96 protein-coding genes and 1 pseudogene (2 of these 97 only partly in view) are annotated in these 115,343 nt (G+C 36.8%); 41 read left to right on the top strand and 56 right to left on the bottom strand.

The features are described from left to right. From FLUTA_RS14525 to FLUTA_RS14510, 4 genes are all read right to left on the bottom strand, one after another. Positions 1 to 582, bottom strand: the 5' end (the start) of a protein-coding gene (locus FLUTA_RS14525) for a choice-of-anchor L domain-containing protein (protein ID WP_013687647.1). 6,030 nt of this gene lie to the left of the window's left edge; the window shows 582 of its 6,612 coding nt (coding positions 1-582); its start codon is at positions 580 to 582; the stop codon falls past the left edge of the window. 290 nt (positions 583 to 872) lie between these two features. Further along, positions 873 to 7,151, bottom strand: coding sequence for a PKD domain-containing protein (locus FLUTA_RS14520; RefSeq protein ID WP_013687646.1), 6,279 nt, complete (start codon positions 7,149 to 7,151; stop codon positions 873 to 875). An 18-nt stretch (positions 7,152 to 7,169) separates the two neighbouring features. Continuing rightward, entirely contained in the window at positions 7,170 to 8,588 is a 1,419-nt protein-coding gene (locus FLUTA_RS14515; protein ID WP_013687645.1) for a PorP/SprF family type IX secretion system membrane protein, read from the bottom strand. Beyond that, positions 8,581 to 10,800, bottom strand: a complete 2,220-nt coding sequence (locus FLUTA_RS14510; protein ID WP_013687644.1) for a T9SS type B sorting domain-containing protein — start codon at positions 10,798 to 10,800, stop codon at positions 8,581 to 8,583. The genes FLUTA_RS14515 and FLUTA_RS14510 overlap by 8 nt, the downstream gene beginning before the upstream one ends. A 204-nt stretch (positions 10,801 to 11,004) precedes the next feature. On the opposite strand from FLUTA_RS14510, the gene FLUTA_RS14505 reads away from it, so the two are divergent. Continuing rightward, a complete protein-coding gene (locus FLUTA_RS14505) occupies positions 11,005 to 11,691 on the top strand; it encodes a rhodanese-like domain-containing protein (RefSeq protein ID WP_013687643.1) in 687 nt (228 codons plus the stop codon). Between the two features lie 4 nt (positions 11,692 to 11,695). On the opposite strand, the gene FLUTA_RS14500 is transcribed toward FLUTA_RS14505, so the two are convergent. The 4 genes from FLUTA_RS14500 to FLUTA_RS14485 form a co-directional block, all read right to left on the bottom strand. Continuing rightward, on the bottom strand, positions 11,696 to 12,259 hold the full coding sequence (locus FLUTA_RS14500; protein WP_013687642.1) for a hypothetical protein: 564 nt from the start codon (positions 12,257 to 12,259) through the stop codon (positions 11,696 to 11,698). A 78-nt stretch (positions 12,260 to 12,337) separates the two neighbouring features. After that, the gene (ffh, locus tag FLUTA_RS14495; RefSeq protein WP_013687641.1) at positions 12,338 to 13,687 is read right to left on the bottom strand and encodes a signal recognition particle protein; all 1,350 of its coding nucleotides are present in this window, start codon (positions 13,685 to 13,687) and stop codon (positions 12,338 to 12,340) included. 115 nt (positions 13,688 to 13,802) lie between these two features. Beyond that, a complete protein-coding gene (locus FLUTA_RS14490; protein ID WP_013687640.1) occupies positions 13,803 to 14,900 on the bottom strand; it encodes a TolB-like translocation protein in 1,098 nt (365 codons plus the stop codon). An 88-nt stretch (positions 14,901 to 14,988) separates the two neighbouring features. After that, positions 14,989 to 17,103, bottom strand: a complete 2,115-nt coding sequence (locus FLUTA_RS14485; RefSeq protein WP_013687639.1) for an amino acid permease — start codon at positions 17,101 to 17,103, stop codon at positions 14,989 to 14,991. Between the two features lie 118 nt (positions 17,104 to 17,221). Between FLUTA_RS14485 and FLUTA_RS14480 the strand changes: the two genes are divergently transcribed. The 7 genes from FLUTA_RS14480 (at position 17,222) to FLUTA_RS14450 (ending at position 31,412) form a co-directional block, all read left to right on the top strand. Then, complete coding sequence (locus FLUTA_RS14480) at positions 17,222 to 19,435, top strand: M48 family metallopeptidase (protein ID WP_013687638.1); 2,214 nt, start codon at positions 17,222 to 17,224, stop codon at positions 19,433 to 19,435. A gap of 6 nt (positions 19,436 to 19,441) precedes the next feature. Then, positions 19,442 to 20,311 (top strand): hypothetical protein, encoded by an 870-nt coding sequence (locus FLUTA_RS14475; protein ID WP_013687637.1) that lies wholly within the window; start codon positions 19,442 to 19,444, stop codon positions 20,309 to 20,311. Positions 20,312 to 20,320: 9 nt separating this feature from the next. After that, on the top strand, positions 20,321 to 21,205 hold the full coding sequence (locus tag FLUTA_RS14470; protein WP_013687636.1) for a BamA/TamA family outer membrane protein: 885 nt from the start codon (positions 20,321 to 20,323) through the stop codon (positions 21,203 to 21,205). Between the two features lie 97 nt (positions 21,206 to 21,302). After that, entirely contained in the window at positions 21,303 to 22,079 is a 777-nt protein-coding gene (locus tag FLUTA_RS14465; RefSeq protein ID WP_013687635.1) for a hypothetical protein, read from the top strand. A 123-nt stretch (positions 22,080 to 22,202) separates the two neighbouring features. Continuing rightward, positions 22,203 to 23,210, top strand: a complete 1,008-nt coding sequence (locus FLUTA_RS14460) for a T9SS type A sorting domain-containing protein (RefSeq protein WP_013687634.1) — start codon at positions 22,203 to 22,205, stop codon at positions 23,208 to 23,210. A 192-nt stretch (positions 23,211 to 23,402) separates the two neighbouring features. After that, positions 23,403 to 30,359 (top strand): PKD domain-containing protein, encoded by a 6,957-nt coding sequence (locus tag FLUTA_RS14455; RefSeq protein WP_013687633.1) that lies wholly within the window; start codon positions 23,403 to 23,405, stop codon positions 30,357 to 30,359. A 3-nt stretch (positions 30,360 to 30,362) separates the two neighbouring features. Continuing rightward, a complete protein-coding gene (locus FLUTA_RS14450; RefSeq protein ID WP_013687632.1) occupies positions 30,363 to 31,412 on the top strand; it encodes a PorP/SprF family type IX secretion system membrane protein in 1,050 nt (349 codons plus the stop codon). A 332-nt stretch (positions 31,413 to 31,744) separates the two neighbouring features. Here the strand turns inward: FLUTA_RS14450 and FLUTA_RS14445 are convergent, their stop codons facing one another. The 7 genes from FLUTA_RS14445 to recF form a co-directional block, all read right to left on the bottom strand. Next, on the bottom strand, positions 31,745 to 32,401 hold the full coding sequence (locus FLUTA_RS14445) for a response regulator transcription factor (RefSeq protein WP_013687631.1): 657 nt from the start codon (positions 32,399 to 32,401) through the stop codon (positions 31,745 to 31,747). 36 nt (positions 32,402 to 32,437) lie between these two features. After that, complete coding sequence (locus tag FLUTA_RS14440) at positions 32,438 to 34,318, bottom strand: tetratricopeptide repeat-containing sensor histidine kinase (protein WP_013687630.1); 1,881 nt, start codon at positions 34,316 to 34,318, stop codon at positions 32,438 to 32,440. Between the two features lie 7 nt (positions 34,319 to 34,325). Continuing rightward, positions 34,326 to 36,470, bottom strand: coding sequence for a two-component regulator propeller domain-containing protein (locus FLUTA_RS14435; RefSeq protein ID WP_013687629.1), 2,145 nt, complete (start codon positions 36,468 to 36,470; stop codon positions 34,326 to 34,328). After that, positions 36,467 to 37,174, bottom strand: a complete 708-nt coding sequence (locus FLUTA_RS14430) for an RluA family pseudouridine synthase (protein WP_013687628.1) — start codon at positions 37,172 to 37,174, stop codon at positions 36,467 to 36,469. Before FLUTA_RS14430 ends, FLUTA_RS14435 begins: the two co-directional genes overlap by 4 nt. 8 nt (positions 37,175 to 37,182) lie before the next feature. Then, positions 37,183 to 37,998: a 3-methyl-2-oxobutanoate hydroxymethyltransferase gene (panB, locus tag FLUTA_RS14425; RefSeq protein ID WP_013687627.1), complete on the bottom strand. Its 816-nt coding sequence runs from the start codon at positions 37,996 to 37,998 to the stop codon at positions 37,183 to 37,185. Between the two features lie 125 nt (positions 37,999 to 38,123). Then, the gene (locus FLUTA_RS14420; RefSeq protein WP_013687626.1) at positions 38,124 to 38,435 is read right to left on the bottom strand and encodes a DciA family protein; all 312 of its coding nucleotides are present in this window, start codon (positions 38,433 to 38,435) and stop codon (positions 38,124 to 38,126) included. Beyond that, positions 38,432 to 39,526 carry a DNA replication/repair protein RecF gene (gene recF / locus FLUTA_RS14415; RefSeq protein WP_013687625.1) on the bottom strand — a complete coding sequence of 365 codons (1,095 nt, stop codon included), beginning with the start codon at positions 39,524 to 39,526 and terminating at the stop codon, positions 38,432 to 38,434. Before recF ends, FLUTA_RS14420 begins: the two co-directional genes overlap by 4 nt. A gap of 111 nt (positions 39,527 to 39,637) precedes the next feature. Between recF and FLUTA_RS14410 the strand changes: the two genes are divergently transcribed. From FLUTA_RS14410 to FLUTA_RS14310, 21 genes are all read left to right on the top strand, one after another. Next, complete coding sequence (locus FLUTA_RS14410) at positions 39,638 to 40,144, top strand: nuclear transport factor 2 family protein (protein ID WP_013687624.1); 507 nt, start codon at positions 39,638 to 39,640, stop codon at positions 40,142 to 40,144. Beyond that, the gene (locus FLUTA_RS14405; protein ID WP_013687623.1) at positions 40,125 to 40,631 is read left to right on the top strand and encodes an SRPBCC family protein; all 507 of its coding nucleotides are present in this window, start codon (positions 40,125 to 40,127) and stop codon (positions 40,629 to 40,631) included. The genes FLUTA_RS14410 and FLUTA_RS14405 overlap by 20 nt, the downstream gene beginning before the upstream one ends. 2 nt (positions 40,632 to 40,633) lie before the next feature. Next, positions 40,634 to 41,260 (top strand): hypothetical protein, encoded by a 627-nt coding sequence (locus tag FLUTA_RS14400; RefSeq protein ID WP_013687622.1) that lies wholly within the window; start codon positions 40,634 to 40,636, stop codon positions 41,258 to 41,260. A gap of 64 nt (positions 41,261 to 41,324) precedes the next feature. Next, complete coding sequence (locus FLUTA_RS14395) at positions 41,325 to 41,786, top strand: hypothetical protein (protein ID WP_013687621.1); 462 nt, start codon at positions 41,325 to 41,327, stop codon at positions 41,784 to 41,786. A gap of 29 nt (positions 41,787 to 41,815) precedes the next feature. Further along, the gene (locus tag FLUTA_RS14390; RefSeq protein WP_043023841.1) at positions 41,816 to 42,535 is read left to right on the top strand and encodes an acetolactate decarboxylase; all 720 of its coding nucleotides are present in this window, start codon (positions 41,816 to 41,818) and stop codon (positions 42,533 to 42,535) included. Positions 42,536 to 42,576: 41 nt separating this feature from the next. After that, positions 42,577 to 43,197 (top strand): Crp/Fnr family transcriptional regulator, encoded by a 621-nt coding sequence (locus tag FLUTA_RS14385; protein WP_013687619.1) that lies wholly within the window; start codon positions 42,577 to 42,579, stop codon positions 43,195 to 43,197. 88 nt (positions 43,198 to 43,285) lie between these two features. Next, entirely contained in the window at positions 43,286 to 43,654 is a 369-nt protein-coding gene (locus FLUTA_RS14380) for a sulfite exporter TauE/SafE family protein (protein ID WP_013687618.1), read from the top strand. Between the two features lie 73 nt (positions 43,655 to 43,727). Next, positions 43,728 to 45,077 (top strand): MBL fold metallo-hydrolase, encoded by a 1,350-nt coding sequence (locus FLUTA_RS14375; protein ID WP_013687617.1) that lies wholly within the window; start codon positions 43,728 to 43,730, stop codon positions 45,075 to 45,077. A gap of 11 nt (positions 45,078 to 45,088) precedes the next feature. Further along, a complete protein-coding gene (locus FLUTA_RS14370; protein WP_013687616.1) occupies positions 45,089 to 45,367 on the top strand; it encodes a rhodanese-like domain-containing protein in 279 nt (92 codons plus the stop codon). A 4-nt stretch (positions 45,368 to 45,371) separates the two neighbouring features. Next, the gene (locus FLUTA_RS14365; RefSeq protein WP_043023840.1) at positions 45,372 to 45,692 is read left to right on the top strand and encodes a rhodanese-like domain-containing protein; all 321 of its coding nucleotides are present in this window, start codon (positions 45,372 to 45,374) and stop codon (positions 45,690 to 45,692) included. A gap of 80 nt (positions 45,693 to 45,772) precedes the next feature. After that, entirely contained in the window at positions 45,773 to 45,997 is a 225-nt protein-coding gene (locus tag FLUTA_RS14360; protein ID WP_043024353.1) for a hypothetical protein, read from the top strand. Positions 45,998 to 46,021: 24 nt separating this feature from the next. Further along, on the top strand, positions 46,022 to 46,717 hold the full coding sequence (locus tag FLUTA_RS14355) for a thioredoxin domain-containing protein (protein WP_013687613.1): 696 nt from the start codon (positions 46,022 to 46,024) through the stop codon (positions 46,715 to 46,717). 103 nt (positions 46,718 to 46,820) lie between these two features. Then, positions 46,821 to 47,948: a vWA domain-containing protein gene (locus tag FLUTA_RS14350; protein WP_013687612.1), complete on the top strand. Its 1,128-nt coding sequence runs from the start codon at positions 46,821 to 46,823 to the stop codon at positions 47,946 to 47,948. A 162-nt stretch (positions 47,949 to 48,110) separates the two neighbouring features. After that, a complete protein-coding gene (locus FLUTA_RS14345; protein ID WP_013687611.1) occupies positions 48,111 to 48,620 on the top strand; it encodes a YdeI/OmpD-associated family protein in 510 nt (169 codons plus the stop codon). Between the two features lie 49 nt (positions 48,621 to 48,669). Continuing rightward, positions 48,670 to 49,809 carry a cysteine desulfurase family protein gene (locus FLUTA_RS14340; protein WP_013687610.1) on the top strand — a complete coding sequence of 380 codons (1,140 nt, stop codon included), beginning with the start codon at positions 48,670 to 48,672 and terminating at the stop codon, positions 49,807 to 49,809. 92 nt (positions 49,810 to 49,901) lie between these two features. Beyond that, a complete protein-coding gene (locus FLUTA_RS14335) occupies positions 49,902 to 51,188 on the top strand; it encodes a serine hydrolase domain-containing protein (RefSeq protein WP_013687609.1) in 1,287 nt (428 codons plus the stop codon). Positions 51,189 to 51,213: 25 nt separating this feature from the next. Further along, positions 51,214 to 52,353, top strand: coding sequence for a glycosyltransferase family 4 protein (locus FLUTA_RS14330; protein ID WP_013687608.1), 1,140 nt, complete (start codon positions 51,214 to 51,216; stop codon positions 52,351 to 52,353). A gap of 85 nt (positions 52,354 to 52,438) precedes the next feature. Beyond that, positions 52,439 to 52,882: a hypothetical protein gene (locus tag FLUTA_RS14325; protein ID WP_013687607.1), complete on the top strand. Its 444-nt coding sequence runs from the start codon at positions 52,439 to 52,441 to the stop codon at positions 52,880 to 52,882. Positions 52,883 to 53,032: 150 nt separating this feature from the next. Further along, positions 53,033 to 55,987 carry a TonB-dependent receptor gene (locus tag FLUTA_RS14320; RefSeq protein ID WP_013687606.1) on the top strand — a complete coding sequence of 985 codons (2,955 nt, stop codon included), beginning with the start codon at positions 53,033 to 53,035 and terminating at the stop codon, positions 55,985 to 55,987. A 281-nt stretch (positions 55,988 to 56,268) separates the two neighbouring features. Beyond that, entirely contained in the window at positions 56,269 to 57,894 is a 1,626-nt protein-coding gene (locus FLUTA_RS14315; protein WP_013687605.1) for a T9SS type A sorting domain-containing protein, read from the top strand. Between the two features lie 198 nt (positions 57,895 to 58,092). Further along, complete coding sequence (locus FLUTA_RS14310) at positions 58,093 to 58,626, top strand: NADPH-dependent FMN reductase (RefSeq protein ID WP_013687604.1); 534 nt, start codon at positions 58,093 to 58,095, stop codon at positions 58,624 to 58,626. On the opposite strand, the gene bshB1 is transcribed toward FLUTA_RS14310, so the two are convergent. The 6 genes from bshB1 to FLUTA_RS14275 form a co-directional block, all read right to left on the bottom strand. Beyond that, entirely contained in the window at positions 58,609 to 59,328 is a 720-nt protein-coding gene (gene bshB1, locus FLUTA_RS14305) for a bacillithiol biosynthesis deacetylase BshB1 (protein ID WP_013687603.1), read from the bottom strand. The genes FLUTA_RS14310 and bshB1 overlap by 18 nt on opposite strands. Next, positions 59,325 to 59,789, bottom strand: a complete 465-nt coding sequence (locus tag FLUTA_RS14300; RefSeq protein ID WP_013687602.1) for a glutathione peroxidase — start codon at positions 59,787 to 59,789, stop codon at positions 59,325 to 59,327. The genes bshB1 and FLUTA_RS14300 overlap by 4 nt, the downstream gene beginning before the upstream one ends. After that, on the bottom strand, positions 59,786 to 62,989 hold the full coding sequence (locus FLUTA_RS14295; RefSeq protein ID WP_013687601.1) for a cytochrome c biogenesis protein: 3,204 nt from the start codon (positions 62,987 to 62,989) through the stop codon (positions 59,786 to 59,788). Before FLUTA_RS14295 ends, FLUTA_RS14300 begins: the two co-directional genes overlap by 4 nt. A 233-nt stretch (positions 62,990 to 63,222) precedes the next feature. Further along, complete coding sequence (locus FLUTA_RS14290) at positions 63,223 to 63,975, bottom strand: zinc ribbon domain-containing protein (RefSeq protein ID WP_013687600.1); 753 nt, start codon at positions 63,973 to 63,975, stop codon at positions 63,223 to 63,225. Positions 63,976 to 63,978: 3 nt separating this feature from the next. Continuing rightward, positions 63,979 to 65,073, bottom strand: a complete 1,095-nt coding sequence (locus tag FLUTA_RS14285) for a Nif3-like dinuclear metal center hexameric protein (protein ID WP_013687599.1) — start codon at positions 65,071 to 65,073, stop codon at positions 63,979 to 63,981. A gap of 594 nt (positions 65,074 to 65,667) precedes the next feature. Then, positions 65,668 to 66,651, bottom strand: a complete 984-nt coding sequence (locus FLUTA_RS14275) for a glycosyltransferase family 2 protein (RefSeq protein WP_013687597.1) — start codon at positions 66,649 to 66,651, stop codon at positions 65,668 to 65,670. A gap of 157 nt (positions 66,652 to 66,808) precedes the next feature. Here FLUTA_RS14275 and lpxK point away from each other — a divergent pair, with 157 nt between their 5' ends. The 6 genes from lpxK (at position 66,809) to FLUTA_RS14245 (ending at position 73,352) form a co-directional block, all read left to right on the top strand. Further along, positions 66,809 to 67,849 (top strand): tetraacyldisaccharide 4'-kinase, encoded by a 1,041-nt coding sequence (gene lpxK, locus FLUTA_RS14270; RefSeq protein WP_013687596.1) that lies wholly within the window; start codon positions 66,809 to 66,811, stop codon positions 67,847 to 67,849. Continuing rightward, positions 67,818 to 68,633: a purine-nucleoside phosphorylase gene (locus tag FLUTA_RS14265; RefSeq protein ID WP_013687595.1), complete on the top strand. Its 816-nt coding sequence runs from the start codon at positions 67,818 to 67,820 to the stop codon at positions 68,631 to 68,633. The genes lpxK and FLUTA_RS14265 overlap by 32 nt, the downstream gene beginning before the upstream one ends. 85 nt (positions 68,634 to 68,718) lie before the next feature. Then, complete coding sequence (gatB, locus tag FLUTA_RS14260) at positions 68,719 to 70,179, top strand: Asp-tRNA(Asn)/Glu-tRNA(Gln) amidotransferase subunit GatB (protein WP_013687594.1); 1,461 nt, start codon at positions 68,719 to 68,721, stop codon at positions 70,177 to 70,179. Next, a complete protein-coding gene (locus tag FLUTA_RS20925; protein ID WP_013687593.1) occupies positions 70,179 to 71,354 on the top strand; it encodes a TlpA family protein disulfide reductase in 1,176 nt (391 codons plus the stop codon). The genes gatB and FLUTA_RS20925 overlap by 1 nt, the downstream gene beginning before the upstream one ends. A gap of 131 nt (positions 71,355 to 71,485) precedes the next feature. Beyond that, on the top strand, positions 71,486 to 72,592 hold the full coding sequence (locus FLUTA_RS21865; protein ID WP_245545447.1) for a TlpA family protein disulfide reductase: 1,107 nt from the start codon (positions 71,486 to 71,488) through the stop codon (positions 72,590 to 72,592). Between the two features lies 1 nt (position 72,593). After that, on the top strand, positions 72,594 to 73,352 hold the full coding sequence (locus FLUTA_RS14245) for a UDP-2,3-diacylglucosamine diphosphatase (protein ID WP_013687591.1): 759 nt from the start codon (positions 72,594 to 72,596) through the stop codon (positions 73,350 to 73,352). A 141-nt stretch (positions 73,353 to 73,493) separates the two neighbouring features. Here FLUTA_RS14245 and FLUTA_RS14240 read toward each other — a convergent pair whose 3' ends face one another. The 6 genes from FLUTA_RS14240 to FLUTA_RS14215 all read right to left on the bottom strand — a co-directional run bounded on the left by FLUTA_RS14240 (position 73,494) and on the right by FLUTA_RS14215 (position 79,805). Further along, a complete protein-coding gene (locus FLUTA_RS14240; protein ID WP_013687590.1) occupies positions 73,494 to 74,837 on the bottom strand; it encodes a toxin-antitoxin system YwqK family antitoxin in 1,344 nt (447 codons plus the stop codon). Positions 74,838 to 74,923: 86 nt separating this feature from the next. Then, positions 74,924 to 75,331, bottom strand: coding sequence for an acyl-CoA thioesterase (locus FLUTA_RS14235; RefSeq protein ID WP_013687589.1), 408 nt, complete (start codon positions 75,329 to 75,331; stop codon positions 74,924 to 74,926). 3 nt (positions 75,332 to 75,334) lie between these two features. Then, entirely contained in the window at positions 75,335 to 77,209 is a 1,875-nt protein-coding gene (locus FLUTA_RS14230) for a polysaccharide biosynthesis protein (RefSeq protein ID WP_013687588.1), read from the bottom strand. A gap of 48 nt (positions 77,210 to 77,257) precedes the next feature. Continuing rightward, on the bottom strand, positions 77,258 to 77,968 hold the full coding sequence (locus tag FLUTA_RS14225; RefSeq protein WP_013687587.1) for an SDR family NAD(P)-dependent oxidoreductase: 711 nt from the start codon (positions 77,966 to 77,968) through the stop codon (positions 77,258 to 77,260). Next, a complete protein-coding gene (locus tag FLUTA_RS14220; protein ID WP_013687586.1) occupies positions 77,953 to 78,825 on the bottom strand; it encodes a hypothetical protein in 873 nt (290 codons plus the stop codon). Before FLUTA_RS14220 ends, FLUTA_RS14225 begins: the two co-directional genes overlap by 16 nt. Continuing rightward, positions 78,813 to 79,805, bottom strand: coding sequence for a polysaccharide deacetylase family protein (locus tag FLUTA_RS14215; RefSeq protein ID WP_013687585.1), 993 nt, complete (start codon positions 79,803 to 79,805; stop codon positions 78,813 to 78,815). The genes FLUTA_RS14220 and FLUTA_RS14215 overlap by 13 nt, the downstream gene beginning before the upstream one ends. A 243-nt stretch (positions 79,806 to 80,048) precedes the next feature. Here FLUTA_RS14215 and FLUTA_RS14210 point away from each other — a divergent pair, with 243 nt between their 5' ends. Next, complete coding sequence (locus FLUTA_RS14210; RefSeq protein ID WP_013687584.1) at positions 80,049 to 80,501, top strand: CYTH domain-containing protein; 453 nt, start codon at positions 80,049 to 80,051, stop codon at positions 80,499 to 80,501. A gap of 48 nt (positions 80,502 to 80,549) precedes the next feature. Here the strand turns inward: FLUTA_RS14210 and FLUTA_RS20915 are convergent, their stop codons facing one another. The 12 genes and pseudogenes from FLUTA_RS20915 to rpmH (FLUTA_RS21190) form a co-directional block, all read right to left on the bottom strand. Beyond that, positions 80,550 to 81,200 carry a hypothetical protein gene (locus FLUTA_RS20915; protein WP_013687583.1) on the bottom strand — a complete coding sequence of 217 codons (651 nt, stop codon included), beginning with the start codon at positions 81,198 to 81,200 and terminating at the stop codon, positions 80,550 to 80,552. A gap of 9 nt (positions 81,201 to 81,209) precedes the next feature. Then, positions 81,210 to 83,354 carry a TonB-dependent receptor gene (locus tag FLUTA_RS14200; protein ID WP_013687582.1) on the bottom strand — a complete coding sequence of 715 codons (2,145 nt, stop codon included), beginning with the start codon at positions 83,352 to 83,354 and terminating at the stop codon, positions 81,210 to 81,212. 92 nt (positions 83,355 to 83,446) lie between these two features. Then, positions 83,447 to 83,776 (bottom strand): hypothetical protein, encoded by a 330-nt coding sequence (locus tag FLUTA_RS14195; RefSeq protein WP_013687581.1) that lies wholly within the window; start codon positions 83,774 to 83,776, stop codon positions 83,447 to 83,449. A gap of 81 nt (positions 83,777 to 83,857) precedes the next feature. Beyond that, entirely contained in the window at positions 83,858 to 84,496 is a 639-nt protein-coding gene (locus FLUTA_RS14190; protein WP_013687580.1) for a hypothetical protein, read from the bottom strand. Next, positions 84,493 to 85,518 carry a low-specificity L-threonine aldolase gene (ltaE, locus tag FLUTA_RS14185; RefSeq protein WP_013687579.1) on the bottom strand — a complete coding sequence of 342 codons (1,026 nt, stop codon included), beginning with the start codon at positions 85,516 to 85,518 and terminating at the stop codon, positions 84,493 to 84,495. The genes FLUTA_RS14190 and ltaE overlap by 4 nt, the downstream gene beginning before the upstream one ends. Positions 85,519 to 85,699: 181 nt before the next feature. After that, positions 85,700 to 87,064, bottom strand: coding sequence for an OmpA family protein (locus FLUTA_RS14180; RefSeq protein ID WP_013687578.1), 1,365 nt, complete (start codon positions 87,062 to 87,064; stop codon positions 85,700 to 85,702). 83 nt (positions 87,065 to 87,147) lie between these two features. Continuing rightward, on the bottom strand, positions 87,148 to 88,821 hold the full coding sequence (locus FLUTA_RS20910; RefSeq protein ID WP_013687577.1) for a T9SS type A sorting domain-containing protein: 1,674 nt from the start codon (positions 88,819 to 88,821) through the stop codon (positions 87,148 to 87,150). Positions 88,822 to 88,902: 81 nt separating this feature from the next. Then, positions 88,903 to 89,529, bottom strand: a complete 627-nt coding sequence (locus FLUTA_RS14170; RefSeq protein WP_013687576.1) for a response regulator — start codon at positions 89,527 to 89,529, stop codon at positions 88,903 to 88,905. A 12-nt stretch (positions 89,530 to 89,541) separates the two neighbouring features. Continuing rightward, positions 89,542 to 91,377, bottom strand: coding sequence for a tetratricopeptide repeat-containing sensor histidine kinase (locus tag FLUTA_RS14165; protein WP_013687575.1), 1,836 nt, complete (start codon positions 91,375 to 91,377; stop codon positions 89,542 to 89,544). Positions 91,378 to 91,464: 87 nt separating this feature from the next. Then, a pseudogene (gene rpmH / locus FLUTA_RS21195) lies at positions 91,465 to 91,578 on the bottom strand (50S ribosomal protein L34); the annotation flags it as partial. Positions 91,579 to 91,582: 4 nt separating this feature from the next. Next, entirely contained in the window at positions 91,583 to 94,987 is a 3,405-nt protein-coding gene (locus FLUTA_RS14160) for a T9SS type A sorting domain-containing protein (RefSeq protein WP_013687574.1), read from the bottom strand. Between the two features lie 130 nt (positions 94,988 to 95,117). Then, positions 95,118 to 95,276 carry a 50S ribosomal protein L34 gene (rpmH, locus tag FLUTA_RS21190; protein WP_013687573.1) on the bottom strand — a complete coding sequence of 53 codons (159 nt, stop codon included), beginning with the start codon at positions 95,274 to 95,276 and terminating at the stop codon, positions 95,118 to 95,120. 187 nt (positions 95,277 to 95,463) lie between these two features. On the opposite strand from rpmH (FLUTA_RS21190), the gene FLUTA_RS14155 reads away from it, so the two are divergent. Beyond that, positions 95,464 to 97,281 (top strand): ABC transporter ATP-binding protein, encoded by a 1,818-nt coding sequence (locus FLUTA_RS14155; protein WP_013687572.1) that lies wholly within the window; start codon positions 95,464 to 95,466, stop codon positions 97,279 to 97,281. A 167-nt stretch (positions 97,282 to 97,448) separates the two neighbouring features. Then, positions 97,449 to 97,859, top strand: coding sequence for a hypothetical protein (locus FLUTA_RS14150; RefSeq protein ID WP_013687571.1), 411 nt, complete (start codon positions 97,449 to 97,451; stop codon positions 97,857 to 97,859). 47 nt (positions 97,860 to 97,906) lie between these two features. Here FLUTA_RS14150 and FLUTA_RS14145 read toward each other — a convergent pair whose 3' ends face one another. Genes FLUTA_RS14145 through FLUTA_RS14120 form a run of 6 tightly spaced genes read right to left on the bottom strand, consistent with a single transcriptional unit; the run spans position 97,907 to position 102,234 of the window. Further along, the gene (locus FLUTA_RS14145) at positions 97,907 to 99,256 is read right to left on the bottom strand and encodes a T9SS type A sorting domain-containing protein (protein WP_148235444.1); all 1,350 of its coding nucleotides are present in this window, start codon (positions 99,254 to 99,256) and stop codon (positions 97,907 to 97,909) included. A gap of 29 nt (positions 99,257 to 99,285) precedes the next feature. Next, positions 99,286 to 100,326 carry a cytochrome-c peroxidase gene (locus FLUTA_RS14140; protein ID WP_013687569.1) on the bottom strand — a complete coding sequence of 347 codons (1,041 nt, stop codon included), beginning with the start codon at positions 100,324 to 100,326 and terminating at the stop codon, positions 99,286 to 99,288. 2 nt (positions 100,327 to 100,328) lie between these two features. Then, the gene (locus tag FLUTA_RS14135) at positions 100,329 to 101,000 is read right to left on the bottom strand and encodes an MbnP family protein (RefSeq protein WP_013687568.1); all 672 of its coding nucleotides are present in this window, start codon (positions 100,998 to 101,000) and stop codon (positions 100,329 to 100,331) included. Next, entirely contained in the window at positions 100,997 to 101,443 is a 447-nt protein-coding gene (locus FLUTA_RS14130; RefSeq protein ID WP_013687567.1) for a hypothetical protein, read from the bottom strand. Before FLUTA_RS14130 ends, FLUTA_RS14135 begins: the two co-directional genes overlap by 4 nt. Beyond that, positions 101,440 to 101,712, bottom strand: coding sequence for a hypothetical protein (locus FLUTA_RS14125; protein ID WP_043023836.1), 273 nt, complete (start codon positions 101,710 to 101,712; stop codon positions 101,440 to 101,442). The genes FLUTA_RS14130 and FLUTA_RS14125 overlap by 4 nt, the downstream gene beginning before the upstream one ends. 18 nt (positions 101,713 to 101,730) lie before the next feature. Further along, the gene (locus FLUTA_RS14120; protein ID WP_013687565.1) at positions 101,731 to 102,234 is read right to left on the bottom strand and encodes an RNA polymerase sigma factor; all 504 of its coding nucleotides are present in this window, start codon (positions 102,232 to 102,234) and stop codon (positions 101,731 to 101,733) included. Between the two features lie 294 nt (positions 102,235 to 102,528). On the opposite strand from FLUTA_RS14120, the gene FLUTA_RS14115 reads away from it, so the two are divergent. After that, positions 102,529 to 104,826 (top strand): T9SS type B sorting domain-containing protein, encoded by a 2,298-nt coding sequence (locus tag FLUTA_RS14115; RefSeq protein ID WP_013687564.1) that lies wholly within the window; start codon positions 102,529 to 102,531, stop codon positions 104,824 to 104,826. Between the two features lie 67 nt (positions 104,827 to 104,893). Here FLUTA_RS14115 and FLUTA_RS14110 read toward each other — a convergent pair whose 3' ends face one another. The 3 genes from FLUTA_RS14110 to FLUTA_RS14100 all read right to left on the bottom strand — a co-directional run bounded on the left by FLUTA_RS14110 (position 104,894) and on the right by FLUTA_RS14100 (position 107,521). Continuing rightward, on the bottom strand, positions 104,894 to 105,769 hold the full coding sequence (locus tag FLUTA_RS14110) for a mitochondrial pyruvate carrier family protein (RefSeq protein ID WP_013687563.1): 876 nt from the start codon (positions 105,767 to 105,769) through the stop codon (positions 104,894 to 104,896). Then, positions 105,756 to 106,883 (bottom strand): hypothetical protein, encoded by a 1,128-nt coding sequence (locus FLUTA_RS14105; protein WP_013687562.1) that lies wholly within the window; start codon positions 106,881 to 106,883, stop codon positions 105,756 to 105,758. The genes FLUTA_RS14110 and FLUTA_RS14105 overlap by 14 nt, the downstream gene beginning before the upstream one ends. Positions 106,884 to 107,116: 233 nt before the next feature. Then, positions 107,117 to 107,521, bottom strand: coding sequence for a hypothetical protein (locus tag FLUTA_RS14100; RefSeq protein WP_013687561.1), 405 nt, complete (start codon positions 107,519 to 107,521; stop codon positions 107,117 to 107,119). A 60-nt stretch (positions 107,522 to 107,581) separates the two neighbouring features. Between FLUTA_RS14100 and FLUTA_RS14095 the strand changes: the two genes are divergently transcribed. Both FLUTA_RS14095 and FLUTA_RS14090 read left to right on the top strand, forming a co-directional pair. Then, a complete protein-coding gene (locus tag FLUTA_RS14095; RefSeq protein WP_013687560.1) occupies positions 107,582 to 108,049 on the top strand; it encodes a YehS family protein in 468 nt (155 codons plus the stop codon). Positions 108,050 to 108,203: 154 nt separating this feature from the next. Further along, positions 108,204 to 108,632: an endonuclease domain-containing protein gene (locus FLUTA_RS14090; protein ID WP_013687559.1), complete on the top strand. Its 429-nt coding sequence runs from the start codon at positions 108,204 to 108,206 to the stop codon at positions 108,630 to 108,632. A gap of 54 nt (positions 108,633 to 108,686) precedes the next feature. Here FLUTA_RS14090 and FLUTA_RS14085 read toward each other — a convergent pair whose 3' ends face one another. From FLUTA_RS14085 to thiS, 8 genes are all read right to left on the bottom strand, one after another. Next, positions 108,687 to 109,397: a HesA/MoeB/ThiF family protein gene (locus tag FLUTA_RS14085; RefSeq protein WP_013687558.1), complete on the bottom strand. Its 711-nt coding sequence runs from the start codon at positions 109,395 to 109,397 to the stop codon at positions 108,687 to 108,689. Further along, the gene (gene thiH, locus FLUTA_RS14080) at positions 109,390 to 110,568 is read right to left on the bottom strand and encodes a 2-iminoacetate synthase ThiH (protein ID WP_013687557.1); all 1,179 of its coding nucleotides are present in this window, start codon (positions 110,566 to 110,568) and stop codon (positions 109,390 to 109,392) included. Before thiH ends, FLUTA_RS14085 begins: the two co-directional genes overlap by 8 nt. Before the next feature lie 56 nt (positions 110,569 to 110,624). Next, positions 110,625 to 111,389, bottom strand: a complete 765-nt coding sequence (locus tag FLUTA_RS14075) for a thiazole synthase (RefSeq protein ID WP_013687556.1) — start codon at positions 111,387 to 111,389, stop codon at positions 110,625 to 110,627. Then, positions 111,382 to 112,011, bottom strand: a complete 630-nt coding sequence (gene thiE, locus FLUTA_RS14070; protein WP_013687555.1) for a thiamine phosphate synthase — start codon at positions 112,009 to 112,011, stop codon at positions 111,382 to 111,384. Before thiE ends, FLUTA_RS14075 begins: the two co-directional genes overlap by 8 nt. After that, the gene (locus FLUTA_RS14065; RefSeq protein WP_043023835.1) at positions 112,001 to 112,759 is read right to left on the bottom strand and encodes a hydroxymethylpyrimidine/phosphomethylpyrimidine kinase; all 759 of its coding nucleotides are present in this window, start codon (positions 112,757 to 112,759) and stop codon (positions 112,001 to 112,003) included. The genes thiE and FLUTA_RS14065 overlap by 11 nt, the downstream gene beginning before the upstream one ends. Positions 112,760 to 112,782: 23 nt before the next feature. After that, positions 112,783 to 113,406 carry a thiamine phosphate synthase gene (locus FLUTA_RS14060; RefSeq protein WP_013687553.1) on the bottom strand — a complete coding sequence of 208 codons (624 nt, stop codon included), beginning with the start codon at positions 113,404 to 113,406 and terminating at the stop codon, positions 112,783 to 112,785. Continuing rightward, positions 113,406 to 115,253, bottom strand: coding sequence for a phosphomethylpyrimidine synthase ThiC (gene thiC / locus FLUTA_RS14055; protein WP_013687552.1), 1,848 nt, complete (start codon positions 115,251 to 115,253; stop codon positions 113,406 to 113,408). Before thiC ends, FLUTA_RS14060 begins: the two co-directional genes overlap by 1 nt. Before the next feature lie 75 nt (positions 115,254 to 115,328). After that, on the bottom strand, positions 115,329 to 115,343 hold the end of the coding sequence (thiS, locus tag FLUTA_RS14050) for a sulfur carrier protein ThiS (RefSeq protein ID WP_013687551.1). Its footprint extends 201 nt past the window's final position; the window shows 15 of its 216 coding nt (coding positions 202-216); its start codon lies beyond the right edge, outside the window — the gene reads right to left on this strand; its stop codon occupies positions 115,329 to 115,331.

Genomic DNA, 115,343 nt, shown 5'->3' with positions numbered 1-115,343 from the left:
ATTGTTAATATTATCAATTGTTACAGGTACTGCTCCAATAACAGCAATATTTGGTGTACCCACAATACCAGGACCACTAATAAAAAAGGCAAATGCATCATTATATCCAGAATTCACGTACTCATTGTATTCTTCAGAGCCAAATACATAATTCACATTAATGTTACCTGTTATTGGTACAAAATCGAATTCCAGAATAATACCATCGTTTGTAGCAGCACCCGCAATTGTATTCAATGCCGCAATTGCACCTCCATTATTATCGCTGCTCACCTGAGCGCCATTTGCTCCTTGAAGCGCATTAGCAGCATTCACATAGCCAGTACTCATAACAACACCTGAATTCATGGAAGCTCCCAAACCACCTGAATTACCACCCAAAAACTGAGCTATTGCCCCTGCATCTCCAGTAAGAGTAACATTGGAAAAAGTAATCCCAGGACCACAAATATTCGCTACATAATTAGCAGCCGTAGTTTGGCTGAGTGTTATTTGTGCAAATGTAGTTTTTGAAAAACTTGTCATGAACAAAAGAAGCAATAAGGAATTGCAACTTAATCTGAAAGTAGTAGCTCTTTTCATAGTCATAGTGTTGTTGTTCAATATATTGACAGTTTTTTTTTCAATTGGTTGCCTTTAATTGTTAAAATTTTAGAAAAAAACCTCTAAAATCAACTATTTGCTAAATAAACAACTTATTAAAACCATTTTTATAAGAACCGTAGTTTACCAAAAATAACAAAATTTTAGAAATAGCAATTTTTTTTCCCAATTAAATACCTTCCTGTTTTTAATTTCAATCGGTATTTATGGAATAAAAAAAGGTTCTCTATCAGATGACAGAGAACCTTTTCAAAACTATTTAAAGCTGATTATTTCAACATGTTCACATGTCCTTCATATTTACGCGCTTTTTTATCTCCGCCTCCTTTAGCTACTATTGTCCAAGTATAAGCACCTTCTTTTACTTGGGTACCATGATAAGTTCCATCCCATCCAAAATTCACATCATGTGACTCGAATAACACTTCTCCCCATCTATTGAAAATAGTAAAGGTGTAATCATCCAATGCCATTCCTACCGGAACAACTGGTTTGAATACATTATTAAATTCATCACCATCCGGAGTAAACGTATTTGGAACAAAAATCAAAAACTCTTCGATAAACACAATTGGTTTACAGATATCATTCACACAACCTTCAGGAGAGGTTACTGTTAAACATACTTGATAACTTCCTGCATCGATATTCCCATAATTAATAATTGGGTTTTCTAACGTAGAAGTACCAAAGGCGCCAAAATCCCAAGCGTAAGTTGCCGCATTCACAGAGTTATCATTAAAGTTAATCGTTGAATTAATGGTAGTTGGTGAAACTGGTGACCAATTGAAATTTGCAATCGGATCAGGAACCACACAAACAATATTCGACAACGTTGTATCTGTAATACATCCGTCAGTAGTTGTGATTTCTACAGTTACATCGTAACAACCAACTTGTGTAAACACATGAGAAACAGTGGTTCCAGTTCCAGTGTTACCATCCCCAAAAGTCCAGTTAGCATTCGTAATTGAACCAGCTGTAGCAATCGGAAAGCTAAAATCAGCTCTTAGTGGAGAACATCCAGATGCTGGCGTTACTTCAAACTCAGCACTTGGAAGTGCATAAATTTGAACAGTCACTGGAATTGTATCGTATCTATAACATTCGTCATGAGCAACCATCAATACTGTTTCAGATCCATTTGGAGTATATGAATAACTTGTTCCATTCGCCAATGTATCAAATGTTGTTGGAGTTAACCATTCATAACTATACCCAGGTAAACCACCTGTACCAGATGCTGTAAACGTTACTGAATCTCCAGGACAAGCCATTACTGGTGTTGTAACTGAAGCTACAAATGGAGTTCTAACTGTTACGTTTGCGTTTTGAGCATTGGATGTACATCCATTTTGATCGGATACTGTACAAGTAAATGTTGCTGGTGCAGTCAAATTCACATTCAAAAATTGAGTGGTGTCTCCTGTATTCCAAACAAAATAATAAGGTGATGTTCCTCCTGTTGCATTTGCAGACAAGGTTCCAAATCCATCGTAACAGATTAATAACCCATCTTCAGGAATCAATCCTTGAACCAACGGTTGAGGTTGACCCACAACTATGGAAGCAGATTGTGTACATCCTGCCGCATCTTGCACTTGAATAGTATACGTATTAGCACAAAGTCCATTAAACACATTGGAAGGTTGGAATGTAGCTCCATTGTTAACACTATATCCAGTTGCAAGCGGTGAATTAATAGTAATTGTACCATTGCAATCTCCATTACACAATGCATCCGTTGCACTTGTACTTGTAATCACCAATAATGGTGGTTCAGTAATATTGAAAACTTCAATAGCAGAACAGCCATTATCGTCTGTTACAGTAACATCATAAGTAGCTGCACAAAGACCAGTTGCACCTGTACCTGTTGTTCCATCTGACCAGGCAAAACTGTAAGGTATTGTTCCGCCTGTAATCGTTGCAGTTGCATCTCCATCACAGACTCCATGACAACTTGCATTGTTCACAACCATGTTTTGAACAAGTAACTGTGCCGGTTCTGTAACGATAATGTTCGTATTGACCAAACAACCATTCGCATCTCGAACAACCGTGTTGTAAGTTCCTGCACTTAAGAATTGAACGTTAGTCTGACTCGAGAATGAAACTCCATTGTTCGTACTGTAGCTATAAGGTGTTGTTCCCCCTGATGCTACGAATGTAATTTCACCTGTATTGTTATTGAAACAGGTTAACGCTGTTGGGGTTACTGTTGCTGTTAATACTGCTGGTTCTGTCACCACAATTGGTTCAGTGTCCGTGCATCCGTTTTGATCTGTAATTGTTAGCGTGTAGTTTCCTGCACAGATACCTGTAATTAAAGGTGCTGCTTGAGGTGTACCGATTGAGTATGAAATTGTTCCTGTTCCGCCTGAAACTGTAACCTGTAATTCGCCATCACATGCTGCATTACATGATACATTCGTAACTGCTGATCCAATAATGATTGGGGATGCGAAATTTGCTATTGAAACCGTTGTTGTTGCCTCACAGTTATTTGCATCATGAACAAAGACATTGTAAACATTTGCAAGCAATCCAGTGTATGTTGACGTTGCTGTATATGGACCTGCTGCTGGATTTCCAATACTGTAAGTGTATGCTCCAGTTCCGCCTCCACCTGTTAATGCTATTTGACCATTAGCCAAAGAACAAGTAGCATCCGTTGGAACGGCATTTACCGTAACTATTGTTGGTTGGGTAATTACTTGAACTGCTGTGATAAAACAATCGTTATCATCTTTCACTTGAATATCAATATTTCCAGCACATAAGTTCTCTAATGTCGCTGCTACAAAGTAATTCAAGCCGTTATCTGGACTATACAAATAAGGAGCTGTTCCCCCTGATGCATTCACTGCAATCTCTCCATCACAAACACCAAAACATGTTGCATTCGTTGCGGTGTAAGTTGCTGTCAATTGAGCTGGTTGGTTAACTATTGCTGTTCCTGTGATCTGACAACCTGCAGCATCTTGAGTCACTAAATTATAAGTTCCTGCTGACAAGCCAAAGAAGGATTCAATCGGTGAAAAAGAACCTGCTGCACCTCCAAGAATACTGTATTGGTAAGCTCCTGTTCCGCCTGTGGATCCAATTTGAATTCCTCCTGAAGCATCACCAAAACAGGTTAAGTCAAAAACAGTCGATGCAATAGTCAATGCTGGGGCTTGAATAAGTGTCACTGAACCTGAAACAGTACAACCGTTCGCATCCATCACATCTAAGGGATAAGTACCTGCGGGTAAACCTGTAAAAATAGGACTAGATTGGTAAGTCGTTCCTCCATCAATACTAAATTGATGAGCTCCTGTTCCTCCTGAAACATTGATAAATTCTATCTCTCCTGTACTACCTGCATTACAACTGATATTCGTTAAATCTGTATCAAATTGTATTTCTGTGGGTTCTGCAACATTGAATGGAATCGTGAATACACAAAATCCACCATCATAAATAGTCACAATGTGTGATCCAAAAGGAATATTCGGAAAGAAACCTGAAGATTGAGTCGGTGGATTGTTATCCAATTCATACGTAATAGGAATTGCTCCACTTACGTTCTGAACTTCAATAGTACCATCTGCAACTCCAAAGCAATTCGCATCGGTTTGAAATAAGGTAATACCATCCATTTCAACATCATTGATTCCAAAGAATACCGATTCTGAACAACCCAATTGATCCACTGCTGTGATTTCATAAGCTCCAGCAAACAAATTTGTATAAACTCCTGTTGGTTGGGGTTGAGCAGGAGCTCCTGTCATTGTATAAGAAAAAGGTCCATTGGTACCATTTGCTACCACATTGATTGATCCATTGTTAAATCCACAATTTGATTCGATAACAACCGTTGTATCAATTCCAAATCCTGGAGGATCGGTTAATACCTGAACAGAAGTAAACTGACAACCATGACTATCTTGAATCATAATCGTGTTGTTTCCTCCACAACCACCTGTAATTGTATTTCCTGCTTGTAAAGCTCCGCCATTCAATGAATATTGATACGTTGGTGTACCTCCTGAAGGAGTAACTGTGATTGTTCCATCACATACGCCATTACAAATCGGGTTTGTGTTGACAAAAGTACCTGAAACTGGTGCTGGTTGTGTAATGATGATGTCTGAGTTTGTCAAACACCCATTTGCATCCTTTACAACTACACTAGTCGTTCCAGCACACAAACCTGTTAATGGATTCGCTAAGACATAAGTAATACCGTTGTTAGACGAATATTGATAAGGTGCTGTTCCACCTGTTGCATTCACTTGAATTTGACCATCACATACTCCATTACAAGATGCAGCGGTTGCTGTAGATGTAAAAGTAAGTTGTGGTGGGGTTGTAATTGTAAATGAAACTGTTCCACTACAACCATTTGCATCCGTTACTGTAGCTGTATATGTTCCAGCCGTAATATTTGTAAACGTATTAGAAGCTTGGAATGGACCTCCAATTGAATAAGTAAATGGTGAAGAACCTCCTGCTAATCCAATAATCACAGATCCATTAACACCTCCAAAACAACTTACGTTTGTTTGGCTCAATATTGAAGCAACTGGTGCATTTGTAGCTACAATTGTTATAATCAAATTTCGAGTACAACCACGATTGTCTGTAACCTCAACTGTATGAGTACCTGGAGTCAATCCACTAAAAGTAGGACTAGCTTGACTTGCTCCACCATCAATGGTATAGGTATAAGGTGCAGTTCCTCCAGAAGGGGTAACCGTTACAGAGCCACTATTTGCTCCACAATTAGCTGGAGAAATAGATGCTTGCGTTAAATTCAAAACGGCAGGCTGTGTAATATTTTGATTGATAATAACTGTACAGTTATTTGCATCTCGAATAGTTACTGCATACGTTCCATTACACAAACCGGTAAACACATTCGATGCTTGAAAAGCGCCTCCATTTAAACTGTATTGATAACCAGGCGTTCCTCCTGCAGCAGTTACCGTAATTGTTCCGTTACAAGCAGCATTACAAGAAACATTCACAGCTGCAATCGTTCCACTTAAAACAGTAGGCTGGGTAACAGTAACATTCGCTGTAGCAACACAACCAGAATTATCAGTCATGGTGACAGTATACGGCCCAGCAGCTAAACCTGTAGCTGTTTGTGATATTTGACCACCACCAGTCCAAGAATAGGTATAAGGAGCTAAACCTACAGGTGTTGCAGTTGCAGTTCCTGTTGGAGACCCATTACAAAGTATATTTGTATTTACTGCGGTAACACTACAACATGGTGGACCAGCAGCAATTGTAAAATTACCTGTCGTTGTACATCCATTTGCACCTGTTACCGTAAAAGTATAATTCCCATCAGGTAAATTCGTAAAATTGGCCGTAGCTCCAGCTGCATTCCCCTCAACGACAGAGCCAGTTGCAGGACCAGTAATATTGACCGTATATGGACCTGCTCCTGGAGCATTATCAATAACAACCGATCCATTATTGTAATTCGCACAAGATTCTGCTGTTGGAGTAACTGTTGCAGGCCCTAAGCCTGAAAAATTAACTGTAACCTGATCATTATCTGTTACAGTGGTTCCATCACATCGATTATAAGTGACGACAGATGTATAAGTGGTACTGGCGGTTGGACACACGTTAATTGTATTTCCAACACCTATTTGAGTGGCTCCTTGAAACCAAGCAACCGAATAGTTAGGAGCTCCCGTTGGAGTAAAACGCCATGCTTCTGGAGTTGCGGTAGGTACAGTCCATGATGGAATTCCATTTCTACCAGGAGCCGCAATACCTGTTGTTCCAGCCGGATTTTGAATACCAACAATTCCATACCCTTGATGCCATGTATTACAAGCATCTTTTCTAGCAATGTAAACATCTATCACATTCGTTGTTTCATACAAAACCATCATGTGAGTACTTCTCATAGCATTGCATTGAAAATGGCCCAAATCATTAAAAGAAACAACAAAAATCCGACAAGGAGCCGTTCCTAGCAAGTACCATGTAACCGATCCAGCCACTGTAGGATCAATATCATGTCCTACTCCAAATATATCACCTCTTGAAACAAGACTCGCATTAGGGACTCCTCCAACATAACTAAAACCTGATCCTGCATTTGCAAATGCAGTTCCAAACTTAATCCCTCCATTAGAGCTTACTGTACACGTATTATAGTTTGTTCCATAATAACAAAAATTAAAAGGTAAGTTAATTGCAGGGGAAAATACGTCATCCGTTCCAACTGAAACAGCTGTTCCACCAGTTTGATTATAAGCAATTGGTGGAGTATGCGGAATCGCACTAACAGAATATGTATTTGTTGCACCCGTAGCAAAAGGCGTGGCCGTTAAATTCGTACACGGTGTAGAACACGGAAGTGTTTGATCTGGTCCAGCATCAATATTCGGACAACCCGGAAATTGGGATAGCGAAACCGTTGAAAAGCCCAAAATAAAGACAAAAAGCAATGCTATGTTGCAAATTCCTTTCAAAGTAGTAGTTATTCTCATAATCGTAAAAGTGTAGCTCAATGTATTGACTATAAATTTCATTAAAGGTTGCCTGAATTGTTAGTTTTTTAAATAATTTAAAATCCAAACCTTCTGTTTCTTCTTCGTTTTATAGTCATTAAATGTGGTGGAAGCGAGTTCTTGATCTAATGAATATAAAATCACCACATAAAAATAATTATTGGATTCATTGATAACCAAATAGGAATTTGGATATTCCGCTAAATTTTTAGATAGCATCAAATCTGCATTTTGTCTATTAGAGAAAACGCCAGTAATAACATAAAATCCATCAGGAGATTCACTTTTATCCAAATTCACAAAATGATATCCTTTGGCAACTGGGATAACCTCAGGAGCTGTATTTTTAGGTTTTACAGTATCCACTACTGGAACAACAACCTTCGCTAAGTCATTCAAAGAGTCTTTTTCTTTTTGAATTCGATCTTTTTTAGCTTGATCCTCTAACATTCTTTTCAATTGATTTTCTAAATCATCTTTTAATCGTTGAATCGAATCTCTTTGTTTAATTGCTAAATCATCCGTAACCTTTACTTCTTTTTCTACAATCTGGATTTCTTTTTCCCGTTTCCCTTTGAATGAAAAACCTAAGAAAACTTCATGATTCATTCCTGTATTATATTGTTTTAAAGATCCAATTAGTAACTCATAACTATACCCTACTCTCAAAAAATCAAATAAGCGAACACCTGCATTGAACTGAACTGCATAATCTGATTTATAAGTTGCAGATGCCCAAATCATGTTATTGTAAATAGCCATTGCAGAAATATCATATTGCAATGGAACACTGGGTAGGTATCTCAAAACAGCATTCGGTCTAACAATGAATTTTTCACCTACATGAAAATCATATTCCAAAGACATCATGTAATGTCTTTCCAATTGATAATAACCCCTGCTTTTTTCTTTTGCATACTTCACCTTCCCTCCGATTATCTGAGGAACAGAAATTCCGATTTTCAAATCCTTCCAAGCATACACCAAACCAACATTCATATCAAAAACAGGAGCGGTTGGTCTAAGACCAGTTAAATAGGGATCATTAATCTCTTGAGCATTGATTTTATCGTAATCTATGCGGTTGTCCAAAACACCCGCTGAAACTCCAAAACGGATAGAATGCGCTTCATTGATTGTCAATTTGTAGCTATAATTCAAACTTGACATTAATTGCTGTTGAATCCCTTGATTTTGATGTGCCACGACAATTCCCAACCCCATTTTACCCTTTGCAATTGGACCTTCAACTGTGAGATAATTATTGACAGCAGTAGAACCAAATGAAGAATATCGTTGATTTCGAACAAAGCTCGCGTTTACATAATCGCTAGCACCTGTAAAAGCTGGATTGTAAATAAATGGATTAATCAAATAATGATTGTAAAAAGGAACTTGCTGTCCAAATGAACTTCCCCAATACAAAAACGCAAAGATAAGTAGTAGTATTTTATTCATTTCCTAATAATGTTATTGTTCCTTTATACTCCTCCTCAGTCCCCCCTTTTTGAACAACATAATAATAGGTTCCATTAGGTAATTTAGATCCTTTGTAATCACCAACCCATTCATTCTTATAATCACCACTTTCAAAAATTAATTTTCCATATTGATTAAAGACCTTCACATCTGTCATTGGAAAAAATTCAACTCCAGTAATATTCCAAGTATCATTAACAAGGTCATTATTCATGGTAATCACATTTCTAATATTGAATTGAATCGGATCCATTACAGTAATGACAACCGTATCCCTTCCGACACATCCAGTTCCGTCTATCACATAATAAACATAATTAGTTGTGGTACTTGGTGTAGCAATCGGATTTGTAATCAGTGAATCAGACAATGTTGATCCAGGCATCCAAATTCCGGTAACCCCTCCAGAACCATTCAATGTAACGGTTTCACCAATGTAAATTGCGGTATCATTTCCTGCATTCGAGACAGGAGCAGGAATCATAGTAATTGTTACTGTATTTGATGTTAATGGAGGACAAACTCCATTAATTGCAACAACTTGAAATTGAATATCACCAGTAATTGCAGGAGTCATTATATGGTTTGTATCCGAATTTGCAATAGTTTGCCAAGTTGCTCCATTATCTAATGAAAACTCCCAGCGAAGGGAATCTGCAACTGCACCAACCAAACTTAAACTGTCTGTGGTAAACTGACACACACTATTGTCCTGATTCAAAACTCCAATTACCGGAGGCGTATCTAATTTAATAATAGCCGTATCTGAATAAAAATCTGGACAAAACCATCCATCCAGATTAACCCTATAAATGGTTGTAACACTTTGTCCACTATAATCATAAGAACTTGTTGTATTCGTCATGGGATTCCAAATAGTTCCAGAATCAGTAGATGATTCCCAATCTATAATTGTGGATGAATTTCCTGATAAACTCAATATACCATTAACCAAAGCAGCACAAACAGTATCTGATTGCCCTAAAGATGGCTGAACTGGTATAGATTGTACAAAAATGATTGCTGTATCTGAGATAACATCCGGACATTGCCCTCCTTCAGTGATCATTCGGTAATAGGTTGTTTGAGTCAGATTCACATAATTATAAATCCCACTAGTATTTGTAACCGAATTCCATATAAAACCATTATTTGACCATTCCCAACCCAAAACAGTTCCGAAAGATCCTGTTCCACTCACAACTCCAGTAGCATTAGTAATACACAAGGAATCAGATCCTGTCAAAACAGTTTGAGGATAAATCGGATCTACATAAATCAATGCCGTATCCGAATACGCATCGTTACATGCACCGCCATCAACTAATACGCGATATATGGTTGAGGAAGTAAGACCCGTATAATTATAACTTGTAGCTGGACCACCAACAACAGTCCATGGACTTCCTCCAGTTGTTGAATACTCCCATTGAACCACGGGCATCGAATTTCCTGAAAGATTCAAAACACCATTCGCCAAATTTTCACACAAGGAATCTGATCCCAAAATAGTACCTGCAACTGGCGGTGATTGCACAGTTATTGTCGCAAAACTGGAAGTATCATCGGGACAATATCCACCATCAATCAATACATGATATTGTGTGTTTTGATTCACATTTGCATAAGCATAAGAAGGTGTAGTATTATTTGGGAGCGTTGGCGTCCAAGTGGAACCACCATTTGTTGAAGACTCCCAAGATGTAATTGTACCATGGGTCCAACCAGAAAGCGAAAGTGTCCCTGCATTTGCACCTTGACAAACGGTAATATCTGACATTACTGTACCTGGAACAATTGGACAATCATTCTGAACTGTCCATTGAAGTGTATCATTTAAATGATTTGGATCTAGCGGTCTACTCACCCAAACCTTTACAATATGCGCGCCACATGCAGATAAATTAGCTTTCACTGCAAAGCTAAAATTCCAAGAAGCACCTGCAGTTAAATTGGACGATAAGGGCTGATTTACTGCACTTCCTCCATCAATGGTATAGTATACTTGAATAGTATTTGACAACATAACCCCTCCAGAGTTATTATTAACCAAAACAGTAACTGTTTCCAAGTTTGACAAAGAACATCCTGAGTTTGGTGAAAAATGATTTTGTAACCAAACATCCTGCGCGCTTGTTGTATGCGCAAAAGTTACAGATAAAATCAACAAAAATATATATTGGCGAAGCATAGAGTATAAGTGTTGAGAAGCTAAAGTATTAAATTTTCAAACATTAACTAAAGTCGAAATTAACAGTTTTTTACAAGTATTCCAAATAAGGAATGGTTATCTTTATGGTAACTAATTTAATTCCTTTCATTAACTACGCGCGTTAACGACTTATGGATTTATTTTCTTCAAAAGAATAATAAGTGTTTTATATCAGTATATTCTATGAAAAATTTCACGAAAGCAATAATTTCAACCTTTTTTTTAACTATTAATTTTTATTTATTCAGTCAAAACCAAGAACTTAGCCCTTCAAATTTTAATGACTCTATTCAGAATAGAGGAATTCAATTACTCGATGTAAGAACCTCTAACGAGTATAATCAAGGCCATATTAAAGATGCATTTCAAGCCGATTGGAATTCTAGCGATCAGTTTAAAGAACGGGTTTTATCTTTGGATAAAAATAAACCCGTTTATGTTTATTGTTTAGCAGGTTCTAGAAGTTCAGCAGCTCAAAAATGGCTTATAAAAGAAGGTTTCAAAACAGTTGTCAATTTAAAGGGAGGGATAAACGCTTGGAATTTAGAGGATCTCCCATTAGAAGGAAAGAAAGATGTGGAACAAATAAAACTCTCTGATTTTTTAAATTCTATCCCAAAAGACAAAACAATTTTAATTGATATCGGGGCAGAATGGTGTCCACCGTGCAAGAAAATGAAGCCAATTATAGAAGAGCTGGAACAAGAAGGAATTGTAATTCTGAAAATAGACGGCGGAGCTCAAACTCAATTAGCAAAGGACTTAAAAGCAGAAACATTCCCCACTTTTATAGTTTACAGAAACGGAATAGAAAGTAAGAGAGTGAGTGGTGCTTGTTCGAAAACGAAACTGAAAGAATTGCTGGACTAGCTTTTTATTTACTCAAAAGAGCGATTGCTTCTTCCCTATCTTTCCAAATATCATCCAAAGTAAGTTGAAAAGCTGGATTTCTACTTAACCAACCTTCCAAATAGTGTTTATGAATCATCACTTTCCAATCACTTACTTGATTTGGATCAATACGCTGTTCACGAACCAGTCTAGGAATAATTCTTTCCAAACCATTCGAAGTATCCGTATAATCGAAGCGCTCACCGTTATATCGAAGATAACAATGACATTCAGGAATATTGGAATAGGGTTTATCCTCAAAGAAACCAGTCAATTTAGAATGAGTTTCTTCATTCATTAAAAAAATCCCTGCAATCAATTCAATTTCAGGATGACTATTTTCTAAAGCCAGTTCGGACAACAAGGCATGTTTTGATGAACACGTTCCCTTCGCTTCTGAAAGCACCAAACTAAAATCTTCCCGATTGGCATTCCGACCATAAGGAAGCTGCGCTATGTAATCACACGCTTCTTTAAATGAGTTGATCCCCTTGTTTCGAAAAGAATCAGAATAAGGCTCGTTAGATGTAAGTTCGAAGTCAATCATATTAATTATAAATGAGGTAATTATCAATTATCAAGAACTGAATCTCTTCTTGATAATTATTCCATTGATCATTTATAATTACATCCCAGGCATCCCGCCTTTCATCCCCTTCATTTGCTTCATCATACCCATCATGTTCTTCGGATTACTCATCATTTTCATCATTTTCTTTGTATCCTCAAACTGTTTCAGTAATTTATTCACTTCTTGAATATTCGTTCCTGAACCATTGGCAATTCGTGTTTTACGTGTACCATTCATCAAAGAAGGATTTGCACGTTCTTTTGGAGTCATTGAAAAAATAATCGCTTCAATATGCTTAAACGCATCATCCTGAATATCCACATCTTTCACAGCCTTTCCCATTCCCGGAATCATTCCCATCAAATCTTTGACGTTACCCATCTTTTTGATTTGCTGAATTTGACCTAAGAAATCGTTGAAATCAAACTGATCTTTTTGAATACGTTTCTGAAGTTTACGCGCTTCTTCTTCGTTGAATTGTTCTTGAGCACGTTCCACTAAGGACACAACATCACCCATTCCCAAAATACGATCAGCCATTCGTTTCGGATAGAATACATCCAATGCATCCATCTTCTCGCCCGTTCCAACAAACTTGATGGGCTTATCTACAATTGACTTAATTGACAATGCAGCTCCACCACGTGTATCACCATCTAATTTGGTTAATACAACGCCATCAAAATTGATACGGTCATTAAAAGCTTTTGCAGTATTTACAGCATCCTGACCTGTCATGGAATCCACCACAAACAACGTTTCAGTAGGATTAATTGCTTTTTTAACACGTGCAATTTCATCCATCATTGCCTCATCAACAGCCAAACGACCAGCAGTATCGACAATCACTACATTAAAACCTTTACTTCTTGCGTAAATAACCGCATCTGTTGCAATTTTAACAGGATCTTTTTCTTCTTTATTGGAGTAAACCTCTATTCCCAATTGCTCGCCAAGAACATGCAACTGATCAATCGCAGCAGGACGGTAAACGTCACAAGCAACTAATAGTGGCTTTTTATTCTTTTTTGTTTGAAGGTAATTTGCCAATTTCCCAGAGAAAGTCGTTTTACCAGAACCTTGAAGTCCCGACATTAAAATGACTCCAGGTGTTCCTTGAATTTGGATTTCACTTTCGTTCCCTCCCATTAACTCAACCAACTCCTCATGACAAATCTTAATCATTAACTGACTAGGAGAAATTGCCGTTAACACATTCTCACCCATTGCTTTATCTTTCACACGAACCGTGAAATCTTTAGCAGTTTTAAAATTCACATCGGCATCAAGAAGCGCTCTACGAACCTCTTTTAATGTTTCTGCAACATTTATTTCAGTAATTTGTCCTTGTCCTTTTAAGACTTTAAAGGCGCGTTCAAACTTATCGGTAAGATTATCAAACATGTTATTGAGCGATTTTTTTGAGACACAAAGATACGACTAATTCAAAATGCAAAATTCAAAATGCAAAATTATTGTCGAAGCAAAAATTCCCTAAATCTCTTTTTGAATTTTCAGTTCAGAATTTAACTAAAGCACTATATCCGACTAAACCAAGAGATTGTGTCATTATGCCACCAATGAAAGTAGAATCGTTTACAAACGAAAGTGTACCCGCCAAGCGGTAACTATTCACACTTTGAGGATGATCTTTTAGATTCATATAGGTTAAGCGTTTTTTATTGCTTCCATTCGCATCCATGATCCACCAATCTGCTCCTTGCAACTGACCTGGAAAAATATCACATCCTTCCCCACTCATATATACAATTCGTTGTCCATTTGGAGTATAGGTTGGTGCCTGTGAAAAACTTTCTGTGGTGAGTTTGGTCGTATTTCCTGTCGTTAAATCAATCCGATAAATAGGTGTCGCTACCAAATTATGAGATTCAAACGTACTGTAAACCAATATATCTGTTTTTGAAGGACTAATACTTTCCACTTCTCCACCAGCCAATTCATTATTTGGTTGATACGTACGAACATTTGAAAAAACAGGTTGCGGATTCCAAGTCACATCTACCACTTTAAACACATAAGCTCCAGCTGCTAAATTCAAATCCAAAAAAACGGGCGCTTGGATGCGTTCTGTCCATGAAAACATCGTTCCATCACTAGAAATAGCTCCATGAATAATTCCATGGTTGTAATCATTGGGAAAATTGGTCATTTGCCAAGCCTGACTTCCATCTCGTTTGATAATCCATAAATCAGTGTATGCTCCGTAGCCTGGAATGGCATCTTCAGGAGTTCTCGTATGACCACTTTCGGTTACATAATCCGTTTTTTCAACGTAACAGTACAAATATTGACCAGTTGGATCCCATTCTTCAGCCCATTGATGCCTGTTTGAAGCCCAACCTGGGTAAGTTAGCTGTGTCTCTCCTGTTCCATCGAAATTCGAAATATAAATCTTGTAAGTTCCGTCAGGATCTGGTTTACTGTAAGCCACACTGTTTGTTGCTTGGTTGTAAATAACGCCCATTGCACTTTCCTTATAAACTTCCATTGAAGCGTAAGTAGTACCACTGTTGATAGGATCTACGGTTTTCTTTTTACAAGAAATTAGAATAAAGCCAATCAGTAAAAAAGAAAATAAAACAGTAGTAGCTTTCATAATCAATCACTTACAATTACGAACGAATATATTACATAATTACGAATGGGAAAGACGTAAGACAATAGACGCAAGACTGAAAATTAGTCTATTGTCTTTCATCTGAAGTCTTTTTCAGTCCCAATTTGGAATTTTTTCTACTATAAACGAAGTAAATCACCAAACCGATACATAGCCAAATAACAAAAGCTATCCAATTTCTAAGTTCAATCTGACTCATCATGTACAAACAAGAAAGCAATCCCAAAAGCGGAATCAACGACAAATTCTTGCGAATCGTAACAATGGTAATAAACAGAGTAAACAAGATAAAAATCCATGTTGGAATCTTATGTGCAAAATGAGAGAATCCACTATTGTATAATCGCTTTCCAGAAACTCCAATTGGCTTTAAGGCATTTTCAATAGAAATCTTTGGCCCTTGCTCAAAATACTTCTCCAAATCAGAATCCATTAGCTTCAATCCTTTTTCATCGTATCCTTCCAAAAAATGAATCAATCGGTCTTTTGTTTTTTGATCCAACTCAGAAGCTATTTCCGCTTTCGATGAGCTTTTGATTCCTCTCAAAGAAGTTTTCAAGTCAATTTTTGGTTCTTGCTCGAAATAGGCCAGCAAATCAGATCCAACAAGAGAAAATCCAGCTTTATCGACTAAAATGATACTTTCTTTCAACTGAGCAGATTCCTTTTCCGATAAATCAACAATCAAATCTTTTGTTTCTTTCAATTCCGATTGATTGGTTAGGAATCCCATTAATTCAGGTTTATATTGAGTAAATCCAAGAATAATTGCTCCAGCTACTAAAAACGGTAATACATATTTCCCATTCATATAAGGAGTTCTGAATTTTCCACGAGGAATATCCGTTCTGTTTTGAAGAATCAATACTCCACCGCAAACAAGTACAAAAGCAAATAGAGTTCCGATACTACACAAATCCGTTACCATCGTCAAATTCATGAATAATGCTGGAACTGCAACAACAAAACCAACAACGATAGTTGCAAATGAAGGTGTTTTGTATTTCGGGTGTACTTTCGAAAATTTCTTTGGCAACAATCCATCTCGAGACATCGACATCCATATACGTGGCTGCCCCATTTGGAATACCAACAAGACGGAAGCCATCGCAATAACGGCAGAAACAGCAATTATTCCCGACATCCATTTCAAATCTATTTCGCGGAATACAAATGCCAAAGGATCACCAACAGCCAATACTTTGTAATTCACTAAACCTGTCAAAATCAGAGAAATAATCACATACAGAATAGTACAAATGATAATTGCCCACATCATTCCTCGAGGCAAATCTCGTTGTGGGTTTTCACATTCTTCAGCAGTTGTTGAAATGGCGTCAAATCCAATATAGGCAAAGAAAACAGCTGAAACTCCTTTCAAAATCCCAGAAACACCATTAGGCGCAAACGGACTCCAATTATCTGTGTCTACATAAAAAATACCCACAGCAATGACCAGTAAAATAATCGCTAATTTAATGATTACCATCACATTGCTCGCATTCCGACTTTCCTTCATTCCACGGTAAACAAGCCATGTAATCAATACAATGATAAACAGTGCTGGTAAATCAAAAATAAGGTGAAAATTAAAAATTGTTGGGGCTGTTTCCCATGCCTTATGAGCAGCTTGTAAACTAGCATCTAAGTTCTCAAAGTTTTTACCTCCCTGAATAAGAGCTTCCGCCTCATTGTATCCATTATACGCAGTCAGGTAATCAGTCTGAATCCATTGCGGGAGATGAATATTGACGCCTTCCAACATTCCAGTGAAATAATCACTCCAACTGATGGCCACCGTAATGTTTCCAATGGCATATTCCATGATGAGTGCCCAGCCAATTGTCCATGCAATGATTTCACCAAAAGCAACATAAGAATAGGTATAAGCAGACCCTGCAACTGGAACCATGGAAGCAAATTCAGCATATGCAAAAGCAGCAAATCCGCATGCAATGGCAGTGAAAATAAACAAGAAAATGACAGCTGGCCCACCATTTGAACTAGCTTCACCAATGGTTGAGAAAATTCCAGCTCCAATAATAGCCGCTATTCCAAAAGCTGCTAAATCCCTCACTTTTAAGTGTTTTCCAAGCGTATCATGCCCATCAGCTTGACTTTGTTCGCTAGCTGTCAAGATATCTTGAACTGTTTTTTTTCGAAAGAGGGAATTTTGTTTCATAGTTCTTTGCAAGGAAAGCAAATGTAAGAATATTCCAAAATTAGCGTTACTTAAACCAAAAATGAGCTTATATTCAAAATCCAAAATTTAATTATCTTTACCGCATTATTTTACTTGTATGCTGAAAATTAATCTAATCCTAATTCCTACGCTATTATTAGCGACTTGCGAATTATTTGCCCAATCAAAAGTAGATTTTGATCATTATCAAACAATGGGCTCAAACGGCTCAATACCAGATGACTTCAGTCTTTCCACCTATCAAAAAGTAGAACGAGATATAAAAGTTGACCGTCCTGATTTAGCACCTTCCCTAAGAAGAAAATTTTATACAGGAATTCACACAAGCATTGATGAAATTATTCATTCAGAAGTGTGTTTATTCGGTGATCTTATTTCTATTTATGTGAGAGATATTGCTAAAAATTTGTTGAAAGACGACCCAACAACATTCAATGAATTGCGTTTCTACACCTTAAAATCGAATGAAACGAATGCTTTCTCAACCGATCAAGGAGTTATATTCGTAACCACTGGGTTAGTTTCCCAAGTAAGTAGTGAAGCCCAAATTGCTTATGTTTTGGCGCATGAAATTGCCCATTACAAGAGAAAACACGTTTTGGAGCGCTTCAAACAAAAAACGGTTTTGAAAAACGCTAACTACTACGAATTAAGCACTTACAGCAAGGATAGAGAATTAGAAGCTGATTCTGATGCAATTGAATTGTATAAAAAAGCAGGATACGATGAAGCTTTAATCGAACCTACTTTTGATGTATTGATGTACGCTTACTTGCCATTTGATGAAGTAAAAATACCAATGGACTTCTTTAATTCAAAAGAATTCTACATGCCTTCATTTAAATTTCCGAAAGAAGAATTCCCTATTACAGCAGAAGAAAACTATAACGATAGCAAGAGTTCTCATCCAAATATCTCAAAACGCAAGAAACAAGTTGTAGATGTGTTAGAAAAAGGAACTAGCTGGAAAGGAAATGCAACAGTAGTTGGCGGAAATCGTTTTGCGGAAATTAGAAACATTGCACGATTTGAATCTATCAGAAATAGCATATTAGCTTTGGACTTAACAAACGCTTTGTATTCCATATATGTATTGGAAAAAGAGTTTCCAAATTCAGAATATTTGAAATCAATGAAAGCTAAAACATGGCTTGCTTTGGCACAGTCAAAATCTGCATCCTTGTCCAAACCTTTTGAAACTAAATTACACAAAGAAGGAGAAATTGCTATCCTTCATTCTATTTTAAAGAAAATGGAAAAGGCAGAAATGTCCACCATTGCTTTAAGAGAAATCTATGATATCAAGTCAAGTAATCCCAACAATTCAGAAATTCAAGCTATTTACCAAAGAATGGTGGAAACTGCTGCAACTACAAAGCAATTTTCATTGGAGGCATTTTCGAAGTACGATTACAGCACTGCAATTGTAAAAAACAAAGACTACAATGATTCAATCGCTAAAATTCCGGTGGATACCTTGAAGAAGAATGAAGCAGTTCAAAACACAGGTTCTAAATACGATAAAATCAAGAAAAAGCGAACTGCAGATGGAAACATTGATGCGCAAGTATTTGATTCAACAAATTATTACCTCTATGGTATGCATGATATTATGTCGGATAGCGGATTTGTAAAGCAATTCAAACTTGCGTATAATAAATCATTGAATAGCAAAGAAAAGGATTCTTTAGCACGCGAAAACAAATCAAAATTAATTCCAACAATTCCTGATTTGAAATCAAAATCCATTGCTTTAGTAGATACAGATGTTGAAATTGCTGAATCTTCTAAAAAAACGATCAAACTTTCAGAATCAATCAAAACACATGCTACAGAATTAATCTTAGCTGAAGGTAGCAAAAATGGATATACAATCAATACAGACAATGCTCCTAATAACTTAACGATTGAAGGAATCAATGCATTCATGTATATCAAATCTGCCTTAAGACAGAATGAGAATTATGGAAAAGTAGATTTTTTCCCCATCGATTATGTAGTTATTGAAGAAATGTCTAAGAAATATAATTCAGATGTCATTTTGATTCCAACCATTTTTTACTTGGATCAGAAAAAAAGTGAACCGATGGAAATCGCAAGACCCGTTCTTGCAACGTGGTATATTCCTCCTGTGGCATTGATGTTACTGACAGGAAAACTTCTAGATTCTCAAAAAACATTAATCAATTTCATTGGAATTGACTTAAAGACTGGACATGCAGATTATTCGGAAGTTTACTTAATTAGTGGAAGACCTTCCAAAGTACTTCTAGGATCTAAGTATTACGAAATTTTCAAATCAACAAATTAATCAGACATGTCTAAATTAATAACAACATTGATTGTTGGAATTTTATTTCTTTCCGCAGCACATTCATACGGACAAACAACTTCAGCAAAGAAAAAATCAACTATTGGATTCTATGGTAAGCGCTTCGTGATGCAATTTGGAGGGGGTATTCATCACAATACTTTACTGAAATTTGCCAGTTCCTATGAAAGAGATATGAGAAATAGTACTTATTATGAAAAATATAGGAGTGAAACGAAGTCAGATCAATTTAATTATAGTGTTTATGGAAATCTTGGGGTTGTAATCGGTAAACGAACTACTTTCTCTGTGGATTTCAATTATTACTTTGGAAACATGGTTCTTAGAGGCTATGGAGGGAAGGAATTTTATGACAACTTGGGGAACTATACTTCCATAGCAGGAATTGACGGTAGAATTTCATACAATACGATTCGAATCATGCCCCGAATAGAAATAGGATCTCGAAGCTCAAGTGCACCTGTTGGCTTGGTAAATGTTTTGGGAATAGGTGTAGAAATGTCTAAAGCAAAATCAGGAAGATATATAATGGTAGACCCTCAATATATCTCTGCGATTGGAAACCCTTACGAAAAGAACATGACCTTTGTTGATGAGTTTGCATTCAATCTCACGGTTCAATATGGTTTAGAATATCGTCTACCAATAACCAAAAATATTGCTTGGAATTTTGGTGGATATCTCCATTTGAACTTACCTATTTCTGTCATCGCAAATGAGTTTATTGGTTTAGATTTCGGCGATTACGATCCTTACGGAAATAAAAACTGGGATCGAGAAATGAAAGATCGTTTATCGTTGACAAGACTTCAAAATTTATTTAGTTTGCGTACAGGCTTAGTAATTATGCTTTAAATCTTTTGAATGTACAAACTAACAATTCATCTTCTGTGGATTATTTTAGTGAGTTCTTCCTATTCTTTTTCTCAAACGAACAACGAAGTAGGTAGACCTAAAAAGAACAAACAAGCTATTGGATTTTATGGCAACCGTTTTTTTATTCAATTGGGAGGAGGAATTCATCACAACAGTATTTTGAAGATTATTAGTCGCAATGAACGACATTACCGTCAATACTATTACCAGTATTTAGGAGGTTCCAAAAATGCGGATCAATTTAATTACAGTGTTTATGGAAATTTAGGAGTACAATTAAACCCGAATATTGCCTTAACAGTTGATTTCAATTACTATTTCGGGAATATGTTCATTGATAATTATGGATATAGAGAAGTCTACAATGAGAATACTTCGAGCATGGAAATCACACTTGGAAGAACAGCTCGGATTAACTACCGCACGATTCGAATAATGCCCAAAATTGAACTTGGTTTACATGGTTCCAATTCCCCCATCGGATTAGTCAATGTAATTGGTTTGGGCGTTGAATTGTCAACTGGAGTTTCTAAAAATTATGATGCTTTCATCAATGATGAATACAATTATCTGGAACAAACTACCACTGGAACCTACGCTCCCAACACTCCCTTTTCTTTTTCCAGGAAACCAGGAATTAACATCACTGCCTTATACGGATTGGAATATAGATATCCATTAACCAAAAGTATCGCATTAAATTTTGGCGGCTATTTAACCTTAAATATTCCTGTTCAGGCCTGGTTAACAGATGCAGATATTTTTGGGAAAATCGATATGAAAACAGATTCTTGGAAATTTTCAAGACAATTATCTATTTACCGTTTTCAAAATTTGGCAAGTTTTAGAGTTGGAGTCATGTTTATGCTTTAAAGCATAAATCCATATTCAAAACCACACCTTTCTATTCTTTTTTATATCTTCACCCTGTTAGTAATAACCTATTTATAATCATTTTAATCCAACTAAAATGAAAGCTTCTATTCTACTATTATTCCTTTTGGCTGTATTTTCAATACATTCTCAAGATCTTAGCTTTTACAATAAGCGATTTCAATTGACACTTGGAGCTGGAGGAAACTTCAACCTCGTTTCATACCTATCAGATGGAAATGAACGTTCTTTTAGAAGTTACCACAGAGGCACTGAATTTTATAAAAAATCCTCCAAAGGACTTTTTAATTATTCCTTTCATGCAACGGTTGGCTATTCATTAACCAAAAAACTGGGATTATCAATAGACTTCAATTACTTACATGGAAGCGCACTCTCACTAAGAGCTTATAATGTAAAGTACACGCAATCTTATGATGTAAGATTCGAATATAGAAGCTATCGAATAATGCCTCGTGTTGAATTTAGCGCAAAGAATAATTCAAATGCCCCTGTCGGACTCACTTATATCGTCGGATTGGGTATCGAATTTACTGTAGGTATTTCAAAAAATTACCCATCGAATTATTACACATACAATACGTACGAAAAAGTATTCAAGTATCAAAAAATCAGTTTCTCCCGATCTCCAAAACTAGCAATGACTTCACTTTTGGGAGCTGAATATAGAATACCAATTACTCGATGGATGGCAATAAATCTTGGTGGTTATTTCCATTTAAATCTCAACCCTTCATTGATAATCTTCAATTCGGAGTATTCCTCCCCTGATGATAGAAATGAACGAAAGATACTACAATCGAGACTTTCCAATTTATTCAGTTGCAGAGCTGGAGTCATGTTTATGATTTAAAGCATAAATTAATTTTCCAACCTTTTTGTTAAATAAGCATTTAAAAAGGAAACAAATGTTACCATTTAAATAAAAACGGAAAAGGTAATCATGTAATGTTGTAATTTTAGAAAAAAATAAACTATGAAATTAAATTTACTATTAGCTACGAGCTTACTTACAGGAGCTGCATTTGGTCAGTTCACACAAGCAAATGAACCAACAATTGGGAATACGCGTATCATGTACGTTCTAGATTCTAACGCAGTAAATTACGCTACTGCAACTGCGACATGGGATTACAGTACCACTATTGGTTACCCTAATTCATCTAAAACAGTTCTTGTTGTTGATGCTACTACAACTGCAAATGCGAGTAACTATGCTGGTGCTACAAAAGCAATTGAAATCCCAGGTTTTACAACAAGTTATTTTTCTTCTACAGCTAGTGATCGATCATCTCAAGGATACGTTTTCGAAACTGGACCTGGTCAAACAGTTCAAGTTAGATTCGATGCGAATCCAGCAAAATTAATGAATTATCCCTATGCTTTAACAAATACGCTGACCGATACTTACTCAGGTGACTCTCAAGTTCCGGTTCTTGGTAGTGCAGCAACATCAGGTACAATTACCACAACAGTTGATGGTACAGGAACATTGAAATTGAATGCTACAACTACACTGAACAACATTACTCGTTTCAAAATTGTTGATAATGCAACTGCTACTACATTAGCTGGGCCTGTAGTTGTTGAGAGAGTTCAATATGAATATTACGATCTTTCTGTTACTACAAATGGTTTACCTGTTTTTGTTCACTCAAATCTTAAAGTAACAAGTAATTTATTTAATTTGGATCAAACACTAGTTATGAGTAGTGTTGCTCCAGATGAGTATTTAGCGCTTTCTAAAAACAATAAAGCAACTTTTGGTGTGTATCCAAACCCTGCAAATGAATCAGTTCTTATTTCTGGATTATCTGGAAATGAAACAGTTTCTATTATTGACATGGCTGGAAGAACAATCTTGACTGCTCAAAACGCAGGAACATCACAATCATTCAATGTTTCTGATGTTCAAGCTGGTATTTATACAGTAGTAGTTCTTTCTAACGGAAATGCAACAACAAAAAAATTGACTATCAACTAATAAATAGTCATCATAACTTAGAAAAAGTCCCGCATATGTGGGACTTTTTTTGTTACCCTGACTTTCTTTTTTCTTTTTTCCTTTTTATTTCATAAATTAGCTACCCAATCTTTTGGAATAACTATTACTACAATTGAGGTATTTGGAAATTCAAATTTATTTTGATCCTTTGTACCAACTACGCAAATGAAAATGAAGAACTCTCTCCTTCTACTTACTGCTTGCCTTTTACTCCAAAGTAATTTATTTGCTCAATGTAATGCAGATGCAGGTCCTGATGTAACAGTTTGTCTTGGAGCATCCACAGTTCTCGGTGGAACTCCTGCTGGAACTGGGGCGGGAACATTAACTTACTCGTGGTCTCCAGCTACAGGACTCTCTTGTACTACATGTGCAAACCCAACACTCACAGCAACAAGTAATCAAACGTATACACTCACTGTTACCTCATCTTTAGGATGCACAGACGACAATAATGTGACGATTACAGTAGCACCTCCTCCAACAGCTTCATTTAACTTTACAGGCAACAACAGTTGTTCCAATATTCCCATTCAATTTACAAATACCTCCACTGGAACAGGACTCAGTTATGCTTGGAATTTTGGAGATCCTAGTTCTGGAGGACAAAATACTAGCTCTCAAACAAATCCTACACATCAATTCAATTTAGTTGGTACTGGAAGTCAAAATTACACAGTCACATTAGTTGTTACGAATTCAAATGGGTGTACCTCAACTATTAGCCAAACAGTTACAATTAATGCGCTTCCAAATCCAGCATTGATCGATCCGATTGCCGAAATGCGCAATTGTGATGGCTCAAACTTTACCATGACCGTTTTTGATGCTTCTTCAACTACGGCCATTTCAAACTATACTATTCAATGGGGAGACGGTACTCCAGACTTTAATTCAGGTACTTTTCCTGGAGGTGGATTATCTCATAATTACACCACTGCAGAGATTTTTACGTTGGATTATACCGTAACTGGAAATAATGGCTGTGTTCAAACGGTTTCCTACAACATTGCGAATATTACTAATCCGGCTATTGGTGCTGCAAATCCAGGAGCTACAACAGGCTGTGGACCAATAACACTTTGTTTTCCACTGAGTAATTATACCTCCAATCACAACACCACTTTTTACGTGGTCAATTACGGAGATGGGTCACCTACAGACACCTTATCTCATCCTCCTCCAGCAACTATTTGTCATACTTACACAACTTCATCATGCGGACAAGCTGGTAATCAATTTGTATTCCGAATTAAAGCAATTAATTTGTGTGATAGCAGTGAAGCTTCTATCTCCCCTATCCGTGTTTATACTGGACCGCAGGCGAATTTCAATGTTGCAGCAGTAAACAATTGTGTTGGCTCAGCAGTTTCCTTTATAAATTCCACTCAAACGGGATTTAACAGTGCCTGTAGCTCAAATACAGTATTCCAATGGAACTTTGGAGATGGACAAACATTAACAACAACTACTGCTACAAGTCCAACACATATTTACACAGCTCCAGGAACATATACAGTAACGCTAACAACCACAAATACGTGTAGTGTAAATGTGATAACACGCACAGTATGTATTGAAAGTCCACCCACTCCTTCGTTTACAATTACTCCTACTTCAGCGTGTATTCCATTTACTGCTCAAGTAACAGATGCATCAAACTTAGCAAACACTTGTAATGTAACGAGAACTTGGACAGTACTTTTCAATGGAAGTCCTTGTTTACCAGCTTCAGGAGGTTTCTCATTCGTGGGGGGAACTAATGCTTCATCTGTTAATCCTCAAATTCAATTCACACAAGCTGGAAACTATACGGTAAGACTTACTTTAAGCAATTCATGCGGGTCTTTTGTTACCAATCAGCCAATCGTTGCTCAAAAACCGCCACAAGTGATCATTAATACAGTTCCAAGTGTTTGTGCTGGTTTAAGTGTCAGCCCAACAGCAAGCGTTATTGATTGTTTAGAACCCTCCGATTCCTATTTATGGACTTTTACGGGAGGTTCTCCAAATAGTGTAGCAACGCTTGTTCCTGGAGCAATTTCATATCCAACTGCTGGAACATTTCCTATTTCATTGGCCGTAACGAATGCCTGCGGAACAACAACTGCAAATGCATCCGTGGTTATCCGACCAATTCCTCCAGTCCTCAATCCGCAAGTAAACAGCCCAGTTTGTGCAGGAAGTACTGCCAATTTCACTTCGGATGCTTCTGCTTCCACAACTTATTCTTGGACTGGACCAAATTCATTTACGAGTAATCAGCAAAACTTTAATCTCACGAACGTCACAGCTACTCAGGCAGGAACATACACCGTATTTGGAACTATGGCTGGTTGTCCAGGTCCGAGTTCATCCGTCACATTAATCGTAAATCCAATTCCCGTAATTACAGTGACACCTCCAAGTGCAACAATTTGTAATGGGCAATCCGTTTCCTTGACAGCTTCGGGAGCAACTTCTTATACTTGGAGTCCAGCAACTGGATTATCTGCAACCAATACAGCAACTGTAACTGCAAATCCAACTGCTACTCAAACTTACACCATTGTGGGTTCCAACGGAACTTGTTCAGGAACTACAACTGCTATAATAACTGTGAATCCATTGCCAATTGTAAATGCAGGACCAAATGTCAATCTATGTAATCAACCCATTCCATTTACACTGACACCAACTCCAGCTGGAGGAACGTGGACGGGACCCAACGTAACATCTACAGGAATTTTCACTCCAAGCGGAACTGGAAGTTTCAACCTCGTTTATTCCTTCACGAATGGAAACGGTTGTACCAATACAGATACATTAATCGTCACCGTTACAGATCCAATTCCTGCTTTAGCAGGGCCTGATTCTTCCAAATGCTTCGGCTCTGGGACCATTACCTTAATCGGATCTCCAACAGGTGGAACTTGGAGCGGAACGAGTATTACAGCCGCTGGAATATTTACTCCAAACACCGTTGGAACACACGCATTGGTTTACACGTTTGGTACTGGAACTTGCTTATCGCGGGATACCATGCTCATGACCGTAAATCCATTGCCAATTGTTGACGCAGGACCGAATTTCGCAGTCTGTATCGATGCTGGAATTCAAAATCTAAACGGAACACCTCTTGGAGGAACTTGGACTGGAATTGGAATTACAAATCCAGTTGGAGAATTTACGCCTTCGGTTGCTGGAACTGGTCCAAAAACCTTAACATATTCCTTCACGAATGTAAATGGCTGTTCTGCTTCTGACAATCTGATTGTAACCGTAAATCCATTACCAATTGTAAATGCTGGACCAGATACCACTGCTTGTGATCAACCTAATCCATTTCAATTAACTGCATCTCCAGCGGGAGGAATTTGGACAGGAACGAATGTGAGTTCAACTGGAGTTTTTACCCCAAATGGAACTGGTAACTTTACGTTGACTTACACATTTACCAATGCAAATGGCTGTATTGCTAGTGATATACGAATTGTGACTGTTATAAGTCCGACACAACCAAATGCAGGCGTTGATTTTGCAGTTTGCATCGATGCTCCAAACGTTTCTTTAACTCCAACACCAACTGGAGGAACTTGGAGTGGTTCATTTACAACTCCAGCAGGCATTTTTAATCCAACAATTGCTGGAAGTTTTAATTTGGTTTATACTTTGGGATCAGGTGCATGTTTGCTAAGAGACACATTAGTTGCCCTTGTAAATCCATTGCCGATTGTAAATGCAGGAACTGATTTCTCCATTTGTATTGATGCAGGAATTCAAAACTTAGCCGGAACACCAACTGGAGGAACTTGGACAGGGATTGGAATTACAAATCCGACTGGAGAATTTACGCCTTCCGTTGCTGGAACTGGAGCAAAAACAATCACTTATTCATTTACTGATATAAATGGCTGCACTGCTTCAGATAATCTCATAATCACTGTAAATCCATTACCTGTTGTAAATGCAGGAATGGATACTACACTTTGTGACCAACCTCTTCCCATTCAATTTGTTGGATTACCAACTGGTGGAACTTGGTCTGGAACAGGAATTACCCCTTCAGGACTTTTCACTCCAAGTGTAGTTGGAACTTTTAATTTGATTTACACGTTCACAAATGGATTTGGTTGTACGAATTCCGATACGCGCATTGTAACTGTTGTCAGTCCAGCTTTGGCAAATGCAGGTACTGATTTAGAAGCTTGCATTGATGCTCCAACTATTCAGTTGACTGGAATGCCAATAACAGGAACTTGGACAGGAAGCTTTGTAAATGCAAGCGGATTGTTTAACCCAACGATTGCAGGAACTTTCCCTTTAGTGATTTCAAATGGTGCAGGAAACTGTTTAACAAGCGACACCATGCTATTCACTGTTCATCCTTTGCCAATCGTAAGTGTTGGGGTTGATGTTGAATTTTGTCAAAGCGATACTCCTGTTAACTTCTCTGGAAATCCAGCAAATGGCGTTTGGAGCGGAAATGGAATCACAGATGCTTCGTTAGGAACATTCGACCCAGCAATAGCTCCGATAGCTACAAACACCATCGTATATACATTTACAAATCCAACAACTGGTTGTATTAATCGCGATACGTTGCTTGCAACTGTTCATCCAATGCCCGTAGCGAATTTCACCTATAATCCGATTACTTGTATTGGAACGAATGAACTTTTCACAAATACAAGCACACTGGCGAATCAAAGTGATTGGAGCTTTGGAGATGGAACCTCCTCTTCTACTTCGAATACCAATCATACATACATATCAGCGGGCTTTTACGACATTCAATTACTGGTAACAACTTCTTTCGGCTGTTTAGATTCAATTAGCCATCAAATAGAAGTTCGAATTCCTCCAATGGCTGATTTTATTTTAGCTCCTGATTCTGCTTGTGGACCAATGTTGGTTTCTTTTACCGATTTATCTTTAGGTCAAAGCTTAACTTATAACTGGAATTATGGAAATGGACAAACAAGTACCAATCCAACTCCTCTTTCACAAACGTATCAAGCAAGTAATTTTAGTGATACCAGTTATACCATTACCTTGAACTTAACCAATTTCTGCGGAACCAGCAGTCATTCGGAACAAATAACTGTAATGCCTTCACCAACAGCTGTTTTTGGAACATCTACCAATATCCTCTGTACACCACTCATTCTGGACATGGTGAACAATAGTTTTGGTTTACCTGATACCTACGAATGGATTTTTGGTGACGGAACTACTTCTGACACATCTGGCACAACTCTTCAACACACTTTTTACACTGGAACAGAAGATACCACCTACACTATTCAACTTATTGTGAGCAATGAATGTGGTTCAGACACCGTGCAACATCAAATCACCGTTCTTCCACCACAAGTAAATGCATTTTTCAATATCGACAATCCGATGGGTTGTGTTCCTCACACCATCAATTTGAATCAATTTTCGCAAGGAGCCAGTTTTTCTTCTTGGGATTTTGGGGATGGAAATATTTCAAGTGTATACAATCCTTCACATACTTTTACAACTCCCGGAACATACATCGTTTCACTTTTCGCTGCAGGCTGTGGATTTGATACAACAACGACCATTGTTACTGTTCATCCCTTGCCTCAAATTGATTTTACCTCTCTGGATTCTGTTTGTGTGAATCAAGGATTTATCTTCAATAACTTGAGCTCGGGAATTGCTTCAATTAGCTGGGATTTTGGAGACGGAACAACTTCTACTCTAACCAACCCAACACACAGTTATTCGAGCGGTGGATTTTACACAGTAACCTTATCTGGGATTAGTCAAACTTATGGTTGTACAACACAAACATCAAAAACAATCAAGGTAAATCAAGGACCAACATCCCAATTTACACTTGGTCCAAATGCTGGTTGCGTGGACTTGACGGTTCAAATGACAAATACCAGTGCAGGAATAACAAGTCAAGCATGGAATTTTGGAGATGGAAATTCTTCTATTCAAACAAATCCAACGCACACATTTACAACTCCAGGTTCATACGCTGTTCAATTAATCGTACTGGATAATATCGGTTGTCCTGATACAGCAACACAAGTCGTTACGGTCTATCCTTTACCAACAGTTGATTTCACTTCAACTCCGATTGATCCTTGTATACAACCAACGGTCATTAATTTCACCAATCAAAGTGCCAATGCTGCTGGTTATCTTTGGAATTTCGGAAACGGTTTATCTTCTACTCTTACTAGTCCAAGTAGCACTTATCAACAAGTTGGCGATTACACTGTTTCCCTTGTCGCTACTTCCATTCACGGTTGTGTAGACAGCATTCAAAAAACCGTTTCATCGTACCAACTGGCAAGCGCATCCTTTGTAATCCCATCAGATTCTCTTTGTGTTGGGGAAGAAATACAATTACTAGTGAACTCCCAATTCGCTAATTCTATTTCATGGGAGATGGGAGATGGAACTATTTTGACAGGAAATTCGATCAATTACAGCTATGGCTCAAGCGGGAACTACAACATCGTTCTGATTGCTTATGGAGATGGAGGATGTAACGACACTGTAGCGACGAACAGTTCTATTACCGTATTGCCACAACCAACAGCGAACTTCAGTTATAGCAATGTAGAAGGACCAGAACCATTGAGTGGAATTGTAGCGTTTACCAATTTGAGCAGTTTAGCAGACTCTTATTCTTGGAGTTTTGGAAATGGAAACTATTCCGCCGAAGAAAATCCAACAGAACACTATGACAGTGATGGACAATTTGAAATCATATTAATAGCAAGTACCATTCATGGTTGCGCGGATACTGCGGTACAAAACATTACTGTCGATTTCTACTACGGCTTGTTTATTCCAAATGCGATGAGTCCTGGACATGCCGATTTCGAAGTAGCGAATTTCGTTCCGAAAGGAGTTGGTTTGAAGACCTTTGAATTGTTGATTTATGATGATTGGGGAAATCTCATTTGGTCTACAGATGCATTGGATGAAAATGGACGGCCAACTGGATATTGGGATGGAACCTACCGAGGAGTTCCTGTTCAACAGGATGCGTATGTCTGGAAAGCAACAGCAACTTTCAGAAATGAACAAGTTTGGGAAGGGAAAGAATATCCAAAAGGAAGAATTAAGCGATCTGGAACTGTAACTGTAATACGATAAGTCATGAGAGTAACCCTTTTAATCCTATTTCTAGTTATTGGAACAAAAAATATTCTTGCTCAGGATGCGAATTTTTCGCAGTTCTATAATAATCCCATTTATTACAATCCTTCCATGACAGCCGTAAATAATGGAATTGCCATTCGTTTAAATGCCCGGTCGTTATGGGGGCCGATTCCTGGAAGATTCAACACTTTTTCGTTCTCTGCGGAAGCACAAACAATGTACAAAATGGGATTAGGAATCATGGCCTACTCAGATGTTGGTGGAGAAGCCCTTTTGCGCACTGCAGGAGGTTATGTCAATTATTCTTACAGACCAGTTGATACGAAAAATTTCATCCTTCAGGCTGGAGTGAGTGGTGGATTTATTACTAAAAACATTGATTGGTCTAAATTGACATTTTCTGATCAACTACATGAAACAATGGGAAATGTGAACACGAGTAGTTTCAATCGACCAGGTTATAATACCGTTTCGTATGCAGATTTCAGCGCGGGATTAGTAGCGCGTTTCAATGGATCTGCTCGAAAACAAAGTGGAGCATTTAAAAGATTCAATGCAACAATTGGTGGGGCTATTCATCATTTATCACAACCCAAAGATGCCTTTTTGGGAGACAATGAGAAACTGCCGTTCAAATTGGTATTTCATGGGCAATCAAATCTTCTTTTCAACGAGTTTATTGTTTCTCCTGGAATTGTTTTCGAAATGCAAAATGAATTCAAGACATTTAGTATCGGAAGTAATTTTGTGAGTCAACCATTTATCATTGGAATTTGGTTTAGAAACAGAACAGCTGCACTCAATTTCAAGCATTATGATTCCTTTATTTTTACGCTTGGCTTAAACCTAAAAAGTAAATCTGAAACCATTTGGCGCGTAACTTACAACTTTGACATGACGATCTCTCGCTTAAAAACGAGCAGTTATGGAAGTCACGAGCTTTCGCTATTATTCGAAATACCAAACAGAGTATTGTTCTCTAGCAATGTGAATAGCAAAAATATGAAGAGACGTTATCGTTGTCCGAAGGAATTTAGTGGATTCTAGATAATTCCTAATTCCTAATTCCTAATTCCTAATTCCTAATTCCTAATTCCTAATTCCTAATTCCTAATTAAAAGAATTCTAAACTTAAATCCCTTGTTAAAAATCAGTACAAAAGTCGAAGCATAGTAGGGTAATACACTGGTAATAGTCGGGGGATCCATACTTGGTCTATGGAATCCGTGTTTTATCTCTTTGAGGTTACATTTTTGTGAAATAAAATTTTCTATTGAAAACAACTTCGAATTACACGGAGGTTTATTTTTCTACTGAGAATACAAATTTTACGCAGATAAACAAATTTAAAAATTCGTAATTCGGCATTCGTAATTGGATTAAACCCATTTCTTCTGCATCGCTAAACGAACCGCTTCTACTTTCGAATTCACATGGAGCTTTTCATAGATATTCGTCATGTGTTTTCGTACCGTGTGTGGACTAATAAAGAGTTCATCTGCAATAATGGTATAACTCTTACCTTGGGCTAAGCAATTCAAAATATCCATTTCACGTGAACTCAGCGGAGAATTTTCTTCCTGAATATTCGATTCTTTGTTTTGATTCTGAATGAAATTATAGGCTTTCTTCGCAATCATTGGAGCTAAAGGAGCTGCACCGAAGTTCAATACATTGTCTATTGCTAAATGAAGATTCGCGATGGATTCATCTTTCAATAAATAACCACTTGCTCCAGCTTGAATTGCCGAGAAGATCCGTTCTTCATCATCGAATACAGTAATCATGATAAAATGAATTTGCGGATACAGTGCTTTGGCTTGTTTCACAGCTTCAATACCATCTAAAACTGGCATGTCAATATCCATGAAAATAATTTCAGGCAACGTTGTTAATGTTGGTAGAATATGCAGAAACGCCTGTCCGTTATAAGCAGTTAAGGCAACTTTTACTCCTGATTTAGCTTCTAACTTTTCAGTCAAAATTTGTACATTGTAGACCTTGTCGTCAACGATTCCTATCGAACACATTCCCATAGTAACAAAAGTGATTCATTTTCGAAAGATAAGCAATTACGCAATTGAGCTATTTTTTTTCCATTTCAGTTGAACAATCATTCCTGAATGCTTATCGGTTTGTTGAATGGAATAACTTGCTCCTATTTTTTTTGCACGCTCTTCGATACTTTTCAATCCGTAGTGAAAGTCTGGTCTAAAATCAGGATCAAATCCTTTTCCAAAATCTTCAATCGTCATCTCAATGAACTCTTCTTCTTCCTGCAAGTCGATCTTTACCTTCTTGGTTTCAGCGTGTTTATAAACGTTGCTAATTGCTTCTTGGAAAATGCGCATCACATGAAGCGAAGTTCCTGAATCCAATTCTGAATCACTCAATTTGACACTATATTGAACATCCATCCCATTATCAACGAGCCATCTTTTGGAAACGTTCTTCATCCGTTCAACCAATACCTTCGAAGACATATTTTCGGTGTGCAAAGCCCAAACAGTATCTCGCAAAGATCCCATTGCTTCCTGACTCATTTGAAAAGTTCTAGAGATTCGCTCATTGTCTTGATCGGTGAAAGTCAGTAATTCCAAGTTATTCACCACAAAACTCAACTGTGAGCCCACTAAATCATGCAAATCATACGAGATTCGTTTCCGTTCTTCATTGGTAGCTTGAAAAACTTGTTGCTGAGCAATTAATTCCTTCTTTAAAGCGCGCTTTCTAAAGTAGAATATCAGTGTAATAACCGTTAGGAATAAAATGGCAACAAGAACAATCCAATACGTATTTTCCAATTTCCGATTCAACTGTTGTTCACGCAATTCGGTATCTTTCTTTTTGCGGTAAAGTTCTGATCGTTGTTTCTCAGATTTAATATCGTAAATGGCATTGGTTCTAGCAATCGTTTGATCCCGAAGCTCTTTGTAATATTTCAAGTGAAATGCTTCATATTTATCCCAAAGAATTCGTGCCTCTCGATTCTTATTTTGATCCAAACAAATCGAACCAAGCGCTTTTGAAATTTTATACAATTGCTCATTGGCTTGGAGTTTTTCTGCAATTGGCAAAGCTTCACGCAATAACTTTTCTTCTTGCCTTTGATCTTTTTGATGTTTGTAGATTCTCGCCCAATTAATTAAAGTACTGAGATACAAATATTCATTTTCAATTTCCTTAGCAAGAGATGCACTTTCGCGATACGATATTTCCGCCTTTGGGTATTGTTTCAATTCAGCCAAAACCATTGCTTTATTGCACAATACAATCGCTAATCCGTATTTATTCGATGTTCTTCGATATCCTTTAATTGCCAATTCGGAATAATACAAACTAGAATCTCTCTGTTTTAGGGAATTAAAAATGGTTCCCATGTTTGAGTAAGTATCCAAAATTTGATCTTTGTCATTTCCTCGTTTATAAGATGCGGCACTTTTTCGATACCAGTACAAAGCCGTACTTCTCGAATCCAATTCTTCATAAAGTAATCCTAGATTGTTTTGAGTGGCTCCAACATTGGAGTAATCATCCATTTTTTCAAAAAACAACTTCGCTTTGTGAAAAGATTGAATGGCGCGTTTCAAATCATTTTTTCGCCAGTAAATCAAACCCAAATTATTCTGACAAGAAGCAATCCCTTTAAAATAGTTGTTCTCTTTAGCAATGAAAAGTGCTTTCTGGTAATTCTCGATGGACAAATCTGTTTGAGAAAGCACATCATAAGCTATTCCGATTCGAATGTAAGCTCTAATTTCTCCAATGTAAAACCCACATTCATTGGCTTGAATCGCAATTTGTTTGCATTCTTTTATAGCTGCTTTTGGATTTTCATAGCACAAATTAAGAACAGCATCGTTCCGGAGATTGATTTTATTGGTATCGCATTGTCCAAAACTCTGAATGGATGTAAAAAGAGTAACTAAGAATAAGAAACAACCTTTTTTCATAGCACAATTAGTTCAATTCCATTTTTTTCAATCGCTTTCTCCGCTTCAGATAAAGTAGGCCGAAAAAGCCAACTAGAATTCCAGCAATAAACCAAATCAACGTATCTTCATACCAAGAAGCTTTCACTAAAAATGAAGTGCTTATTAATTTGGAGAAACTTTTTGTTCCTGGATCAAATAAACGTAATTCTAACTTGTAAGATCCAGAACTTAAGTGCTCAAAGGTCAGTTTTGTTAAACCCAAAGATGTATTAGACCAAGATACTTGCTCCGTATTATCATTTCGAATCAATCGGTACTGTAAGTCATACGGGTGATTTCCCATCAACTCCACCAATTCGTAAGGAATGATGACTTCCGTGTTTTCAGATTCGAATTTAGGCGAATTTTTAGTTTGAAAATCTCCCGTTGGTTTACCTAGAATAAAGGATGGAAAATCAGATTTGAATTGCTCCCATTTGAACAAGAACAAGCCCAATTGAGTTGCTACAAACACTTTTTTGTCTAGAATAACAAAATCTCTTAGGAATAAGTCATTCATCCGTGAAAGTTCGTCCAATCGCTCTAAATTCCCATCCAATTGATCCGTTCTATATAAAGTCTTATCGGAAAGAATGTAGAATTTATTGTTGTAAATTTTGAGTTTCGTGACAAGGATATTCGTTCCATTTTCTCTAAAATTTACTTCATGCGTTATTCTTCCTTTATTGATTGTGAAAATTTTATTCGTTGAACTCAATACATACCATTTTCGGTTATTAAACAAAATTTGAGAAGGATCAATGCTCTCATTGAAATAACGAATCGAGTGATATTCCAAGGTTTCTAAATTCAAGGTAAACAATCCTTCAAGATTGGAGAAAAGCATTTCACTTGAGGAGTCAGAAACCACTAAATCTTTGATTGGATTGGCAAAAATTTCTGTTCTTCCATCGGGCTTAAGTAATTTTTTCCGAAACTCCTTTGGAGTTTTTGCATCAATTTTAAATAAGCCTTTTGAGGAAGCAATCAAATATCCTCCAGCTTTTAAAGGCAAAATTGATTTCACAAATTCATCTGCTAAAATAATGGGAGTAGCAATTTCTGCATTTGCAACATTCTCTTGAGGATTTGTATTCTTAAATGGGTTTTTGTTGCTCTTCTTACCAAATGAAGTTAGAAATTGAGTTTCACCTCCATTGGTTCGCGCGATTATCTGATTATTGTAAGCCTCCAAAGAGTTAAATTCAGTCGCATTTAGCAACTTATAGCTTCCAAAAGGCATGCAATACAATCCTTTCGTTTTCGTGCCAATCCATACATTTTTATCCTTATCCTGAAAAACAGCCGTTACATGCATTCCAACAATGACCGACTGAATCTTCATTTCTCCTGCTCTCAGAATAATCAAGCCGGTTTCCGACAACAAATAAATATGTTCGTCAATCGTACATACTTTTTGAATTGAATGATTGAATGAACCGATTAATTTATTCAGATTCTTAAAGCGTTTGTTTGAAAATTGCATCGAAATATTCGAATTGGGCTTCGCTGGTAAAATGACGAGCTTATTTTTCAAATTCATCAACCATCTACCTGTCATTCCAGGTAGCGTTCTGGCAGTTTGATCCTTGAGATCTACAAATTCATTACTTGAAAGCAAAGCATAACTTCCTTTCTCATTCTCACTATAGTCAATCAATTCTGCCTTTCCTTTTTCATAAAAGGGAATATGAACGGTTGATTTCAAAGAAAATGGCTGCAATGAGTAAGTATAAATCGCTTCAGAGCAAATAATCCGCAATTCGCCATTTGCAGTTTCCTCTAAGCGAACTATCGGACTTTTAATTTGGGGAATTGGAATCGTAGAAACTCGATCTTCTTTTACAACGAACAATTGCCCTGTTTTATTCAATCCATAAAACCGATTTTGAAGCTTAATGATTTGCAGAATATCATTTGAATATAATTTTGAAGAAGGAATTTGCTTCGATTGGAATCCATTGAATGTAAAAATCCCTTTATCTGTTCCAAGAATTAATCGTCCAAAATCATCTTGAACGATAGTTGTAATTCGATGGTCTCCCAAAGAAGTTTGAACTGGATAATAATAGGGTTTTGTTTGGGCAATAATGAATGATGTGAATAGAAGAAAAACAGGAATCAGTTTCATTTTTTTTGCTTTTTCAGTTCAATTTCAAACCACTGCCAGAGTTTATCTTGTGGCACTGGAGCTATTATTTTTACAACTTCTTTGGAAGTTGGATGTTCAAATTCCAATTCCCTGGAATGCAAATATATAGAACCATCTGGATTTGAGCGCTTAGCTCCATATTTCAAATCGCCTTTAATGATGCAGCCTATTGCAGACAATTGCGCGCGAATTTGATGATGTCGACCCGTTTCCAACTCTACCTCCAACAAGGTGTAATTGTCCGAACTCAACAACTGTCTGTATTTTAATCGTGCTTCTTTGGTGTTTTTTCGCTCTTCCTGGAAAGCATATGTTTTATTTTGCTTTTCATTTCTCTCCAAATGATGTGTTAAAGAACCTGACTTTTCCTTGGGAGCCTTTTCAACAACCGCCCAATAAATTTTGCGGGGATGTTTTTCAGCAAAGAGTTTATTCATACGAGTAAGCGCTTTACTTGTTCGGGCAAAAGCAATTGCTCCAGAAACAGGTCTATCCAATCGATGAATCAATCCACAGAAAACATTTCCAGGTTTATCAAATTTATGACGAATGAATTCACGCACTTTTTCCACCAATGGAAAGTCGCCCGAAATATCGCCTTGTACATTTTCTCCTGCATGTTTATTAACCACCAACAGGTGATTATCCTCGTAGAGAACATCTTCAGCTCGGATTTGCTCCATATTGAAAACTAGTATTGTTCGTTTTGATTCGGGAAATCACCGCTCCGTACATCTTCAATGTAGCTTTCAACAGCTTCTTTCATGATATCATACAAGTTTGCATATTTACGCAAGAAACGTGGCGAAAATTCGTTATTGATTCCCAACATATCGTGAACAACCAACACCTGGCCATCTACTCCATTTCCAGCTCCAATACCGATTATTGGAATGGAAACTGCTTTCGCTACTGTTTCAGCCAAAGATGCTGGAATTTTTTCCAAAACGATTGCAAAACATCCCGCTTCTTCCAATGCTTTCGCATCTTCAATTAAGCGTTGTGCTTCACCTTCTTCTTTTGCACGAACTACATACGTTCCAAACTTATAAATCGATTGTGGAGTCAAACCTAAATGCCCCATTACTGGAATTCCAGCAGTTAAAATCCGTTTAATCGATTCGATGATTTCAATTCCACCCTCCAATTTTACGGCATGTCCACCCGACTCTTTCATGATTCGGATTGCATTTGACAAAGCTTCTTTTGAATTTCCTTGATACGACCCAAAAGGCATATCAACCACCACCAAAGCGCGTTCAACTGCACGAACAACAGAACCAGCATGATAAATCATTTGATCCAAAGTGATTGGAAGGGTTGTTTCATGCCCAGCCATGACATTTGAAGCAGAATCACCTACCAAAATAATATCGATTCCAGCCGAATCAATGATTCGAGCCATTGAAAAATCGTATCCAGTAAGCATGGAGATCTTTGCTCCCGAGTTTTTCATTTCTTGTAAAACGTTCGTTGTTACGCGTTTTACATTTTTATGCACAGACATGAGCGATTATTTTATCTAACAAAGTTAATGAACAAAGTTCAATAGTTTAAAAGTTCAAAAGTTTAAACTTTCAAAATGAATCCTATTTTTGAACCTTTTGAACGTTTTGAACCATTTCTAACTGTTTACTCAAACCAAACATCGTGAATAATCTGTTTACCTGCAGTTTGATTGACGCGTTCAATGATAATTTGCTTACCGTGAGCTAGTTCATCACGCATTACAGAGGAATTTAAACGAAGAATCAATACTCCCATTCGAATTTGAAGGTGCGTTGTTCTGGTCGCAACTGCTTTTCCCATCATTTCTTCCCATTTGCTCAAAACTTCCATTTCTGTCATTTTACCTTGCAATTGGTAAGCGCTCATGAGTTTATCCACCAATTCCTTCATTGGTTGAGCATTTCCAGATCTCTTTCGTTCGTCCCACTCACTCATACCAATTCAGAATTAAAAATGATCATTTTCGGTTTTACTTGAATCGTCTCAAAAATAGCTGAAACTCGAATTTCATCCGTATCGGTTACCAAAACCTGACCAAATGTATTTTTAGAAACCAACTCCATTAATTGAGCTACGCGCAAGTTATCCAATTTATCGAAAATATCATCCAACAATAAAATGGGAGTTTGATTCAAGCGTTCTTTCAACCAATCGAATTGTGCCAAACGCAAGGCAATTAAGAAACTTTTCTGCTGTCCTTGAGATCCGAATCGTTTGATTGGCAAACCTTCTAAGAGAAAAGTAATATCGTCTTTGTGAATTCCAACAGAAGTATAATGAACTCGCATATCTTTCGGATAAGCTTGTTGAATCAATGTCCTGAAATCGGTTTCAGACAATTTAGATTCGTAATTGAGCGAAACAGATTCCTGCTCTTGCGAAATCCACTTGTAGTAATGTTGAAACAGAGGAATAAATGCATCAATGAATGAAACGCGCTTGTTGTGAATTGCAGTTCCATACTTAATCAATTGCTCGTCCCAAATTTCAATGGATTCACGTTCGAAAAAACCATTTTCAAATTGCAATTTCAATAAGGCATTTCGCTGATCTAAGACTTTATTGTAACGTTGTAAATCGCTCAAATATTCATGGTCGAATTGCGAAATGATTCCATCCATCCATCTTCTACGCACTTCGCTTCCCTCGGAAATCAAATCGGTATCGTACGGAGAAATCATCACCACTGGAAAATGCCCGATGTGGTCCGCCAAACGATTGTATTCTTTTTTGTTCTTCTTGAAAACTTTCTTGGATCCCGCTTTTACACCACAATACAAATTGAAGGGCTGTTCATCTTTCATCCAGCATCCTTGAATGACAAAAAACTGCTCATTGAAGCGAATATTCTGTTTGTCAGTAGGGTTCAAATACGAGCGACACATGCTCAAATAATGAACAGCATCCAGCACATTTGTTTTTCCTGATCCATTCTTCCCCACAATGCAATTTACACCAGCTTCGAACTGAAATTCGGCCTCAGAGTGATTGCGAAAATTAACTAAAGAAAGGGATTCGACGAACATGTTGTAAAATTACGAATTAATGCCGTCCCTATAATTATCGGGATACGAATTGAGATGATAAAATTATCAATTGAGTAATTCGTAATTATCAAGTTGTTTTAACTTTAAAGAATGAATTCAAAGTATCTATTTAAATTTTTCTTAGTTATTTGGTTTGTAGGTTCGTCAGTAAGTGCATTTACGCAAGTTGAAAGCAGTTCGAAGCTATATAAAACCATTCTTTCGAAAGACAGTTTGCTCTTTCAAGTTGGTTTCAATACCTGTGACATTTCGCAGTTTGAATCTTTGCTAAGCGAGAGTTTTGAGTTTTTCCATGACAAATCTGGTATTTCTAACCGGAAAAAATTCCTGAATGATTTAAAAAACGGCTTGTGTAAATATCCTGAAACCTATCAATCAAGAAGGGAACTCATTGTGGAAAAGACACAGGTTTTTCCCCTTTATGAAAACGGAGAACTCTACGGTGCAATCCAGTATGGAGAACACCGCTTTTACGAAAAGATGGATGGAAAACAGGAACAATTTGCTAGTACGGCGAAGTTCACACATGTGTGGATATTAGAAAACGGGCTTTGGAAATTGAATAAGAGTTTGAGTTATGATCATCAGACAAAATAATTACGAATTACGAATGCCGAATTACGAATTTTCAAATCATCCGAAGCGAATCGAAAAAAGCATTTTGATTCAAGATTCACCTGCAAAGATTTGGGAATACCTCACGAATCCTGATTTGATGAAGCAATGGATGGGAGATCCCGAAATGAACATTGAAGTAATCACTGATTGGAAAGTTGGAAATCCGTTTGGCATTAAAGGTTTTCATCATCTGCAATTTGAAAATAAAGGAACCATTCTTCAGTTTGAGCCTGAAAAAATTTTTCAATACGAATATCTGAGCTCCATGTCAAATTTGGCTGATACACCTGAGAATCATACGATGATTACCTTTAACTTGGTTCCGAAAGCAGAAAAAACAGAATTGATTGTGGAAGCAGAAAATTTTCCGTCGAAAATCATTTATAAGCACTTGGAGTTTTATTGGAACGGAACTGTTACTTTGCTGAAAAATTTGATTGAAAAGGATAGTTTACAAGATATTTAAGTATGAAACGAATCATTCTTGCTTTATTCCTCATCATGATTTTTGCCTCATGTAGACAAAATTCAAAACCTTTGAATGAAGATTTCTCTGCTGTTTGTTTTCTAGATAGTGGTGATAAAGTTGAAGTGGGAAGTGGCGTCTTTATGAATCCTCCAAAAATCCACTCCATTCTATTTGTTTACCATGATAGTGTTTTTCAAGTTCAAATTAAAAATAAGAAGTCAAGTTACTTCTATTTAAAATGTCGTAAAACACCAAAAGACAGTCTGTTATCACTATTCAGTATATACGGAAAAACAACTTTGAAAGAACAATTGAAAAATAAGGAGGAAACTAACTGCAGTTCAAGCTGTGCTCCTGAATGTTATTTTCTATTCAAGAACTCAAAAAAAATCAACTTTGGGATCTTTTATTACCACGATTACAGCGAATGGACGAGAAGATTTGGACAGAACGAGGTAAAGTTAAATCCAAACCAATTTCCTTCAATCTATCAAACTATTTATCACACGCTGAATTCCAAACATTGGGATTATTTCATGAGTAATGACTATTATTATAAAGCTATCCGAACTTATCGTCACGTAGAATTTACGAACGATTCTAACATTTCTTATAAAGCCAAATAAATTCAGACAAAAAACCAATCAATTCACTCCAAATTTCTTCCTACTTTCACCAAAAAATTGAGTTATGAAAATCATGATTGCCCTTGTTTCACTGTTAGTTTTCTTTACAGCTTGTAACACTCCAAAAGAAGTTGCCTCAAAAGATACAATTATTAGCATCACCCACGGAACCAATTTTGGTCATTGTAGAGGTTATTGCAGAAAAGAGCTCGTTTTTTATCCAAATCAGATTAATTATTTTGAAGCGAGTGTTGATTCGACCACAAATCCTGTAAAAGTGGAAAATTTCAAGAATACATCTAAGGAATGGTCGACATTGACTGAAAAGCTCGATTTAAAGAAATTCAATAGCTTGGAAGAACGATACGGGTGTCCGGATTGCGCAGATGGTGGTTCGGAATACATCGAAATCAAAACAGCTGAAGGAACAAAAAGAGTAACAATTGAGTTCAATAAAGAAGCTTCCCAATTGGAGCCATTGCTAACGGAATTGCGCTCCCAACGAAAGAAATTGTTGGAGAACTAAGCTCTTCCGATACATTCTGGAACCCAAATATGAAAACATTCAACGTTTTTTTCATTGGACTATTCAGCTTCCTAATTAGTTCTTTGAATTCCTTTTGCCAACAATCCAATTCAAACATTCAAATGGTTGGTGCAATGAAAAATGTGATGTGGAAGGGACAACTTTACGGAACAATAAACCTCGATACGATTTCAAACAAACAACATTTATTTGGACTTGGACCAGTGGAATATTTGACGGGAGAACTGCTGATAATTGATGGTAAAGCTTACAAATCCACTGTTGTGACAGACAGTACAATGCAGGTTGAAGAAACATTTCAAGCCAAAGCTCCGTTTTTTGGATATGCCACCATCAACAACTGGTCGGAGCAAGATTTACCTGACAGCATTCAAACAATTGCTCAATTAGAGACATTCCTTGATAAAATCACCAAAAACGCTGTTCATCCCTTTTTCTTTCAATTAAAAGGAACACTGGAAACAGCCAAAATTCATGTTGTAAATCTTCCCAAAGGATCAAAAGTAAGTTCTCCGGAAGACGCTCACCAAGGACAAACCAACTATTTCCTTAATCAGGATGAAGTAACCATTTTAGGCTTTTTCTCCAAGGATCACCAAGCAGTATTCACGCACCACGATACCTATTTACACATGCATCTGATTACTTCTGACAAACAAAAGATGGGGCATCTGTACGATTTTTTCTTCCAAAAAGGAACTTTCAAACTTTACCTTCCTACCCCATGAAAGAAGTATTTTATCTCTTTGATAAACATTAACTTTACTTTATGGAATTAAGTAATCTATCCGAATTCAAATCTTCTAAAGAACTCAGAGAAAAGCTTGCAGACCTTGGTTTTGCTAAAACATTTGACGAGGGTGAAATCATCCTCAATGAGAATGCCTATATCAAAGCAATTCCAATTGTCACCAAGGGAAGTATTAAAGTGATGCGAACAGATGAAGACGGAAGGGAAATTTTGCTCTATTACATCAAACCTGGTGAAAGTTGCATCATGTCTTTTTTAGGTGGAATTCATCAAGATACTAGTAAAGTAAAAGCAATTGCAGAAGAAGATACAGAAATTCTCTTTATCCCAATTGACAAGGTCGGTTTACTTATTAAAGACTATCCGGAGTGGCTTGACTTTATATTCCGCCTCTATCACAAACGCTTTGAAGAACTATTGGAAGTAGTAAATGCCGTGGCTTTTAAAAAAATGGATGAACGACTTTTAAATCTACTTCAAAAAAAATGTGAACTCATTAGCAATAAGACACTCTCCGTAACTCACGAACAATTAGCCAACGAGTTAGGCACTGCTCGTGTAGTAGTTTCAAGACTCCTCAAACACATGGAAGATCAAGGCCTAGTAAAATTAGGTCGAAATAAAGTTTCGCTTCTGTAACAAAGGTTGCTGTGTAGCAATTTTCATTGTCTGACTTTTGCAGTGAACGAATTTATTCACTAATGGAATAGATTAATGAAAATGGAACATGGAACTACAAAACGCACTTATTTTAGGAATCATTGGTCTAGCAGCTGGATTACTCGGAGGCATGCTTGGCCTTGGTGGAGCAATCATTATTATTCCTGCATTAATGATTTTTCTCGGTTATTCTCAGCAATTAGCCCAAGGAACTGCATTAATCATGATGGTTCTTCCAGTTGGGGCTTTAGCCGCATTTCAATATTATCAAAAAGGATTTGTTGATGTAAAAGCTGCTTTAATACTAGCAGGATTTTTCTTTGTGGGCGGCTTCTTCGGTGCCAAATTTGCCACACAAATTCCTCAAGAAATATTGAAAAAAGTTTTTGCAGTAATGCTCGTAGGAATTGCCCTTAAAATGTGGTTTCAAAAATAATTCAGTATGTAACAAAAGTCACTGTATCTCCAAAAAGAAGGGGGTAACTTTGTAACATCAAACACCAAGAGACATGGAAATCAAACAATTCGAAGACAAAAACTTAGCACATTATTCTTATGCAATTCACAGTAATGGAGAAATCGCTCTGATTGACCCGGCGAGAAATCCACAACCCTATTATGATTTTGCAAAACAGCACGATGTAAAAATTACGACCGTGATTGAAACACATCCTCACGCTGATTTCGTAAGTAGTCACTTAGAAATTCAGGAAACAACTCATGCGAAAATTTATGTAAGCAAACTACTTGGCGCCGAATATGCACATCAATCTTTCGATGACGGAGACACCATAAAACTCGGAAACAGTTTCTTAAAAGCATTAAACACACCTGGTCATTCGCCAGATAGTATTAGTATAGTGGCAATAGACGAAAACGGGAAAGAACACGCTGTTTTTACAGGAGACACCTTGTTCATCGGTGACTGTGGAAGACCTGATTTAAGAGAAAAAGCAGGTGCTATAACTTCTCCACGAAAAGAATTAGCAAAACAGATGTATCATTCACTCAGAAACAAACTTATCACACTACCAGATTCAGTAATTGTTTATCCAGCACATGGAGCAGGTAGTTTATGTGGAAAAGGGTTGAGTGAGCAAAACAGCAGTACAATTGGTGCTGAAAAAATGAGCAACTGGAGTTTGCAATCAATGAGTGAAGAAGCCTTTATTCAAGAGCTATTGGTTGACCAGCCATTCATCCCTAAATACTTCCCTTTTGAAGTGGGGATCAATAAAAAAGGAGCTGGCGGGTATCAAACCAGTATTTCAAAAGTGCTGAAAAGAGAAGCTATTACTTGCACCGATTGTGCAAATACACTTAATCCTGAAATTTTAATCATTGATACCAGACCGCAAGATCAGTTCAAAAAAGCTCATTTAAAAAATGCCATTAATCTAATGGATGATGTCAAATTTGAAACCTGGTTGGGAAGTATTGTAAATCCTAATGAATCCTTCTATTTGATAGCTGAAAACGAAGAAGTTTTGAATCAGTTGATTGAACGCACCTCTAAAATCGGTTATGAAAACCAAATTGCGCTTGCTTTTGTATTGGATTACGGAAATGAATCTTCTGATGAATTCGATTTGGAAGATTTCAAAAACAACCTAAATAAGTATACAATCATTGATATCAGAAATCCTTCCGAAGTGAAAGCAGCTAAAATTTTCGAACAGTCGATTCACATTCCATTATACGAACTAAGAGAACGAAGTCAAGAAATTCCGACGAACAAGCCCATTGTTGTTCATTGTGCAGGAGGATACCGCAGTGCGGCAGGAAGCAGTATTATCAAATCAAAAATCCATGGAGCTTCACAAGTAATTGATTTAAGTGAAGCAGTAAAAACTTTTTAAACCAAACTCAAATGAACATAGAACAAATGATCAAAGAAGGACAAGGTACAATCGTAGATGTGAGAACAGTGGCAGAATTCAGAGGTGGAAATGCAGCCAACTCGATTAACATTCCTTTGCAAGAAATAGAGCGAAGATTGGATGAAGTAAAGAATTTAAAACAACCCTTAATTCTCTGTTGTGCTTCCGGAGGAAGAAGCGGTCAGGCAACACAATTTTTATCCCATCAGGGAATCGAATGTTACAATGGTGGTTCTTGGTTAGATGTCAATTATTTTCAAACACGTTAAAAAGATGATGAACTCAATCAAACAATTATTGGGCTTTGGCCCAAAAGTAAATTATGCGGAGTTAGTGAAAAATGGAGCTATTATTCTGGACGTTCGTACTAAAGGAGAATATGCTGCCGGGCACATCAATGGCTCTCTGAACATCAGTTTGGATTCTCTGGGAAGTAATTTGAACCGGCTTAAAGACAAAGATAAACCCATTATCACTTGTTGTGCCAGTGGAATGCGAAGTGCTTCTGCAAAAAACATTCTAAAATCAAATGGGTACACGCAAGTTCACAATGGCGGTGGTTGGTACAGTTTACAAACTAAAATTCGACAATAACTTAATATAAAGTGAATTTTACCAAGCTCGATTTATCTGACAGAATTGAGTTTGGTTTGATTCACTTGCATTTCAAACAGATGAAAGAACGAATCTTAAAAAATTGGACACTTACAAGAGCCTTATTTCTTGTTTTGGGAACTATCATTATTATCCAATCAATCCTTAGCCAACAATGGTTCGGGATTTTGTTTGGCAGTTACTTTGCCTCCATGGGATTGTTTTCATTTGGCTGTGCTGCTGGAAATTGCTATGGTGGGAGTTGTGCGGTAGAAACCAAAAAGTCATCAGAAACCCAAAAGTAAACTTCAAAAACTAATTTAAACATCATGAAAAAATTCCTGTCGATTACCTTCCTAACACTTATCCTGGTCAGTTGTTCTAATGGACAAATAGCAAATTCACTTCCTGCTACCAAATTTTCAGCAAAACTGAAAGGACTTCCTAATGCTCCAATTATTGATGTAAGAACACCAGCAGAATTTTCAAATGGTCATCTTGAAAATGCCCTGAATTACGATTGGAACGGAACTGAGTTTGAGAATCAAATCGGATTTCTGGACAAGTCAAAACCCGTATTTGTTTATTGTTTAAGTGGTGGACGAAGTTCCGAAGCAGCTAGCAAGATGAGAGCAGAAGGTTTCAAAGAAGTTTATGAAATGGAAGGAGGTCTGATGCAATGGCGAAGCCAAAATCTTCCCGAAACGACAAGGAATGAAGTCGTATCAAAAGGAATGAGTAAACAAGATTTCGAAGTGCTTATAAACTCGGACAAATTAGTCCTCATTGATTTTTATGCAGATTGGTGCGTCCCTTGTAAAAAAATGGAACCTTATTTGAATGAAATTGCGAATGATTTGAAAAATACGGTTACTGTTATCAGAATCAATGCAGATGAAAACCAAGAACTTTGTAAAGAATTACAAATTAGTGCCATTCCGGTATTACAGATTTACAAAAAGAAAAAGCTTATCTGGACGAACACCGGCTTCATTGAAAAGTCTGAAGTGTTAAAGCAATTATAAGATTGGCTGAAAAAATCACCTCTAAATAGCAATTAGATTCATCAAAAAAAGCTTATCTGAACGTTTTTTGAACTTGGCTGTATCCCTTCAAAACGCCAACGTTATGAAATCGATCCTTATTACAATTGTTAGCTTAATCGCGGGAATTCATTTCTCACAAGCTCAACCCGTTCATCCAACAGATGAATTGCGTAAAATCCAAATTGCGATTCTATTCGATACTTCCGGAAGTATGGACGGCCTAATCGAACAAGCAAAATCAACTATCTGGAAAATTGTCAATATCGCTTCTAAAATGTCTGATAAAGGCAAAGCCCCTCAGCTGGAAATTGCCCTGTACGATTATGGAAACGATGAAATAAAAACTCCTAATTGGATTCGCAAACGAACAGACCTCATCGCCGATTTGGACTCCATTTCAGGTCAACTTTTTTCACTAAAAACCAATGGTGGAACGGAATATTGTGCCGCAGTTATCGAATCTTCCATCAACGATTTAAAATGGTCTAACAACCCAAATGATTTGCGTTTAGTCTACATCGCTGGAAACGAGCCCTTCAATCAAGGTCCGATTGACTACAAGAAAATTTTAAAAATAGCTGCAGACCGAGACATCATTGTGAACACCATTTATTGTGGTGCATACGATCAAGGAGTGCGCGAATTTTGGTACGATGGAGCTCTTCAAACGCAAGGTTCTTATTTCAACATTGAATCGAATGATGCAATCAAACACATTGATACTCCATACGACAAAGAGATTATCACGGCGAATGATTCTTTAAACAAAACGTATGTAGGATATGGAAGAGACGGTTATTACCGAGCAAGTAAACAAGCAAGAGAAGATGAAAACGCTGGATCTAAAGGTATTGCTGTCATGAGCGATCGAGCTGAAGCAAAATCAAAATCAAATTACAAAAATGCAACTTGGGACTTAGTAGACGGATTGGAAGAAGGAAATGTGAAATTAGATAGTATTCGACCGGAAGATCTTCCTAAAGAACTGAAAGGAAAAACGAAAGAAGAACAAACGAAATATATCGAGTCTAAAAAAGCAGATCGCATTAAATACCAAGCTAAAATTGGAGAACTTTCGAAAAAAAGAGAAGAATATATTGCAGAAGAAAAGAAAAAAATCAATGAATCAGATGCAAAAAAAGACCTTGGATCAGCAATCATTGAATCCTTAGTTGCTACCGCACAGAAAATAGGATTCACGGTTGAATAATGAACCATAAGTCCCCGATTAACTAAGTCTAATCGGGGATTTTTCATCAAATCAGGGATAAGTGCAAGATTATCCACCACTTACCATGGTAATTAAAATTACACTCACCAAACTGTTATTAACAATCTACCTTTCCTATCTTTATCATTCCAAGAATACCTCATGATCGAATTTGAAACAGACGTACGAGCACTTGATTATCTCAACTACTGGTTTGTGGAAATTACTCCTGATATACTCGCTCAATTGCCTGGCAGAGCCGAAAAAGGAGATTTCAATCAGCGATTACTCATCACCTTAGATTACCAAATTCAATGGCAAGCTGGAATTCTCGCTCTTGGTGAAGGAAGTGGAATGATCACTGTTCAAAAAGACCGACTAAAAAAGCTCGGAAAAACTTTAGGAGATTCGGTAATCGTACAATTGGAAAAAGACGATTCTGAATTTGGAGTTCCCGTTGCAGATGAAATCAACGAATACTGGATTCAGGTTCCAGAATCAAAAGATCGTTTTGATGCCCTTACTCCTGGAATGAAACGATACATTTTAAATCATGTATCCACTGCTAAATCAACAGAAAAAAGGTTGGAGCGAACCCATTTATTACTATCAAATCTACTTTTAGCTCCCCAAGGAAAAGAAACATTTCGGTTTCTTCTGGGCAAGGATTAATTCATTCATTTCCTTCGAAACGATTAAATTTGTAAAAAAGAATAATTCGATGCGTGTATATTTAGACAATGCTGCAACAACCCCACTTGCAAAAGAAGTTGCAGAAGCCATGATTCCAGTTTTACAAAATGAATTTGGAAACCCTTCTTCAACGCATTTCTATGGCCGACAAACAAAGGCGTTAATTGAAACTTCTCGTAGATCAATTGCGAAACAGTTAAACTGTTCACCGGGTGAGCTTATTTTCACTTCAGGCGGAACAGAAGCAGATAACATTGCTTTGAATACAGGTGTTTTCCAATTAGGAGTAAAACGCATTATTTCAACAACTATTGAGCATCATGCTGTTTGTCATACTATTGAACATTTAGCCGAAAGAGAAGGCATTGAAGCTGTTTGGTTATCAGTAGATTCCAAAGGAAATATCAATCTAAATGAGCTAGAAACTTATTTGAAAGACGAAAAACCAACGCTGGTTTCTTTGATGCACGCAAACAACGAAATTGGAACATTAACTCCAATTGAAAAAGTAAGTGAAATTTGCAAAAAATACAACGCTTATTTTCACACAGATACCGTTCAAACAATGGGGCATTACGCATTTGATTTGGACAAATTAGGAATCGATTTTGTGACATGTGCAGCACATAAATTTCACGGTCCAAAAGGAATTGGATTTTTGTACGCCAATAAACGCATCAAAACAGATATTTTAATTCACGGAGGAGCACAAGAAAGAGGATTGCGTGGAGGAACAGAAAATGTATACGGAATTGTTGGATTGGCAAAAGCAATCGAATTGGCATACTCTCATTTAGAAGAACACCAAGCGCATGTTCAAGGATTGAAAACCTACATGATTGAACGATTAAAAGAAACGCTTTCAGATGTTACTTTCCACGGGGAAACAGATCCTGCGAAAAGTTTGTACACCGTTTTAAACGTGTGTTTGCCTGCAACTGAAAAATCGGGAATGCTTTTATTTACATTGGATTTAAAAGGTGTTGCTTGTTCTGGGGGATCTGCATGTTCTTCTGGAGCTACAAAAGGTTCACATGTATTGGAAGGAATTCAGGCGGATAATTCACGCCCAAATGCCCGATTCTCATTTTCAAGATACACAACCAAAGAAGAAATAGATTTTGCTATCGAACAATTGGAAGCAATATATGACAAGGTATTAGCATAAATCGACTCTATAAAGAAAAGAATTCAAACACAGGTTTAAACTTTTTTGTGTTTTAGTCGTCTTAGCAAGAACATAATATAACGAACTGCTCTATGAAACTTTCTTTACTTCTACTTGCCCTTATCCTTGGGTTTTCAAATTTAAAGGCACAAACGTATTTCCCTCCACTAGTCGGAAATACTTGGTCTACAACAGATCCAGCAACCTTGGGATGGTGTCCAGATTCAATCACCAAAATGTACGATTGGCTGGAACTATCCGATTCCAAAGCATTTATTGTTTTGAAAGACGGAAAAATCGTATTAGAGAAATACTTTGGAACCTTTACTATAGACAGTTTTTATGTGTGGAATTCAGCAGGAAAAACCTTAACAGCTTATGCTGTGGGTATTGCACAACACGAAGGTTTTCTAGATATAAATGACCCAACGATTGATTACCTAGGAACTGGCTGGACAAGCTTAACACCAACTCAGGAAGCTGCAATTACAATTAAACATCAATTAACTATGACCACAGGTTTGGATGATGGAGTGTCAGATATTCATTGTACAGATCCCTCATGCTTGATTTACAAAGCAGCACCCGGAACGAGATGGGCATACCACAACGGACCGTATACCCTACTCGACTCAGTGATTGAATCTGCAACAGGATTGACATTGAATGCTTGGGTAAATCAAAAAATAAGCAGCAAAATTGGAATGGTTGGAACGTATCTTCAATTGGGATACAACAATGTATTTGCATCAAAAGCAAGAGGAATGGCTCGTTTTGGGTTATTACTTTCACAAGATGGTTATTGGAACGCAAATCCTGTACTTCCAGATTTAACCTACCTCAACGCAATGCGAAACAGCAGTCAAAGTTTAAACAACTCTTACGGATATTTGACTTGGTTAAATGGCAAAGCTTCCTTTATGCTTCCACAATCTCAGTTTGTATTCTCTGGAGAACTTTGCCCCAATGCTCCTACTGATATGTACGCCGCAGAAGGAAAAAATGGGCAAATTATCAATGTTGTCCCATCACAAGGCTTGGTTGTTGTGCGAATGGGAGCTAACATGGGGACTAGTCTAGTTGGAACGCAATACAACGATACGATTTGGCAATACATGAATCGATTGAGTTGTACATTAGGGACTACTGAAAATAGTATCGAAGAAATTCAACTATCTCCCAATCCTTCAACGGGCACTTTCACCATCTCCGATCTAACAGGTATCGAAAAAATGGAGGTTAGTAATCAACTTGGGCAAATAGTTACTTTTCAGCAAGTTGAAAAAGAAATCACATTAAACACAGCTCAAGCAGGAGTTTATTTTCTCACAATTCACACAAAAAACAATACAAAAACTTTCCGAGTGATGCGTTATTAGTGAAAAAATCCACTAAATTTAGCCTATGCCCGGTACGAAGAGACATATTCTCGTTATGAGTTCATGGTTTCCTACGCGTTTAGATCCATACGCAGGAAATTTCGTTGAGCGATTTGCACATTTACTTTCAGATACGTATGAAGTTACTGTTCTTCATACGATGGGTGATAAAAATTGCAGCTCGATTGAAGTAGATGAACAGTATGTTGATAATGTAAGAATCATTCGAATTTATCACAGCATTTCAAAAAACAGGTTTATTCATTGGTGGTTACAGCGAAAAGCTTTGCGAAAAGGATTACTCATGTTAGATCACATTGATTTAATTTTTGCACATGTGTTTCTTCCAAGAGCGATGCAATTCACCAGAGTACAAAGGTATTTTCATTGCCCATTAATTGTGATGGAGCATGGTTCTTATTATCGAAAAAAACTTCGAAAGAATTTCATCTCTCTGCATCAACAATTAATAAAAAGAGCAAGTAGACACACCAAAGAAATTGTGGCAGTTTCAAATGTTTTGAGAACAGATATGAAACCGCTTTTTCCAACTACAAAAATCCAAGTGATTCCAAACTTTGTAGACGAAGAAATTTTCAGTTTAAGAGATTCCAATCCGATTCAAAGAACTAAGTTTATCCACATTTCAACGCTTGATAAAAACACGAAAAACCCGAGTTTTCTTTTCGATGGTTTTTTAAATGCCTATTTAGAATCTAGTAAAAAAATCAGTTTAACCGTTGTTTCTGATCAAAACACCGACGAATGGGAAAGATGGGCAAAACTAAATAGTTGCAGTGAAGCTATTACCTTTATCGGTCCTTCTGAATGGGAAGAGGTCAGCCAACTATTAAAAGAACACGATGCACTTATTCTTACTTCAGAATACGAAACATTCAGTATAGTAATTGCGGAAGCATGGTTAACTGGAACTCCAGTAATTTCAACAGCTGTGGGTATTGCGGCAAACATGACTGATTCATTGGGAATAAAAGTCGAACACAACAATATTGCCGAATTAAAACACGCTATTTTGGATATGAAGAATGGAAAATTTCAATATGATAAAAATTTCTTACGCTCATTTGGCATGCAATTTTCAAAGGAAAGTGTCAAAAACCAACTCATTGAATTATTTAACAAACATTTTATTATTTACGAATAGTTCAAAATAATTCAGTTGTTCAAAGAGTTAAAGGTAAAACAGATTTGAACTTTTGAACTCCTTTGAACCCATTTGAACTCTTTATATGGATAAAAAAAATCTCTTCAATCACATTTCAAAGATAGTTCAGGAAAAAATCGACCGATTACAGGCTGATATCTCCGACTTGCAAAAAGATATTGCAGAAGACAGTAAAAGTTCAGCTGGTGATAAATTTGAAACAGCACGTGAAATGGCACAACAAGAACTTTCAAAGCTAAGTGTTCAACTAAGTGAACAACAACGTTTGAAAGGATTCATTGAAAGTTTATCTCAGGAAGAATCAGACATCGTGAAAATTGGCTCATTGGTTCAAACAGATAAAGGGCACTTTTTAGTAGGTGTTCCCATAGGAAAAATCAGCTTCAATCAACTAGAGATAACTGGTATTGGAGCAGCCGCACCTCTTGGTCAAGTCTTATTGAAAAAACAAATCAATGATTGCATTCAAATCAATCAACAAAGCTTTCTAATCGAACAAATTCTTTAACTTAGCCCATTACTTACTACAACCTTTTAGCGAATGTTAATTTAATATGAACTCACTTCATAATTTATTTACATAAGCTTCACAATCCAATAGTTTTACACTTAATTTAGAATAACCTGACAGCAGTTCCTTTGTAGCAAAATTAAAGCTATGAAGATATTTCTTTCCGTTGTTTCATTAATGATTGTAAGTTTTGCATTTGGGCAAGACAAAAATAACGGAGTTATTCAAGGAAAAGTAATCGATTCTGAAACAGGTGAAGGTTTACCTTCAGCCCAAGTTGAATTGGTAGAACAAACAAAAAAAATACTTTCAGACATTGAAGGTGTTTACAATTTCGACAAGTTAGAAAAAGGAAGCTACTCCATTCGAATTGTATATCCAGGAATGCCCACTCAAATAATAAATGGTATTGAAGTGAAATCTGGTAATATCACAAACATTGATGTTGTTATGACTCCTCCAAACGAGGATACAATTGTAGAAGTAGTCATAACTGCAAAAAGAATTATAGATACAGATCAAGGTGTGGCCTTGAAACAAAAAAATGCTGTAAGTGTTGGAGATGTCATGTCAAGCCAATCTATAGCTAGATCAACTGCCAGCAATACCAGTGATGTTTTAAAAATGGTAAGTGGAGCAAGTATCCAAGACAATAAATTTGCTGTTATCAGAGGTTTAAACGATCGATACAACGCAGCTTTCTTAAATGGTTCACCACTTCCAAGTTCTGAAAGTGACCGAAAAGCATTTTCATTCGACATATTTCCTTCTAATATGCTCGACAATTTAACAATTACAAAATCTGCTACACCAGAACAACCTGCTGAATTTGCTGGTGGATTAATTCAAATTAACACCAAAAGTATCCCTGAAAAAAACTTCTTCTCTTTTCAACTTGGAACAGGATACAATACCATTACTACATTCAAAGACCGCACTAGTTATAAAGGTGGAAAAATGGATTGGTTAGGAATAGATGACGGAAACAGGAAAATACCATCTTCGATTCCATCATTTAAAGACTTCCCAACAAGCATGCACGATGAAGCAAAATTAGCAAAAACATTCAGCACCGACTGGAAGACAACAGAAAGTAAATTCTCGCCAAATCTAAACCTTCAAGCATCTGGGGGATTCAATAAAAAATTTGGAAAAATGCGCGAATTCGGAATGATTGCTGCTTTGACTTATAGTAGAAGTTTTAGTTACAATGAAACAACACGTCGAGGTTATCTCAATGCGAATGACCCAAATTCGTTAGAAACTAGCCAATTGCAATACGAATACTTCGACAAAAATAATGTGACAACAACATTGTCTGGAGCTCTTGCTAATTTCTCACTAAAAATCAATGAATTGAATACACTTAGCTTTAAGAATATATATAGTATCAATTCAACAGACAAATTAATTTCCAGAACGGGTGAAAATGACCCTTTACAAAACCCAACACTTGTAAGTAATAGTGCACGTTGGTTCACTTCAAATCAAGTGTATTCAGGACAATTAGAAGGACAACATGGTTTAAAAGTAAAAGGACTTAAAATAAACTGGTTGGCAGGATATAGTAATATTTATCGTTCCATTCCAAATTTACGCAGATCAGCATACTCAAAACCAAAAGATCCAGTAAATCCAAAAGACACCATGTACAGCGCAAGTATTTCATTTACAAATGCTGGACAAAATTTTGGTGGAGGAATGTTTTTTTCTGACAATAAGGAAAGTTCCACAAATGCACGAGTAGATTTATCCTATACAACAGATTTATTCGGAAAAATAAAAAGCGAATTTAAAATTGGCGTTTACAATCAGATTAGATCCAGAAAATTTGAAGCACGTCAGTTAGGATATACCCGCTACGGGGTAACAGGTGGAAATGTGAAATTTGATAACAATCTTTTGTATTTACCCGAAGATGAGATTTTTGCGCCTGAAAACATGGGGTTAATTGAAGCTGGACAAAATGGAAATCCTGGAAAAGGTGGATTCAAATTAACAGATGATACAAAACCATCAGATAATTACGATGCTCAATCAATGTTAAATGCAGCTTATTTGCAAATTGACAATCGATTTGGTAAACGATTCCGTTTCATTTATGGAGTTCGAGCAGAATATTTTGATCAAAAACTGAATGCGTTGCGTGATAATTTATCTGATTTAAAAATCCGCACAACTAAATTAGATTTCCTCCCTTCAATCAATGGTATTTTTGAAGCAAATAAACGTACCAACATTCGTTTAAGCTACTCGCAAACTTTAAACAGACCAGAATATCGCGAACTAGCTCCATTTGCCTTCTACGATTTCTCAACGAACTTCGTTATTTCAGGAAATGATACATTGAAACGTGCATTGATTCATAATTTAGATTTGAGATACGAGGTTTTCCCAGGAAGAGGTCAGTTATTCTCTGCTACAGTTTTCTACAAAAATTTCCAAAACCCAATTGAGCAAAAATCGCGCGCTGATGTAACGAATGAGATTACGTATCAAAACGTACCTACTGCACAAAATTATGGGTTGGAATTGGAAGCAAGAACCCTTATCTCTAACCTTTTCGGGCTAGACACATCATCATTCTTTGACAAGTTTACTGTTTACGCAAACTTATCAATTATCCGTTCAAAAGTAGATGTTTCTACAGTCGTGGGAAGTGCAACAGATTCTAGACCATTACAAGGACAATCTCCTTATGTCTTCAACGCTGGTATTCGTTACGATAATTCACGCTATCAATGGGGAGTTTCATTAAACGTAAACCGCGTTGGACAACGTATCTATTATGTTGGAAATGTATACGAACCAGATCTTTGGGAGCAAGCACGCACCTTTTTGGATCTGCAAATTACAAAGGGATTCTGGAAAGGCCGCGCACAATTTAAACTAAACATTCAGAACATTTTGGCACAGAATCAAATCTTTTACCAAAACAGCTCTACAGAAAGATCAACAGCAAAAGGAATGAATGCATTCTTTAACACCATTTTTGTGGGTGATAAAAACAACAACAATAATTACGACAAATCAATTGATAGAGAAATTTGGAACACCAATTTCGGAACAACATTTAGTGCTTCAATAAGTATCAAATTGTAAGTATCCAAAAGACGCCTGAGAGGCCACCCGTGATCGGGTGGCTTTTTTGTTTCCAAAAAAATAGTCAAAGGAATTGAAGCAAATTTATTTTGAACTTTTGAATCATCCAAGGATGAAGCTTTGAAACTATTTTAGTTCCTACTAAAACGATTGAGTCAATGTTAATTTAAGGATACTTCAATTAAGATACGCTTAACATTTATTTACTCGAAACGTAACTTAAAAGAAAGGATAGAACAAGGTTGTTGAAGCAACTTTGTACCAAGAAAAAAAAACGAAAAATGAAAAAAATTTACTTAAGTGCAATTTTTGCAGGTTTGGGTGCTTTAGCAGCATTTGGACAAGACTTTTACGAAACAACTTACCGTGGAGCTTTCGCTCCTGCTCCAACAGCAATGTGGTCTGGAAGCTGGGCTAACTGGGATCCACAAAACACGAATTACGGTACTTCAAATACCCCTATTACAGCTAACATTACAACAAACACAACATGGACAGCTGGAAATGTGTATTTGTTGCAAGGTCAAATCTATGTAAAAAACAACGCTACTTTAACAATTGAGCCTGGAACTATTATTATGGGTTCTAAAGCAGTTGTTGGATCAGGATTGTTTATTACAAAAGGTGCAAAATTAATCGCTGCAGGAACAGCAACTAGTCCAATTGTATTCACATCTGATCAACCAGCAGGATCTCGCTCGGCAGGTGACTGGGGAGGAATAATCCTTATGGGTAAAGCGACTACTAACTTAGTAGGTGGTATTGGATTCATTGAAGGTATCGCTTCATCTACTGACACAGAATATGGTGGTGCTACAACTCCAGTTAATACTGATAATTCAGGTGTATTGAAATATGTTCGCGTAGAATTCCCTGGATATGCTTACCAACAAGACAAAGAAATCAATGGAATTACATTTGGAGCAGTTGGTTCTCAAACAGAAGTTGATTTCGTTCAAGTTTCTTTCTCGAATGACGATTCATTCGAATGGTTTGGTGGAAGTGTAAACTGTAAACACCTTATCTCTTACAGAGGATTGGATGATGACTTTGATACTGACAACGGTTTCAACGGAAAAGTACAATTTGCATTAATCGTTCGTGATCCAGATATCGCTGACCAATCATCTTCTTCTACTTCCGAAGGTTTCGAATCAGATAATGACGCTTCAGGTAGTACAAACTCACCTTTTACAAGTGCTATTTTCTCGAATGTAACTGCAATCGGGCCATTCAGAGGAAGTACTTCAAATACAATCGATCCTAAATTCCGTCGTGGTGCTCGTATCCGTCGTAATTCTCAGTTAGATATCCGTAACTCTATTTTTATGGACTTTATGACTGGAATTCATATTGATGGAACTGCTTGTGAGGCGAATGCTACTGGCGGTTTGATCATTTTCAAAAACAATATCGTTGCTGGAAATACTCCAGGGAAAGTAACTGAGAAAGGTGCAACTAGTACATTTGGTATCACAGCTTGGTTTGCTGCTGGAATGAATGATTCAATTGCTTCTACAGCAGGAATTTTGACAACACCATACAACTATTTGACTCCTGACTACCGTCCAGCTGGAAGTTCTCCACTTTTATCAGGTGCAGATTTCACAGGAATGAGTACAGGATTAGGTATCGAAGAGGTTTCGGATATCGTTGGAATGTCTTTATATCCTAACCCAACAAACGGTGATGCAAGCTTATTTGTTGATGTAGCTCAAAACGACGAAATTGAAGTAGTTGTCATGAACTCAAATGGACAAATTATCCAAACTGTAGCTACAAAGTATGCTGAAGTTGGAACACATGAATTCACAATCAATGCTGCAACATTTGCTCAAGGATTGTATTACGCGGTTGTAAGATCAGGTAATACAGTTAAAACAGTAAAATTGAGTGTTGTTAAGTAACGAGTTTTCTCTGTTAGTTTAGTTTTATAGCAAAGAAAAGGGTTGTCAGCCGATGCTGACAACCCTTTTTTCGTTCAAATGGTTCAAACAAAACGTTCAAAGTTCCGATAGTTATCGGAATCAAACCAATTGAACTTTTAAACTTTTTGAACTTGTTTGAACCTTTCAATATGCTTACCTTCGTAAAAAACAAAACCTATGAAAATATTAGCATTCGGAGCAAGTACCAGTAAATCTTCTATCAATCAGCAATTTGCACACTTTGCCGCTCACCAATTTGAAGGTGACGTCAATATGATTGATTTAAATGACTTCGAAATGCCAGTATTTTCTGTTGACAAGGAAAAAGAAGATGGTTTCCCTGACGAAGCTCACGAACTTCATGAAATTATCGAACATTCAGACTTCCTAGTAATCTCAATGACAGAACACAACGGAAGTTATTCCGCGGCTTTCAAAAACACCTTAGATTGGTGTTCTAGATTAAATAACAGTGTCTTTCACGAAAAACCAATGTTGTTGATTTCTACTTCTCCTGGAAAATTGGGTGCAAAATTCTCACTAGAAGCTGCATTGAATCGTTTTCCACGCCACACAGCAAATATTCTAGGTCATTTCAGCTTGCCAAGCTTTGGAGACAACTTCAAGGATGGCATTATCAATAAAGAATTGGCAAAAGAATTCAACGATTTGATTGAAAACGTAAAAGAAACCTTAGCGAAGATCCAATAAGGAATCTACTCCAATTAATCGTTCAACTGTATATCCTTCAGCGTAGCGAACACCAATGCTACGTCCAAATTCGGCCATTCTACCGCGCAAGAATTCAAAAAATTCTTCTCCAGAAATGGGTGTTTTAGGCTCAGAAGAACTTGGATCCCAAAACTGGGTTTTGTATGCTTTGATAGAGTCAAATTTTTGTTCTACGAACTCCGTTACATCAATTGCAAAATCTGGTTTGAGGTAGCGGTCTTGAATGTAGTGATACACGAATTTTGGTCGATGTGCTTCTTGCGCAACTCCACCCCAGCTTGTTTCTATTCTCCGCAATCCAGCTAAAAAGCAAGCTTCAGAAGCCAACTTACTTCCTTTTCCATGATCAGGATGACGATCTGAAACTGCATTCAATAAAACAATTTGTGGTTTAAACCTCCGAATTTGCTCAATAATCAATCTTAGGTTCTCTTCCGAATGTTCAAAAAAACCATCTGCCATTTTCAAATTTACGCGATCCGTTAGACCTAAAATTTCAGAAGCAGCCTGAGCCTCTTCGTAACGTGTTTCCTTCGTACCTCGAGAACCTAATTCACCCTGAGTCAAATCAATGATTCCTGTGGTAAAACCCATTGAACGATGTTTCAACAAAGTTCCTGCTGCTGAAAGCTCCACATCATCCGGATGCGCTCCAATTGCTAGAATATCAATTTGGCTCATGATTTCTTGATCCAGTCTAAAATGTGCGAATCAGCAGGTTCCGTTTGTGGAGAATAAAAACCAGTCACTTTTCCTTCCTCATCAATCAAAAACTTCTGAAAATTCCAAGTCACATCTGCCCCAGTTTCATCTTTCAACCATTTATAAATCGGGTGAATCTCTTCTCCAACCGTATGTACTTTTTCAGAAAGTGGAAAACTCACACCATAATTTGTAGAACAAAATACAGCGATTTCCTCAGAAGTTCCAGGCTCTTGTCCTGCAAAATCATTACAAGGAACTCCCAATACCGCGAAGTCATTTCCACCAAACTCTTCTTGTAACTCTTGTAATTGTGTATACTGAGGAGTTAAACCACATTGCGAAGCAACATTTACCAAAAGAACTTTCTTTCCTTGAAAGTCATTCCAATCAATTGGATTTCCATTCAACTGATTCAGGGAAAAATCATACAATATCATAGTAATTCTCTTTGAGCTTTAAGATACTGCTTATTTCGAATTCCAGCAATAATTGTAACAACTAAGAATCCAGCTATCATTATCCAAACGTATCCAGGCAAATTCACAGAACCATCTCCATTTGCGTAAGAATGTAAACCCACCAAGATAAAATTCACCCCGAAGAACGTAAACAAAATGGCCGCGTAACCCCACATACTTGCTACGTTGAAAGCAAACTTCCCTTTTAAGCCAGGAATAAATCTAAAATGCAAAACGATTGAATAAACCAAAACGGAAACCAAAGCCCACGTTTCTTTCGGATCCCAGCCCCAATATCTTCCCCAAGATTCGTTGGCCCAAATCCCTCCAAGGAATGTTCCTATTGTCAACATAAATAAACCAACTGTCATAGTCATTTCAGAAACGTAGGTTAATTCATTGATATTTTTGGTAACGCTGCCTCCATTGGATGGGCTTCGGAAAATATACAAGATCATATTAAATATTCCCAAAATACAAGCCAATCCTAAGAAACCATAACTGCTCGTAATAATTGCTACGTGAATCATCAACCAATAACTTTTCAATACAGGTTGAAGGTTTGTAATTTCTGGATCCAATAAATTCATTTCAGTAACGAATATCATGAATGCTGCAAGTAAGGCAGATCCAGCCAATATTCCCGCATTTGCACGAGAGAAAATCAATCCTGCAAGCATGGTGATCCAAGCAATAAAAACAACCGCCTCATATCCATCACTCCAAGGTGCATGACCAGAAATGTACCATCTCATACCTAAACCAGCGCCATGATACAAGAAAATAATAACTAAAAAGAAAACAAGCACTTTACGAATAGTCATATAACGCTTTTCTGATTTATCCGAAGGATTGAACAATACTCGAATAAAAAATACAATCATTAAAATCAAACCGATTAACAAATAAGAATACTCACAATTCTTGAAAATTTGCATTTTATTGTACAACACTTCCATTTTAACATGAGACTCAGTTGGAAGAATTGATACTGGAGCTAATTTCCGTTGCTGCTGCTTCAAATCATTCAATAAGTTGGCAGATTTCTTAAAATTATTATTCGATTTTGCAGCATCATTCAAAGAACTAATATAGCTCAAAGCTAAACGACTCGTAAGGCTATCTTTTTGCATCAATTCCTGATTAAAAGGCATAAACCAACGGTTTCCTGAATCTCCTTTTAATGGAATAATCTTCATGAAATTCCAATTAATAACACCTGCAAACACTTGATACTTCTCTCCTAGTTTAATAAGCTTCTTCTGAGTCTCCGATTGCTGTGATTCTGGTTTTTGCAAAGCCACATTGTAATCATCAATCCACTTGAAATTACCAGTTTCGTCCGTCAATTCTCTAAAGGAAACATACTGGGTCAAATTGTATTGTTCAAATAAAGCTGCTGGAACCAAGATCACTTTTTCATTCATCCAATAATCTGGATACATGTGCATGCTTATAATCGTTTGAACAGCATTTCTGTCTTGATATTTATTTGCTCTGTACAATTTTCGCAAAAGCTGATCAGATAGTGTATGTATTGGAATAATCCGACCTCTATTATCTTGAACTAATAAACTTGCCAATTCATCACTTTGATCCTCTGAGATAAAATAAACTACTGGGTTTTTAAATTCGGTAATCGGTTGTTCTTGTGAATGCTCATGGGTATGATGGCTATGGTCGTGATCATGTGATTCCTGAGCAAATGAAAATACAGAACTTAATGCAAATAGAACACTTAATGCCTTTTTAGCATTGGAAGTTTTTAAATTGGATAAAAGCTCTCTAAAACGGGAACTTGGAGCAAACAAACTAAAAATCATTCCTATAAACATCATTAAATATCCTAAATACGTTACGTTCGTTCCCCAAAAATCGTGATTTACACTCAAAATTGTTCCTTTTTCATCTGCATCATAAGAAGATTGGAAGAAACGATAACCACCATAATCCAATACATGATTCATGAATACGTGCTTTGTACCAAATTCATTGTTTGCAGTATCTAAAACCTGTAAATCACTTGAATATGAGGAAGGCATATCTGAACCTGGATAACGATCCAACATAAAGTCGTTGCATTTCATATAGAATGGAATTTTGATTCGTCTCATCCCGTATTCCATTCGGTAATTCAATCCATTAAACTCGAAGAAAACAGGCTCTCCGATCATTTTCTCACCTCCTCGCAAGCGAACAATCTTTGATTTGGAACCATCTGTAATTTTTACGGTTAAATAATCTGAACCAACATCTCTTTTTCCAGATGGCATTAATATCTTTCCAACATTCGGAATCTCTTGCTTAAACACGAATTGTTGTCCAGCAATTTGATACAAAGTAGTCGTTGCAAAAACAACTTCTTCTCCTGGGGCAACTTTCACAAAAACAGAATCTGGTGGAGCAATTCCACTTTGACGCGCTTTTTGCATTTCCTTCATCGGAATGTATTGCAAAGGCATATTTGGTCTTAACCGCAAAGTGTCATTCTTACGGTAAACATTCACTCCATTTACCAATTGCTCTGAAAAAGCAATATTTAAACCATTTACGGAGAAAATTTCATCATTGATGACATAATTGGATTTCATTCCGTCGGTCACAATATCCAAAGCACTTGTTTTGTATTTTGAATCAATTTTAATGGTATCAATCTGCTTCGATTTAAAATCAACGTATTCCATCGTAACCTGGTTTTTATGACCTGGAAATTCGATATCTAAGTTTGCAGAATTAAATGGATAAGATTCAGCCAAAAAAGTTTTTACATGGTCTGTCAGTTGATACTTCTTCCCGTCATTCACATTCACCCATAAATACGGATCTGATGTATAAACAACATTCGATGATTCACCTTCCCGAATCATCATCATTCCTTCATAACTTACATAACGTGTAATCCATGCTCCAAGAATAATAACGATAAACGAAATATGGAAAAGTAGCACAGCAATTTTCTCTCGTCTCCACATTTGGTAGCGGAAAATATTCGCAATTAAATTCACACTCAAGAAAGCTAATAGCAATTCAAACCATTTAGCATTGTAAACCCAAAGCTTGGCTGCTTGAGTAGTTTCGTACGACTCAATGAATGTTGCTATTGCAATTGCAGTTAGGAAGATGAATAATCCCATTGCCATTGCTCTCATCGAGAAAAGTCCTTTTGCTAGTTTTTCCATGTGAAAACGGATTGATAATTTTCTGGTGCAAAAATACGGATTCGTTTGGGTTTTCAGCTCAAAATAACAAGTGAATTACGAATACCTAATTGCGAATTACGAATGATGCTTTGAGGATCTTTATTGCAGGAATTAATCTGTTCTAAAACAATTATATCAGGCTATTTCAGGCTAATTGTAAAAACCAAAAAAGGGACGAAAACCGTCCCTTTTTTAACAAATATTGTGTTTATTTATTCCTCAATTACTTCTGAAGGAACTAAAATTCTTCCGCAATGTTCGCAAACAATTACTTTTCTACGTGTATCAATATCTAATTGACGTTGTGGTGGAATTTTATTAAAACATCCTCCACAAGAATCACGGTCAACACCAACAACAGCTAATCCGTTTTTCGCATTCTCACGCAAACGAGAGTAAGCTGCAATTAAACGAGAATCTATCAATGATTTTGCTTTCTCAGACTGAGCGATCAATCCTTCTTCTTCTTTTTGTGTTTCACCAACGATTTCGTTCAACTCATCTTGTTTCACTTTCAAATCGCCTTTACGCATTTCCAAACGCTCTTTCGCTTCGTCAAGCACTTCTTTTTTAGAAGTAATCTTGATTTTAGTTTCTTTCATACGTTTATCGTGCAATTTAATCTCCAACTCTTGGTATTCGATTTCTTTTGCCAACGATTCGAATTCACGATTGTTACGTACATTATTTTGTTGATCCTTGAACTTCAAAATAGCAGCGTCAGCATCTTTCATTGCCATCTTACGATCTGCAACTTCAGTATCCATTTCTTTCGCTTCTTCCTGTAGGTTCTTGATTCTAGTCTCTAACCCTTCGATCTCGTCCTCCAAATCTTGCACCTCCAAAGGCAATTCACCACGTACGGTTCTAATTTTATCGATTTGAGAATCAATCTTTTGCAACGCATACAATGCGTCCAACTTTTCAGCAACTGTTGTTTCTTTTGTACTTGCTTTTGCAGCCATACTTTAGAGATAATTTATCGGATTCGTATTTACACTCGTTAAACGAACCGCAAAGGTAGTAAATTTTTTATTCAATTGCGCTACTAACCATTCAGAAGTATATTGTTCCGACTCAAAATGTCCAATATCAGCAATCATTAAGTGGTTTTCAGCATCAAAAAATTCGTGGTATTTAAAATCTCCCGTAATAAAAACGTCTGCTTTTGCGCGAATGGCATCTTTCAACAGAAAACTTCCAGCCCCTCCGCAAACAGCAATGGTCTTCACCATCGACTTGGTTGGATTTGTATAGCGAATACTTCCGCAATGAAAAGTCTTTTTCACAAAATTCAGAAATTCCATCACTTCCATCTCTTGATCTAACTGGCCAATCATTCCGCTTCCAATATATTCATTGGTATTTGTCAATCCGATTATATCATGAGCTATCTCTTCATACGGATGCGTAACTTTCATTGCTTCCAACACCGCTGAAACAGCATGTTCGGAAACAATGACTTCGATTTTTACTTCTTTCACCACTTCCAATTCTCCAGCTTTTCCAATAAAAGGAACCGCATCCGAATCTGGTCTGAATCGGCCTTCTCCACTTGATGTAAAACTACACGAATCATACGATCCAATGTAGCCTGCACCCGCTTTCGCCATGGATTCTCTGATTAAATTCGCATGTGTTTCGGGAGCAAAAACAGCGAGTTTATAATTGGTAGCAGCTTTCGGATTTAAGATCTTTACATTCGTCAATCCCAATTTATCTGAAATGATGTGATTCACTCCAAAATGAACATTGTCCAAATTCGTATGAATAGCAATTAAATTGATCTCGTTTTTGATGGCTTTTAAAACCGTTCTTTCCACATAATTTGCTCCTGTAATTCGTTTCAATCCCCTGAAAATGATGGGATGATGCGTCAAAACCACATTCGCTCCATGCAAAATTGCTTCATCAATGACTGATTCAATGCAATCCAAGGCAACTACCACTCCTGTGATTTCAGCAGTTGAATCACCAACCAACAATCCCGAATTGTCATAGGATTCTTGATAGGTAAACGGTGCTATTTGATTTAAAAACGAAACGAGCTCTTTAACTTGCATATTCTAGTTACTTTTGAATATCAAAAATAAGAAAAAGTGTGAGTCTATCGAGGAGAAAGATCTGGTTAAGGCAAACATTAAGATGACGTAACCGAAACAATCAAAAAGGACTAATTCAAATCCTCCTAAAATCTGGGTAAAAAATATATTGATTAGAAGTACTAAAAGATGAACAAAAAACAATTGTCAGTTATCACCCTCGCACTACTTTGGGTTATTCTAGCATTCACAAATACCAATCTATTTAACGAACTAAACTACCTGTTAAAATTATTGCCTCAAATAGAACTCTGGTCTTTTGCAAGAAACTTCATTTGCATTCCTGTTTATGTGCTCTTATTAGCGACTCTGATTTATTTGTTTCAACTCATCAAATCACGAAGCTTTCATTTTAATCAGTTCAAACCAATCGTCAAACATCAAAAGAGAAAAAAATCTTACTACTTTCAGACCTTGACACTCCTTATTATTGTAATGATTTTGACCAGATCAACTACTGTTTTTCTGCACAGTTTGAGTATTCCAGCAATCCAATTATCAGACAAGAGTTTCTTCCAGATCTTTTTTCTGGGATTCTAGCATGGAAATAGAATTTTACAACTGATAAAAATAGATTTTAGAAATTACTTTTCCATAGAATGCTTTTAATTCGAGTTCTGGAAGCAAGGTCGTATTTAAAATTTGTGCCTGATAGCAATTTGAAAGACCATTTAGCCCAACAATCGGATGTCCAAAAACACCCCTCGTAAATTTTTCAGCTTCATGAGAAACCCAAACAAACGAAACGTTCTTTTCAAGTAGAATTTTCGCCGTTAAACGTCCCTTCTGCCCTGTCCCGTTGACAATCAATTGGAGATCTGGATCCCAATCCAACTCAATAAAGCGATTAACTTTCAGAGAAAAAAATGCCTTTTGCTGATAATTTTCACTTGTTTTGGAAGTTCGCAAATCGTGATCGCGCCACAAATGAGTTACTAAATCCAATCCTTTAATCGAATAACCCGCTTCATACCACCGGAATAATAAATCGTAATCCTCTGGATATCGAAGTCCATCGAAACCTCCACAGTTTTCCAAATCAGATTTACGCATCATCCAATTTGCAGAGGCAACTGAACATTCACGATAAATATGCGCCAAAAAATCTTGATTATCAATCCGCTCATTCAACCACTTTTCATAGGCCAAGTAACCCGAAGAAATGGATTCAGTTTGTGAAAAGTAGGTCACTTTTCCAGTTACTATTTGTGATTTTCCATTCTCAAAGAATTTCGCAAATTCGGCTAGTTTGAAATCAGGCATCACATCATCGGCATCCATGCGGGTAATGTATTCTCCACTGGAATGCTCAAAAGCTGTACAAAGCGCATCCACAATTCCTTTTCCGCTATTTTCAAGTAATTTGATTCTTGGATCATTTAACAAATCAGCAATTGCTTCCAGTTCGTTCTCAATGCTGTGATCATTCACCAAAATCCACTCCCAATCGGTGTGCGTTTGCGCTAAAATAGACAAAGCAGTTTCCCGGATGTACTTTTCAGCATTGCGGTACGGAGTAAGAATCGAAATCAGAGCCATTGAGCAAATTTATGTTTTTTTATTTCCCCCCACGTAACTGCACGGAACGCTTACGCCTTAGCTGCGGCGTTGGCGCAGGAACACGAAAGGTTATATAGTTTATAATGTGAGCTTACTTCAAGTTTTAGCTTCTTCGAATTCTATTATCTTTACCCTCATGGAAAAATTCCGCTTGCTTCTTATTCCTTTCTCTTGGCTTTACGGGCTAGTTGTGAGTTTGCGGAATTGGTTTTACAACATCGGAATTTTTAAATCCAAGCAAATCCCTGGAGCTTCTATCTGCATTGGAAACATTACAGTTGGAGGCACTGGAAAATCGCCACTCACAGCGTATATCGCTAAATTATTCGAAGAAAAAAAAACGGTTATTCTTTCTAGAGGTTATGGTAGAAAAACACAGGGATTATTCATTGCAAATGCAACAAGTACAGCGAGTGAATTGGGCGATGAACCGATGATGTATTGGACCAATTTTAATCAACAAATTCCAGTGGTAGTTTCCGAAAAACGACAAATTGGAGTAGACTGGATTCGAGAAAACACCTCAAATTCATTGATTTTACTCGATGATGCGTTTCAACACAGAGCTGTAAAATCGGGATTAAATATCTTGTTAATGACTTACGACCGACCTATTTTTAGCGATTTCGTTTTTCCAGCAGGGAATTTGAGAGAACCAAGAGCTGGAATGAAGCGATCAGATATTGTAGTTGTTACAAAATGTCCTTCCAATCTCTCTGAAAATTTCAAAACGAATTTTTACCAAAAAATTCCACTAGCAAAAGAGTTTATTTTCTTTAGTGAAGTGATTTATGGTGACTTAACTGGCTTGTTTGGAGAAATTTGGGAACCTGTCGATCAAATTCTTTTGGTCACTGGAATTGCCCAACCTGAACCACTATATCGTTTTTTAGCTGAAAACCACAAAGTTGAATCACTCAAATTTCCCGATCATCACGCTTTTACTCATCTCGATATTCAGCAAATTCAGCAAAAAGTTGCTACTTTTGCAAACCAACGATGTGTGGTAGTTACGACAGAAAAAGATGCCGTTCGTTTTGCAGAGTGGAAAGATCAAATTTTGCAAAGCGGAATCCCATTTTTCGTACAAAACATATCACTGAAAATAGATAGAGAAGCACATTTTAAAGATTTACTGAAAAATTATGTTGTTAGAGCAAATGAAACAAGCTGCTGAGTATATCAACAGCAAAACGCAAATTAAACCAAGCATTGGAATTATCCTAGGAACTGGATTGGGCGGATTGGTAAAAGAAATTGAAGTAATTGACGAGATTCCTTACGATCAGATTCCTCACTTTCCCATTTCAACAGTAGAAAGTCATTCTGGAAAATTGATTTTTGGAAATCTAGGTGGAAAACAAGTTGTTGCTATGCAAGGACGTTTCCATTTCTACGAAGGGTATAACATGCAACAAGTTACTTTCCCAGTTCGTGTGATGAAATTACTAGGAATTGAGCGTTTGTTTGTAAGTAATGCTTCTGGAGGTGTAAATCCAGATTTCGAAGTAGGTGAAATTATGATTTTGAATGACCACATCAATTTGTTCCCAGCACATCCTTTGATTGGTAAAAACATTGATGAATTAGGCCCTCGTTTCCCAGATATGAGTGAGCCTTATGATCATTCTATGATTGAAGTAGCTAAAAAAATTGCTACAGATAACAACATCAAAGTTTCCGTTGGAACTTACGCTGCATTGACTGGTCCTACATTGGAAACTCCCGCTGAATACGGATATGTTCGTGCAATTGGAGCAGATGCCGTTGGAATGTCGACTATTCCTGAAGTAATCGTTGCACGTCATATGGAAATCCCGTGTTTCGCAATCTCAATCATTACAGATTTAGGAGTTCCAGGGAAAATTCAAAAAGTAAGTTTACAAGATGTTATTGATGTAGCAAGCAGACAAGAGCCTAAAATGACCTTGATTATGCGTGAGTTGATTTCAAAAATATAAAAGATTTAAGACTGTAGACGCTAGACAAAAGACTTGATGGGTTCTTTGTCTAATGTCTCAAGTCTAATGTCTCAAGTCTATAAAAATGGATACAGAAATAAGAGATAAATACGAAGTTGTTATTGGATTAGAGGTTCACGCTCAGTTGCTGACCAAAACCAAAGCATATTCTTCGGATATTAATGAATATGGCGCTGCGCCAAATACGAATGTGAGTGTGATTACTTTGGGACATCCAGGAACATTGCCTGTGATGAACAAAAAAACAATCGAATATGCAGTAAAGCTAGGTTTGGCTTTGGGTTGTACGATTGCGGAGCACCAGCATTTTGCTCGGAAAAATTATTTCTACCCCGATCTTCCGAAAGGATATCAGATTACGCAAGACACTACTCCAATTTGTACAGGAGGATCAATTGTAATCAAAACAGAGGACAATCAAGAAAAAACAATTGGTTTAACACGCATTCACATGGAAGAAGATGCTGGAAAATCAATTCACGATGTTGATTTGTACGATACTTTGGTAGATTTGAATCGCGCTGGAACTCCCCTTTTGGAAATCGTTTCAGAACCTGAGATTCGCTCTAGTCAAGAAGCTTATAGCTATTTGACGGAAGTTCGCCGTTTGGTTCGTTACTTGGATATTTGTGATGGAAACATGGAAGAAGGTTCTTTACGCTGTGACGCCAATGTATCTGTTCGATTGAAAGGCGCACCAGAATTCGGTACGAAGGTCGAAGTAAAAAACATGAATTCTATTCGTAATGTACAACGTGCGATTGAATTTGAGGTTGATCGTCAGATTGCTGCAGTTGAAAAAGGAGAAACCATTTCACAAGAAACACGCAGTTTTGATGCATTGAAGGGAATTACAATTTCTATGCGTAGCAAAGAAGCTGCAAATGATTACCGCTACTTTCCTGAGCCTGATTTACAACCAATTGTTGTAGATGCAATATATGTGAATCAGGTAAAATCGAAAATGCCAGCTCTTCCAAGAGAATTGCATGCGAAATATACGCAAGATTTAAAGCTTTCTGATTATGATGCGGGAATTTTGACCGACTCTAAATCCATTGCCTTGTTCTTTGAAGAAGTTATTTCAAACACAAAAAACTACAAATCGGCGGCAAACTGGATCATGGGCGAAGTCAAATCTTACCTCAATCAAAATGGTTTAGAAATAGAAGATTTGCCAATTTCAGCAAAACAAATTGCTGGAATTATCAACTTAATTGAAAGTGGAAAAGTTTCCAATTCTGCAGCTGCTCAAAAGCTATTCCCTGCATTGATTGAAAAACCAGATTCGAACTTAGAAGAGTTGGCTATCTCATTAAATATCATTCAGGAATCCAATACTGATTCGTTAAAAGAAGTTATTTTGAGCGTTTTCGAGCAACATCCGAGCGAGTTTTCTCGTTTTAAAGCTGGAGAAAATCAATTAACTGGATTTTTCATGGGACAAATCATGAAAGCTTCTGGAGGAAAGGCTGATCCAAAAACTACAAATGCGCTATTGCGCGAATTAATTCAAAAAAATTAATGATTCGATATCCCTTTTTAATTGCTCTTTTTTCAGGATTATTCCTTGTTTCAGCTTGTGGAGATGATAATATCAACGAGGAAACTGGATTAGTCAACAACTTTCACATCGAAGGTCAAATAAAAGGAGCTGCAAATGAAAAACTAAAAATTCAAGCTCAATCTCAAGAAGGAGTTATTGATGTTGCAGAAACAATGACCGATGGATCAGGAAACTTTGAATTGGATGGGAATATTCCGGGAATGGGAATTTATTCCTTGTCTTTGGGTGAAAGTGGAAAAAATGCTGTTGTTATTCCGATAGATATCAATGACCAAATTGGATTGCAGGCTACAAAAGACAATTTTGCCATTGAACCTGTTTTTTCTGGAACGCAATGGGCAAAACCTTTGACTAAATACATGGCACTTTTCAGCGATTTTGCGAAAAAGCAAATGGAGATTATGCCAACTATTAAAGATCAAACCAAGCAATTAGCAATGTTTGCTCAATTGAAAAAACCGATTGTCAACTTCTCGAAGACTCAAATCAATAAAGATCCGAAAAATCCCGTAAATCTGATTTTGGTAAACTTAATTATGCCTTCACCAGAAAGTGGTTTTGCAGATTGGGATCCGAAAAATTTAGATGCTTTGAGAAAAGTAGAAACGGCTTTTCAACGCAATTATCCTGAATCCCCAATGACAGGTCTTTTAGCACAGCAAGTAGCAGCAATTGACGCTCAATACCAAAGTTATATTCAATACAGCTCAGGTACAGTGACTGCTCCTGAAATTGCACTTAAAAATCCAACTGGATCAGAATTGCGCTTATCCAATTTAAAAGGAAAAGTAGTATTGATTGATTTTTGGGCTTCTTGGTGCGCACCTTGTAGAAAAGAAAATCCAAATGTAGTTCGCCTCTACAAAAAGTATCGCGGACAAGGTTTTGAAATCTATTCTGTTTCTTTAGATCAAGATCCAGCGGCATGGAAATCTGCTATCGATAAAGATGGTTTGTTTTGGTCAAATCATGTTTCTGACTTAATGGGATGGCAAACTCCACTTGTTCAAGCTTACGGGATTCAAGGAATTCCTCATACCGTTTTATTGAATAGAGAAGGTAATATTGTTGGAGTTGGATTAAGAGGCCCAGCTTTGGAACAAAAATTGATAGAACAACTAGCAAAAAAATAAAAGAAAGCGAAGCTTTTGATTCATGACAGACTAGTTTTAGTGCAGTCATAAAACAAAAATCGCTTTCAATAAACAAAACCTTATTGCAGCTTTGGAAACAGATACAATAACAAGTTAAAATGAACATAATTATGAAACAACTCATTCTTTTTTTAACACTATTATCAAGTATTGCTTTCGGGCAAAACCCTGCAAATGTCGAAGTGAGTGGAAACATCTTCAACACAAATGGAGACAGCATTAAAATTTCTCAATTCTACGGATCGCATTATGTGGATTATGTGAAAGGGAAATTGGACAAGAAAGGAAATTACACTTTAAAAGGTACAGTTCCTGTCTCTGATTATTATGTATTGCGGTTGGGGCAACAACATATCAATATTATTCTAAAGGAAGGTTCTTCACTTAGAATCAATGCTGATGGAAATAATATCAATGCATTTCATACCATTACAGGTTCAGATGAAAGTGTCGCTTTAAACCAGTTTGTTGGTCAAATGCAGTATTTCAATCAGAAGAAAGATTCTGCAATGAACGCCATGAAAACGACTCCTGAAAACCAAGACGCCATCAACAAGTATTACCAAGCGGAATATTTCAAGTTCACTTCATATCGTCAAAAATTTATCGCTGAAAATGCCAATTCAGCAGCACTTTTACCTGTTGTTGCAACCTTAGATCCAGATAAAGAATTAAGTATTTATGAAGCTGTTGTTGGTCAATTACTAACTTCTTTTCCGACTTCGCCAAGTGTTCAAAATGCAAAAACAAGCTTAGAGCAATTGAAAGCGCAAAAAGACAAACAAAACTTTTTAGCTTCTGGAAAACCAGCACCCGATTTCACTCAAAATGATGTCAATGGAAAACCAATATCATTGTCTGATTTAAAAGGAAAAGTTGTTTTACTTGATTTTTGGGCTTCATGGTGTGGACCTTGTAGAAAAGAAAACCCAAATGTGGTTGCTTTGTACAAAAAATACAAAGACGCTGGATTTACAGTAATGAGTGTTTCTCTGGATAAAGACAAGGCTCCTTGGCTTGCTGCCATTGAAAAAGACGGATTGATTTGGCCAAACCATGTTTCTGATTTAAAATATTGGTCGAATGAAGTGGCTAAAGCGTATCAAGTTTCTTCTATTCCATTTACCGTTTTGATTGATAAAAATGGAAATGTCATTGACACAAAATTAAGAGGTGTTGAATTAGAACAAGCTCTTAAAACCATCTTTGGATTCTAAGATGGAAATTCCAACAGGAAAGAAAATTTATTTTGCCTCGGACTTCCATTTGGGAGTTCCAGTTGGAAAAACAAGCTTGGAACGTGAGAAACGAATCATTGATTGGTTGAATTACATTGAGCAAGATGCATTTGAAATCTATCTTGTTGGCGATATCTTCGATTTCTGGTTTGAATACAAGCATGCGATCCCAAAAGGTTTTGTGCGTATTCAGGGAAAAATTGCCCAATTAGTTGATTCGGGAATTCCAGTTTATTTCTTTACAGGCAACCACGATATGTGGATGTTTGACTATTTCGAAAAGGAACTAGGTGTGAAAATCTTTCGTGAGCCCATTTCAAGGGTATTTAACGACAAAAAAATCATTATTGGACATGGAGATGGTTTAGGCCCTGGAGATTGTGGATACAAGTTTATAAAGAAGGTTTTTGCAGCAAGATGGTCTCAATGGATGTTTGCACGCCTTCATCCTAACTTTGGAATTGGTCTTGCCAATTATTTTTCGCGAAAAAGTAGAATTGCAACAGGTGATTCTGATAGTACATTTTTAGGCGAAGAAAATGAATGGCTGGTTCAATATTGCAAAGAAGAAGAACTGAAAGCACCACAAGATTATTACATTTTTGGTCACCGTCATCTTCCCATGACGATTCAGATTAATGAGCGAGCTGTTTACATCAATTTAGGTGAATGGATTAATTACAATACCTATGCGGTATTTGATGGGTTTGAGACAAAATTGTTGGAATGGAATTCCTAATTCCTAATTCCTAATTCCTAATTCCTAATTCCTAATTCCTAATTAAAAAATATTCAAAAAGTTCAAAGGGTTTAATAGTTCAATCATTCGTAATTCGTAATTCGTAATTCGTAATTCGTAATTCGTAATTCGTAATTCTAATCATTCTCCCTCCTTCGGTTTTGTTTCTTCAGGTTTCGGTTCTTTTTTCTTTTTCTCTTTCTTCTTCTTTGTAGTAGGCATTGCATCGTCTTCTTTTCCTGGAGTTGAATTTCCTCCGAAAGTTCTTATTTCTCTTCCTTGTTCATCAAAAACATGCTCTTCAACCAACACATCTTTCTTGTATATCGCACGACTTTTCACTTTTCCATCTGGGAAGTATTCTTCAAACATTCCTTCTCTCAATTCCTTTTTTGCAAGAATATTTAGTTCACTTACAATAACGATGTAATAGCTTTTTTCATATTTAAATGGCTGATTTACGCCTTTTCCAAACTTCTTCCCTTTCAAAATAGGATTATCATCTACAGATTCGCCCCTAACAGCAGTAGCAATAATTGTAGATGTTTTATTTAAACTATCCATTACTTGAGCCTTCGTTTTTTTATCATAAAACATCTGACCAAGTGCCGTAGCGACTTCTTTTGAAGGACATGAATACAAATCTGCTGTCATGTATTGAGTAGACTTCGGTGTCACCTTCTTGTAATTTTCTACCGTTTGGACTTTCCCATCGTGATAGAGTGTTTTAAACTCACCATTTCTTGAGTCCATGTCCCAGTTTTCAGTACGCAACAATTTTCCATCATCGTAGTAATAATGAAAAACACCGTGTTTTTTACCTTCTTTGTAGGTCAACTCTTCAATAATTTCGCCTTTTCTATTGTACAATAAAAACGGACCATTTAAAACTCCTTTTACATAAGTCATCTGGCTCACTTTCCCTCCTTTTGAATCGTAAGTGACCTTTAATCCGTTTAATACTCCTGCAGAAAAGTTCTCTAATTTTGCAGTATCTCCTTTGGAATTATAAGTTAATTGAGGCCCTTCAAATTGACCCAAAACATACGTTTTTTGCCAAGCTGGAATTTGAGTCGAATCGTTGTAATATGTCCATTTCCCATCTTCAACACCTTGTACATGAGAACGAATCACCATGATACATCCTGACTTGTAATACGTTGTATCTACTCCATTTGCAAATCCATCAACAAAAGTTACTCTACGTTCTAGAATTCCATTCATGTGACATGTTTCACACATACCTGAATAAGGCATCTTTTGAGAACTCGTAACCACGCGCTTTCCATCAGAACCCATTTCCAATTTCTGGTTACAATCAACTACTCCAGCAATTTTACCACATTCCCATTCCGTATATCGGGCTTTTGATCGATCAATTGATTTTTGATAACATGGAAGTGAATCCTTTCTCGCAATTCCAAAATTGGGTTGAGCTGAAGCTGCCAACGAAAACAAGCAAAAAATAGCTACTAGAAATTTCATATATTTTAGACTAAAGACTAGAGACTAAAGACCAGAGACAAGTCTTATGTCTTCTGTCTTGAGTCTATCGTCTTGTTAATAATCAATTATTGTTCCAACTTCAGAGAAAGTTTCCCTAAAGCATCTTTCATTCTTTTAGGAATTGGAATGGAGATTTTATTCACACTATCGTAGCACACCAAAACAGAGCTACCTGTTGTTTTTACTTCATTCAAAACCTTCACTTCATAGGATAAAGTAAAGCTTTTCTCGCCAATGTGCTTTAAATAAACAAAAATTTCTACAGGCTCATGCAAAAAAACTGGTTTCAAATATTCCAATTCATTTTTTCGGAGGATTACTCCTGTTTTTTTCCAATCCCATTCCACACCTAGCATTTGGCGAAAATAGTGAATCCGAGCTTCCTCGAAATAGTTGAGATAAACCGCATTATTCACGTGCTGCATCATATCGCAATCAGAAAAACGGACTTGTAGTTTGTACGAATCTAACATGACTTATTTTTTATCTAAAACACTGTACTCCGAATTGTTTGAGAGAAATTCTGGTACAATCACTTTCATCTGCTTCACAAGAGTCAGATTATCTTTTTCTCCAATTGCATCTAGCAACAGATGAATTTCAGTCATAATCTGATCGTCTAAACCACGCTCGGTAGCAATCAATATTTTCGGATGATGTGTTTCTTGAACATTCTCCTCATCATTCAATAATTCTTCATAAAGCTTTTCACCTGGTCGAAGTCCAGAATACCTAATCTCAATATCCTTCCCAAGTTCTAATCCAGATAATAGAATCATTTTTTTTGCTAAATCAACTATGCGAACTGATTTCCCCATGTCAAAAACGAAAATTTCACCGCCACTGCCCATCACTCCAGCTTCCAAAACAAGCTGACAAGCTTCTGGAATAGTCATGAAATAGCGGGTAATTCGTTCATCAGTTACCGTTATTGGTCCGCCTTGTTCGATTTGTCTTTTAAACAATGGAATAACTGATCCGTTTGAACCAAGTACATTTCCAAATCGTGTGGTGATAAATTGTGTTTGACCTTTATTTGCTGCTTGGGCAATAATTTCAGCAATACGCTTACTTGCTCCCATTACATTTGTAGGATTTACGGCTTTATCAGTCGAAATCATTACAAATTTATGCACCTGTTTCGAATTCGATAAATCGACCAAAATTTTGGTTCCTTTCACATTATTTCGAACTGCTTCAGAAGGATTTAGCTCCATCATCGGAACATGTTTATATGCAGCCGCATGGAAAACCCATGAAGGTTTGAAGGTTTCAAACAAGCAATTCATGCGTTCTTCGTTGCAAATATCTCCAACAACCACTTCAAACGGAGAAATGCCTTTCAATTGTTTTAACTCAAACTCCAAATCATACAATGCTGATTCCGCTTGATCTAATAAGACAACCAATTTAGGTTTAAATTCAAGTACTTGTCGCACAATTCCCGATCCAATCGAACCAGCTGCGCCCGTAATCAATACGACTTGATTTTCAAGCGATTCAGCCAGTTTATCTTGATTGAGAATAATCGGTGTTCTTCCCAATAAATCTTCGATATTTACTTGCGAAATTTGCTTGGAAGTAAAAGATCCGTTAATCCAACTTTTCGGACTCGGTACTTTTTTTACTTCTACACCTGCATTCAGTCCAGTTTCAATGATCCAATTTCTTCTTTCAGGCTCTAGGTTCTGAATAGCAATAATCACCTGATGAATCTTATTCTTTAGTAAAATTTCGTCCAATTTGGAAGTATGAAAAACCTCTACGCCCTCTATCCTATTTCCTGAAATTCGTTTGTTATCATCTATAAAGCCAAAAACTTTCAAATGAATGCGTACATCTTTTTCAATCATTCTTTTGGCGATTAATCCTGAAATTCCAGCGCCATAGATTAAAACAAATTGCTGTTCAGTTGTTGATTTTACAGATTCCATGTATAAAAGCTTGACTACAAATCGAGAAACAGAAAGGAAGAAAAAGCAAAAAACATATTCAATAATTAAAATAGATATAGGGAAAAGGTAATAGTGATCGAACCAATAAAACCGAACAAAACCCAATAAGATAAAAATAAATGAAGAGGTTGTCGTTGCTAAAAAAAGTCGTTTAAAATCAGAAGTGGAAGTATGTCGAACAATTCCTTTTTGAATTCCGAAAGATAAAAAGACAATAAGTCTGACTAAGAAGAAAACAATGATTGAGTATTCAACAATCTCAAGTTCTGATTTCCATTTAGAAGCATTTGCCTTGATATCAAAACGAATCAAATAAGCAATCAATAAAGAAACAGCCGAAATAAATAAATCGATTAATATGATGATCCAACGCGGAATATTCTTCTTAGGAAACATAGATTGAGTGATTCATTATTTTTTTCAATACAAATTTAAGTGAATTAACTAGGTATACAAACCTCCATTCAAAGAAATCGTTTGACCAGTCACATAGTCAGATTCATCTTTCAGCAACCAATCAATCGTATTTAATATCGTTTCAACTCCTCCCAACTTTCTTTTAGGAATCTGATTGATAATTTGTTCCTGCATTTCTGGTGAAACTTCTGTAATCATTCCTTGATCAAAATACCCAAGTGCTAACGCGTTACAAGTGATTGAAAAACTTGCCAATTCTTTCGCAATTGTTTTAGTCATTCCCAATATTCCGGCTTTACTTGCAGCATAAGCGACTGTTCCAGGAACTCCTGTTTGAGCAACAACAGAAGATATATTGATGATTCGTCCAAAATTATGTTCGCGCATACTTGGAATAAACCCTTGAGACAACAAAAAAGGGGCAGTTAGATTGACTGAAATTACCTCATTAAAGTCTGCGGAAGAAAGTTTCCAACTCATTCCATTTTTTGAAATCCCTGCATTATTGATTAATACATCTACTCTTCCGAAATTTGCTAAAATACTTGCAATTAAGTTTTTAACTTGATTTTGATCTCTCAAATCAGCTTTAAACCAAGCGTGTTCACACCTTACGTCAAACGGATCTTGTTGAAAAGTATGCAAAGCCAATTTGACATCTTGCTTTTCAAAATACTTCACCATTGCCGATCCTAATCCCCCAGTTGCTCCCGTAATCAGAATTACTTTTTTGTCCATTTATCTCGTATCATTTTTATCGTCTTCCACCAAAATGGGCCATTATTCCAGCTCAATTGCGAATATACAACATCTTCTGCGCCAAAATTCAAATTAAATCTTCGAACAGACTCCGCATTTGAACCTCCAAAATCGAATATTTTACCTTGTTCATGCGCATATTCGATTCCTGTATGAATCAATCGATACATTCCGCCCATTTTTTTTGCTTCATCAGTCGTGGTTCCTTTTAAATAAAGGATTGAAGAATCTGTTTCAAGAATCCAAATTGCTCCCAACCACTTGTTTTCTTGCATTAAATTAAACTGCCTCAATTTAGATTCGCTGTATTTTTTCACCAAAACTTCTAAAATAGAAAGTGTTTCAGGATTTATTCCATGAATTTTGTGCGCCAATTCTTGATTCAACAATTGAATCATTTTGGGAATATTTGTTTTTCTGTCTATTTGAAATCCCTTCGATTTATTCAAAGATCGTTTCGCTTGTTGGTTCAGATTCAAATTCCCTGTTTCCAATTTTTGATATATGCGCTGATTCAAACTAAATCCTCTTCCAACTTGAAGATCGGCTACTGGAAATTTACTTTTTAGCGCTGAAATGATTTCTTGTTCCGAAACTGAATTTCCAATCCACTCCATGAATCGATTGAAAAAAGGAGTTACTAAAATTTTAATTCCCCCTTTAACAACAAATGGACAAGCCATTCCCGATTTGAAATCATCGGAATACAGGATAAACCATTGTTGAGCAGTTGCATCTAAATAATTTGATTCCGAAAAAATAGAACCCTTTTGTGATGATACCAGCTCATCCCAATTCTGTTTTACTTCTTTTGTATCTGCTTTTACAAACTGCATGCGGAATAATTAACGAATTGGTACGATGATTTTGTATCTGCAACAAACGAATTCAAACATTTTAAAGAAAAATGAGTCATTCCTTTTGGATGTCCAATTACCACAAAGGTTTCCACTTGTTTGCTTTTATAGAATCGAGCCTGTTTTTTTAACAAGGAAGCATAATATCCATCCGAACTAACATGATTCCATGTTTTATTCAATAGTACTGATTTCTTCCTTCCTGGCTGAGCCAAGAATGTCCCATCTCCTATCATTTTATGATCGGTTGGATTCAATCTACCTAAAATATATAATCGCCAATAAAACAAGGGCGAAAATTCCCAAGAAGCAATTGGAACTTCTAAGAAATAACCGTTTGGCTCCGGCTTCGTAACATCTGATTGAAAGCGGTAAGGATTTCCAAAGGACTTTACTTGCTTGAAATCAAAGTGATAGTGTTCGGATTCGAACTTTCCACCAGGAAAAACAGTTGAATCGATGCGAATTCCCAATTCTTTAAAAATGCTTTCAATTTGACTAAACGGTTGAATACACCAACCTCCAGCACGATATACTGTGATTGTATTCTGTGCAATTTCACTTAAAAACCAGTGGTATTTTCTAACAATTTCCACAGCATCTTCATTTGAAAAATCCGACAGCTTATACGCCTCATTCACATTTACAATCCATTTTTCACCATCATAGTATGATTTCTCCCAATGAGGATGGATATGTAATTGAATTTCACAATTTAACCGTGCCATGCGCTCAAATTGAGTCATAATTTGATTCCAATCCTGCTTCAAATTTTCGAATTTCTCTACATTCTCATTTAACTGTATTAAAAAACCAACATCTACAAAGAAAATCATCGGAACACGAAATTTTTCTGCGATGTCCAATAGACGATTTGTCGGCTCAATCATGCATTTTTGAACGCTTCCAGTGTTTGTTCCGAAGAACAATTCGTAATCAAAAGTCAGAATTACCTGCATCTTGCGAAGATAGGCAAATTGAGAATAGACAAAGCATTTCCGATAAATGATAAAAAACTTCCGAGGAATCCCTTGTCACTACTGAGCAAATAGACACATGTCTATCCGTCAATTTAAGGTGATTTGGCAAGCTTTTTCCAAAATGTATTGTAAATTAGTACACTATAGATTCAAGACAAAAGACTGGAGACGAAAGACTTCATAAACTATGGTCTTTGGTCTATAATCTTATAGTCTATAAAAATGAAAGAAATAGAACGAAAATATTTGGTAACCGATGAAATCTTGCATGTTATTAAATACCTGCAATCGAAAAAAATAGAACAAGGATATATTTCAAATATCGATGGGAAAACGGTTCGAGTTCGAACAAAAGGAGAAAAGGGATATTTAACCATTAAAGGAAAAACCGTTGGAATTTCGAGAGATGAGTTTGAGTATGAAATTCCCTTTAGCGATGCCAAACACTTATTGACAGATTTTTGCTCCAAGGTACTTGAAAAGGAACGTTATGATATAATTATAGGCGAAAAGAAATGGGAAATCGATGTTTTCCATGGAAAACTGGAAGGATTAATTATTGCTGAAATTGAGCTGGAAAGTGAAACTGAAGAATATTCTTTACCTGATTGGATCCAAAAAGATGTAAGTGATGATCCTCAATACTACAATTCGAATTTAATAGAAAAAGAATAAAAATAGGTAGTGTTGCGATTAATCACAGCTCTACCTATTTTGACTTATTTATTTCCCCAATTCTTTCTCAATCTCACCAAAGAAATAGAAGCATGTGCTTCTTCCCCACCAATAAGGTTTATCCACATCTGTATTTGTGATTAAATCGTATTTTGTTTTTGCTTTTTCAAAGTACGTTTTCGCATTTTTAGCTCCTCCTCCAAACATTTTTGGTGTGTAAAATGTGGAAATCCCTTTTAATAAATAAATGTGGGGATTATTCTCGTTTATAGCTTTAGCCGCTTTTAGATTATCATCAAAAATTTTCCCATATTTCTGCCAACGATTTTCAGGATCAGCACCAATTCGTGCATTTGCAATCAATGCCTTCATGATTAGCACTTCATCCGCCAAAGGACATTTTCCTTCGATTTTTGCTAGTTGTTCTTCCGCATTATCAATAAGCGCATCTTTGATAGCTAATGCTGGCTCAAAATAAGACAATTGAATACACGAATACGCATAATAATAAGCAGGCATCCAACTATCTGGATACTTCTCTTTCAAACTGGCAAATTCATCCGATTTTGGTTTCCAGTCTTCTGTTGAATGCAACGAATCTAAATTGGCACAAACGGGAACCAATACCTTCATCACATCTTCTTGAGCATTTGCTTGTAGTGTAAATGCTAAAACCACGATTAATAATACATGTTTCATAATCGGTAATTATATTTCATCCTTGTTAAACTCTTTCAATGACATATTGAAGCCGAAGAATATATTGAAATAAAAAGGTGGCTTTATCTCATATCTCTGACTCCCGTCATAACTATAATTATAACCCAATACATTGTGTTGATTGGTTATATTATCCAAACTTATGTAAAAGACAGTAAAGAACTTTTTAATAGTTGTTAAATATGCTGCTGTGAAGGCTAAATTATGATAATCAGGTGAATGATCTCTCAAAAATTGACTATTCGAAGGGTTGTAATAAGGTCTTCCACTTGCATAGCTGTATGTCATTGAAAAACTCGTTTGCAATTTTGTCGAAAAGTATTTCATTACTACATTTAGATTGTGATCAGACACGTAATCCGGAGTCACTTTACTGATATAATTTTGATACAATCTTTTGGTATCGATATAACTGTATGAAATCCAATAATCAAAATTTTTGATGGACTTCTTATCTCTCCAAAAGACATCTATTCCTTGAGCATATCCAGAACCGCTGTTATCAACCATTCCATAATTAAATCTGAAAGCATTGGGATTGTAAGTAACTCCATTTTCTCGAATCAATTGGCTATAAGATTTGTAATATCCTTCCAATCGAAAAATTCGACTTTTGGCAATAATCTGATAATTAGCCATTAAATGCATTGCTTCTTGAAAATTAGGCCGATATCCTTGCATCAGATAATTTGGAGAAGCTAACTGATAAAAATACCCTGAAGCAAGTGAAATTTGACTTGTTTTACTTGTCTTGATAGCCATTGCCAAACGTGGGGAGATGTTTCCTTTTGCAATTAGTTTTGAATACTCTACACGAACTCCAGGTTTAATTGCAAAATTTCGAAAAGGAATAATATCTGCTTCGACATAACCTGCACTAAGCATTTCAGCAAATTGACCAGTCAATGTATCGTATAATTGTCGGTACTGAAAATGCTGTAATTCACTCCCAATAACCATTTTAAATCTGTTTCCTGGAGAATAAACCAATTCAGCTCTTCCTTGAACTCGCTTGTCATTTCTAGTAGAAACAATACTGTCCCAGTTAATGTCATCATCATTATTACTCAATGAAAAACCAACATAGTACATCCATTTATCCGAAATAAAGTTCTTAAATGTGGTATTAACATAAGTATTTTGATTCTTCAATCCGAAACGCATGTTAGTTCCTGCAACTGCTGGATTAGGAATCTCTAGCCCAGAACTATTATACGTCTGATTGAAAGTCATTTTAAACATTCCTCTGGTGGAAGTCTTTGCTACATAACGTCCTGAAAAACCAAATCCTTGTGGAGCTTCGTAAAATTTTATGTTTGCTTTTGAGAGCCATAAGAAAGGCGTCAGATTTGAATAATTCCCTGTAAACTCAACAGCACTATTTTCCATCAATTTTGAGCCACCAAAATTAATTCCACCAAAACTTGCACCAATATTGATATTTGTTTGATCAGGTAAATCCAATGTTGACAAATCTAACACCGAAGATAAAGCTTGACCATAACGAGCGGTATAACCACCCGTACTAAAAGCGGTTCCTTTAAACTGAAAGGGGCTAAAACGTGTTCGTTGTCCCACACCAGGAACAGAACTTCCAAATGCATTCTGAGCAATTAAACCATCAATGATGAATGAAGTTTCACTCACATCTCCACCACGAACCATTAATCCAGTTTGGTCGCCACCGTTTCTCTGAACACCAGGAAGGGTTTGGATTGCACCAGCAATATCACCTTGTCCTCCAGCAGTAGTTACAATATCCAAAGGATCTAAAATTGCCACTGAACGGTCATTTGATGCAGACATCGTTCCAGCTGAAATAACCACTTCTTCGATTGCTCTGGATTGTTGAACTTTTATAGTTTGAACAATCGGTTTTCCAGTAAGATTAACCTCGATTGATTGTTCTGCTATCTCGTCACCTTTAACAACTAGCAGTTGCTTTCCCGTTGATTTAGTTGTTAATTTGAAAGCACCTTTCTCATCAGTTTGCGCACCATCTGTTGTTCCTTTCACAAAAATAGTTGCCATAAAAACTGGCTTACCACTTTGATTTAAAACGACTCCCTCAATGGTTGTTTGCGCCTTCAAAAAAAGCGGAACAAAACAAATAAGTATTAGTAGACACTTCATAATAAAACAATTACGTGACGAAATTAGATGGAAAAAATAAATGATTCACATTAAAATCGGTGAATTGTAAACTATAATCGGTCAAATGAAACTTAAAGCTTTTCGCTGTCCAAATCGGTTTTTTGCGTATCAAAGACACTAGAGCCTACTTTAACAACGAACCAATCTAAGAACATATCAAGTGTTGGTTTCGGAAATTCATCTTCAGAATCAACAACAGCCATACATTCATTTTTGAAAATCTTTTTAAAATGTGACTCAATCAACGGTTCGTATTCGAAAAAATCTTCTTCAATCAAGTACAAATCCCCTTCCAAATCGTCCGATTCGTCAAAGTCAAAATCTGCATCGTGTTCTTTCGCCCAATCACAAAATGCTTGTTTTGGCTCTACGTAAATGTATCCTCTGTTTACTACTTTCATTTCTTTATTGATATTAGGACGTTACGATTTTAGGACATTAAGACTTGGATTTTAGTCCTATAGTCCTGATATCTTAATATCCTAGTGTCCTGTTAATTCTATTAATTCACCTTCTTTAATTACAGACCAACGGGTTTTCTTTTTTCCTGGAATTTCGAGCATATAGATCCAATTTTGATCTTTTTCCTTTTCATTGAGAATCGGAAGTAACTTATCGGATGGAATGGGGTATTTTGATTCTATGTAAATCAAATGATTCGCTCCAACTAAAAACAAGGAGTTTCTATTTTGTTTTTTGAATTGAGATCCAACTTGATAAGATAAACATTTTGGTCCGTAACAATCTATCCAATTGAAAAAGGCGTTTTTGGTTCTTAAACTATCTTTAAATTCATAATGAAGCGCAACAATACTATCCTTATTACCCAATAAATACCACTTTTCTAATTTCGAAGGTCCGAAACGATCTGGGAACAATAAACTATCTAGTTTGTGCCACGAAGCATCTTTATAAATCGAATCGAATGCCACTAAGAAGAAAGCCGTCTTAGGTTTATCATCTTGGGTTTTCACCTCTTCTTTTTTATCATCAACATCGTTGAACTTATCTGAAGTATGGGAAATATCATCCAAACTGACTGTCTCAGTTGGCGTTTCAGAACAAGAAGCAATAATAACAACGGAGGCAATTATACAAAATGAAGTGACTAATAATCTCATAGTTTTTTTAGTTGCTCAATGGTAAAATCTAGTTGTTCTTGTGAAAGATCCAAATGTGTTACAAAACGAATCATTCCTGGTCCAAATGCGGAAACCTTTACTCCAACTTCTGCTAATTTTTGTATGTAAAAATCCCGTTTTGATTCTTCTTTCAAAATTACAACTAATATATTTGTTTCGACTCCTAAAGTACTCTCAATCCAACTACATTTTAAACAAGTATCTTCCAGCTGCTTCGCTTTCGAATGATCTTCTGATAAACGAATCACATTATTTTTCAAAGCATATAAACCTGCTGCAGCTAAGAAACCAGCTTGACGCATTCCTCCGCCCATTACTTTTCGAACTCTTCTAGCTTGATGGATGAAGTCTTTTGTTCCAAGTAGCAAGGAACCCACCGGCGCTCCGAGTCCTTTGGAAAGACAAATGGAAATAGAATCAAATTGAGAAGCATATTGTTTGATATCTATTCCATTTACAGCTAAAGCATTGAAAATACGCGCGCCATCTAAATGAAGAGGAATATTTTTGGACTTTGCTAATTGAGCAATTGCCTGTATTTCTTTAAAGTCATAAACAGCTCCTCCACCTCTATTCGCAGTATCTTCAAGGGAAATCAATTGTGTCACTGGAAAATGAATATCATCAGGCATTATCCATTTTTCAATTTCCGAAGCCTTTAATCTTCCTCTATTTCCTTGTAAAAGTCTAACAGAAGCTCCCGAATTTTTAGCAATTCCACCACCTTCGTATTTGTAGACATGACTTTCCTCGTGGCAAATAACTTCACCACCTGGTTTCACATGAATATTAATCGCTATTTGATTCGTTTGGGTTCCACTAGCACAAAACAGCGCTGCTTCCATCCCAAAAAGTTGGGCCACATAATCTTGCAATTCGTTGACAGTTGGATCTTCTCCATACACATCATCTCCAACCGAAGCTTGAAACATTGCTTCGAGCATTTCTTTGGAAGGTTTAGTTACTGTATCCGAGCGAAAATCAACAAAATCCGAATTCATCTTTTTTTTAAACAAACTTAGGGTAATTCCTTCTAAAAATAAGTAGAAAAAAAATCAGTTTTAAAAATTCTTGAAACGGTCTGAAATTGAAACGAGACATCCTAGATTGAATGCCTCGCTGTTTTTAATAAAACTGTGAGTGGTTATACTTTTTAGATTGTTATTGGTTTGTGGGGAAATCTTACAATTTCAGAAATTCCACTCGGCGGTTATTGGCTTTTCCAACCGATGTTGCATTGGAATCTGTTGGTTCGTTCTCTCCTTTCCCGTCTGTTTCCATCCTGGAGGCTTCGATTTTAAATTCACTGATCAGGGCTTGCTTTACCGCTAGTGCACGTTTTTTTGACAATTCTGCATTGAAAGACTCTTCCCCGTCAGAATCTGTATGTCCTACTATTTTCACACGCACTGCAGGATTTTCGCTTAGCGCAGTTGCAATCTCTTTCAACACTCCATAAGATTCCGGCTTTAGCTGATCCGAATTAGATGCAAACAAAATTCCTTTTGTCACCAATTTTCCTTCTGTAATCAGTTTACTTCGGGTATCCTGTCCTCCTTCCGCATATCTTACGTTAGAAATTAGAAACAGATCCTTATCATCCGCAGTAGCAAAATTCATATAATGCGATCCGATTTTAAACGCGTTGTACTTTCGCGTCGGACTAAACGCTCTAGGAAGGTCGATGATCTTCAAGCCATCTGCATAAACGCGCAAACGTGTTTTTTGTCTCCAAATAGAAAAATGGACTTTTGCGGGCATATTCCCGTCATCAGGGCACTTTAATGGCGGAACGATCAATCCCTCATTTTTAGTCATTTCTTCTCCACCTTCATAAATGACATACCCTGCATTTTCAAGGCAACCAGACCAGGTAAACTGGAAACTTCCCTGTGTCAGGTACTTTTCTGACAAATCTCTATTGGGATTATCGGAACTGTAAATATCGAAACCGTAAGCCAGAATATTGGAACTCTTATACCTTGTCAGAACATCGAATTCAATGGTGAAATTTTCAGGCATATTGGAAATAAAATCAGGTTGCAAATAACCATCTGCTGTGAGCATCAGCCAGCGCTGCTCGTTTTGATCTATCCTGACAACTTCGGCGGAGCTGTTGGTATTCCATTCGAGCGGAAAATCGCCCACCGGAACTCCAGTAAAGTCATCATAGCCCAATACCTTCTCACCAGAAACAAAATCGAACTTCGAATAGACTTTGAACTCCGGATTGTCAGCGCTTTTGGATGTGGGTTTCGTATTCGAAGCTGCTCCTCCCTCCCGATTCGTTTCTGATTTCCCTTCAGAAGAAACGGGTGTCTCCGATTGTGAATCCTTTTCTTTTTTTTGCTTCTTCCCGTCCTTGATCCCGTTTTCGATTTCTTCTTCGGTTTTGTCGAGTGTTTTATCAATTCCTTGTTCCACTCTGTTTTCTGCTCGCTGCTTGATTTTTTCTTTTGTTTTAGCAGCTTGTCTTTCCAGCAGTGTTTCCTGACCGAATACCATTGTAGAACAGAACAAACCAATCAATACCATTGTTTTCTTCATATAAATCCTTAGTTAAAATTTTTAATTCAGCTAAAAATGGTCGGATATCGCCGACCATTTTCTTCCTAATAGAGGAGCGGAAATTATTCTATCATTAATTTCAACTGTCTATTTGCTCCGTTTTTGGTTGTGATTGTGAGAAAATATACTCCTGAATTAAACTCGGAAAGTCCAGTAATAAGTATTGTTCCATCATTTGAAACTGCATATTCTAAATTCACTGATTTTCCAGATAAAGATTGTAACTTCAAATCATTCACTTCATTCAAATCACTTGAAGACTCAATAGTAAGCTGATCAGCAGCAGGATTTGGAAAAGCAGTCAAATCAACCAAGAAACTTTCTTCCAAACCTACTGGTTGTGTGTTCTGATTGCAAACCGTGTAAATTTCTTCTCCGGTTGCTCCGTTATTATCACCACGCACCAACAAGCAGCTATTCACCAAATGAAGCGGTTGAAAAGCATTCGCATCAAATGTGGCAGATGTCAGTAAAACATTCTGATTGTTCAATCCGGTAGTTCGGTAAACCCCATAATTCGTATTATTAGCGTCAACGTTTGCGGTATAATACAAATAATTCGTTGTTGCCAGCAGATTCAAAGGGTGTGAAGTGTATGGTGCCGGTGCAGCGGGCAATGAAGAAGTTCCTGCTGCAGTTCCATCGGAATACCAAATGGATGGAAATCCCTGTCCATTAAGACCATCATTCGCTGCAAAAAAGAGTTTCCCTTTAAAAATTACGAACGGATCGTCTGGTGAAATAACCGGTCCGCCACTACCAGCAGGTTTCACAGCCACTGTTCCTGCGTTCGTTCCATTGGATTTGTACAAGGTGTAATTTTCGTTTGGGTAAAACGCTGTGAAATAAAGCAATCCGTTGTATTCGATCATATTTGACGGAGAACCACTACCTGCAGCCAAGTCTTTCACCAATACGGTTCCTGCTTCCGTGCCATCTGTTTTCCACAACTCTCTTCCATCCACCGGACGATGAGCTGAAAAATAAACGGCATTATTGTAGGTGCAAAAGTAAGCTGGATTACTTCCATATTGCGCAACTATTGCCTCGGAAGTATCAATATTTGCTACCATGTTCGTTCCGGCTTCTGTTCCATCCGACTTCCACAATTCTGCACCATTGACCGGATCTGCCGCACCGAAATAAATAAAACCGTTTAATTCTGCAAAGTACTGTTTAGTGACAGAAAACAAAAGTGAAGTCTCTGTTCCAGGATTGATATCCTTAACCAAGTAAGTGCCTGCAGTTGTTCCATCTGTTCGCCACAACTCAAAACCGGCCACGTCATCACTTCCATAAAAGTAAAGAACATTGTTCATCGTAATGGTCATTGGATAGGTTACCAAAAAACTACCTGGTTGATTGAATGATAAAACTAATTCACCAGCACCAATACTTCCATTAGTTTTGTAGATTCCAAGCGATTCTCCATTGTAAATATCACCAGCAACATACAAAAGGTTGTTCCCTAAAAAGCCAAGGAGCATCGTTACATACATATTACTTCCTCCTTCTAAAACCACCGTATTCCCTGAAGTTCCATCTGTTTTGTATAAGCGACTGGTAATTCCATCCGGATTTGCAATAAAATAGAGTTCATTATTTCTCTGAAAAGCATTATCAAAAACTGGTTCACTTCCATCAAGACCTGGACGTAAATCCGTCATTAGAATTTGTGCGTTGATATTGGATAAATTTCCCAACAAAATTAAGCCTAGGACTATTACTTTCTTCATACATTCAATTTCTTACAAAATTGAGAAGTTATTCAAAAGCTATCTTTAGGGAAATCACCAAAAAGGCTATTAGGGAAAACCCTAATCCTGCCAGAAACCTAACAAAATGGCATTTTTCACTAAGCCAGTTACGTTTTTCACATCAAATTTAACGAATAAGGTAGCCCTATAATGTTCCACTGTCTTTTCCGACAAGAACAACAGCGCTGCTATTTCTTTGGTAGACAATTCTTCCAGGATTGCTTTTAACACTTCCTTTTCGCGGATTGAGAGCTGAATATCAGGAGAAATTTGTGTTTTAAAAAGGACTTTTTGACTCTCTACACTTAATGCTTGACCGTCGGAAAGAACGCTTTTGATTACTGAGACTAATTGACTTCCACTTTCGGATTTTACCACATAGCCATTTGCTCCGGCATTCATAACGGAATGAATACTCGCACTATCGCCCAGACTGGATAAGGCAATGATTTTCAGTTCAGCGTATTTATTTCTGATATCGGGAATAAAAGATCTTGCATCGTCAGCTCCAAATTTGACATCTTGAATAAGTACTTGAATTTGTTCCTGCTGCAAAATCCGAAGAACATCTGTTTTTGTTCTCGCTTGGTGAATTTGAGCAATCCATTCTTCTTCGACAAGCAAATTAGCTAAGCCTTGTAAAATCAAGTCGTGGTCATCGGCAATGAGTATCCCTATTTTTGACATTCCGAAATTTACTTAAAGAAATTCAGAAATCGGAATTGTAAATCGAAAAATAGAACCTTTTTCCAGAGAAGACTCTATAAAAAGAGCAGAATGGATGGATTGTAATCGTTCTTCTAATGATTGAATTCCCTGCCCCGTTCTTGTCAAGTTCTTATCGAAGCCAATTCCATTATCTTCTACCATAAAAAGCAAATAGTTTCCCTCTTGTAAAACAGTTACATTGATTTCAGTTGCTTTGGCATGTTTAACAGCGTTTTGAATCAATTCCTGAAGGATTCTAAACACCACCTTTCCCGGACTTGATTTACTTAATTCGATGTTTAGATTATTAAAAATTAAAATGGGGCACGATGGAGTAGCCGTTTCTTTACAAAACAACTCCAATGCTCCATTCCATCCATTTTCTGACATAGAAATGGGCATCAGGTTATGCGCCATTCTTCTGGCATCTTCTTGTACTGTTCGCAATTGGTCCAAAACAGGCTGAAAAGAATTCATTCCCTTTGTGTCTTGTTCCAGTTTTAACTGAATTCCTACAAGAGCAGATTGAATGCCATCGTGAATTTCGTGCGAAAGACGTTTGCGCTCGTATTCTTCTCCTTCCACAAGAGCATTATATACAGCTAGTTCCCGCTCTCGTTCCTTCTCTTTTAATTTGGATTTTTGGCGACGAATTAAGACAATAATCAAAAATGTGATCACCACTAGAACAAGAGTTAGCCAAGCTACTAATTGATTTCGTTGCACCAATTGCAATTCATTCTTAGCCAAGGCCTTTTCTTTCTTCTCTGTTTCGTATTTAATCAATAGCTCATTGATTGATTTTCGATTATCACTTGAGGTCGATTTTCTGTAAATCTCATGAGCTCTTTTCATGAGTTGAAAAGCTCTTTCATGCTGACCAATTTTTGAATATGAAAGTGCCAAGTTCTTATAAATAGAATATTCTGTGTTTTGATTGTGCAATACTTTTGCAATACTTAAAGCTGTTTCTCCAGCTTGAAGAGCTTGTTTGTAATTTTCTGTTGCATTGTAAACGGTAAGAAGTCCAATATTTGCGAGCATTATATAATTAGACTGTCTGAATTGGGAAGCTATACTCAAAGAAACAGTATAGTATTGCTCCGCTTGTTGGTATTCCTTTATTTCGAGATAATATTCTCCCAAGCTATAATTGCCAATAATTAATCCAAGTGGTTGTTGGTATTTTTGGGATAATCGAATACTTTCAAATGCATGTGATTTAGCACTTTTCAATTTCTTCATTTTTACCTCAGACACCGCCAAAATAGCTTCTATTGAAGGTCTGTAGACCGTATCATTCAATTCTTTGGCTTCTGTGAATGCCTCATTTGCATACTTGTAGGCACTTTTATAATCTGTGAGACTAAAAAATGTATTTGCAATGTTATTCTTAATATAAGCAGCTTGCAGTTTGTCTCCATGAAGCTCCAATAATTCCAAAGACAACTTATAATAGTGTATTGCTTGCTCATAGTCTTGCCTAAGAGCCACAATAGAACCCAAGAGATTATAAAATTTAGCGCAATTCTTTTCTTTGGGGCCAACCAATTTCAATCCTGATTTAGCAACTTTTTCTGCAGCTTCAAATTGTCCTGTTTGAACTAAAAACCTTGCTTCTAAATAAGAACAGCTTTCCTTCCATGCTAGAGTTTGTTCTTTTGATTGACTGAGTTTTTTTGCTTTACTGAGTATTCCAACACTTCTACCTGGATGAATCAAGGCATCTTGATAGTAAGCTGCTAACTGCAAAGAATCTTTGCGAAATGATCCAAACAAACATGAGCTTGTTATCAAAAAGAAGAAGAGAATTCTGATTTGAGTCATAGTGATAAATATGTAAAAATAAAAAAACCATCTCTCCGTATAAGCGAAAAGATGGCTTATATCTTAAATAAAAGATTTTACGAGCGATTAACGCTTGTGGAAACCTTCGTCAGAGACTGTCAATTTTTTACGACCTTTATTACGACGTGCAGCTAATACTTTACGTCCGTTCTTAGTTGCCATGCGGCTACGGAATCCGTTATATCTACATTTTTTCTACACGAATGTTCTGTTCCAATTGGCTATTCTTAATTCTAAGAATATATATACCGCTGCATAATGAATCCATTGCTACGTTCAATTTTTCCTCCCCGAAGAATGTTTGTTTGGTCAATTCTTTGCCATTCACATCGAATACAATTACTTCGGTTTGATCAATTTTGGATGGTAAATGAATTGTTAAAATGTCATTTACTGGATTGGGGTAATAATCTAAATCTAGATTTGAGAAATTGTCCAATCCTAGAGAATTAATTGAATAGCAATTGGAGGTATCCATACACACACCGTCATTAATTATTACAGCATAACTTCCATTATTAACAGGTTCGTAATTTTGATAAGTTGCTCCTGGGACTAATTGAAAACCTTCACAATCCATCCATTGATAATCAATTGCATTACCCAAATTGGCGCTCAATTGAACTGAAGATAAGTAGCTAACTGCTATATCGACAATATGACTCTGTAAATGCAAAATAATGATAGAATCACAACCAAATTGCCCCATTATTGTTTGAGAATAATCGCCAGGTGTTTTAATGTATGACCCAAAGAATTCGATGGAATCATTTATGCACAAATTTGAATATAACTCAGTATTCTGTATTGGATGTACCGTTAAAAAAGTCTGATAAACAGTATCTATAGCATAACTAGATATGGTATCTGCGAAATTACCAGTTACATCATAAAAATTTCCATGAAAAAGGAAAGAAGATCCCTCACAAATCGAAGCGGTTGTATCAATAATTACGGCAGGTTTGTAATAAATATTTATAGCAGGTGGTGTAATTATCGGAGGATTATTATCAAAGAAAATATTGGCAATGTTACGAATCGTATCACCGACATAAGCATCCGTTTGAGCATAGATTTTATATTGTACAAAACCCTTACTGTTTTCTTCATCTGTGGTTGAATCTGGCAAATAAATATTAGGAAATTCAAATTTTAGTTCATTATTAAAACAACTAAGATTTACATAATGAGACGAACTCATCAACTGGAATGTTGATAGATCTAAAAAATGAGTAAGTGTATCAATTATTGTCACATTTGTAGCACTTGCATTACCAGTATTCTGAAAATGAACGGTATAAATAAATTCTCTTTCTTTCACTTCTGTCCGATTCGTTATTCCTTCACCAATAGGCGTAACAACCTTAATATTAGGATCATAAGCTGCAAAAACAATGTTCTGTTGAATTAAATCATTGTTTAAGGTATCAATGTCTCCAAATTCACCTTTGCAAAACAGATATGAATTAATCTGATCACCTATATAATTAACATTTGGAATAATCGGCAAATGCATTACTCGAGTTTCAGAAGACATTGGTTGCATATTCATAAATAAATACATTGCTGTGTCTCCATTCATCCCGATGTATTCAGGAATCTGAGTATCATAATAAAGAGCGGGATGATCGATATACAATCCAACTGTTATATTGTCTATGGAGTCTCCAAAATTCGCAACTTTGAAACTAGAAATCGAATAAGATTCACTTAATAAAACATTCCCTATTACAAAACTCTGGAGCCCCGGATTATGATGAAATTGATGAATCGTATCTCCAATAAATAACGAATCATAAACCAAGCCTGAGTTTAGGATTGAAATTGGTGGATTATTACAGAACTCTCCAATACCGATTGAATTACTTAAATTTTGTTCTATTGAATATACACCTGGAGGAACAAGAATTTCGAAATTACCCAAGGAATCCGTAACACTAAAATTTCCTATAGGATGAGCAAAAACGGTGATATCCTTCATTCCATTCTCATAAATATCGATGTTACAATTGAAATTGGTATCTAGATAGATTTTTCCAGAAATTACTGAACAACTATCATATAATATAGGAACTGTACTCGAAATTAAACTACAACGATTGAAATCATCAAAAATATAATATTCATAAAGTCCAGCATCCAACGAATCCTGCACTGTGATTTGAGAACTATTCAACAATCCGGAATCCCAATAAAAATGAATGTTTCCTGGATACTGAGACACATCATATTCAATATATCCATCAAGCATATTGATACAATGCTCCGGACCAATTTCGACTGAAAGACTATCCATCAAAATTTCTTCATTAGCGCCAATATGGATTGTATCATATTCCAAGCAATTATAACTATGGAAGTATTCAAGAATATAGGTTCCAGTATCAGAAATCGTTAAATTGCTTGAATATCCAAGATCAACACCTAAATTACTTTGTTCGCGCCAAATGAAACTCCCAATCGAATAAGCTCCACCAACCGAACTATAAGTAGGAGTCAAATCTACATCCCTATTACAATACAATATAGTATCCGAAGGCATATCAAAATTATAATAACGCGGTATTATTTTCATAGAATCTCTTGAAATACAATTCCCTACCCCAGTTTGCACTACGAGTATTGAAGTATCCATTGGTGTATCAAAAGTTACATTTTGGCTGGTGGAAGGCAACTCATTTCCATTAAGAATCCACTTATACGGTTGAACCCCATGTTGTGCGGATATATTTACTGTAGATTCGCCACAGCTTATGGTTTCATTCTCACTTAAATAAACATTTCCATAGGATGTGCAATTAGGGTCATACAATTTTAGATCATCAAAGGCATATGTTGCATGTGAATTATTTGCAGGAATAGTATTAAATGCTATTGAATCATTTTCATGAAAGTTTCCGATAATTAAATAACGCTGTCCATTACCAATAATATCTGTATTTACATTGTGGTTAGCTAATGAAATAATAGAATCCCTTGGAGTTTCGTAAAAAGGTGTCAATAATAGTGGTTGTCCACTAACATAGTCTGGAATTGAATCTGTCAAGGCAAATCCTATTCGATCCAATTGCAAATTGATATTGTTTGGTGCAACGTTGGGGTAAGTGGAATTATATGTATTGAAGTCTGCTTGAAAATTATATTGCTTACCAACTTCCAAAGGTCTGGTTAACTCAATAAGTATATAACTCCTATAAGCAACCCCGATATTATTCTTTTTGTATACATTAATATACATATATCCTTTACTTATATTCATTGCTTGCCAAACAGATGATTCATTTTTCCAATACATTGGGTAATCCCAATACAAATTAGAAATGTTCACCGATGGTATTCCATGAGGTTTCAAATTTGAGCTAAAATTATCTGACCAATTCCAGTTACTAAAATATGAATAAAAATAGGTGCTCTCGTTACTACATGTACTTCCAGTGTTAAAATGTCCATTTGGAATAAAATTCAAAGGACCTCTTGCTGAAATTGGACTCAACTGGCATGTATTGCTTTCCATTGTATGGTCATATATCTGAGACAGTCCAACGAAAAAATTTGTCAGGAAAATTATAGAAAGGAGTATGTATTTCATGGTAATTAGGAATTGTTTGTCAAAACTAATAAACAAAATCAGATAATTCCAAACCTAATCAAACAAAAAAACCACCTCTCCGCAATGCGAAAAGATGGTCTATATCTTAGAATAAAGATTTTACAAACGATTAACGCTTGTGGAAACCTTCGTCAGAGACTGTCAATTTTTTACGACCTTTACTACGACGTGCAGCTAATACTTTACGTCCGTTCTTAGTTGCCATACGGCTACGGAATCCGTGCTTATTTCTTCTCTTTCTTACAGACGGTTGAAACGTTCTTTTCATGATCTATGCTTTATTCGAATATTCTTATTTCTGGTTCCTAATTTCTTGAAATGTCAGACATTTGTCAGAATGGGGTGCAAAGATAGGTAGATTTTCTAATTTTTCAAGTTTTCTTCGAAATAAATCGAAAAAAAAGTTCGTTTCAATCAATCCCCGATTACTTTTGTGATACAAAACTAGAAAAAAGATGTTGCGACCGAAGCAAGCGAAGAAAGAAAAGATTCATTTAACGAAAGATAGCTATAAAAAAGCACGCAAACTTTTTCATTATTTAAAGCCTTATCGCTTTGAATATGGCATTGGTTGGATTTTCTTAGTACTATCTACTTCTGTTGGTTTAATCTTCCCTATTTTACTTGGACAACTCCTAGGATTGAGCAGCGGTTCTCAGACAAGTATGGCTGAAGCAGTTAAAGCAATCGATTTATCAAACATTACAACTGTCGCCGTTGCCTTGTTTGTATTATTTGGCGGACAAGCTATTTTCAGTTATTTCAGAGTGGTATTATTTACCAATGTAACTGAAAAGGCATTACGCGATTTGAGATACGATGTTTTTCAAAAAATGCTTCACCTTCCAATGGATTTCTTCAACAAGAATACCGTTGGAGAATTAACAAGCAGACTTTCTGCAGATATTACCCAAATTCAAGAAACACTTCGTACGACTGTGGCAGAATTCTTCCGTCAGATTGTAATGGTTGTAGGAGGAATTGCCTATTTAACTTTCGTTTCGTGGAAGTTATCCTTAATAATGCTCGCAACAGTTCCAGTCATTATGATTGTTGCTGTTTTCTTCGGACGATTCATTAAACGTTTATCCAAAGAAGCACAAGATCAAACAGCAACTTCCAATGCCATTGCAGAAGAATCATTGACTGGAATTGGAAATATCAAGGCTTTTACAAATGAAAACTACTTGTTGAAGAAGTTTAAATCTTCCATTGAAAAAATCCGTAGACTCAATATAAAAAGTGGTTTGTGGAGAGGATTATTCATCTCGTTCATGGTTTTTTGCATGTTTGGATCAATCGTTTTTATCGTTTGGCAAGGCTTGTTAATGACACAGGGACCAAATCCTGAATTGAGTGATGGAGATTTGTTCTCTTTTTTAATGGTAACTCTATTAATGGCGGCAAGTATTGGTTCGCTACCTGATTTTTATTCAGGTATTCAAAAAACAATTGGTGGAACAGAAAAATTGATGGATATTATCAATGAGACGAGTGAAAGTGACTTATTTAAAGGAACAAACACTCCGGAAATAGATGGTTCCATTCGATTCGAACACGTACGATTCGCTTATCCGCAAAGAGCTGAAGTAGAAGTATTGAAAGGAATTTCGTTTACTTTAAACAGAAACGAAACTTTAGCTTTAGTAGGAACTTCTGGAGGCGGAAAAACAACGATTTCTTCCTTGGTTTTGAATTATTACAAAGTCAATCAAGGAGCGATTTATTTTGGAGATGCAAATGCTGATTCCATTGATATTAAATACTTGAGAAAACACATTGCTATTGTTCCACAAGATGTATTGCTTTTTGCAGGTAATATCTTAGAAAATATTGCTTTTGGAAATCCGGAAGCAAGTGAAGACGAAGTTATCAATGCTGCAAAACAAGCCAATGCATTTGAGTTTATCATGAGTTTCCCTGATGGTTTTAAAACACAAGTTGGCGATCGCGGAATTCAACTTTCAGGCGGACAAAAACAACGCATTGCTATTGCAAGAGCCATTTTAAAGAATCCAACTATTTTGATATTGGATGAAGCAACATCAGCTTTGGATGCAGAATCAGAGCGCGTGGTTCAAGATGCATTGGAAAAATTGATGCATGGAAGAACATGTATTGTCATTGCACATCGATTGAGTACGATTCGCAATGCGGATAAAATTTTGGTTCTACAACATGGCCAGATTGTAGAAAGTGGAAATCATGCGGATTTAATGGCAACTAGTGGTGCTTATTCGGATTTGGTGAAGATTCAGGTGAATCTTGGGTAATATTTAATTTCCAAATTCTTACTATCTAATTACGAACTAAAATTTGTGAATTCTGGAATTTTCGTGTTCACAAAGATGTGAACAGATCACATGTCAATCATTTGATTATGAGCAATTTATATTTTATCAAAAATTTTAATTAAGTTTGATAACACAATCATAACCAAATGAATCACTTTACATATCCTTTTCTGATAACGCTCCTTTCTATTTTCACTACCTCCTGCCATCGAAAAGCAGTACATAAAACCCATCCAGAGTTCATTGGTCGCTGGTATCATGAAGAGACAAACGGTGAAAGCTGGTATATCGACATGGATGAAAAAAGTAGAGGAGTTATATGGGTTTACGGTTCAGATGGCAATTTTTCAAAGGACCATAATTACGGTGAAAATCCACATAAATGGAGATATAATACAAAGCGACAAGAACTTACTCATGGAATTATCAGTGAACGCTTTAAAGTAAATCAATTGCCAACCGTAGCTGAAACAACCATTATCAGTGGTTATGATACTATTCCTATAGGCAAAACTTACTGTATTATAAAGGATGATTATTACCGCAAAACTGAATAAAAAACGCAGACCAACTAGCCTGCGTTTTTTTCAAACTGAAAACCAATCTATTTCAAAATAACCAACCTCTTGGTAATTGCGCTACTTGAAGTTTTTATTCGAACGATGTAATCTCCAGCATAAAGTGTTTGTGTATCAAAAAAGGCGATCGTACTTCCAGCAGGAATTACTTTTTCTAAAACTGTTCTTCCTGTCATATCTGTCAATTCCACTATTAAATTTTCTTTCACCAGTCCATTTACTTGAACTGCTACTAAATCCGTTGCTGGATTTGGGAATAGGTCAATGTTGAGGCTTTCCAACTCCGCTTGAGTCAATCCTGCAGGCGTTGGAGTATAAGTCGTTGTTGTCTCTCCTACTGATGTAACTTTCGTCATCACTTTATTCCCGTAGAATGTTGGACCAACCACATACGGATATGCCGAATTCCAATTTTCATCTACAGTAGCGAAATAACAATAGATTCCAGTTGGGTATTCAGGAGTGATACAAAAACGACCGTTGTGAATATCTAAATAATCGGCACTTGCTGGAGCAATAAATTCATAATCTTCTCTGAAATATCCCAAAGGATAAGTTGCATTAACCGCTGGTCCGGCTATAACAGAACTTCCATCGTAATACGTATTTCTAACGGTGATATTTCTCAAAGAAAAAGAGGATTTCATACGTACGATTCCACCAGTTCCATTCGCATTTTTATGTGCATAAGCTCCATAGATTGGAAAACCATCATACGCATAACCAATCAATGGAGAATGCTGCGTACTATCAATAGCATACAAACCATCCGAGTCATATAAATTACAAACCGTTGAGATAACTTGTAAATCCAAATCAAATGCACTTGGGCTTTGGTGATGGTGGTAATTTCCCATTGCTGGATGACCTTTTGCGCAGTCGAAACCTCCTCGTTCTCCAACAACCGCATCTCGGTTCCAAACGCCATCGCCCATTCCTCCTGCAGGTCCACCCGCAATTGTACCTGAGGAATTTTTCCAGGAAACACCATCTCGGTAATCAAATAACGCAACTCCATTAATGAAAACACCAATATTTCCACCTGTAGTAGCTGTAAGTGTTCCTGTATTTTGTGTCGGGTTCAATGGAATTTTAAAAATGGCATTTTGATCGGTTGCCTGACTAGGATTTCCATCCAAAAATGGTCCTGTAGGATAAGAAGGAATTCCATTGGTTGCGACATACACCCATGAAGTAGAATATTGAATCAATTGGGTGTTTACTGGAATATTATCCTGAATAGCCGTTGAATTTCCGCTGATGTAATGACTTCCCATTAAAGTGGTGTTTTGTAACCAAGAGGTAATTGCTGGTCCTTGGCAAAAAGCCATTCCTGTGGAAACGAAGAATAGAATAATTGTAGATATCTGTTTCATAATTAAGAGCATTTGATTGGTTAGACGACCTATTTAATCGATTCCTTCGCTCGGGTAGAAAATAGTTCTTTCGGATAGGCACTTTTTTGATTCATGACAAAATCCCGATCAGAAAGTGTAAGTAAAAAAGCAATCAAATCTACTTTGTTTTGAGAAGTTAAATGGAAACTTTTCTGAAGCTCTTTTGCTAAACTTTTGGATGATTGTATACCTGAATCGTAGTGATTTAATACTTCTGAAAGTTTCTTGAAACGCCCATCATGCATGTATGGGAATGAGTATTCTGCGTTTCTTAAAGTTGGAATTTTAAAACACAAGGAATCTGATGAACTTCCAGTTTGCTTCATTCTTCCCAAATCATTCAAAGATGTGTCAATCGTCAACCCATTATTCGCAAATTTATGGCTTGTGAAAAGAGGTTCTGAATGACAACCAGCACAATGTTGCTTGAATAAACTGTAACCGCGGTTCTCTTGATCTGAAAAAGCAGCTTCATTCCGCTTCACTTTATCGTATTTCGAATTGCAACTGACGAGCGTCAACATAAACTGCGAAAGTGATTTTAAGACCCGCTCTCCAGTAATTTTATCCGTTCCGTAAGCTTTTTCAAACAAATGCTGATAAAATGGTACTCGCTGAAGTTTTTGCACAACCACTTTAATGTCACTTCCCATTTCATCTGAATGACTAATTGGAGCAAGCGCCTGCATATCCAAATGATTCACTGCTCCGTCCCACATGAAGGTTGTTTGCCAAGCTAAATTCATCAACGCAGGGGTATTTCTCGTTCCAATCCGATCAGAGATTCCATGACTCAGTTTGTGATCCACATGCGTGAAGGCAACATAAGAAGAATGACAACTCGCACAGGAAATACTGCTGTCTAGAGATAAAATCGGATCGTAAAATAATGCTCTTCCCAATTCAATTTTCGATTCATCCAGCGGATTTTTTTTAAAATCATAAATAGGTTTTGGCCAAGATGCTGGAAACTCAAAAATCTTCACAAAGAGAAAGGAACTCATAATAAGAGTAAAAAGAAGTAAACAAGCATATTCTACCTTCTTCATGTTTACAATTTAAAACTCTTACTTAACAACTCAACAAAATTCAATGAGCTTTGTGATGGAGACATAATGTGATGTACTTCTTGAAAGTTGGTACTATTCAAAAAATGTTCTAAATCCAATTGAACAACTAAACTATCAGCTGTTTTAACTGGAAGAAGAATAGTTCGAAATGCATTTTGTTTCCCAGAATAACCTCCCAAATGGTATTCAAAGGAATGATCTTTAGCGCCGGATTTAGACGAATAGCCTTCTATCTTACAATTGATATAACCGCTTTGCCAAGTCCAATACATCCCGTTAACAGGATCTAATCCGCCTCCAAAAGCTCCTGAAACATTGGTTAAGCTATCAATTCCAAATCCGAACCGAATGACCTCCCTATTATTTTGTTTATCCTTCAAATTCCAACTCGTACTTTGTGTATTTTCGAAATCAACTAAATGAAAACGAGTTAAATCGGAAGAAATAGATTCTTGTTTTTCGTTTAAAATTTCAAAATCAGAGACATAGAATTTGAAAGTATTTAACACCCATTCATCCTGAGTGAGCGGATTGATGATTGTATCATTCAAATGAACTAATTGTTCTTTGTAACACAACTGAAATTCGACTTTCACCTGAGCATTCAGATTAAAACTGCTTATCCAAAGAACGATAACAAGTCCTATTCTCATGGTCTTTTTGGTTTCATTCTTCGGGTAAATAATTGGGCGATTTCTTTCTGTAATTCTTTGAAATAGACTTTTTGATCACTTGTGCATAATTGTTCAATATCCTTAAAGTGTTTCAAATGAATCTGTTCTATATTTTGTTGAATTTGGTTTATTTGAAGAATGATTGAATCGTTATATGGACCATCCAGATTGGAATACAATTCGTTTTTGGTTTGAATCAAAATAGCTTCTTCCCCACGAATTCCCTTCTGGTGTTCTCGAATCAACAGATCGTATTTTTTGACCTGAGCAGGAGTAAAATGCAACCGCTCTATAATTTGATTTCTAGGTCCATCAAACGGATGAGGATGTCTTTCCTTTCCTCCAAACATCCTAAAGACAAGCAGTCCGTTAATTAAAATCAACGTAAGTATGATCAATTGATAAAATCGCTCCTTTTTCATCTGTAGATTTGTTGAGATTCGATTAAATTCATTTGTTGGAGCAAATTATCTGATTGTTTGTTTTGGGCTTTATTTAAAATCCAACTATTAATCGCAATCAATGCAAAAAGACCAATTACACTTGCCAACGCCATTTTCCTAGATACTCTCAAGGAAAGCTTTCCCTCCAATTTCGCTTGGATGCGCGTAAATAAAAAAGGAGAGGGTTCCACCTTTTGAATCTGACGCAGCTTTTCATCCAAGTTATTCATTTCATTTGTTGTTTTCATATTAGACGACATTTCTTCTTAACTCCTTCTTTCTTTCAATAATTTCTCCAAATTTCCTTTTGCCCTTTGGACCAATGACTCAACAGCTTTTGGATTGAGATTCATAATCTCAGCAATTTCGGGAATAGATATTTGTTCAATTTTATTTAAAATCAATGCTGTTTTTTGATTATCTGATAATTGATTGATGCATGAAAAAATAAATGTGGTTTCTTCTTTATTGTCTATCAAAACACCTGGGTGATTTAATTCAATGGAATCATTTTCGGAAAGTTCATTGGTAAACCAGAAAAACCGTTTTTTTCGTTTTTTTGCCTTTAGAAAATCCAATGATTTATTGATTGTAATCCGATAAAGCCAGGTGCTCTGACTTGATTCATTCCGAAATTTATCCAATGAGTTGTGAGCAGCCAAGAAAACATCTTGCGTAATTTCCTCTGCATCATTCACATTTTGAACATACTGCAATGCGAGGTTAAAAACCTGTTTGGCATATTTTTCATACAGTAGTTCTAGTGTCATATCCGTTTTCGAGCAATCTTAAGAGATGTAATGATACCAAAAGTTTAATTTAGATTTTAGGATAATAAGATTTTAAGACATCAAGACTTGATTTACCTCATTCCCTGTCCTAAAATCCTGACATCTTAAAATCCTAAGATCCATTCATAATCATTTAATAACATTCCTTACTCAAAAAATTAACTAATTCGCTCTATCTTTGCCCTGAAAAATTGAATTTGTAATCCTTGATACACTGATCCGTTGATTCTTTGTTGAAACCAAGTTCAATTAGAGTTTTTTTTCATTCAAACAATGCGTTCTCTTCACGTAATTGCTAGTTTTATCTTAGTTATTTCATTTCAATCTTATTCTCAACAATTAATTATCAATGAAGTTTCCCAAGGAAGCGGAACTGAAGAATACGTTGAATTATTGGTTATTGGAACACCAAGTTGTCAAACTCCTACTCCATGTATCGATCTAAGAGGCATCGTTCTAGACGATAATAACGGATACTTTGCCGCAGGAAGTGGAAATGGAATTGCACCAGGAGCTATTCGTTTTGCAAACAGTACATTCTGGAGTTGTATTCCACAAGGAACAATGATTGTTATTTACAATGATAATGAACGTAATCCAGCTATTCCAACAGATGATGTAAGTATGACAGATGGTAACTGCCGTTTGATTATCCCTGTAAACTCTAATTTACTAGAAGGACAAACGACAAGTCCTACGAATTCAGTAGCAACCTATCCTGCAAGTGCAGGCTGGACAATTGGAGGTGGAAATTGGTCACAATTGGGAATGGCAAATGGTGGTGATTCTTTTCAAATACGATCAAGTATTACAGCAACAACTCCCTCTCATTCAGTAAGCTGGGGAGGAAACAATACAAATACTATCATCTATTTCTCAGGAGCGGCTGGAAGCAAAGTATTCTCTATGACAAATAACACCAACAACAACCCTGCAACTCAAGCAAACTGGACATCTGGAAATGTTGGTACAAACGAAACACCAGGAGCTGCAAATAATACTGCAAATAGTGCATGGATTGGTTCTATGAATCCGCAATGTGGCATAACAACAAATATTCAAGTTACTACAAGTGCAACACCTACAGGTTGTGGAGCAACCTGTAGCGGAACTGCAAGTACAACCGTTTCAGGTGGAACTACTCCTTACACTTATTCATGGTCAAATGGAGCTTCTACTGCGAATCTTACGACATTGTGCGCTGGAACATATACTGTAACTGTAACAGATGCTGGAGGTTGTTCTATGACAGCTCAAGCTACTGTTACAAATTCTGCAAGTACGTTATCCGTTCAAGCAACTTCAACGAATGAAACCTGTCAGACTTTATGTAATGGAACTGCGTCTACAACTATCACGGGAGGAACAGCACCTTTTACGATTCTATGGTCGAATAGTGCTTCTTCAGCAACTATTTCCAATTTATGTCCTGCAACCTATACTGTTCAGGTAACAGATCAGAACGGCTGTACAGGAAGTGCTCAAACAACGGTTTCAAATGGAACAAGCCCAATCAATGTTGCGGTAACTTCAGCAAACGAAACATGTGCTGGAGCTTGTGACGGTGGCTTGACTGGAAGCGCTTCAGGAGGAACTGGACCTTACGCATACCTTTGGTCTGATAATGGAACTTTTGCTAACATTTCAAATAAGTGTCCAGGAACCTATTCTGTAATTGTTACCGATCAAAATGGATGTACAGGAAATGCATCAGGAACTATTTCAGCTGGAACACCTATTCAAAATGCAACAATCCAAACAACAGGACCTTTCTCAACAACAGATGCTCCTGTTCAATTTGTAGCAGCAAGCAATGGCGGAACTTGGACAGCAAATTGCGGGACATGTATCTCCAATTCTGGAATATTCAATCCTCAAACGGCTGGAGCTGGAACGTATCAAATTTGTTATTCAGTAGGTGCAGGAGCATGTGCTTCACAAGATTGTCAAACAATTATTGTAACTGGATGTACTCCGCAAACAACAAATGAAGCTCAAAGTATTTGCCCTGGAGACAGCTACCTGTTCAATGGTCAAAACTTGACTGTCGCTGGTTCTTACCCATTTGTTACTACCGATCAAAATGGATGTGATAGTACACACACGTTAAATCTTTCAATCTTTACAGTAAATCCAACCTCTCAAAACCTAAGTACTTGTATTGGCGATTCCATTGAATTTCAAGGAACATGGTATTTACAACCAGATAATATAGTGACGAATATTTTGGATGGAAATGGTTGTCCAACAACTCACACTGCTCAAATACTTTTTACAGATTGTACGATTGAAGACTACGCGGTATTCATTCCAAATGTATTTACTCCGAACAATGATAACGTCAATGATTTCTTCTCAATCAGTATTATGGGAGGTTTTCTAGATGAAGGATTTATCGTAAATCGCTGGGGGAATTTGATCAAAGAATTTCACGAAGATGATTTAAGTTGGGATGGTAAAACAAAAGAAGGATTCCTTGTGCCTGATGGAGTTTACACGTATGTATTTGTCGTTACAAATAACAATGGCGTGAATACGAAGTATCATGGTTTTGTGACGGTTATTAAATAAGAAACGGCCGAAACACATCAGTTTAGCTGTTAGTAATTTTACTAAATTGCTACGCTTTTTTATAGGCTCATTTCTTTACTCGTATCCCTATTACATTGGGTAATCGCCAGAAAGTTTCATTGGTATCTTTTGGATAAGTCCCTGAAACGTAACTTCCAACCTTCTGCAAACAAAAATCTCCAATACTGATATACAAACTCGTTTCTGGTCCGCCTTCCATATAAATAGCATTGTGCAGTGGAGTTGGAAATTGCTTCATAAACCCGATTAGTTGATTCTGAGAAAATGGAGAGCGATTGAAAATAACAATTAAATTTTCCTGATCATCATGTGCACAAACGAGCATACTGCACGATTGATTTTTCTTCCAATTCATCGGATTCCCCGAACAATCAAGCATCCGCAATCCTTGGGCGAAACTCTGATATTTATGTTGAATGGAGTCGAATGGAATGCATTGCATATCATAAACGACAGCATTATTTGCATTTGCAGAATCTAAGGGATTCATTGCGAACATCACATTCCAGCCTTCTTTATAGGAAAATTGATTGTGGTGATCTCCGCTTTTCAATAATCCACGACTAATGAGTGGTTTTGCCAAATCATACATCCCTGCGTTGAAAACGATACTGAGATTCATGGTATCTGCCCAAAAATTAACAGGTCTTGAAATACTATCCATTGCAGAAGCGGTAAACAAATCAAATTCCACTTGTTTCGGATCGATTTTTAAAATCGTCAACTTAGAATCTCCAATAGTAGATTTCAACGGAGCATCTGTTTCGCAAAACTGAACCCCATTTCCGATTTTCTTCCAAGTTACCACGAAATCCATGGTGTCTTTAGGTCGTTTATAGAGCGTATCAGTTGCATCTTGCCCAAAAACGCTAGTTGTAAAACCCGTTATTAACAAAAGGATTACAAGACTACACCCTCTCATTCCAATCAAACTTCTTTTTTTCAAAAGGAAACAACTCAAAAAGCTCTCCAGAATAATAGAACTGGTAAGCAATTGCTCCAAAAGAATAAGGCGTTTCATGAATTTTGATTGTTGAACCTCCCACTCGTGGATTCGACTTTGGTTTGGATTGTGGATATCCTACATTAAACAATGTAGCCAAAATTTCAGGCCGTTTATCAATGGGATAACCTGCTTTTTCCCATTGCACTTTTACTTGCTTTAAAAACAAAGCTGCATACATGTAAGAATAGTAATGATTGTGGAAGTCCGTTAATCGATCAATGCGCTCTTTATTAATCGTTGCAGTATCTTGCCCTTGAAAATCCAATAAACCTTCATACTGAGAACCTAAATAATAAATACTACTTGGATCTTTCAAATGATGTTCAATATTTTTTGCAGTGTGTTCCTTAATTCCAGTAACACCAAACGAAAATTGCGATTCCACAGAAAGAACTTTCAACGGCCCAATCCATTTTTTATACGCTTCACGAGAAGAATTAAATAAGCGAATTTGCTCGCCCACCAAACACGAAACGATCAATCTTCCTTCAACCCCTGTCTGCTTAGCAACAGAATCGATTAGTTTTTTATCCTTGGCAACTGCCTCTTTAAAAGTCTTCCATTCTGCAATATTCATCCACTCAAAAGCGCTTGAAGCACTTATTTCTTTAACTCTTTTGGAATTGAACTTAATTTTGGAAAGCGCTTTTTGGTAGGTTTTATTATCCTTTAGCTGTAAATCGACCGCATCCAACATCCGAATCACTTCATAGCTATCTGTTCCATTTTGAAGGACAGAAAGAATGTATTCTGCATTTTTTGGATAATATTCATTCAACACAATAATCCGCTCCATTGCTTCATAACGTTTTTGAACCATAGTTGCGCTATCAACTTTGAAATCTTGATTGTATTTATCCTGCATTTCTTGAAAGTAGCGGTTGTTTGAATCAACAATCCCACCTTCTTTCGTCCATCCAAATTGAATGGCAGCGTAAGAAACTGTTAAAAAGAAACCAATTGCAGCAAATGCAAAAGTTAGGGTGAAGAATGGTATTTTAAACCATTTACTTTTAAAGAATCGTTTCACTTTCTATTCGAATTTGGTGCAAAAGTACATCGGATTCAATGAAGTTGATTCTAATTAGCAAATAAAAATCAATTAGTTAGGAGGATTAATCTTTTAATCGCACAAAATGGCAATAATCTGGCATAGGGAAAGGTTGAATCCCATACCCATTTGTGCTTGGATAAGATGAATGCAGCCACATGACTTTGTTCGCTACATCCATTTTTGAGACAATACCACAGTGTCCCCAGGAATTACGGTACCAAAACTGTACAAAATCGCCTGGTAAAACTTGATTTTACATCCGTAATTTCAGTTCCTTTCCCTTTAGAAACAAGCGCATGAACAACTCCTTTTGGATAAGGTGATCCGTTTTCAATCTGCTGATAAACCTCCTTTAAATTTGCTCTTGGTTGATCAATTCGAATATTAATCGTATCCTCTGATGTTAGCTCCATAAAATGTCCGAGTACTCCGATAATAAATTCGGTACAGACTGCGCTTTCATAAGTTGGTGAGATATTTTTCCCATACCTTATTGCAGTATCCAAAACCTGTTGATTAACAGAAGGAATTTGAACAACATAATCAACAAATACTTGCTGTGAATTACTCACAAAAGAGACTATACAGGTGATAATTAGAAGAGTTCCTTTCATTCTTACAAGCGGATTCAATTCGGTAAATGAAAGATACTTTAAATTTGGTAACTTTGCTACATGGAAAACAATTACATCTTTTACAAGCTTCGCAAAATTTACCAATGGGATGAAGAAAAAATTGGAAATCTTTTCAAATCGGTTGAATTCATTGTTTCTCCTTTGGATATTTTTGCTTGGATGAAACAAGAGCAGTATGAGGGCTTCAAAGAAATGCCAGATCAACCTTTGGCTGCACTTTTAAACGGATTTATTGTTGAACGAAGAGGTTTGCAAGATGGTAAAATTCCTATCGCTGAAGAAAAACTAACTAACAATATTATTTTCAGAAAATTGCGCATAGCCTTAAACTTCAAAGATGATGATATCATTGAAACATTAAAAAAAGCAGATATCCGTATTGGAAAACCTGAATTGAATGCTTTTTTTAGAGATCCAAAACATGCGCATTACCGCATTTGTGGCGATCAATTTTTGCGTAATTTCTTAAGAGGATTGCAGTTGGAGAGTTATAAGAATCAGAAGTAAGTAACACCACATACCTATTTTACTGACACCCTCCTCGATCCCTCAAGGGAGGAAATTAATTTAGTCTCCCTCCTCGAGGGGAGATTGAGTGGGGTCGTGAAATAATCACTCATCTTTTTTTGCAATTCAAACTTTTTTTTGTCTAAATTAAAGTATGAAAAGATTTGACCACAATCACTACAACCCTAGACTAAAAGAGTTTGCTCGAGAACTAAGAACCGAAAGCGTTTCAAAGGCTGAAAAGTATATTTGGAAAGGGCTTTTATCGAGAAAACAAACAGGAGAAAGGTTTTTAAGACAACGATCCATTTATAATTTCATAGTTGACTTCTTCGCACCAGAAATTGGACTGATAATAGAAATCGATGGAAATTCTCATTTGAATAAAGGGGAATATGACAGATATCGTGAAGATAAGTTGATTTCGTTAGGCTATACTTTGATACGATTTACGGAAGGAGATGTGATTAATAACTTGGATGTGGTTTCTGAACGGGTTAGACATGTTATACATGTTTTACGATCAGCCACCCCTCTCGATCTCCCCTCAAGGGGAGAAGCAGATTGTAGTTTCCCTCCTTGAGGAGGGATTAAGGGAGGTGGCACATTCAATTCTTCTCAAGGGTGGAAACAAAGACTAATACCTCAGCTTCGTCATTTCCAAGCTCAACAAATCGAAAACATGAAAGGTATTTAAATTGATTTCAAGACCCAAAATACACTTCAAAGCCTCATTTGCCATCAAAGTGCCAATCACACCTGGAACAACGCCCAAAACGCCATTATCCGAGCAATTGGGAACATCTTCTGCGTTTGGTGGTTCTGGAAATAAATCTCTTAGATTTTTACTTCCATTCACATTGAAAACGGCCAATTGACCTTGAAACCCTAGAATACTGCCGTAAATCAATGGCCTATTGAGTTCTACGCAAACATCATTTACGGTATATCTCGTCAGAAAATTGTCACAACCATCAATTACTAAATCAAATTGAGAGAGAATGAATTCCGCATTATCCGTGTTCAAAGCGGAATCAAAGATTTCAATTACTGTATCTGGATTTTGAGCCAAAGCTTTTACCTTAGCTACATCTGCTTTCTTTCTCCCAACATCTTGGGGCGTATACAAAATTTGTCGGTGTAGGTTTGAATGTTCAATGACATCAAAATCTACGATTCCAATTGTTCCTACTCCACAACTCGCCAAATATTGAATGATTGGGCACCCCAAACCACCTGCACCAATGACTACAACTCGGGCATTTTTGAGTTTTGCTTGTCCAAGTAAACCCACCTCATCGAGAATGGTTTGCTTCGAATAGCGTTTTGCTTCGTTTGGATTAAACATGATTATCCCTTTCAACAATCAAATCATCAGTCCTCCCCCTCTGTCCCCCTCCAAAGGGGGAAGAAATGAAGCTCCTATCCCAGTCTTTCCAAACGGCTTCGTATCCGTTTTTACGAATCAAAGCTGCGATTTCCTCCACCGAACGCTCATCCGAGATTTCAAATTGCTCCAAAGATTCTGGTTCAACAACATATCCTCCTGGATTTGTTTTGGATTCTGCACTCATTGTAGTAACTCCTAATGGAATCACATTGTTTCTAAAATGCTCAGATTCTCTGGTTGAAATCGATAATTCAACGTCTTCATTCAATAAGCGATAAGCACAAATCAATTGCACCAATTCTTTGTCGCCAACAATCACATTTGGCTCAATAATTCCTTCTGCTGGACGCATTCTTGGAAATGAAATCGAATACTTGGATTTCCAATAAGCTTTCTGCAAGTAATCCAAATGCAATGCACAGTAGAAAGAATCTGTCCTCCAATCTTCCAAGCCTAATAAAACTCCTAATCCAATTTTATGAATTTCGGCTGTTCCGCAACGATCTGGAGTATCCAAGCGGTATTCAAAGTTGGATTTCTTTCCTTTTGGGTGATAAGCTTTGTAAACCTCTTGATGATACGTTTCTTGGTAAACCAACACAGAATATACTCCAGCTTCATGCAATTCTTGATATTCATTCGTTTCTAAAGGCTGAACTTCTATGGAAATATTTGCAAATTGAGAACGAATCAAATCCATGGTATGCTTGAAGTAAGGAACATGAACCGTACGATTCGCTTCACCCGTTACCAATAACACATGGTTAAACCCTTTTGACTTGAGAAAAGCTACTTCTTGCAGAATCTCTTCATCAGTCAATGTTTTACGAAGAATTTTATTGTCGAAACTAAATCCGCAGTAAGTACAAATATTGTTGCATTCATTGCTCAAATACATGGGAGCATAGAGTTGAATGGTCTTTCCAAATCGTTTTTTAGTGAGCTCGTGACTCATTTGTGCCATTTGCTCCAAATAAGGTGCTGCAGCAGGAGAAATCAATGCTTTAAAATCCTCTAAATTTCTTTTGGAAGCATTTAAAGCGCGCTCCACATCCACAGCTGTTTTGGCGTAGATGGATGCTTTGGTTTCATCCCAATTGGTGTTTTGAAAAAGTGATTTAAAATCCATGTCTGTATTTTATATTGTTTTTGAAATATGTGGGTACGCGAGGCATCGCGTCCCTGTCACATATTCAAAAAACCTGTCAATGGACTCGAAGCATTTGCTGAACTCGAAACCATTCCCAAGCCAGCTTCGTAAGCCATTCTACCCGATTCAACAGCCATTTTAAAAGCCAAAGCCATTTGTGCTGGATTCTTTGCCACAGCAATTGCAGTATTTACTAAAACGGCATCTGCACCCAATTCCATCGCATAAGCGGCATGAGATGGAGCCCCAATTCCAGCATCTACTATGACAGGAACGCGACTTTGCTCGATGATTATTTCGAGAAAATCAACCGTTCTTAATCCTTTATTTGTTCCAATAGGCGCTCCCAAAGGCATTACAGCTGCTGTTCCAACATCTTCCAAGCGTTTACACAAAACGGGATCCGCATGAATGTATGGCAAAACGATAAAACCCAATTTGGCCAATTCTTCCGTTGCTTTTAAGGTTTCGATCGGATCTGGAAGTAAATACTTTGGATCTGGATGAATTTCCAATTTCAACCAATTCGTTTCCATGGCATCTCTTGCCAATTGTGCTGCAAAAACAGCTTCTTTGGCATTTCTCGCTCCCGAGGTATTTGGCAATAAATTGATTCTTGGATGTTTCAAGTGAGCCAATAAATCGTCTGTTTCTGTTTCTAAATCAACCCGTTTCAACGCCACGGTTACCAACTCAGAACCAGAAGCCAAAATTGCTTCTTCCATTTTCTCCGAGGAACCAAATTTCCCTGTCCCTAAAAACAAGCGTGATATAAATTCTTTATCTCCTATTTTAAGCATAACTCAATGTTTGTTCAATTTCACTTACTAAAGTCATTTTATCTGCTGAATTGGAAATCATCCCAGAAACAGCGATTCCATAAACTCCTATTTTTTTCAATAACTCTACATCGTTTCGAACAATTCCACCAATGGCATAAATTGGAATGGATAATCCAAGCATTTCTAGTTCTTTCGCTACCCGTTGATATCCTTCAAAGCCTAAAAGCGGACTCAATTTCTCTTTTGTGGATGTAAATCGCAATGGGCCTAATCCTACATAATCGCATTTTTCATTGATTCGTTGTAAAACATCTTCCAAGGTATTTGCCGTACCACCAATAATTTTAGTCGGTCCCAATAATTTTCGAGCATCTGCCACCGAAGTATCCGTTAAACCCAAATGAACACCATCTGCATTTACTTCTCTAGCAATTTCAATGGAATCATTGATGATTAAAAGTGCATTTCCATATGTACACCAAACGCGAACCTGTCTTGCTACATCCAAAATCTGTGTTCTAGATCCATTTTTGAAACGAACCTGTATCATTTTACACCCAGCTTCCAAAGCATCCAAAATGTTCTTTTTCTGCTCTTCAACGGTTTCTCCGTGAGATATATAATGGATTCTACTCAACATGGTAAGCTAATAAATGTTCGTTACTTGAAAGTCTTTTTTCTATGTAGTATTTTGCCTCTTGACAAGCTTCAAAAAGCGGTTTTCCAAGAGCCAAATTAGAGGCAATTACAGCTGAAAGAATACAACCGGATCCATGTTTTTGAAAACACAATTTCGGGTCTAATCTCGCAGGTATTTCTCTGGGAACTCCTTCTCCAAACAGCAAGTCGACACCCAATCGCATGGAGCTGTGTCCGCCTTTCAGCAATACATGAGTGGATTTAGCCAATTGAAATGCTGCTTCAATTTCATCTTCAATCCCTGTGATTCGCTTTACTTCTAATACGTTTGGAGTTATTAAATCAATCATTGCTAAAATACGTTTCAACGATTCATCATTCCAACTATCATGTAATACGAATCCTGATGAAGCTGCTAAAACAGGATCCCACACGATTGAAGCCGAAGGAAATGCTATTTTTACCAGCGACAAAATATCGGATAAAACGTCTAGATTCTCCACAATTCCAATTTTCACTGCTGAAATATCGTAATTGGCTAAAATTGGATTCAACTGAGTGATGATTGTTTGTTTTTCAAACCAATCGACCGAAATAAATTCGATTTCTGTTTGAATCGTATTTCCTGTTAACACACCCATTCCCAAACATCCGTGTTGTTCAAATGTTTTCGCATCCGAAAGCACACCAGCTCCACCCGTTGGGTCGAAACCAGCAATACTCAAAACTATGGGATGTTTGTATTTCATTGTTTTTTTAAAATTAATCGCTCTTAAACTTCCTCCCCCTTTATCCCCCTCCGAAGGGGGAATTGGGAAATCACGTCCCTGCACAATTTCCATTCATTAATCGGATTGGGATTATTCCAAATTGCACCTAATAATGCTGCTCCATCAAATCCCATTTGGATTGCTTGATTCACATTATCGGCTTGAATTCCTCCTAAACCAATCAATTTTGTTTCTTTATTCTGGCGTTTTGAAAAATCAAATTTCACTGCTTTGTAATCCGATTTCGAAATACTATCAAAAACAGGACTAAGGAAGGCGTAAGAGAAATGATTCGCTAACTCGTTGTACTCTTCTACACTGTGAACAGAAGTAGAATAAATACATTCTGAATTCATTCCTTTCCAATCCTCTTCGTACCACGTTTTTCGATCTTTTTCTGAATAATGAAACCGATTTAAACCGATACTTTTGCCCCATTCATGGTCATGATGTAAAACCAACTTGGAGTAATTTTTGGCATCAATCGAATCAACTAATTTCAATAACGCCTCTTCACTTGCTCCATATTTTCGAATGTGAAACAAATCCAAACCAGCTTGAAACAATTCATTCACAATCACTGCTTCATCCGGTCTAAAATCGCTATCGGAAATGACGATGAGCATTATGAATAAATTTGACTTCCTTTTGTCTTAAATTCTTCCGATTTCTCAAACATTCCTGATTCAGCAGCATCACGAATATCTTGTGTGATTTTCATGGAGCAGAATTTCGGTCCGCACATCGAACAGAAGTGGGCAACTTTTGCACCTTCTGCAGGCAATGTTTCATCGTGGAATTCACGAGCGGTATCTGGATCCAAAGACAAGTTGAACTGATCTTCCCAACGGAATTCAAAACGTGCTTTACTCAATGCATTGTCACGGTACTGAGAACCTGGATGTCCTTTTGCCAAATCGGCAGCATGAGCAGCCAATTTATACGTGATAACTCCATCTTTCACATCTTTGCGATTTGGTAAACCAAGGTGTTCTTTCGGAGTAACGTAACACAACATAGCTGTTCCAAACCAACCAATCATTGCCGCACCAATTGCAGATGTAATGTGGTCATAACCTGGAGCGATATCCGTCGTCAATGGTCCAAGTGTGTAGAAAGGTGCATCGTTACATTCTTTCAACTGTTTGTCCATATTTTCTTTAATCATGTGCATTGGAACGTGACCTGGACCTTCAATCATGACTTGAATATCATGTTTCCAAGCAATTTTCGTCAATTCGCCCAAGGTTTCTAATTCACCAAATTGAGCTGCATCATTTGCATCTGCCAAAGATCCCGGACGCAAACCATCTCCCAATGAGAATGCTACGTCATACGCTTTCATGATTTCACAAATATCTTCGAAGTGTGTGTATAAGAAATTTTCTTTGTGGTGAGACAAGCACCATTTCGCCATGATAGAACCACCACGAGAAACGATCCCTGTAACACGTTTTGCTGTCAGTGGAATGTAACGCAACAAAACTCCTGCGTGAATGGTGAAGTAAGAAACTCCTTGCTCCGCTTGTTCAATCAATGTATCACGGAAAATCTCCCACGTCAAATCTTCAGCAACTCCGTTCACTTTTTCCAAAGCTTGGTAAATTGGAACGGTACCAATTGGAACTGGCGAATTGCGAATAATCCACTCGCGCGTTTCGTGAATATTTTTACCTGTTGACAAATCCATAATCGTATCTGCTCCCCAGCGGCAAGCCCATACTGCTTTTTCTACTTCTTCCTCAATAGACGAAGTAACAGCCGAGTTCCCGATGTTTGCATTGATTTTCACCAAGAAGTTACGACCAATAATCATTGGTTCAGACTCTGGGTGATTGATATTATTCGGAATAATTGCACGTCCAGCAGCGATTTCATCCCGAACAAACTCCGGAGTAATAAACCCTTTTGGTGTATTCGCTCCAAAACTTTCACCTTCATGCTGAGCAGTCAAGGCTTCATATTGTCCATTCAATTGCAGTTTCAACTCATCAAATCGTTGGTTTTCACGAATGGCGATGTATTCCATTTCTGGAGTAATGATTCCTTGTTTTGCATAGTATAACTGAGAAACATTCATCCCAGCTTTCGCACGCAATGGTTTACTAATGTGTTCGAAACGCAATTCATCTAATTTCTCATCGTTTTTACGTTCTTTTCCGTAATCAGAACTTACGTCTGTTAATTCCTCTACATCTCCACGATCTAAAATCCATTGCTCACGCAAACGCGGCAATCCTTTCTTCACATCAATTACAGCAGTATCATCTGTGTAAGCGCCACCTGTATCATAAACCGTAACAGGGAAATTCTCTTCAACTCTACCGTTTGCATGTTTTGTTGGTGTCAATGTAATTTCACGCATTGCAACTTTAATATCGTGGATTTTTCCAGATACGTAGACCTTCTTTGATCCTGAAATAGCACCTATCGTAAGGCTTCCTTCTTTTGGTGTTTGATCTGATTTTTTCATATTTTAAACTGAATTTCTTGTTTTAAATTTCGTTTTTCCTCCCCCTTAATCCCCCTCCAAAGGGGGAGCAAAGAATCACCCTCCCTGTGT

It is taken from the genome of Fluviicola taffensis DSM 16823 (genome assembly GCF_000194605.1).
GTDB lineage: Bacteria > Bacteroidota > Bacteroidia > Flavobacteriales_D > Crocinitomicaceae > Fluviicola > Fluviicola taffensis.
The sequence above is the reverse complement of the archived record's forward strand: the minus strand, read 5'-3'. Positions and strand labels throughout refer to the sequence as shown.

Bases quoted from the DNA above. Each gene is read 5' to 3' on its own strand.
- FLUTA_RS14520 (WP_013687646.1), bottom strand. From the start codon at position 7,151: ATGAAATTTATAGTCAATACATTGAGCTACACTTTTACGATTATGAGA.
- FLUTA_RS14515 (WP_013687645.1), bottom strand. From the start codon at position 8,588: ATGAATAAAATACTACTACTTATCTTTGCGTTTTTGTATTGGGGAAGT.
- FLUTA_RS14510 (WP_013687644.1), bottom strand. From the start codon at position 10,800: ATGCTTCGCCAATATATATTTTTGTTGATTTTATCTGTAACTTTTGCG.
- FLUTA_RS14505 (WP_013687643.1), top strand. From the start codon at position 11,005: ATGAAAAATTTCACGAAAGCAATAATTTCAACCTTTTTTTTAACTATT.
- FLUTA_RS14500 (WP_013687642.1), bottom strand. From the start codon at position 12,259: ATGATTGACTTCGAACTTACATCTAACGAGCCTTATTCTGATTCTTTT.
- ffh (WP_013687641.1), bottom strand. From the start codon at position 13,687: ATGTTTGATAATCTTACCGATAAGTTTGAACGCGCCTTTAAAGTCTTA.
- FLUTA_RS14490 (WP_013687640.1), bottom strand. From the start codon at position 14,900: ATGAAAGCTACTACTGTTTTATTTTCTTTTTTACTGATTGGCTTTATT.
- FLUTA_RS14485 (WP_013687639.1), bottom strand. From the start codon at position 17,103: ATGAAACAAAATTCCCTCTTTCGAAAAAAAACAGTTCAAGATATCTTG.
- FLUTA_RS14480 (WP_013687638.1), top strand. From the start codon at position 17,222: ATGCTGAAAATTAATCTAATCCTAATTCCTACGCTATTATTAGCGACT.
- FLUTA_RS14475 (WP_013687637.1), top strand. From the start codon at position 19,442: ATGTCTAAATTAATAACAACATTGATTGTTGGAATTTTATTTCTTTCC.
- FLUTA_RS14470 (WP_013687636.1), top strand. From the start codon at position 20,321: ATGTACAAACTAACAATTCATCTTCTGTGGATTATTTTAGTGAGTTCT.
- FLUTA_RS14465 (WP_013687635.1), top strand. From the start codon at position 21,303: ATGAAAGCTTCTATTCTACTATTATTCCTTTTGGCTGTATTTTCAATA.
- FLUTA_RS14460 (WP_013687634.1), top strand. From the start codon at position 22,203: ATGAAATTAAATTTACTATTAGCTACGAGCTTACTTACAGGAGCTGCA.
- FLUTA_RS14455 (WP_013687633.1), top strand. From the start codon at position 23,403: ATGAAGAACTCTCTCCTTCTACTTACTGCTTGCCTTTTACTCCAAAGT.
- FLUTA_RS14450 (WP_013687632.1), top strand. From the start codon at position 30,363: ATGAGAGTAACCCTTTTAATCCTATTTCTAGTTATTGGAACAAAAAAT.
- FLUTA_RS14445 (WP_013687631.1), bottom strand. From the start codon at position 32,401: ATGGGAATGTGTTCGATAGGAATCGTTGACGACAAGGTCTACAATGTA.
- FLUTA_RS14440 (WP_013687630.1), bottom strand. From the start codon at position 34,318: ATGAAAAAAGGTTGTTTCTTATTCTTAGTTACTCTTTTTACATCCATT.
- FLUTA_RS14435 (WP_013687629.1), bottom strand. From the start codon at position 36,470: ATGAAACTGATTCCTGTTTTTCTTCTATTCACATCATTCATTATTGCC.
- FLUTA_RS14430 (WP_013687628.1), bottom strand. From the start codon at position 37,174: ATGGAGCAAATCCGAGCTGAAGATGTTCTCTACGAGGATAATCACCTG.
- panB (WP_013687627.1), bottom strand. From the start codon at position 37,998: ATGTCTGTGCATAAAAATGTAAAACGCGTAACAACGAACGTTTTACAA.
- FLUTA_RS14420 (WP_013687626.1), bottom strand. From the start codon at position 38,435: ATGAGTGAGTGGGACGAACGAAAGAGATCTGGAAATGCTCAACCAATG.
- recF (WP_013687625.1), bottom strand. From the start codon at position 39,526: ATGTTCGTCGAATCCCTTTCTTTAGTTAATTTTCGCAATCACTCTGAG.
- FLUTA_RS14410 (WP_013687624.1), top strand. From the start codon at position 39,638: ATGAATTCAAAGTATCTATTTAAATTTTTCTTAGTTATTTGGTTTGTA.
- FLUTA_RS14405 (WP_013687623.1), top strand. From the start codon at position 40,125: ATGATCATCAGACAAAATAATTACGAATTACGAATGCCGAATTACGAA.
- FLUTA_RS14400 (WP_013687622.1), top strand. From the start codon at position 40,634: ATGAAACGAATCATTCTTGCTTTATTCCTCATCATGATTTTTGCCTCA.
- FLUTA_RS14395 (WP_013687621.1), top strand. From the start codon at position 41,325: ATGAAAATCATGATTGCCCTTGTTTCACTGTTAGTTTTCTTTACAGCT.
- FLUTA_RS14390 (WP_043023841.1), top strand. From the start codon at position 41,816: ATGAAAACATTCAACGTTTTTTTCATTGGACTATTCAGCTTCCTAATT.
- FLUTA_RS14385 (WP_013687619.1), top strand. From the start codon at position 42,577: ATGGAATTAAGTAATCTATCCGAATTCAAATCTTCTAAAGAACTCAGA.
- FLUTA_RS14380 (WP_013687618.1), top strand. From the start codon at position 43,286: ATGGAACTACAAAACGCACTTATTTTAGGAATCATTGGTCTAGCAGCT.
- FLUTA_RS14375 (WP_013687617.1), top strand. From the start codon at position 43,728: ATGGAAATCAAACAATTCGAAGACAAAAACTTAGCACATTATTCTTAT.
- FLUTA_RS14370 (WP_013687616.1), top strand. From the start codon at position 45,089: ATGAACATAGAACAAATGATCAAAGAAGGACAAGGTACAATCGTAGAT.
- FLUTA_RS14365 (WP_043023840.1), top strand. From the start codon at position 45,372: ATGATGAACTCAATCAAACAATTATTGGGCTTTGGCCCAAAAGTAAAT.
- FLUTA_RS14360 (WP_043024353.1), top strand. From the start codon at position 45,773: ATGAAAGAACGAATCTTAAAAAATTGGACACTTACAAGAGCCTTATTT.
- FLUTA_RS14355 (WP_013687613.1), top strand. From the start codon at position 46,022: ATGAAAAAATTCCTGTCGATTACCTTCCTAACACTTATCCTGGTCAGT.
- FLUTA_RS14350 (WP_013687612.1), top strand. From the start codon at position 46,821: ATGAAATCGATCCTTATTACAATTGTTAGCTTAATCGCGGGAATTCAT.
- FLUTA_RS14345 (WP_013687611.1), top strand. From the start codon at position 48,111: ATGATCGAATTTGAAACAGACGTACGAGCACTTGATTATCTCAACTAC.
- FLUTA_RS14340 (WP_013687610.1), top strand. From the start codon at position 48,670: ATGCGTGTATATTTAGACAATGCTGCAACAACCCCACTTGCAAAAGAA.
- FLUTA_RS14335 (WP_013687609.1), top strand. From the start codon at position 49,902: ATGAAACTTTCTTTACTTCTACTTGCCCTTATCCTTGGGTTTTCAAAT.
- FLUTA_RS14330 (WP_013687608.1), top strand. From the start codon at position 51,214: ATGCCCGGTACGAAGAGACATATTCTCGTTATGAGTTCATGGTTTCCT.
- FLUTA_RS14325 (WP_013687607.1), top strand. From the start codon at position 52,439: ATGGATAAAAAAAATCTCTTCAATCACATTTCAAAGATAGTTCAGGAA.
- FLUTA_RS14320 (WP_013687606.1), top strand. From the start codon at position 53,033: ATGAAGATATTTCTTTCCGTTGTTTCATTAATGATTGTAAGTTTTGCA.
- FLUTA_RS14315 (WP_013687605.1), top strand. From the start codon at position 56,269: ATGAAAAAAATTTACTTAAGTGCAATTTTTGCAGGTTTGGGTGCTTTA.
- FLUTA_RS14310 (WP_013687604.1), top strand. From the start codon at position 58,093: ATGAAAATATTAGCATTCGGAGCAAGTACCAGTAAATCTTCTATCAAT.
- bshB1 (WP_013687603.1), bottom strand. From the start codon at position 59,328: ATGAGCCAAATTGATATTCTAGCAATTGGAGCGCATCCGGATGATGTG.
- FLUTA_RS14300 (WP_013687602.1), bottom strand. From the start codon at position 59,789: ATGATATTGTATGATTTTTCCCTGAATCAGTTGAATGGAAATCCAATT.
- FLUTA_RS14295 (WP_013687601.1), bottom strand. From the start codon at position 62,989: ATGGAAAAACTAGCAAAAGGACTTTTCTCGATGAGAGCAATGGCAATG.
- FLUTA_RS14290 (WP_013687600.1), bottom strand. From the start codon at position 63,975: ATGGCTGCAAAAGCAAGTACAAAAGAAACAACAGTTGCTGAAAAGTTG.
- FLUTA_RS14285 (WP_013687599.1), bottom strand. From the start codon at position 65,073: ATGCAAGTTAAAGAGCTCGTTTCGTTTTTAAATCAAATAGCACCGTTT.
- FLUTA_RS14275 (WP_013687597.1), bottom strand. From the start codon at position 66,651: ATGGCTCTGATTTCGATTCTTACTCCGTACCGCAATGCTGAAAAGTAC.
- lpxK (WP_013687596.1), top strand. From the start codon at position 66,809: ATGGAAAAATTCCGCTTGCTTCTTATTCCTTTCTCTTGGCTTTACGGG.
- FLUTA_RS14265 (WP_013687595.1), top strand. From the start codon at position 67,818: ATGTTGTTAGAGCAAATGAAACAAGCTGCTGAGTATATCAACAGCAAA.
- gatB (WP_013687594.1), top strand. From the start codon at position 68,719: ATGGATACAGAAATAAGAGATAAATACGAAGTTGTTATTGGATTAGAG.
- FLUTA_RS20925 (WP_013687593.1), top strand. From the start codon at position 70,179: ATGATTCGATATCCCTTTTTAATTGCTCTTTTTTCAGGATTATTCCTT.
- FLUTA_RS21865 (WP_245545447.1), top strand. From the start codon at position 71,486: ATGAAACAACTCATTCTTTTTTTAACACTATTATCAAGTATTGCTTTC.
- FLUTA_RS14245 (WP_013687591.1), top strand. From the start codon at position 72,594: ATGGAAATTCCAACAGGAAAGAAAATTTATTTTGCCTCGGACTTCCAT.
- FLUTA_RS14240 (WP_013687590.1), bottom strand. From the start codon at position 74,837: ATGAAATTTCTAGTAGCTATTTTTTGCTTGTTTTCGTTGGCAGCTTCA.
- FLUTA_RS14235 (WP_013687589.1), bottom strand. From the start codon at position 75,331: ATGTTAGATTCGTACAAACTACAAGTCCGTTTTTCTGATTGCGATATG.
- FLUTA_RS14230 (WP_013687588.1), bottom strand. From the start codon at position 77,209: ATGTTTCCTAAGAAGAATATTCCGCGTTGGATCATCATATTAATCGAT.
- FLUTA_RS14225 (WP_013687587.1), bottom strand. From the start codon at position 77,968: ATGGACAAAAAAGTAATTCTGATTACGGGAGCAACTGGGGGATTAGGA.
- FLUTA_RS14220 (WP_013687586.1), bottom strand. From the start codon at position 78,825: ATGCAGTTTGTAAAAGCAGATACAAAAGAAGTAAAACAGAATTGGGAT.
- FLUTA_RS14215 (WP_013687585.1), bottom strand. From the start codon at position 79,805: ATGCAGGTAATTCTGACTTTTGATTACGAATTGTTCTTCGGAACAAAC.
- FLUTA_RS14210 (WP_013687584.1), top strand. From the start codon at position 80,049: ATGAAAGAAATAGAACGAAAATATTTGGTAACCGATGAAATCTTGCAT.
- FLUTA_RS20915 (WP_013687583.1), bottom strand. From the start codon at position 81,200: ATGAAACATGTATTATTAATCGTGGTTTTAGCATTTACACTACAAGCA.
- FLUTA_RS14200 (WP_013687582.1), bottom strand. From the start codon at position 83,354: ATGAAGTGTCTACTAATACTTATTTGTTTTGTTCCGCTTTTTTTGAAG.
- FLUTA_RS14195 (WP_013687581.1), bottom strand. From the start codon at position 83,776: ATGAAAGTAGTAAACAGAGGATACATTTACGTAGAGCCAAAACAAGCA.
- FLUTA_RS14190 (WP_013687580.1), bottom strand. From the start codon at position 84,496: ATGAGATTATTAGTCACTTCATTTTGTATAATTGCCTCCGTTGTTATT.
- ltaE (WP_013687579.1), bottom strand. From the start codon at position 85,518: ATGAATTCGGATTTTGTTGATTTTCGCTCGGATACAGTAACTAAACCT.
- FLUTA_RS14180 (WP_013687578.1), bottom strand. From the start codon at position 87,064: ATGAAGAAAACAATGGTATTGATTGGTTTGTTCTGTTCTACAATGGTA.
- FLUTA_RS20910 (WP_013687577.1), bottom strand. From the start codon at position 88,821: ATGAAGAAAGTAATAGTCCTAGGCTTAATTTTGTTGGGAAATTTATCC.
- FLUTA_RS14170 (WP_013687576.1), bottom strand. From the start codon at position 89,529: ATGTCAAAAATAGGGATACTCATTGCCGATGACCACGACTTGATTTTA.
- FLUTA_RS14165 (WP_013687575.1), bottom strand. From the start codon at position 91,377: ATGACTCAAATCAGAATTCTCTTCTTCTTTTTGATAACAAGCTCATGT.
- FLUTA_RS14160 (WP_013687574.1), bottom strand. From the start codon at position 94,987: ATGAAATACATACTCCTTTCTATAATTTTCCTGACAAATTTTTTCGTT.
- rpmH (WP_013687573.1), bottom strand. From the start codon at position 95,276: ATGAAAAGAACGTTTCAACCGTCTGTAAGAAAGAGAAGAAATAAGCAC.
- FLUTA_RS14155 (WP_013687572.1), top strand. From the start codon at position 95,464: ATGTTGCGACCGAAGCAAGCGAAGAAAGAAAAGATTCATTTAACGAAA.
- FLUTA_RS14150 (WP_013687571.1), top strand. From the start codon at position 97,449: ATGAATCACTTTACATATCCTTTTCTGATAACGCTCCTTTCTATTTTC.
- FLUTA_RS14145 (WP_148235444.1), bottom strand. From the start codon at position 99,256: ATGAAACAGATATCTACAATTATTCTATTCTTCGTTTCCACAGGAATG.
- FLUTA_RS14140 (WP_013687569.1), bottom strand. From the start codon at position 100,326: ATGAAGAAGGTAGAATATGCTTGTTTACTTCTTTTTACTCTTATTATG.
- FLUTA_RS14135 (WP_013687568.1), bottom strand. From the start codon at position 101,000: ATGAGAATAGGACTTGTTATCGTTCTTTGGATAAGCAGTTTTAATCTG.
- FLUTA_RS14130 (WP_013687567.1), bottom strand. From the start codon at position 101,443: ATGAAAAAGGAGCGATTTTATCAATTGATCATACTTACGTTGATTTTA.
- FLUTA_RS14125 (WP_043023836.1), bottom strand. From the start codon at position 101,712: ATGAAAACAACAAATGAAATGAATAACTTGGATGAAAAGCTGCGTCAG.
- FLUTA_RS14120 (WP_013687565.1), bottom strand. From the start codon at position 102,234: ATGACACTAGAACTACTGTATGAAAAATATGCCAAACAGGTTTTTAAC.
- FLUTA_RS14115 (WP_013687564.1), top strand. From the start codon at position 102,529: ATGCGTTCTCTTCACGTAATTGCTAGTTTTATCTTAGTTATTTCATTT.
- FLUTA_RS14110 (WP_013687563.1), bottom strand. From the start codon at position 105,769: ATGAGAGGGTGTAGTCTTGTAATCCTTTTGTTAATAACGGGTTTTACA.
- FLUTA_RS14100 (WP_013687561.1), bottom strand. From the start codon at position 107,521: ATGAAAGGAACTCTTCTAATTATCACCTGTATAGTCTCTTTTGTGAGT.
- FLUTA_RS14095 (WP_013687560.1), top strand. From the start codon at position 107,582: ATGGAAAACAATTACATCTTTTACAAGCTTCGCAAAATTTACCAATGG.
- FLUTA_RS14090 (WP_013687559.1), top strand. From the start codon at position 108,204: ATGAAAAGATTTGACCACAATCACTACAACCCTAGACTAAAAGAGTTT.
- FLUTA_RS14085 (WP_013687558.1), bottom strand. From the start codon at position 109,397: ATGTTTAATCCAAACGAAGCAAAACGCTATTCGAAGCAAACCATTCTC.
- thiH (WP_013687557.1), bottom strand. From the start codon at position 110,568: ATGGATTTTAAATCACTTTTTCAAAACACCAATTGGGATGAAACCAAA.
- FLUTA_RS14075 (WP_013687556.1), bottom strand. From the start codon at position 111,389: ATGCTTAAAATAGGAGATAAAGAATTTATATCACGCTTGTTTTTAGGG.
- thiE (WP_013687555.1), bottom strand. From the start codon at position 112,011: ATGTTGAGTAGAATCCATTATATATCTCACGGAGAAACCGTTGAAGAG.
- FLUTA_RS14065 (WP_043023835.1), bottom strand. From the start codon at position 112,759: ATGAAATACAAACATCCCATAGTTTTGAGTATTGCTGGTTTCGACCCA.
- FLUTA_RS14060 (WP_013687553.1), bottom strand. From the start codon at position 113,406: ATGCTCATCGTCATTTCCGATAGCGATTTTAGACCGGATGAAGCAGTG.
- thiC (WP_013687552.1), bottom strand. From the start codon at position 115,253: ATGAAAAAATCAGATCAAACACCAAAAGAAGGAAGCCTTACGATAGGT.